This is a genomic window from uncultured Phascolarctobacterium sp. (genome assembly GCF_958349595.1).
Classification (GTDB): domain Bacteria; phylum Bacillota; class Negativicutes; order Acidaminococcales; family Acidaminococcaceae; genus Phascolarctobacterium.
Genome location: NZ_CATWDQ010000002.1, coordinates 113,120 through 228,462 on the forward strand (window position 1 = coordinate 113,120; position 115,343 = coordinate 228,462).

The window sequence follows — 115,343 nt, forward strand, 5'->3', positions numbered from 1 at the left end:
TTGAGACCGTATCCATTGTATAAGAAAAAAGTACTTCTGGCAACAGCAAAAGTTCATGTATACATAATTCTTGCACTGCACTTTGTATACATTTTTAAGGCCACTTACTGATTGTGGTTTTTTAGTGTAAAATTTTCGGCCTGTGCCTAAAATTTACAGTGCAGGTTGCCGGTATAAAAATCACTGTAACGGAGCTATTAGATTTTTAGAAAGTATTTCGATACTTTATTTAATGAAAAAGAAAGTATTATTGCCGGCTTTCACAGAATTTTTACTTGTTTAATTATCGAAGAACGGTTATCATTTAATAGAGAATAATAATGTAAGTACAATATATGTACTTATTTGGAGGTTCGGATATGCCAGAGAAAAAAGCTCCCCCTAAAAAGCCGCTTTATTACTATTATATTTTGGCTTTAGCAATAATTTTGCTGATCAATACTGTTATCGTACCGACGTTTTTCAGTCCGCAGGTCAAAGAGATCTCCTACGGTAACTTTTTACAGATGGTAGATGACGGTAAGGTCGCGAAAGTTGAGATCACGAACAATAAGATTGCCGTGCTGGCCAAAGACAGCGATAACAAAGTGATCTATGTGACCGGCAGGGTGGAAGACCCTGATCTGGTCAATCGTTTAATGAAGAGCAAGGTCGAATTTTCGCAGGTCATTCCCAAGGAAAATTCCCCGCTCGCTAATTTCTTTATGAACTGGGTCCTGCCGATCATGGTCTTTTTTGCCCTGGGCCAGCTGTTTATGCGCTATATGGGCAATAAGCTGGGCGGCGGCAACGCCATGAGCTTTGGCAAAAGCAATGCCAAGGTATATGTTGAGGCCCAGACAGGTAAAAGCTTTGCCGACGTAGCCGGACAGGACGAAGCCAAAGAAGCCCTGATGGAACTGGTAGATTTTCTGCATAATCCTGCCAAATATCAGGCCATCGGCGCCAATATGCCTAAAGGCGCTTTGCTGGTAGGCCCTCCCGGTACAGGCAAGACCCTGCTGGCCAAAGCTGTGGCCGGCGAGGCCAAAGTGCCGTTTTTCAGTATTTCCGGCAGTGAATTTATTGAAATGTTTGTCGGTATGGGTGCGGCCCGTGTACGTGACCTGTTCAAGCAGGCACAGGAAAAGGCTCCCTGTATCGTTTTTATTGATGAGATCGACGCTATCGGCAAGCGCCGTGACAGTGGCCAGTTTGGCGGCAACGACGAACGTGAGCAGACTTTGAACCAGCTGCTTTCGGAAATGGACGGCTTTGACGGCAGCAAGGGCGTTGTGATCTTAGCGGCGACTAACCGCCCTGAATCGTTGGACAAAGCGCTGCTGCGTCCCGGACGTTTTGACCGCCGCATCCCTGTAGAACTGCCTGATCTGCAGGGGCGTGAAGCGATCTTAAGAGTACACGCCAAAGCGATCAAGACCTGTGATGATATCGATTATCTGACTGTGGCAAGAGCTACCGCCGGCGCTTCCGGCGCCGAGCTGGCCAATATCGTCAATGAGGCTGCCCTGCGTGCTGTTAAAATGAACCGTACCTGCGTGAGCCAAAGTGATCTGGAGGAATCGGTGGAGGTCGTTATCGCCGGTTATCAGCGCAAAGGTGCGGTGATCCCTCCGGAAGAAAAGAAGATCGTTGCCTATCACGAGATCGGGCATGCGCTGGTAGCTGCTTTGCAGAAAAAATCGGCGCCCGTCCATAAGATTACGATCATTCCCCGCACCTCCGGGGCGCTGGGATATACGATGCAGGTTTCTGAAACAGATAACGTGCTGATGAGTAAAGAGGAACTGTTTAACAAGATCGTTACTATTACCGGCGGACGTTCGGCGGAAGAGGTTATTTTCAATTCTATCACTTCCGGTGCTTCCAACGATATCGAGCAGGCTACCAAGCTGGCCCGTGCCATGGTGACGCGTCTGGGCATGACCGAAGAATTCGACATGATGGCGACGGAGACCATGAGCAATATTTATCTGGGCGGCGACCCGGCGCTTAATTGTTCCAATGAAACCGCCAGCAAGATCGATGCCAAGGTTTTGGAAATTATCAAAGCAGCGCATCAGCAGGCGCGTGATATTCTGGAAGCAAATAAAGCAAAATTACATGAGCTGGCAGCTTTTCTGCTGGAACGTGAAACTATTACCGGCGAGGAATTTATGCGGCTTTTGAACAGTGAGGCCGATGTTATCGAAACTTCCGCGACGGCTGTAAAAGAAGGTGAAGCTGATGCTGAGGAAGCAAGCAGTATTTGACAGGGATGCTTTTTTAGCCCTGCCTGATCTACCGCCCCGTTTAAAGCTTTGGGGTGAAGACCGTGAATTGGAAGACTTTTTGACGCAAAAAGCGTTTGCGATCAAGCCGCTGCCCGGTTCTGTGCCGCGTGCTGACGGTGAAGTGAAGATCGCCGTCGTCGGTAGTGGTCCTGCCGGTTTGGGCAGTGCTGACGAATTGACCCGTTTGGGGTTCAAAGTGACCGTATTTGAGCGTGACGATCGGCCCGGCGGACTTTTGATGTATGGCGTGCCTAACATCAAGCTGCCGAAAGCAATCGTCCTGCAGAAGATTGAGGCGCTGCAGGCTGCCGGTGTGGAATTCCGGCTGCAGACTGAGATCGGCAGGGACGTGACTTTCGCCGAGCTGCAGAAGGAATTTGCCGCGATCATCGTCTGTGTTGGCAGTACTGCGCCGCGGCGCTTGAAAATGATCAATGACGATGCCAGAGGCGTTTATTATGCCAAAGATTTTCTGACTTATGTAACCAGAGAGATGCTGCAGCCTGATGCTGCCGTGTCTGTCGATGCGGCCGGCAAAGACGTAGTGATCGTCGGCGGCGGTGATACAGGCATCGACTGCGCCGCTGTGGCTTTTGCCCAGGGTGCCCGCAGTATCCGCCAGATCGAACTGCGGGAATGCGAGATGACCGGTAAGACGCAGGATAATTTCTGTGAGCTGGTCAGCGGCGATCATACTTTGGAATACTGTACGCAGCTGCAGGATGTTGTTTTTGACGAACAGGGAGCGGTACAGGGCGTGCGGCTGGCCAAAGTGGAATGGGTAGCTCCTGCTGCCGGCAGCCTGCCTAAAGCGCAGGTACTGGCTGGGTCGGAAACAGAACTGCCGGCGCAGCTTCTGCTGCTGGCTACCGGTTTTACAGGGCCTGAGCCGGCGGTGTTCAGTACCTTTGCTTTCAACAAGACCCCTATTGGCACGATTGCCAAAGGCAGCGGTTATTTTGATACTTCGCGGCCGGGCGTGTTTGCCGCAGGCGATGCGCGCCGCGGGCAGGGCGTTGTAGAATGGGCTTTTGCCGAGGGACGTAATGCGGCTGTTGAATGCGCGCAGTATTTGCATACTTTGAAAAAATAAATGCTGAAAGCCAGTATCCTTTAAGGATACTGGCTTTTTTCGTTTGTTGGTTCTAGTATTTTCAGCATAGCTGTCTCACTTGCTATTTAGCAAGTAAAGTCTGCAATAGTTCCTCGGTCAGGTCCAGCTCGGTATAAACAGTGATGCCGTTTTGCTTCAATAAGGCGCTGGTCACACCGTCGCCGCTCGTCAAGGTGCCATCAAAATTGCCGTTATAAATTTTACCGGCACCGCAGGAAGGGCTGCGCGCTTTGAGGATAGCGGTACTGATATGCTCTTTGCGGGCCAGTGCAAGCACTGCCTCTGCTCCCTGGATAAAGTTTGCCGTGACATCACGGCCGCTGCTGGCATAGACTTTAGCCTTGCCGTTAAGAACATCGCTGCCGTCGCCGCCCCTGATCTCGGCCGGGGGACGGGGCACGGCAAGCTGGCCCAGGCATTCAGGGCAGACCGGCAGGAACAGGCCGCGCCCCTGATATTGTGCCAGCAGCTCGCAGTAATTGCTGCCGCCGCTGTATTTTACATTTGCTCCCAATAAACAGGCGCTGACTAGTAGCATGCTGCACACTCCTTTTCTGCTTCCATCTTAACGTAAGTGTGAATTTTTGGCAACCTGAATTGACAGCGGCCGCTAAAACTGGTAAGGTAATAAAAGGGAATGGGGTACTCCCTAAATGACTGTAGTCATTTGAACCGCTTAGTTTAGATAAGCTGATGACTTCTGCCGTGTAGGCGAAGTGTCGGCTTTTTTTATTTTTTTGCAAAGGTGGAAACAGAATGCATGAATTATTAGCAGTGGCTTTAGGCGGCAGCCTTGGTGCTGTCAGCCGTTATCTGGTCACAAATTATATTTTTATCCGCTGGCATTGCCATTGGCCTTGGGCGACTTTTATTGTTAATGCCGCAGGGTGTCTGGCCATGGGGTTCTTAATGGTTTTGATCACAGAGAAAGGACTGCTGACGCCCTATTGGCGTTTGCTGCTGTGTGTCGGTTTTTTAGGAGGATTGACCACGTTTTCTTCGTTTAGTTATGAATCGCTGACCCTGCTGGCAGAAGGCAACCTGGCGGGTGCAGGGCTGAATGTTGCTGGCAGCGTCGTGGTGGGGATCGTGTTTGCCTGGCTTGGGACTATCGCTGCCCGGGCGCTGTAATAAAAAACAGTCAGCTTGCAAGCTGACTGTTTTTGCTATTTATGCAGAGGTTTTTATTGCTGAGCGCTTTTGGACGTATTCAGGATAAAAATGGAAGCTAAGATCAAAGCCATACCAAGGATCTTAGCAGCTGTCACTTCCTCGCCAAAGACAAAAATGCCGACAGCTGCTGCGACCAGCGGTTCCAAAGTAGCCAGGATAGAGGCCTGGCCCGCATCAACGTCCTGCAGGCCGCGGGTATAAAGCAGATAAGGCGCCACGGTACAGATCAGGGCGATAGCCAGGGCTCCGGCAGCGGCACGCCAGTCGGCCAGCAGTGTGAAAAGCTGCTGCGGGTCAGCCAGCGGCAAAGCCCCCAGGGTCGCAAAATAAAAGGTATAAGCAGTGATCGTCAGCGTGCTGTAACGCCGCAGTGCCAGTTTGCCAAAAATACTGTACAGCGCGTAGCCAAAGCCTGAGGCCAGGCCAAAAGCAAAGGCTTCAGCGGTCAGTGCCAGTTTGCTTGCAAAAATGCCGGTGATCAGGCCGCAGCCGCAGAAAGTTGCCAGAAGTGCCAGCATTTTACGGCCGGTAAATTTTTCGCCAAACAGGATCAGGGAAAGCAGCATCACAAAAACCGGCGCCGTATATAAGAGCAGGACGGCGATAGAGATGGAACTGCCGTCAATAGCGCGAAAATAACAGTAATTGAAAAAGACCAGACTTAAAAGACCGGTGCCGATAAAAAGCCAGCTGTCGCGCCAGCGGATCTTTAACAGGCTGGGATCGATCTTCAAAATAATGGCAGTCATCAGCAGGGCGGCCACTAATACCCGCAGGGTGACCACCTGCAGGGGCGAGAAGCCGCAGGCTGATAAAAATTTGAAAAAAAGAGCGATGAGACCCCAAAGGCAGGCTCCGGAGATGATGGATAAGTAGGCGCTTTGTATCATGCTGGCCCCTCTTTTGCTCAAAATATTTAAAGTTTAGCAGGATTTATGTTTAGAAGAGTCAACAGTACAGAAGATTTTTTTGTTCTTTTTATGGGCAGAGGGTTTTGAAGTAAAACCTTTGCCAAAAACATCGTTGGCATCCTGAATGATCATAAAACAGCCGGGATCGATGTCACGGACGATCTGTTTGATTTTTGCCACCTGTGTCAGCTTGGCAACGACTAAAAGCACTTTGCGCTGCTGATGCGTGTAGGCGCCTTCAGCATAAAGATAGGTGACGCCGCGTCCGATGACTTCTATTATACCATTGCCGATCTCTTCATAATGCTCGCTGATGATAATGATATTTTTTTTGTAATCAAAGCCGTCGGTAAAGGCGTTGCAGGTCTTGAACATGACGAAGAAAGCCAGCAGGGTGTAAAGCACAGCTTCCAGGCCAAAGTAAAAAACGCCGATAAACATTAAAATGATGTTGAACATGAAACCGGTAGTGCCAATACTGATACTGTAATGTTTGTTGATGATCGCGCCGATGATATCGGTGCCGCCGCTGCTGCCGCCGACACGGTACATCATCGCTGCGCCGATACCGTAGATGACGCCGCCGGCGATGCAGGCCAGCATGGGGTCGTGCACATAAGGCGCCTGTTCAGCCAAAAAGTGAAAGGCATCGAGGGAAACGGAAAAAACAAGCATGCCGTAGAGCGCGCCGACGATATAGGAACGGTCCATAAATTTATAGGCCGCGATAAACAGAGGGATATTCAAAAGCAGACTGGTAATACCCATCGGCAGGCCGATCAGATAATATAAAATGACGGAAACACCGCCGATACCGCCGCTGATAAGCTTGTTGGGCATATAAAAAGCGTTGATCGCCACACCCATAAGCACGCAGCCCAGGGTGACCATAAGATAACGGTAACAATGCTGACGCATAAAAAAGCTCCTTCTTGTAAAATTTACGAATATTGTATACATAGTAGCACTTTTCAGAAAAAAAGCAATGTTGCCAACAATAAAAATGTGTAAATTTTTCGAAAATAGCTGAAAAAGACAAATAAAATAGAAAAAATTCACAAAATTGTTCGATTTATCTTGCGGCTGCGACCGAAGCAAGATAAAATATATTGTATACAGGAAAACAATCGAGGCTAACTTATGGAAAAAATATATGAAACAGCTCATGCAAAAATAAATTTAGGACTGGACGTACTGGGCAAGCGCCCCGACGGCTACCATGAGGTGCGCATGGTGATGCAGAGCATCGGACTGAGCGACACCGTGACGATCGAGGAAGGCGAAGGGCTGACGGTCGAAACCGATCATGGCGGGCTGGCCGGCGGGCCGGATAACCTGGCCTGGAAAGCGGCGGCGCTTTTAGCGCGCAGCTGCGGGAAAACACCGAACGTTCACATCAGACTGAACAAAAAAATTTTTCTGGCAGCAGGACTGGCCGGCGGCAGCAGTGACGCCGCTGCCGTTTTGCGGGGTTTGAACCGGCTCTGGCGGTTGAACATGACTGCGGCAGACCTGGAAAAGCTGGCTGCGGAATTGGGCTCGGACATACCCTTTTGCGTTACAGGGGGAACAGCCCTGGCTGAGGGTCGCGGGGAAAGACTGACTGCCCTGCCGGAAGTGCCAAAGCTGCTGCTGGTACTGGCAAAGCCGAAGCTGGAAGTGGCGACAGGCTGGGTCTATGGTAATTTCCGTCAGGATAAAGTCGGGTCAAGGCCCGATATCGACGGTATTATAAAAGCGCTGGAGCAGGGAGCGGCAGCAGAGCTGCTGGCAAGCTGCGGCAATGTTTTGGAAAGCGTGACTATTCCTGCTCATCCTGTCATTGCCGAAATCAAACAGAAAATGCTGGCGGCAGGAGCAAAATATGCTTTGATGTCGGGCAGCGGGCCAACGGTTTTTGCCGTGGCCGAAAGCAAAGAGATAACTGCAAGCATTTTGACGGCACTGACAGAGCTTGATCTGGAAACTGCTGTTACTACTACTGTGCAAAAGGAGAGGATCTGAAGATGAGTGGGCACCTTAGACCGATTAAACTAGACAGTTACAAACCTCTGCGGGAACTGGTATGCGAAAATATCCGCCAGGCGATCATTGACGGTACTTTCAGTCCCGGCGAGCGTTTGATGGAAATCCAGCTGGCCGATGAAATGGGCGTCAGCCGCACTCCCGTACGCGAAGCGATCCGCAAGCTGGAATTGGAAGGCTTTGTCGTGATGATCCCCCGGCGCGGCACTTATGTAGCGGATATTTCGATCAAAGACATCAATGAGGTTTATGAGATCCGTACTTCGCTGGACGTTTTGGCGGCCGGACTTGCCGCTGAACGCATCAACGACGACGAGCTGGAAACACTGCAGCGACTGTTGGTCGAGATCGGCCAGCATATCGAAGAAAACAATATGGAGAAGATCGTCGAAGTGGATATTGCCTTCCACGATGTTTTATATCAGGCCAGCCGTAATGAAAGGCTGCGCAATATCATCAATAACCTGCGCGAGCAGATCACAGTCATTCGCGGCCGCTCTATGATGTATCCGGGGCGTCTTGCCGATACGATGGAAGAACACCGCGCGCTGGTAGACAGCATTGCTGCCCGCGATGTGGAAAGGGCCCAGAATGCGGCGCGCATCCATTTGGAAAACGCCGAGCATACTTTGCTCAAGGATATGGTGGAAAGTCATAACGAAAAGAAAAATAAAGAGTAAGACCGAAAGAGGTTAGGCTGTATGTATAATGCGGTTATTTTGGCCGGTGGAAAAACGCCGTGGCTGCAAAAGGCCGTTGGGACCAATATCAGGGCGTTAGCTCCCCTGGGAGGGCGGCGGCTGGTAGAATATATCATCGACGCCCTGGATCGAAGCGGTATGATCGACCGGATCATCGTAGCGGCAGACAGCAGTGAGTGGGAAGCGGCAGTCCTGCCGCAGCGTGCGGAGCTGGTGGCTGTAAAAACCGCATCCATGCCGGAAACGGCAGCCGCCGCAGTGGCGGTTCTGCCGGCGGACGGCAAAATTTTATTTGTGTGCGATGATATTCCCCTGCTGACTGCTGCGGCAGTGCAGGATTTTCTGCGGCAGACGGAAACTGTGGCAGCGGACGCTTATTATCCCGTGATTCCCGAAGCGGACTGCGCCAGAGCGTTTCCCGGCGCGGAGCGTACCTATGTCACTTTGCCGGACGGCAGATTTACCGGCGGTAATCTGATGCTGATCAAGGCCGCTGTTGTAGCCCGCAGTCTGGATAAGGCCAGGGATATTTTTGCCCGCCGCAAAAAGCCTTGGGAGCTGTGCGGCTGGCTGGGTTTTGGCTTCGTGCTGAAATTCCTGCTGCACCGGCTGACGCTGACAGATGTGGAGCGGCGGGCGTCGGAGCTGCTGGAATTTAAGGGTAAAGCCATAGTTTCGCATTACCCTGAGATCGGCATGGACATTGATAAAGAAGAAGACTGGCAATTGCTGCAAAGCTATTTTAAGAATAGAAAGTAGAAAAGAGGGGCGCTATGGCTCGAGTCAAACGTATGGAACGCGTAGTTGCTTTGACGAAGCAGCTGGTGGACCATCCGTATCAATTATTTTCATTTACATATTTCTGCAAAAAATTTGAGGTCGCCAAGTCGACCTTGAGTGAAGACGTTCTGGCTGTACGTGCCGGGCTGGAAGCTTATGACCTGGGCAGAGTCGAGACTTTGGCCGGTGCGGCCGGCGGCGTGCGCTTTATTCCCTGCCACTCTGAAAAAGCCAACGAGGAATTTTTGACGGAGCTGGCTTTGCAGCTGGCAGAGCCTGAACGGATCTTATCGGGCGGCATGATCTATATGACTGATCTGCTGTTCAAACCGCAGCTTGTCATGCGCCTGGGCGAGATCATTGCGCAGCGGCTGCGGCATTTGGAACCGGAATATATCATGACTGTTGAAACGCGCGGTATCCCGCTGGCAGTTTTTGTAGCACGGGCCTTCAATATTCCCGTAGTCATGGCCCGGCGTGTGGGTCAGATCACCGAAGGCTCGACGGTTAGTATCAATTATGTGAGCGGTTCGTCCAGGCAGATCCAGACGATGGCGCTGCCCAAGCGGGCGCTGCCTGCGTCAGCCCGGGTGCTGATCATCGACGATTTCCTGAAAGCCGGCGGTACGGCCCGCGGCATGATCGAACTGGCGGAAGAAGTGGGGGCAAAAGTTGTAGGCAAGGCCTTTTTCATTGCTACGCAGGCTCCCGAAAAGAAAATGATCGATGATTATACGGCTTTATTCGTGTTAAAGGATATCGATACGGAAAACAGAAAAATCGATATCAGTCCATTATGAGGGGATGTAAAAAAATGGCAAAAGATCAGGTAACTTTACAGGATGTGGAAGCGGCAGCCAAACGCTTGGCTGGCGTAGTGCATAAAACGCCTTTGGAAAGCAGTCATATTTTCAGTGAAATAGCCGGTTACGAGGTACTGCTGAAGCTGGAAAATATGCAGCGTACAGGCTCATTCAAGGTGCGCGGCGCTTCCAACTGTATCCAGACTTTAACTAAAGAGCAGCAGGCCCACGGCGTTATTGCCGCGTCGGCAGGCAACCATGCCCAGGGCGTAGCTTTGGGCGCGCAGGCGGCAGGTATCAAGGCAACTATCGTCATGCCTGAGGGCGCACCGCTGGCTAAGGTCGAGGCGACGAAGGGCTATGGCGCCGAGGTGGTTTTAAAAGGCGGCGTTTATGACGAGGCTTATGCCGAGTCGGTGCGGCTGCAGAAAGAAACCGGCGCGACCTTTGTGCACGCCTTTGACGATCCGGCAGTTATCGCCGGCCAGGGAACTATCGGCTTGGAGATCTTAGAGCAATGCCCTGATATCCGTTCGCTGGTAGTGCCGATCGGCGGCGGCGGCCTGCTGGCAGGCATCGCTACGGCGGTCAAATCTGTAGCGCCGCATGTCAAGGTTTATGGCGTACAGGCCAGCGGCGCGCCGGCCATGTATTTATCCAAGCATGCCGGCAAATGGGTAGAGACCCCGGAAGCACATACTATTGCCGACGGTATCGCCGTAAAATCTCCCGGCAAAACTACTTTCGACCTGATCCAAAAATATGTCGATGATATTTTTGTCGTCAAAGACGACGATATCGCGGCGACGATCCTGTTGATGATGGAACGTGCCAAAATGATCAGCGAGGGCGCGGGCGCTATCGGTCTGGCCGCCATGCTGCACGGCAATATCCCTCATGCCGATAAGACTGCGGCTGTTATCAGCGGCGGCAATATTGACGTCAACATGATCTCGCGCATCATCGAAAACGGCCTGGTGAAATCAGGCCGCCGTATCAAGCTGCTGACCCATTTGACCGACAGGCCCGGCGAGCTGCGGCGTTTCGTTTCCTACATCGAAGAATACAGGGCCAATATCGTGTATATCTATCACGAGCATGCGGGGCGCAACCTGCCCATCGGGCAGACCCAGGTGGAAATGGACCTGGAGACCCGCGACCATGCCCATGCTGAGATCCTGGTGGCGGCTTTGCGTCGTGCCGGGTACCGGGTGGAATTACTGTAAAAATATAATTGTTATCATTTATAAGTCATAGAAGCGGAGGCTTATCCATGTCAGAGTTAGTAGCGGTTATTTTAGCGGCAGGCAAAGGCACAAGAATGAAATCCAAGCTGCCGAAGGTTTTACATAAGGTGGGCGGCCAGCCGATGCTGCAGCACGTACTTGATGCGGCTGACGCAGCCGGCGCGGCCCGCAAGGTCGTGATCGTGGGCCACGAAGCAGAGCTGGTGGAAGCAATGGTCGGTACTCAGGCGCAAATGGCGTTGCAGGCCGAGCAGCTGGGCACCGGACATGCAGTGATGCAGACGGAAGCTGTTTTAAAAGATTTTTGCGGCACAGTGATGATCATCTGCGGCGATACGCCGCTGTTGGAAGCGGCCGAACTGCGGAAATTCTATGAAGGCCACGTAGCCTCGCAGGCTGCGGCAACGGTGCTGACGGCGTTCATGGACGAGCCTGCCGGCTATGGCCGGATCATTCGTGACGCGGCCGGGAATGTTTTGGGTATCGTCGAAGAAAAAGACGCTACGGCAGAGCAGAAAGCCGTCAAAGAAATCAATACCGGTATTTACTGCGTGGAAGCACCGCTGCTTTTTGAGGTGCTGGCCACTTTGACCTGCGATAACGCGCAGGGTGAATATTATCTGACTGACGTTCTGGCGAAGCTGAACGCCATGGGTAAAAAAGTCGGCGGCGTCGCTACCGCCGACAGCGATATGATCATGGGCATCAATTCGCGCCGGCAGCTGGCCGAAGCCGAAGGGATCATGCGCCGCCGCATTTTAGATAAGCTGATGGACAGCGGCGTTACTATTATGGACCCGGCCAGTACCTTTATCGAGAAAGGTGTCGAGATCGGCCCGGATACCATCATCTATCCCTATACCTGGCTGGAAGGCGCAACGAAGATCGGCGAAGATTGCCAGATCGGGCCTAATGTGCGCCTGACCAATGTCAGCGTCGGCAACGCTGCCCAAATGCAGTTCGTTTACGGACACGACTGTCGGGTCCAGGATAACGTCGTGATCGGACCTTACGTGCATCTGCGCCCGGATACCGTCATCGGCGATAAAGTCAAGATCGGTAATTTTGTAGAAGTAAAAAATTCTTATGTCGGTACGGGCAGCAAACTGCCGCATCTCAGCTATATCGGCGACAGCGACATCGGCAGCGGCGTCAATATCGGCTGCGGCTGCATCACCGTTAATTATGACGGCAAGAAAAAACACCGCACTACCATCGAAGACGACGCCTTTATCGGCTGCAACAGCAATATGGTCGCGCCTGTTACCATTGGCGCCGGGGCCTATATCGGCGCCGGGTCAACGATCACCAAAGACGTACCGGCAGACGATCTGGGCATCGGCCGTGCGAAACAGAAGAATATTGAAGGCTGGGCTGCCAAATACCGCAACAGCTGATTTTAGAGAAAAAACGGTTTTTAGTACTTGTGGATTTGTGGCTAATAGTTGTATACTATTAATGATTAATTAAACCTTAAACATTCTTGGAGGGATGGGACAATGTTGTCAGATGAGAATAAACTCAGAATTTTTTCCGGTAATGCCAATCCTGATTTGGCACGAGAGATCGCCGCTTATTTAGGAACTACTGTTGGCGATGCCGTTATTAACCGTTTTAATAATGGCGAAGTACAGGTAATGATCAATGAAAGCGTGCGCGGCAAAGATATTTTCATCGTGCAACCTACCTGTGGCCCGGCAGTCAACGATAACGTCATGGAACTGCTGATCATGGCTGACGCCTTTAAACGCGCTTCGGCCAGTCACATTACAGCAATCATCCCTTACTATGGTTATGCGCGTCAGGACCGTAAAGCACGCGGCCGCGAGCCGATCACTGCCAAATTGATGGCAGACCTTCTGGAAAGCGCCGGCATTACCCGCGTCGTTACCATCGACCTGCATGCCGCCCAGATCCAGGGCTTTTTCAACATCCCTTTCGACCATATGCCCGGCGGCCCGATCCTGGCAGAATATATCAAAGAAAAGAATCTTGACGACATGATCGTCGTTTCTCCTGACCTGGGCGGCGTCAGCCGTGCCAGAAATATGGCGGAGCGTTTGAACTGCGGCCTGGCAATCATCGATAAACGCCGCCCCGAACCCGGCGTAGCGGAAGTAATGAACCTGATCGGTTCAGTAGAAGGCAAAACTGCGATTTTAGTTGACGATATGGTCGATACGGCAGGCTCTTTGACCGAAGGCGCCCGCGCGCTCAAGAAATTCGGCGCGAAAGAGATCTATGCCTGCTGCACCCATCCGGTGCTGACTGATCCGGCCTTGAGCCGCATCGCTCAATCCGACATCACAGAGCTGGTAGTTACCAATACCATCCCTCTGCCTCCTGCCAAAAAGCATCCGAAGATCAAAGTCCTTTCGGTAGCGCCAATCCTGGCGGAAACTGTACTGCGTATTTTCAACGACTGGTCTGTCAGCCAGCTGTTTGAGAAATAAAAAGCTTATTCAAGTATTAAGAGAGGCTTGTCCCAGGGGGCAAGCCTCTTTGACGTAAGTGAGGAGAAGACTGTGCGACTGATCTATATACTGGCGATTTTGACGTTTATCGGCATGGCTGCCCTGTGGGGTGGCTGGTATGGCCTGTGCCGGCGCAAACTGGCGGCAGCGCTGGCGGCAGCCTGCATCCTTGGTGGCGGCGTCCTGCTGCTGCTGGCGGTTTTGCCGGGCAACAGCTTTTATGGGACGACGGTAACGGCTAATCCCGCCGCCGGCAAAAATGTGGCCCTGACCTTTGACGACGGCCCCTATCCTCCTTATACTGACGAACTGCTGGCAGTCTTGCAGCAGCGGCAGGTCAAAGCGACATTTTTTATGGTGGCAGCAAATGCCCGGCAGCACCCTGAGCTGGTGGCGCAAATAGCGGCGCAGGGACACGAGGTTGCCCTGCACGCTTTGCAGCACCGTGATTTTTTAAAGCTGACGCCTGCCCAGCAGCAAAGTGATGTGGCAGCAGGCAAGGAGCTATTGGAAAAACTGAGCGGGCAGCAGATCACCCTGATGCGCCCGCCGCACGGCTTTCGCGACTGGTCGGTGCTGGCAACGCTGCGGCAAAACGGCTTGACGGCCGTCAACTGGTCGGTGATCCCGCGCGACTGGACTAATCCCGGCAGCGGGGTGATCGTGCAGCGGGTCATGGAGCAGGTGCAGCCGGGGGCGATCATCCTGCTGCATGACGGCGACAGTCCTAAATATGCGGCCTCCCGTGAGCAGACCGTGCAGGCAGTGCCTGTTATTATCGACAAACTGCGCGCGGCAGGGTATAATTTTGTTACTGTAAGTGAACTGATGCACAAAGGAGAATGACATGAAACTTATCGTTGGTTTGGGAAATATCGGGAAAGAATACGAGGCTACCCGTCATAATATCGGCTTTATGGTGATCGATGAGCTGGCGCGCCGCTGTGGCGTCAACAGCTGGAAAACTGACCGCAACGCCATGTGCGGCGAATACCGCAATCCGGAAAAAGTGCTGCTGCTGAAACCGACGACCTATATGAATCTCAGCGGTGTCGCAGTCGGCGCTTATGCCAATTTTTTTAACGTCGACCCGGAAGATATTGCCGTGATCCAGGACGATCTTGATCTGCCGGTGGGGCAGGTGCGGGTGCGCCGCAAGGGCAGCGCCGGTGGCCATAACGGCATCAAATCCATTCAGGAACATTTGGGCACGGGCGAATTCCCCCGTTTCAAGATCGGTATCGGGCATCCGTCCCATAACAATAAAGCCGTTATCAAACACGTACTGCAGCGCTTCAGCAGCGAAGAGCAGGAGCTGGTGACAGCAGCCATCGGCAAAATGGCCGACGCGCTGGAGCTGTGGCTGAAAGGCGACATGGAGGCCGTGATGCAGGAATATAACAAAAAGCCGCCCAAAGTTAAGGAAGAAACAGCGGCGCCAACGGAATAATTTAAAAGCAGTCCCAAACAGACATTCAATTTTTGAATGTCTGTTTTTTTATATTTTTCTTTAGATATTTTGAATTTAGGTTTTCTTTTTGATCTGTACCTTGTGGCAAGTCCGGTTGATAGTTATTTATTTATGGGGCACAGTGACTTTCAGCGCTGTTAAGATTAAGAATTTGAATTATTACTTTAGACTTTCTTGAAAGAAAGTCAACAAAGAACTTAGCGCACTGTGGCAAGTCCTGTTTAGCTTTGCTCGCTGTCCGGCTTCCGGGCAACTCGGCATTGTCGAACAGATAAAATCTTTAGCAAGCAAGAAGCAATGCCTCAAACAGTCCCTTCAGCGCTTACAGCTTGCTGCGCACACGACGGACTTGACCACAATGTGCGCTCAAAACCCTGCATCGTACAAATCATTGCTAAATTTCATAATAACGGTATCGACAGTATAATGTCATCAATGATTAGTAACTAAAGAAGTAGATCGTAGGGTGTTATGGCACATTGAGCAGATTTTGTTATGTGCGATGCGAATAAGGCGAAAACTGGTGGGATTAGTGAATATTAACTAAAGAAGTAAAACGTATGATACAGGGGGTTTTACAGCGCATTGGGAAGATTTGGCAGATGAGCGAAACGCAGCTGCAAGCAGGCGCAGGGTATGTCTGAGGCGTCGGCAGGCTATGCGCAGCATAGCATTAAATTCTTTCCCTGTGATGCCGAGTTGCCCGGAGCTCGGGCAGCGAGTGAAGCGCAATCCAAATCTTAACAGCGCTGAAAGTTCTTTGCGCCGCTTGCTTTCAAGAAAGCGGCATAATAAAAAAGAAAAACCTAAATTTAAAAGCAAAAGTGGAAATTCAAGGAAAAAGAAAATTTAAAGAAAAAATTGAAAACCAGTGTCCGGCAAGCCGTGACACCGTACGGCTCCCATTCTCTCCTGGCGGTTGGCAAACCGTAAGGGCAAAAGACAGCCAAACTGCGTCGAAAATATCCGTTAGTATGTCTTGTGGGGGGGTACAAACGTGCTATAATGAGCATGAATATTATTTTAACAAATGTATTTAAAATTCAGCAAATAAAATCAGTTTTAACAAAGTAAGACAAAGACAGAACAATATTTTAGGTAATGCAGGAGTGGAGGTGTAAGGTTGTACGATGAAAAATGCCTGCAAAATATCGGCGGCAATATCCGCTTTGTGCGGATGGCCTGCCAGATCGGTCAGCAGGAAATGGCGAAGCGTATCGGCATCAGCCAGACCCACATGAGCAATCTGGAATGTGGCCGGGTGAAGATCAGCCTGAGGCTGCTGCTGCGTATCGCTAATGTATTGGAGTGCCCGCTGGAAGTATTTTTAGATACCAATGCGGCGCTGGACTGGGGCAAAGAGCAGGCTGAAAAGGTTGTGCCTGAGCAGGAAGTTCCTACAGAAACCTATACCTTAGAGGAAGTGCGGCAGCTTTTGCAACTTGTAAGGCTCTCAAACAAGTAAAACGTTGTAATCGCAGCTGCGGAGGATATAGCTGATGAGCAACACAGTGAAAGGAGCAAAAGAATGCCTGAAATAAAATCAGCAGCGCCCGCCGCTAAACCCTACATGCTTTTTGACGCCGGCGAAGTGCGGCAGGAAAGCGGCATCGAAGGCATCAAGTTCGACTTTAACTACGGGGCTAGGGTCACTGTGCCGCAGGGCGAATACCGGGTCAAATTTATCGACAGGGAAGCCTGCCTGACGGTATACGACGCACCCGCCAGCGGCGTGCTGGTGACCAGCAGCAAAAAGTATTTTATCGACTTCCGCATCGAAGTTTACGAAAAGGACAAGCTGATCTTTGCCCACGACCTGGATCTACAGGGCAAAAAAGTGCTGCTTAAATTCCCAGTCGGGATATTGGGCGACGTACTGGCCTGGTTCCCCTATGCGGAAGTTTTCCGTCAGAAGCATCAATGCGAACTTTACTGCGTCATGGCAGAGGACATGATCGAGATCATCAAACCGGGCTATCCCGAGATCAGCTTTATCAAGGCGGAAGAACGGCTGGAAGGCTTGTATGCCAGCTACTACATGGGCATCTTCTTTCCCTGTGACGACAGGGTGCACCAGCCGGTAGACTGGCGGCTGATCGGCCTGCACCAGAATGCGGCTATGATTTTGGGTGTTGATCCGGGTGAGCAGCGCATCAGGCTGTTGCCCAAAAATAAAAAACGTAAGATCAAAGAACCCTACGTCTGCATCGCAGCCCAGGCTAGCAGCCAAGCCAAATACTGGAACAATGGCAACGGCTGGCTGAACGTGGTCAAGCACCTGCAAGAGCGTGGCTATCGGGTACTGTGCATCGACCGGGAAAATGTCTATGGTATGAACAGCCGTTTTAACATCATCCCTTATGGTGCGGAAGATTTTACAGGCAAGCTGCCCTTGCAGGAGCGGATAGACCTATTGTATCACGCCGACTTTTTCGTGGGCCTGCCCAGCGGACTCAGCTGGCTGGCTTATGGCGTGGGTAAACCAGTAGTCATGATCAGCGGCATGAGCCTGGCACTGACGGAATTTCCCAATCCTTACAGGGTGCAGAACTTCCATGTGTGCAACGGCTGCTGGAACGATACCCGCATCACCTTCGACCATAAGGATTTTGAATGGTGCCCGCGGCTGAAAGGAACTGACAGGCAGTTTGAATGCAGCCGCTACATTACGCCGGAAGCGGTGAACAAAGTCATCGACCGGCTGATGGCAGATCATAAGCTGGAGCCGCTGGCAAAATAGTGGTGATTGTACAGTGGCAAGATAGCAGCAAAGAAAGCTGAAAGTAAAAAAGAAAGAGGGATTTGAGCAGATGGCAGAGGGAAAAGCAAGGAAAGAACAAACACAGAAGTTGCTGGCTACAGTAGTGATGGGCATGAGTCTGGTCAACACCGTTGCCCCCATGGCGGCAGCGGCACAGGCCGAGCCGCTGCCGCAGCTGCCCCGACCAGCAGCCGGCGAAGCCCGGCCCCTGGACTATGCGGTGCTGCCGCAGGTTTTAGACTATCTGGACCGGGCTGTTTTTGCCACGGCAGAAGCGGAAGAGCTTGCCGGCAGTGGAAATTTCAGTTCTATGGGCTCAGGTGACATTCAAAACATAAGTTCCGGGCAAAGCGGCACGGTAGGTGTTATGAACGGCGGTTCACAGGTCATCTACAGCGGCGGTACAGGTTCGGCAGGCGTTATAAATAGCGGCGGTACTCAGAGTATCCGCGGCGGGATAGGTACGGCAAATATTATAAGTAATGGCGCGCAGTATATTTCCAGCGGCGGCAGCGGCACGGTAAACACGCTGGAAAGTGGCACGCAGTATATCCGCCGCGGTTGCAGTGGCACGATAATCACTATGAACAGCGGTGGGCAGACTGTCGGTGACATAGGTATGGTAAGCACTATGAACAGCGGCTCACAGATGATCTACAGTGGCGGCAGCGGTACGGTAAGTGTTATGAACGGCGGTACTCAGAGGATCATCGTCGGCAGCGGTACGGTAAGCGCTATGAACGGTGGTACGCAGGTTATCGAAAGAAGCGGCATCTCGCTGAATACTGTTTTAAACAGCGGCGGTACTATTTACCAAAACAGCGGCGGCGTTGTAACCAGTGTTACCTACAACGGCGGCGTCCACATCATTGACGGTATCGTTGATGGCTACGACAACAGGACTTTGGGTGCCGGCGGTACTAATGTGACGATGGGCGTCATCAGCGGCGGGCAGATGAGCAGCACTGTTTTAAACAGCGGCGGGATGCAGCTGGTGTTGGAAGGCGGCTCGGCTTTAGCTACAAAGGTCAGTGGCGGCACTGTGTATTTGGCCAGCGGCGGTTTGGTAAGCGGCCTTACTATGAGCGGCGGTATTTTGGAGCTGGAAAATGTCAGCGGCGGCAGCTTTGATATCTATGATGAGATGACGGCAAACAGCGCTACTATAAATATGCTGGATGGCGGTGTGACGCAAGGAAGGTCTGCCGCACCTGCTTATGAATCGCTGACCATAGCGAATTTAAAAGGCAGCGGCAATACCTTTATTATGGATACGGACCTGTCAGGCGGTAAGGGCGATAAGGTGACGATCACCAGCGCCGCTGCGGGCAGCCATTATGTACAGATCCGTGATCTGAGTAAGCTGAACAGTATCGAAGTGACCGGGGCGCACAAGCTACTTTTGATCACAGATGAAAGCAACAGTTTGACCTTTGCGGGGCAGGAACTGAATCTGGGCGGCCTGTTCGACCTTGACCCTACCTTGACCAACGGCGGGGAACTGGGGCTTTCGAGTAAGGACTGGTATTTGACGAAAATAGCTAAAACAGCGAATAACGATACTAAAGTATTGCTGTTTGATGCCGATAACAGCTACGCCCTGTGGCGTAACACCAACGACAGCCTGCGCAGCCGTCTGGGCGAATTGCATGGCAATGCGGAGCATGACAATGGCGTCTGGGCCAGGACGCAGGCGGGCAGGTTCAGAGGTTTCGGCTACGAAGGACGTTACAATCTGTACCAGCTGGGCTATGATAAAACACTGGCCGATCAAAGTGTTTATGGCCTGGCTGTGGACTACGGCGACGGTACAGGCAGCTATACTAACGGCAGCAGCAAGGACAAACTGACAGCGTTCAGCCTGTATGGCGTCTGGCAGGGCAAACGCGGCGCTTATACCAATGTCACGGCGCGGGCAGGTATGTTTGATACGGACTTAAAATCTTACGGCGACTTCCCAGATAAAGCCAGCTATAAGGAACACGCCTACAGCATCAGCGTAGAATACGGCCAGCGCTTTGATTATCAGCAGGGACTGTTCTTCGAGCCCCAGGCACAGTTTACGCTGGGGCATTTGAGTGGTATCAGTTACACCACCGACAGGGGTGCTAATGGCTATATCGAAGGGCTGAACAGCGCTATCGGGCGTATCGGCTTCATTATGGGGCAGAAGGTCAAAAACGGCAGCGATATCTATCTGAAAGCCGACCTGCTGCATGAGTTTGCCGGCAAGCGTGATTTGCAGCTGACCTCGGACGCCGGTGGTACTAACGATATTTTGAGCAAGCATAATGACTATGGCGATACCTGGTTTGAGCTGGGCTTGGGCGCTAATATCAAACTGAGTAAAGACAGCAGCTTCTACGGTGAAGTGGAACGGGGCTTCGGCGGCGACATCAACAAAAAGTGGAGCGTCAATGCAGGGCTGCGGTTTACATTCTAAGGGAGCATTAATTGATTTATTAAGGCTGTAAGTAAAACAAAAGTGCCTGATATGAACAAGCTTCATATCAGGCACTTGATTTTACTGATGTATTATTTTTTCTTGTGACGTTCGTAGCGCAGGCGTCCTTCTTCAAAGGCGCGTTTTTCTTCTTCTGTTTCCAGCGTCAGCTCCGGCACTTTGGTGGGACGGCCTTTTTTATCAAGGGCGATCATGGTGAAGAAAGCTGTCAAGGCGCGTTTTTTGCCTTCCGTTTCCAGGTCTTCGACTTCGACTACGACGACGATCTCCATGGAGCTGTGACCGACATAGACGACCTGAGCCGTACAGATGACAAGATCACCGATAAAAATGGGCAGATGGAATTCTACTTCGTCGACTCTGGCGGTGACCACGTTGGTACGGGCATAGCGGCGCGCCGTGGCATAGGCGGTAGAGTCCATCAGTTTGATGATCTCGCCGCCGTGGATATTGCCGGCGACATTGGCCTGGTGGGGCATCATGACTTCACTGATGACGAGCCTGCTTTCAGAGGATGTTTTTTTCAAGGTTAGGACCTGCCTTTCTGGGCGCGCCGGGCCTGAGCCGGAGGCGCGGGATGTATATGTCTGCAGGCGCACTTGAAGTGCGGCTTGGGGTGCAGATATTTGCTGCGCTTATTATAACCTTTCCGCGGCTGGGGTGCAAGCAGGCAAAAGTAAAGTTTCTGAAAATAGTTCTTGCATAGCTGTGGGGTCTGTGGTATACTTTATAAGCGTTAATCTAGAATTATGATGTATAGTCATATAATAGTTAGAGAGTAAAGTGAGGTGCAACCAGCATGAAACAAAACATCCATCCGAAATATGGTGAAGCTAAAGTAACCTGCGCATGCGGCAATTCTTTTATGAGCGGCAGCGTGAATCCGGAATTGCGTGTTGACGTTTGCTCTAAATGTCATCCGTTCTTCACCGGCCAACAGCGTAATTTAGCTGCTCGTGGCCGTATTGAAAAATTCAATAAACGCTACAATGTAGAAGAAAAATAATCACACCACAGCAGAGCGAAAGCTCTGCTGTGTTTATATCCGAAACTTTTAGGGAGATACTACTATGGAAAAGAAACCTAATGTTGGCGGACAAGCTGTTATTGAAGGCGTGATGATGAGGGGCAAGGATAAGATCGCTGTTGCCGTCAGGCAGCCGGACGGGGAAATCGCCATTGATGTGGGCCCGGCTAACAGTATTACCGATAAATATCCTTTTTTGAAAAAACCATTGCTGCGCGGCGTAGTCGCTCTTTGTGAATCGTTATATCACGGCATGAAGGCACTGGCTTATTCGGCACAGGTTTCCGGTGAAGACGACGAACAGCTGGATGGTAAGGAAATGGCTCTGACGATCGCTTTTTCGGTTGTTCTGGCCGTAGTTTTGTTTATTATCATTCCTACCTGGTCGATGCGGTTTTTAAATGCCTGGACCAGTGACCATATGATTTTGAATTTAGCCGAGGGCGTGCTGAGAATGCTGATTTTCCTCGGATATATAACTGCTATTTCTTCAATGAAGGATATTCAGAGAGTATTTCAGTATCACGGGGCCGAGCATAAGACGATCTATACTTATGAGGCGGGGCTGCCGCTGGAAGTGGCCAACGTGCGTCAGTTCAGTACGCTGCATCCGCGCTGCGGCACTAATTTTCTGATGATCGTGATGCTGATAAGTATGTTTGTATTTACTTTTTTGGGCTGGCCGAATCTGTTTGAACGGATCGTGTCGCGGATCATTCTGATGCCGGTGATCGCCGGTGTGAGCTATGAGATCATTCGTTATGCCGGTTCGCATATCGATTCAGCCTGGGTGAGAACGGCTATTTTTCCCGGTCTTTGCCTGCAGAAGCTGACGACCCGCGAGCCTGACGATGACCAGATCGAAGTGGCGATAGCCTCGCTGAAGGCTGTGCTGCCGCCTGAGGAATTGGCAGAAAAGCAAATTACAGGAGAAAATAATGCTGGATAAATTACAGGCACTTGAAGATAAATATCTTGATCTGGAGGCGAAGATCAGCGATCCTGATGTCATTGCTGATCAAAAAGAGTGGCAGAAGTGTACTAAAGCCCATGCCAAGCTGACGGATATCGTAACGGTCTTTCGCGAATACCGCGATCTGATGCGGGCGAAAGCCGATGCGGAGGAGATCATTGACGCCAGTGATGATAAAGAGCTGACGGAAATGGCTTACGAGGAGCTGAAGGAGCTGAAGCCGCAGCTGGCTGTTTATGAGGAGCGGCTGACGATTTTACTGCTGCCTTCCGATCCAAACGACGATAAGGACGTGATCGTGGAGATCCGCGGCGGCGCTGGCGGTGATGAGGCTGCTCTGTTTGCCGGCGTGCTGTTTCGGATGTATACCCGTTATGCCGAGGCCAGAGGCTGGCGTACGGAGATATTGGATGCCAATCCGACGGAGCTGGGCGGCTTTAAAGAGGTCGTTTTTCAGATCCGCGGCGACGGCGTTTATGGCCGCATGAAATTTGAAAGCGGCGTCCATCGGGTGCAGCGGGTGCCGGAAACCGAGTCTCAGGGGCGCGTGCATACTTCTACTGTTACGGTGGCAGTGCTGCCTGAAGCGGAAGAGGTGGACGTGGAGATCAATCCTGCCGATCTGCGGGTGGATACTTACCGTGCCGGCGGCGCCGGCGGGCAGTATGTCAATAAGACCGAGTCGGCGGTACGCATCACGCATTTGCCGACGGGGATCGTGGCGCAGTGTCAGGACGAAAAATCGCAGCTGAAAAACCGCGAGAAGTGTATGCGCGTCCTGCGGGCCAGGATCTTGGAGCAGGCGCAGGAGGAGCAGCGGGCGGTTACGGCTCAGGACCGTAAAAGTCAGGTGGGCACAGGCGACCGCAGTGAGCGTATCCGTACCTATAATTATCCGCAGGGCCGCGTTACCGATCATCGGATCGGGCTGACTTTGCATAAACTTGATATCGTGCTCAACGGCGAGATGGACGAATTACTGGACGCGCTCCTTACGGCCAAACAGAGCGAGCAGCTGCAGCAGGTGAAATAATATGGAAAATAAACCCTTATGGACGATTACAGGGGTTTTGGAATGGACAAAGCAGTATTTCGCAAATAAAGGGATCGAAAATCCGCGTTTAGATGCTGAAATACTGCTTTGTGCTGTTCTGAAATGCGAAAGAATAACTTTATATGTACATTTTGACCAGCCTTTGTCGGAGGAGGAGCTGACTGAATACCGAGGTTATGTGGCGCGGCGTGCTCAGCAGGAGCCGCTGGCGTATATCCTGGGGGAGAAGGCTTTTATGAAGCACAGCTTCAAGGTAAATCCTGCGGTGCTGGTGCCGCGTCCGGAAACGGAGCTGCTGGTGGAGAGTGTGGCGAAGGCTGCCGCCGGAGTTGGCGCGGCCAGTTTGCTTGATCTTGGCACAGGCAGCGGGGCGATCATCGTGTCGTTGCTGGAGCTTTTGCCGGAGGCTGTGGGCACGGCGGTGGATATTTCGGCTGCCGCTTTGGCCGTTGCCGGCGAAAATGCGGAGGCGATCGGCGTCAGCTCCAGGCTGACGCTGGTGGAGTCGGATCTGTTTGCCGGGCTGCCGGCGGGGCAGGCTTTTGATATTATCGTCTCCAATCCGCCTTATATCCCGGCAGCGGATATTGCCGGGCTGGCTGCCGATGTGCAGCGGGAACCGCGGGGTGCTCTGGACGGCGGTAGTGACGGACTGGATTTTTACAGGCGTATTGCCGCCGGGTGCGGCACATGGCTGAAGCCGGACGGGTTGCTGGCTTTTGAGGTCGGTATCGGTCAGGCGCAGCAGGTGGCCGGATTGTGCCGGCAGGCCGGGCTGACCGTGACGGCGCTGCGGAAGGATTATGCTGAGATTGAGCGCATGGTGTTTGCGACGAGAGAAGGTACTTATTATGCAGACCATTTATTGGAATTTACACGCTGATGCTGATAGTGATAATAAAGCGGAGGTTTTACAGGCGGCAGGCAGGCTGCTGCGCCAGGGAGAAGTAGTAGCTTTCCCGACGGAGACTGTTTACGGTCTGGGTGCGGATGGGCTGAATGGCGCGGCGGTGGCGAAAATTTTTGCGGCGAAGGGCCGGCCGGCTGATAATCCTTTGATTTTGCATATCGCCAGAAAAGAGGATATCCTGCCGCTGACGAGCGGGCTTACTGCCAATGCCAGGGCGTTGATGGAGGCTTTCTGGCCGGGGCCGCTGACTTTGATCGTCGATAAGTCGCAGCTGATCCCGGACGAGGTGAGCGCCGGCCTGGCGACGGTAGGCGTACGGATGCCTTCGCATCCGGTAGCCGCCGGGTTGATCGCGGCGACGGGGCGGCCCATAGCTGCTCCGTCGGCCAATATTTCCGGCAAGCCCAGCCCGACGGACGCGCAGGCTGTCTGGGATGATATGCAGGGCAAGATCGCCGGCATTATCGACGGCGGCAGCTGCGGCATTGGTGTTGAATCCACCGTTGTCGATACTACTGCGGCTGTGCCGATGATTTTGCGTCCGGGCGGCATTACCCGGGAAATGCTGGAAGCAGTTTTGGGAGCGGTCGAGGTTGATCCGGCTCTGGGAGGCCAGGGCGATTTTAAGCCGAAGGCTCCGGGCATGAAATACCGTCATTATGCACCGCAGGCAGCGATGTATTTATTTGAGGGCGAGGCCGCAATGCAGATACCGGCGGTAGCAGCGAAGGCCGCTGCGCAGGGGATCAGGACAGGTGTTTTGTGCAGTGAAAAGATCGCCGCTCAGCTTCCGCAGGCTGAAAATATGCTGGTGAGCGCGTGGGGACAGGATACGCAGGCCCTGGCTGAAAAACTGTACAGCTTGCTGCGTGGTTTTGATAAACAGCAGGCAGAGCTGATCGTGGCCGAAGGAGTGGGCGAAGACGGTTTGGGACTGGCGGTGATGAACAGGCTGCGTAAGGCGGCAGGTTATCAGATCGTGACAGTTTCCGATGGCCGGCTTTGTGCAAAAAGCGGTACGCTTTTGCCGGAATTTATGTTAAAATAACACTATGAGTTGTAAAAATAAAAAAATGTAAATAAAAACAGAGGTGACTTCTATGAAAATCGCGGTCGGCAGTGATCACGGCGGTATCCATTTAAAAAATCATATCAGGGAATATCTTAAGGCTAAGGGCATCGAGGTTGTTGACTGCGGTACTTATACGGAAGAATCCGTCGATTATCCTGATTATGCAGCTAAGGTCTGCCAGGCTGTCAATGACGGCGAAGCGGAACGGGGTATTTTGATCTGCGGGACCGGCATCGGCGTTTCTATTGCCGCCAATAAGATCAACGGGATCAGAGCGGCTTTGTGCGGCGATGTTTTTTCTGCGCAGATGAGCCGTGAGCATAACAATGCCAATATACTGTGTATGGGCGAGCGCGTTATCGGCTTAAGCCTGGCGGAAATGATAACTGATACCTGGCTGAAGAGTGAATTTGCCGGTGGGCGCCATCTGCGCCGGATCGATAAGATTACGGCCATGGAGGCGATGCGGTGATGCAGACTGCGGAAATAGCCGCGCAGGTAGCTGCGGCGGCGCAGGAGCTTTTGCAGGCAGGGGCGGTCCAGACCGGGCAGGTTTTAGTAGTGGGCTGCAGCACCAGCGAGGTGCTGGGCGATAAGATCGGTACTGGCGGTTCTGCCGAAGCCGCCGGGGCGATGTTTGCTGCCCTGCGGCGGGTGACCGAGGCGCAGGGTGTTTTTTTGGCGATCCAGTGCTGCGAGCATTTGAACCGGGCTCTGGTCACGACTAGGGCGGCTGCAGAAAAATACGGCTGGCAGGAAGTAACTGTGCGGCCTGTGCCCCATGCGGGCGGTGCTATGGCAGCAGCGGCTTACGAAAATTTTGAGCAGCCTGTCGTTGTTGAAGCGATCTCGGCCCATGCGGGCCTGGATATAGGTCAGACGCTGATCGGTATGCATTTAAAGAAAGTTGCCGTACCGGTGCGTTTGGCAGAAAGCAAGATCGGCGAGGCTATACTCACCGCGGCACGGACACGTCCGCCCTTGATTGGCGGCGAGCGTGCCAAATACCCAGTGTAAATTATTTGACTTGGAGGGAGTAATCATGAATTTAGAGAAATTAGCCGTTGTTGATCCTGAAGTGAATGCCGCTATTGGCGAAGAACTTGGCAGACAAAGAAATAAAATAGAACTGATCGCGTCCGAGAATTTTGTGTCTCCTGCTGTGATGGAGGCCATGGGTACTGTCCTGACTAATAAATATGCCGAGGGGTATCCGGGACACCGTTATTATGGCGGCTGTGAATATGTCGATAAGGTGGAAGTACTGGCGATCGAGCGCGCTAAAAAATTATTCGGCGCCGATCATGTCAATGTGCAGCCTCATTCCGGCGCTAACGCCAACACTGCCGTTTATTTTGCTTTCCTGAAGCCCGGCGATACGATCATGGGCATGAATCTGTCTCAGGGCGGCCATTTATCCCACGGTTCACCGGTAAATATTTCCGGCAGCTATTATAACGTGGTCCCTTATGGTGTGGATCACGAGACGGAAACTATCGATTATGATGCTTTGGCGCAAACTGCCGCTGAAACGAAGCCGAAAATCATCGTTGCCGGCGCCAGCGCTTATTCCCGGATCATAGATTTTGAACGGATGGCGGAGATCGCGCACAGCGTTGGGGCGCTGCTGATGGTGGATATCGCCCACATCGCCGGTCTTGTGGCTGCGGGGCTGCATCCCAGCCCGGTGCCTTATGCCGACATCGTTACTACGACTACGCATAAAACCTTGCGTGGACCGCGCGGCGGCCTGATCATGTGCAAAGAGCAGTATGCCAAGGCGATCGACAAGGCTGTGTTCCCTGGTATCCAGGGCGGCCCCTTGATGCATATCATTGCTGCCAAGGCGGTGGCTTTTGGTGAGGCTTTGCAGCCGGAATTTAAAGTATATCAGCAGAATATCATCGCTAACTGCAGAGTATTTGCTGAAGCTTTACAACAAGAAGGGTTCCGTATCGTTTCCGGCGGAACTGACAACCATCTGATTCTTGTCGACGTGCGCGGCCAGAAGCTGACAGGCAAGGTAGCTGAACATTTATTAGATGAAGTAGGCGTGACCTGCAATAAAAATACGATCCCCTTTGATCCCGAAAGTCCTTTTGTGACCAGCGGTATCCGTCTGGGTACGGCTGCCGTTACCACGCGCGGCTTTGATCAGGAGGATATGCGCGAGGTGGCAGCGATCATTGGCCTGGTTTTGAATAATCCTGAAAATGAGGGCAAACATAAGGAAGCGGCAGCAAGGGTAGCGGCTTTATGCGCTAAATATCCCATGTATCCCGGCTTCTGAATTCAGGAAGGAGATTTTGAAGATGCAAGTTACAGTTGTTGATCACCCGCTGATCAAACAAAAAATCACGAAAATGCGTGCGGAGCATACCTCGTCCCGTGATTTTCGCGAGTGTCTTGATGAAATAGCGATGCTGATGACGTATGAGGTGGCAAGGAACCTGCCGCTGCAGGAGGTCGAGGTCACTACTCCGGTAGCGAAGACTACCGGTTATAAAGTTGCCGGCGATATTTTTGTCGTGCCTATTTTAAGGGCCGGTCTGGGTCTTTTGACTGGCGTGCTGAAAATGATCCCGGATGCCAGGGTGGGCTTTATCGGTTTGTACCGTGATGAAGAAACCTTGAAACCGATCGAATATTACTGCAAGCTGCCTGAGAATAAAGACGGCGTGACGATCGTAGTCGATCCAATGCTGGCGACTGGCGGCAGTGCCGCTGCCGCAATCTCGATGCTGAAGGAGCGCGGTTTGAAAAATATTCGTTTTATGTGTCTGGTAGCGGCACCTGAAGGCGTGAAGGTGATGAACGAGGAGCACCCTGACGTGCCTGTTTACACAGCTGCTTTAGATGAAAAATTGAATGAACACGGTTATATCGTGCCGGGTCTGGGCGATGCCGGCGACCGTATTTTTGGTACAGACTGATGTTTGATAACAGGCCTGAATGGGACAATTATTTTATGGAGATCGCCCAGGTAGTCAGCAAGCGCTCCACTTGCCTACGCCGCAGCGTCGGCGCCGTTATCGTCAAAAACAGGCAAATAGTGGCCACAGGTTATAATGGCACGCCTTCCAAGCTTGAGCATTGCTCGGTGACAGGCTGCCTGCGTGAACAATTGAAAGTACCCTCGGGACAAATGCACGAATTATGCCGTGGTATCCATGCCGAGCAGAACGCAGTAGTACAGGCGGCTTATCATGGCGTATCCGTCAACGGCGGTACGCTGTACTGCACGCATCAGCCCTGCGTTGTCTGCACTAAAATATTGATTAACGCCGGTATCGAGCGGATCGTTTATGCCAATCCTTATCCGGATAAGCTGGCAGAGGAGATGCTGCAGGCTGCCGGGATGCAGGTGACGATCCTGCACGGGGAAGATTAAAATAAATACAGCATTGCGGTGCTTTTCAGGGGCATCGGCAGTTGCTGTATTTATTTTTCTGAAAAATGTTGCTTTCGCAACAAAAAAATCAAAGAAAAAATGTTCAAAATGGTATTTTTTTGATATACTAATACACAAGAATGACCTTTTAAGAAAATACAGTGATTTTTGGGGTATAAATAAGCGGCTTTGAACGCTATGAGGTGAATAATTGCAAGTGTATATTTTAGCTTTTGTGATAGCGCTTTTTACCAGCTGGCTTTTGACGCCGTATGTCAAAAAACTGGCTTTCCGTATAGGCGCGCTGGATAAGCCAGACGGAAGAAAGGTTCATAAGGGCATCATGCCGCGCCTGGGAGGGCTGGCCATTTACCTTGGCTTTGTAGCCGCTGTTTTGTGCAGCATGCATTTATCCAGGGACGTGCTGGCGCTTTTGCTCGGCGGCACGGTGATCCTGATCGTCGGTATCATCGATGATGTCTATCAGCTGCCAGCCAAGGTCAAGCTGCTGGGACAGATCGCTGCCGCGGCGGTTTTAGTGCTGTTTGATATCCGTATCGAATGGCTCAACAATCCCTGGGGCGGGTATTTTTATCTTGAGTATCTGTCGATACCGTTCACGATTTTCTGGGTGATCAGCTTTACTAATGTCGTCAACCTGATGGATGGGCTGGACGGACTGGCGGCTGGTGTGGCCGGGATCGCGTCGATAACGGTGATTCTGGTAGCTATTCAGCAGGGCTTTTATCCTGTGGCTGTGATCACGGCTGCTCTGGCTGGCGGTATTGTTGGCTTTATGCGTTATAATTTCAATCCGGCCACCATTTTTATGGGTGATACCGGCAGTATGTTTATCGGCTATATGCTGGCGGCGATCTCTATTTTCGGCGCGGTTAAAAGCGCGGCTACTATCGCGCTGATCGTGCCTGCCATCGCTTTGGGCTTACCGATCATGGATACGGCTTTTGCGATCGTGCGCCGCTATACGAATGGCCGACCTATTTTTCAGCCGGACAAGGGGCATCTGCATCACCGCCTGCTGGCGATGGGCATGACGCAGCGTCAGGCCGTGCTGCTGATGTATATCATCAGCGCCGTGCTGGGCATCGCCGCGGTACTGCTGACTGAGGTCGGCGGCTATTATGCGGCAGTGATCATCGCGCTCATTATTACCGCCGTGGTCTTTGGTGCTAAGAAGATAGGTATTTTGAACGATCGTTGATTGGCAATGACAGTTATTAATGATTGAAAAACCGTATGAGACCGTGTTATACAGTTGGGAGACGAAGTCGTGAAAAAAATCAAGCTAATGACAGTTTTCGGTACGCGTCCGGAAGCAATCAAAATGTGTCCGTTAGTTTTGGAAATGCAGAAATACCCTGATTTTATTGAACCTATCGTAGCCGTGACGGCACAGCACCGTGAAATGTTGGACCAGGTGCTGCAGCTGTTTGCTATCAAACCGGATTATGATTTGAATATCATGACTGCCGGACAAACTTTATATGACGTTACCGGCCGGGCTTTGGCAGGATTAAAGGACGTATTGGCAGAGGCACAGCCTGATATGGTGCTGGTGCACGGTGATACCACTACGACCTTTGTCGGAGCTTTGGCGTCTTTTTATGCCCAGATCCCTGTAGGCCATGTGGAAGCGGGCCTGCGGACGGGCAATAAATTTTCACCCTACCCGGAAGAGATGAACCGCAAACTGACTGGCGCTATTGCCGATATCCATTTTGCGCCGACGGCGACCAGTAAAAGCAATTTATTGAAAGAAAATATCGATCCGGCGGCGATCGTAGTGACGGGCAATACGGTGATCGATGCCTTGCAGACTACGGTCAAGGCTGATTACCGGTTTACTGACGCGGGGCTGCAGCAGTCCCTTGCCAGCGGGAAGCGGCTGATCTTAGTGACCACGCACCGCCGTGAGAATTTAGGCGAACCGATGCGTCATGTTTATCAGGCGCTGCGTAAGGTTTTGGAAAACCATCCGGATACCGAAGCGATTTTTCCGGTCCATAAAAATCCTAAAGTCAGAGAAATCGTCAATGAAGAACTTGGTCATCTGCAGCAGGTCCATTTGATCGAGCCTTTGGATTATGAGCCTTTTGCCAATCTGATGGCTAAAGTAGATATTGTGCTGACTGACAGCGGCGGTATTCAGGAAGAAGCGCCGGCGCTGGGTAAGCCGGTCCTGGTCCTGCGTGATACTACCGAGCGTCCTGAAGCTGTAGACGCAGGGACAGTCAAGCTCGTAGGCACTGCTTACGATGATGTGCTGCGGGAAACAAGCAGACTGCTGGATGATGCGCAGCATTATCAAAGTATGGCTGAAGCGGCTAATCCGTATGGTGACGGCAGGGCTTGCGCGCGTATAATCAGAAAGATTTTACATGAAAATGGTTACGACATTCAAATTTTATCTGAATTCAGTACTAATTAAGATAGACAAAAATTGTGAAAAATATTAAAATTATTATGATTTATTCTTGATTTTTTCAAAAATGCCTATTTGGTTTTTGTTTTAAGTGGAAGCAGGACAGTTTTATGAGGTAGCAAAACGCTGATGAAAATGATTGACTTCACCCCTTTGGTAACGACGGGGTATAAAAAAGTTCTGGCAAGGCTGGCGGTTGCGTCTTTTGCCATAGCTTTTGCCGTAAAAATGGCCGGTTATCAGGAGCTTGCCTCCGGGCTTGCTTTAGGCGGCGCTGTAGGACTGCTTGATACCCTGATCATGTTTCTGGGCATCCAGAGATCTCTGCCTGAGGGCGAGCCGGAAGCGGCGCTGAAGATCATGAAGCGCTTTCGCTGGATCAGAAGGCTGGCGGCCGGCATCCTGGTTATTGTGATGTTAAAGTTGAAATACCATGTTTTTGGTGTATGCATGGGGTTTCTGCTGATACATATATTTTTAATATTTAATCTAATATTTATCGCGTACCAGCTCAATAAAAAGCAGGGCGTGAAGAAAGGAGTGTGAGAGAATGGGAACAGAAACAGCTGCTATGGCTCAAGAGGCTGAAAACGCAAAAGAGATCATCCATTACTTTGCGCAGGAATGGGCACCTGGTGTCGTAATTCATATGCAGACCATGTATATGACCTGGATCACGATGGCGATCGTCTTTTTACTGTTTTTTATTGCTTCTAGAAATCCGAAGCTGGTTCCAAGTGGCTTGCAGAATGGAATGGAGTTTTTTATTGATTTCCTAAACGGATTGATGGAAGAGACCCTGGGGATGAAGGGGCGTAAGTATATGGCTCCGTTTATGATCACCTTGTTCATGTTTATTTTCATTGGCAATGAACTTGGCATGCTGCCGCAGTTCGGTGTACATTGGACTTCCCCGACCAATGATATCAACACTGTTTTTGCATTGTCTTTGATGGTAGCCATTGGTGGTTATGCAGTTGGTGTGCATCAGCAGGGTATAGGACATTTTAAACATTTTATCAGTCCTAAACCGGGCTTTTTACCGATCCACCTTCTTGACGCTATCACAAAACCGCTGACTATGGCCCTTCGTCTATTTGGTAACATCCTGGCAGGCGAAATTCTGTTGATCGTTTTGTATCAACTGACTCCGTGGGTCATCCCGGAACTTTGGGTAATGTTCAGCTTGTTTATCGGCTTCTTGCAGGCCTTTATCTTTACGATGCTTGCTTTGAGCAGCTTTGCCATCGCATTCCATGATGTGCACTAAGCATCAATCGATTCTAAAATTTTTCTTATTTTGAAAGGATGAATGAAATGACTGAAAATGCAATCATTACCGCTGCATCTTTAATCGGCGCGGGTCTTGTTTGTTTAGGCGCTGCAAACGGCGCTGGTACCGGTAACGGTCACCTCTGCGGCAGAACTATTGAATCTATGGCTCGCCAACCGGAAGAATCCGGTAAATTGATGACTACTATGCTGATCTGCGTAGGTTTGGTTGAATCCATGCCTATCCTCTGCTATGTTATCGCTATCGTTCTCGTATTTGCTAACCCCTTCATTAAATAATTTCGTAAAGGAAAACTAGAAAAGGAGCGTGCTATAATTGGTTAACTTTAACGCTACATTTATCGCGCAGGTCCTGAACTTTTTGATTCTCGTTTTCGTTCTTGCGAAATTTGCTTACAAACCCCTGATGAAAATCATGGATGACCGCAAGAATAAAATTGCTAACGATTTAGCAGCCGCAGAAAACGCTAAAACTGATGCCGAAGGCATCAAAGCTGAATATGCCGCTAAATTGGCCGCTGCACGTCAAGAAGCTCAAGCTATTATCGACAATGCGCGTAAAACCGCGCAGACTGCGCACGATAAGATCCTTGCTGAAACTAAAGAAGAGCAGGATCAAATCATCAAAACTGCTAAAGAAGCTATTGCTCTTGAGAAAAAGCAGGCTCTCAGCGAAATCCGCGCCCATGTTATCAATCTCAGCCTGGTTGCTGCCAGCAAGATTGTTGAACAAAAATTAGGTTCTGAAGAAGACAAAAAATTAGCAGGCGATATTGTTGACGCTGTTTTGAAACAATAATTTGCTTGTTGCTCAATAGGCCGGACGAAATCAGGACCGCCCTTTAGCGAAAGGCGGCAATGACGAGAGCCGGTATACGGAGGTGATTGGTACAATTATGAAGAGTGAAGAAAATATTGCTTTGATTAAGCAAGAATTGTCCGACTTCAAAATTGATCTGGGTTCTATTAAAGAACTTTTAGATGTAAAAGTTACTACGGCTAAAAAATTAACTGTAGATGAGTATCAATCCATTTCTGCAATTCTTACCGAAAAATTAGGCCGCGACATTTTCCTCAATAAAAATGTTGATCCTTCTATTCTCGGTGGTATCATCGTGCAAATCGGCGACAAGGTATATGATGCTTCCGCACTTCGTAAACTGAAGAAAATGGAAGTTGTTATGAACGGCATTGACGTTCATGACTATGCTTTGGAAAAACCGGAAGCAATGACTGATGCTCTCAGCGAAAAGCTGGAGAATTACAATGTGGATGTTAACTTGGAAGAGGTCGGTATAGTTGAAAAGATCGGTGACGGCATCGCTACCGTTATCGGTATGAAAAACGCTATGGCCGGCGAATTGGTTGAATTGCCGAACAATGTTTCCGGCATGGTTCTGAACTTGAACCCTGACTCTGTTGGTATCGTTTTGATGGGCGGCGAAACGCTCATTAAAGAAGGCGATCTGGTTCGCCGTACCGGCAACATCATGGACGTTCCCGTAGGCGAAGCTTTGCTGGGCCGCGTTGTCAGCGCTATCGGCGCTCCTATCGACGGCAAAGGCGAGATCGCTTATGCTGAAAAACGCCCTGTAGAATCTGCTGCTCATGGTATCGCAGATCGTGAATCCGTTGATACTCCGCTGCAGACCGGTATCAAATGTATCGATGCGCTCGTTCCTATCGGACGCGGCCAGCGCGAACTTATCATCGGTGACCGCGGCACCGGCAAAACTGCCGTTGCTATCGATACTATCATTAACCAGAAAGGCCTCGGCGTGATCTGCATTTATGTAGCTATCGGCCAAAAGGCTTCCAACGTAGCCCGTATCGTTCGTACTCTGGAACAACACGGCGCTATGGATTATACGATCATCGTTGCAGCTACCGCTGCTGATTCTGCCCCGCTGCAGTATCTGGCTCCTTATGCCGGTGTAACGATGGCAGAATACTTTATGGATCAGGGCAAAGACGTACTTTGCGTATATGACGACTTGTCCAAGCACGCTGTTGCGTATCGTGCCATGTCCCTGCTGCTCCGCCGTCCTCCAGGACGCGAGGCTTATCCTGGCGATGTATTCTACTTGCATTCCCGTTTGCTGGAACGTGCTGCTAAACTGAACAAAGAACTCGGTAACGGTTCTATCACCGCATTGCCTATCATCGAAACACTGGCTGGTGACGTTGGCGGCTTTATTCCTACTAACGTAATTTCTATTACTGACGGACAGATATTCCTGGAATCCGAGTTATTCTATTCCGGTATCCGTCCGGCGATCAATTCCGGTTTGTCCGTATCCCGTGTAGGCGGCGCGGCGCAAATCAAAGCAATGAAATCTGTTGCAGGTACTCTGCGTCTGGACTTGGCACAATATCGTGAGCTGGCAGCATTCGCTCAGTTTGCTTCCGATCTTGATAAAGCTACCAAAGCTCAGCTGGACCGCGGTCAGCGTTTGACAGAGATCCTCAAACAAGGCCAATATGTGCCGCTGCCGGTAGAAAAACAGGTTATGGCTATCTACCTCGGTACTAAAGGTTATTTAGATGATGTTGCAGTAAAAGACATCACTCGCATGGAAAGTGAATTCCTTGATTTTATGGATGCCAACCATCCTGAAATTGGTGCTTCCATCCGTGACGAAAAGAAAATCACCGACGAAAATGAAGCAGCTTTGAAGAAAGCGATCGTTGAGTTCAAGGATACCTTTATTGTCAGTGAAGGTAGGTGATTGACTGATGGCTACTGCACGCGAGATTCATCGCCACATGAAAGGCATCAAAAATATTGGTCAGATCACTAAAGCTATGAAAATGGTTGCCGCTGCCCGTTTGCGCAAAGCGCAGGAAAAAGCAGGCTCCAGCCGTCCGTATGCTTTGAAGATCAAAGAAGTATTGGCCAATATTGTTTGTGATAAGGGCATGGTGGCCGGATTAGACGCCAAAAAGCATCCTTTGCTGCAAAAACGCGAAGTGAAAAAAGTTGGCTATTTGGTTGTATGTTCTGATAAAGGTCTTGCCGGTGCTTATAGCAGTAATGCGTTAAAAAGAGCAGTTGCCGAGATTTCTGAAATTGAAGGCGACGTAGTTATTATTACCAGCGGCCGCAGAGCGAAAGATTTCTTTACGCGCCGTGGTTATAATGTTATTTCCTCGCATCTTGGCTTCTCTGATAAACCAAGTTACAACGATGCTGTGGCTATCGCTACCGATGCGGCTGAACGTTTCGGTGATATGCAGTTTGATGAATTGCATATTGTTTTCACTTTATTTAAATCCGCTTTGTCGCAGATCCCGACAAGCGATATCATCCTTCCGGTAGAACCACCGGAAAAAGAAGCCGGTGCAACTAAGAAAAGTGTCGAGTACCTTTTCTTACCCGAAGCTGAAGAAATTTTGAAGGTTTTGGCACCGCGTTATCTTGAAACTATTGTTTATGCCGCGCTGGTACAATCTGCTGCCAGTGAATTGGGCGCCAGAATGACTGCGATGTCTTCTGCTACTGATAATGCCGGCAAGCTGGTTAAGAATCTGGAGCTGTCTTATAACAAGGCGCGTCAGGCACTTATTACCCGCGAGCTCAGCGAGATCTGCGGCGGCGCCGAAGCATTGAAACAACAATAAGAATAATTCGTAGGGAGGCTAAAACCTTGAATACTGGTAGAATAGTACAAGTTGTTGGCCCTGTTGTTGACATTGAATTCCCTCCGAAAAGTATGCCTGCAATCCTGAACGCTATTAAAATCGATGGTACTACTGATGACGGTAAGGTGCAAATCCATCTTACCTGTGAAGTTATGCAGCATATCGGCTACAATGTAGTCCGTGCAGTTGCCATGAGTTCTACCGACGGTCTTGTTCGCGGAATGGAAGCTGTTGATACCGGCGCACCGATCAGTGTTCCGGTTGGTCCTGGTACTTTGGGCCGCATATTTAACGTATTGGGTGAAACTGTTGACCATGACGAGAGAAAAGTCGATGCTGCCGATTACTGGCCTATCCATAGACCGGCTCCGACTTTCGACCAACAAGCTACAACAACTAAAATTTTAGAAACCGGCATCAAAGTCGTTGACTTGATCGCTCCGTACGCTCTTGGCGGTAAGATCGGTCTGTTCGGCGGCGCAGGTGTTGGTAAAACAGTTATTATTATGGAGCTTATTCATAATATCGCTACCGCGCATGGTGGTTATTCCGTATTTGCAGGTGTTGGCGAACGTACACGTGAAGGCAACGACTTGTGGTGCGAAATGAAAGAATCCGGCGTTATCGATAAGACCGCTCTTGTTTACGGTCAGATGAACGAACCTCCTGGAGCACGTATGCGCGTTGGCCTGACTGGTTTGACCATGGCGGAATATTTCCGTGATATCGGCGGACAGGACGTACTGCTCTTTATCGATAACATTTTCCGTTTCATTCAGGCTGGTTCCGAAGTATCCGCTTTGCTCGGCCGTATGCCGTCCGCAGTAGGTTATCAGCCTACTCTGGCTAACGACATCGGTGCCTTGCAAGAGCGTATCACTTCCACCAAAACTGGTTCCATTACCTCTGTACAGGCCGTATACGTACCTGCGGATGACTTGACTGACCCTGCTCCTGCGGGAACATTCGCTCACTTGGACGCTACGACCGTACTTTCCCGTCAAATTGCAGAGCTTGGTATTTATCCGGCAGTTGACCCGCTTGACTCCACCAGCCGTATCCTTGATCCGCTGGTTATCGGCGAAGAGCACTATAACGTAGCTCGTGGCGTACAGGCTATTTTGCAGCGTTATAAAGAATTGCAGGACATTATCGCAATTCTTGGTATGGAAGAATTGAGCGAAGAGGATAAGATCACTGTTGCCCGCGCTCGTAAAATCCAAAAATTCCTCAGCCAAGCATTCTTTGTTGCTGAACAGTTCACCGGTACTCCCGGCCAATATGTTCCGCTGAAAGAAACTATCCGCGGCTTCAAAGAAATCCTGGAAGGCAAACATGACGATTTGCCGGAAGGTGCTTTCTACATGGTTGGTACCATTGATGACGCTGTAGCTAAAGCTGAGACTATGAAGGCTGAATAATGGCTAATTGTATGCAATTGGAAATTGTCACTCCGGATAAATTGCTTTTCAGCTCCGATGAAATTGTATACTTGGGCCTCCGCACTAATGACGGCGGTATCGGCATCGAGGCTAACCATATTCCCGTTATTGCCAGCTTGGACATTGCTCCGATGAAATATCGTCTGGCTGACGGCACTGAAGGTTACATCGCTATTTGTGGTGGTTTTATGGAAATGAACGCTAATAAATGTACGATCCTGGCAACTATTGCCGAAATGGCTGCTGATATTGACAAAGCCAGAGCAGAAGCTGCTAAAGAACGTGCTGAAGAACGTTTAAAAAATAAGACAGAAAACCTGGATGTCGACCGTGCTCAGCATGCGCTGAGAAGGGCTGTCGCCCGCCTGGGTGCATACAACAAATCAGGACGTTGATAGCATACGACAATTAAACAAAAAACCCACTGTGTAAAAACAGTGGGTTTTTTACTTGCTAAAAGAAACTTTCTATAGTATCCTGTTGATAAAGGAAGGTGATCAGAAGTGTCAGATCCGATCATGGATATTTCAGGAAATAAAATGCTGCATCTGAAACAAGATCTTGCTTTTCTGCGCCGGCGTTTGGCAGAATGTGCTGATGAAAGCGCCAAACAAAGCATCCGCAGAGAGATTATGGAAAAAGAAACTTACTATAATATTCTGGCTGACCGCCAAAGATTAAGTAAATAAAAAACTACCAATCAGCTGATTGGTAGTTTTTTTACGTTAAACTCACTCTTTGGTGATTTTGCCGTTTTGCATCTTGTAACAGAAATTTTTAGTCTGATCCCAGAAGTTGATACAAACTGAGGACCCGGCTTGCAGTTCAAAGCGCAGCTCACTTTCGCTGAGCAGATTTTTGTTGATGCAAAGACGTGCCAGCTGATCAAGGTCTGCTTCCGGCAATTCTTCCACGTGTACAAGGCGGTCGCGCGGATAGGAATTGTTGCTGGTACTGATGATATCCATATAAACGATTTTGCCTGTAACATAATCGGAAATGGCTTTGAGCAAAGCTGCGATACCATCCTGATTAGAGGGGAAAAAACGCGGCGTTTTGAAATAAACTACCTTGAATTCGTGGTCGAAATCATTGGAAAAAATATTGATAGGCAAACCGCCGTTAGGGTTATGGATAGTGATTACTGCTTCATTGGCAGCAGGGACTTTGAAGTCGATCTTTGCTTCCGAACAAATGTGAGTAAGTTTATCCTGAAGTTCGCGGGCTTCTATTTCTGCATTTATCATAGTTTTTCATCTCCTTTAATCAGTATTATAACACTTTGACGCAGGAAACTTGCGAAGAAACTGTGATAAATGTGAAATTTTTCAAAACAGGTAAAAGTCATTGTACAAGTACCTCAAAAATGATAAAATATTACAGTAAGTTTTACTTCATGTAATTGATTCGTTTTGTATAAATATAGAACTTCTTAGGGGGCTATCTGGGTGGAGAAATTAGTTGTCAAAGGCGGTAACCGTCTGACAGGCTCTGTGAAAACTAGTGGAGCAAAAAATGCTGTCTTGCCGATCATTGCTGCGTCGATCTTGGGGAATACTCCCAGCCGTTTAGAGGAGATCCCTGCTCTTGACGATGTGCGTACGATCTGTGCTGTTTTGAATTGCCTGGGCATCAAGGTAGATGCCAGTGAGCCCCATGTACTGAATATAGATAGTACGGAAATAACTTCCTGCGAAGCGCCATATGAATTGGTGCGCTGCATGAGAGCTTCCTTTCTGGTCATGGGACCGTTGCTGGCACGTAAGGGCAAGGCCCGTATTTCTCAGCCGGGCGGCTGCGCTATCGGCACGCGTCCGATCGATCTGCATTTAAAAGGTTTCGAGGCCCTGGGGGTAAAAATAGAACAGGGACATGGCTATATTGAAGCTACCGCGCCGAATGGTTTAGTGGGAACTACGATCTATTTTGATTTCCCCAGTGTCGGCGCTACTGAAAATGTAATGATGGCGGCGGCTTTGGCCGAAGGGACCACTATTCTGGAAAACCCTGCGGAGGAACCGGAGATCGTAGATCTGGCCAACTATCTGAACCAAATGGGAGCCAGGATCCGTGGCGCGGGTACGAATGTGATCAGGATCGAAGGCGTGAAAGAGCTGCATGGTGCCGACCATACGGTGATCCCTGACAGGATCGAGGCCGGGACCTATATGATCGCTGCAGCCATGACCGGCGGCGACATAATTGTAGAGAATGTTTTGACAGAGCATCAAAAACCGCTGATTGCCAAACTGCGGGAAGCAGGCGTAACAGTAGAAGAAGATATTGACAGTGTGCGTGTGACAGGCGAGGGCAGGCTCAAGGCCATTGATGTCAAGACTTTGCCTTATCCCGGGTTCCCTACGGATATGCAGGCGCAGCTGATGGCGATGATGACGATCGCTGAAGGCCGCAGCAAGGTAACGGAAACGGTCTTTGAAAACAGGTTCATGCACGTGGTAGAGCTGAACCGGATGGGCGCCAATATTACTGCCGAGGGCCGCAGCGCGGTCGTTGACGGGCCGGCGAAACTGACGGGCTGTCAGGTACGGGCGACTGATCTGCGGGCCGGTGCGGCGATGATTTTAGCCGGGTTGGTAGCCGAAGGGACGACAGAGATCTGTGATATTTATCACATTGACCGTGGTTATGAAGAGATCGTAACTAAATTACAGGGCTTGGGCGCTGATATTAAACGTGTTGGCGGGAATGATTAAAAGCGGGTGAAAAAATGGTTTTTAACAGTATTGATATAGGTATTGATTTAGGAACTGCCAATATTCTGGTTTTCGTCAAAGGTAAGGGCATTGTTTTGAATGAGCCTTCTGTTGTGGCGATCGACCGGGACAAGAATAAAATTTTGGCAGTTGGTGAGGAAGCCCGGCAGATGATCGGCCGTACTCCCGGTAATATCATAGCGATCCGTCCTTTGAAAGAGGGCGTTATCGCCAACTATACGATCACCCAGAAAATGCTGGAATATGTCGTTAATAAAGTTGCCGGCAAAAGCTTTTTCAGTAAACCGCGGATTATGGTATGTATTCCTACGGGTGTAACTTCGGTTGAAAAGCGTGCTGTTTTAGAAGCAACGATGCAGGCCGGTGCCTCCAAAACTTATCTGATAGAGGAGCCGTTGGCGGCGGCGCTGGGCGCAGGCTTGGATATTGCGGCAGCGGCAGGCAGCATGGTCGTCGATATTGGCGGCGGCACTACTGATATCGCTGTATTGAGCCTGGGCGGAGTTGTTGTGGACGCCTCTTTGCGTATTGGCGGCGATGCTTTTGACGAAGCCATTATCAGGCACGTCAAACGGATCCATAATGTTCTGATCGGTGAACGCACGGCAGAAGAAATAAAAATCAACGTAGCGACGGTGCATCCTGAAGGACGTCAGGTAGAGCATGAGGTTCGCGGACGCGATCTGGTGACAGGTCTGCCGACTACGATCAAAGTTACTTCTGAGGATGGTCGCAAAGCACTGAGAGAGTCAGTCGCAGCCTTAGTGGCGTCGGTAAGATCGGTGCTGGAAAAATGCCCGCCTGAATTATCGGCGGATATAGTGGACAAGGGTATTTACCTGACTGGCGGCGGCGCGCTGCTGGATGGTATTGCTCAAGTACTGAAGGATGAGACCGGTATTGATACTTATATCGCGGAACAGCCGCTGGATTGCGTTGCGCTGGGTACAGGCAAGGCTTTGATCGATTTGAATAAACTGCGCCCGGGGACTATTGTGGGAAATGGCAGTTTGTAAGTGCTGATACACAGCCCTTGTGGCTGTGTATTATTTTTTAGGAGGAGTACAGGAATGTTGCAGAAGAAATATTTTTTTAAAATGATCTTGACGGCGCTTTTGGTTCTGCTGCCGGTCCAGGCCTGGGCGGCGACAGTAAATAAAATGCGTTACAGCAGCAGCCCTACACGGGTAAGGATCGTACTTGATACTGATGAAAAGGTCAAGTATAAAGACGAGAAACAGGGGACGTCAATAGTGTTGAATATTGATGCCGCTGTAGCCCGGGAGATGAGTGAAAAGGTCAAGGACCCGATCATTAAAAGCGTGGTTTTAAAGAAGGATGGGCGCAAAGCGTCCAAATTAGTAGTGACGCTCAACAAAGAGCAGCAGTATAAGGTCTTTGCTCTGCAGAAGCCGGACCGTATCGTTTTGGATATTTACCGTATTTTAGTGACTAAAAACACGGTGAACCAGGGCAAAGGCCTGCAGTATACTTTCTGGCAGGATGACATGGAAGGTCTGCCGATACAGATGCATATTTTAGAAGTGGCTCCTGACAGCGATTATAAATTACTGCCTTTTTCGGGCGCTGTCGACAGGAATGGCCGCGGGACGCTGCTGAAGGCGGCTAATGCCCTGGGCGCGAAGGCGGCTGTCAATGCTTCCTACTTCGATACCAGCGGCTGGATCATCGGTAATTTAAAAATCGACGGCGAATGGCTGGGTATGGAAGATAAGGCCCGCAGCGCTTTTGTTATCGCCGGCGGTAAACCGCAGATATTGAAGGATCTGGCTTATGACGGCAATGTCATGCTGCCGTCGTTGGGCGTAAAACTGTCTGTCAAAGGCATCAACCGGGAACGTATTGCCGAGGATGTCGTTGTTTATACACACTACTTTGGTCCCTCGACGCGGACTAATAATTTTGGCTGCGAGGTTCGGATCAAAGACGGCAAGGTTGCGGAAATCAGCAAAGCCGGAAATATGCGCCTGGATAAAAAGAGCGTGGTAGTTTCCGCACACGGAGCTAACGCCAAAATACTGGAACAGCTGCGGATCGGCGACAGGGCCAGTGTTCAGCAGACCCTGGGCAATGCTGTCGCAGATCAGGCCGAACTTGTTTTGGGAGCAGGTCCGCTGCTGGTAGAAGCCGGTAAGCGCAATGTCCGCTCCGGCAGCGAGCAGATCGCCGGAGATATTGCCTATGGCAGAGCTCCGCGCACAGCCATAGGTGTCAAAAAAGACGGCACTGTGGTGCTGCTGGTAGCAGATGGCCGCCGTACGGATTCTGTCGGCATGACGTTAGAGGAAGCGGCTCGTTATATGCTCAAACTGGGGGCGGTGTCAGCGCTTAATTTTGACGGCGGCGGCTCCAGTGAGATGGTGCTCAATAATAAAGTATTAAACAATCCTTCCGATGGAAGAGAACGGGCTGTAAGTGTAGGCTTAGGCTTATTCCCCAAGAAGAACTGACTTGTCAAAGCCAGGTTAGAATAGTATAATACAATATAGGGAGATATGCAGAAATCCCGATGCTTCCTCTTGGAAGGAGTGAAAACTATGAAAAAAGTCAATTGGAAAATTATTGCGCTGCTGACAGTGCTCTGTATTTTAGGCGGAGCGTATACTTTAGCATTCGCAGATACTGCTGTAGATCAGAAAACTACTTTGAATGGCGTTGTTTTGGCAGACGGACTGGCGACTGTAGGGATGCAGGTCAGTGAAGGTCAGGTGTTGGTCAAAGTCAAAACTATTGCCGGGCCTGCGCCAGCAGCCAGAGCTAATATTGCCGGTAAAGTAACTGCCGTTTTGGTCAAACCGGGCGATACTATCAGCAACGGACAAACTGTAGTGCGTGTAGCGGCTCACTAAGAATAAAATTGAAACCGGCGTGCTGCTCTGCTCACGCCGGTTTTGCACTATTATGGAGAGTTATGAAAAAACAGATATTTATTTTAAGCTTAATAATATGGTGTGTCAGCAGTGCGCTGGCATGGGCCAATGTGCCGCTGATGCCGGTAGAAGATATTGTGCCGGGTATGCGCGGTGTGGCTAAGACCGTCATCGTGGGTGACACTATCGAAGAATTTGATATAGAGGTTTTAGGCGTGATCGGCAATGATGCGATGGGCCATAATATCCTGATCAAAGCCAGCGGCGACGTTATCGACCGCAGCGGCGGCATTGCGCAGGGCATGAGCGGCAGTCCGGTCTACATCAACGGCAGGCTGGCTGGCGCGGTGGCTTTTGGTAAGGCTTTTACCGACCCGCAGTATTGCTTTTTGACACCGATAGGCAGGATGCTGGATCTTTTAAATGAGCCGGCGCCGCGTCCTTCAGAATTTTTACCCAAAAACACACCGTTGATGGCGGGCGGCTTTACAGAGTCCGGCATCCGGTATTTAAGTGAAAAACTGGAACCTTTTGGCCTAAAAGCAACAGGTGTTGGCGGCAGCGGTGCTTTTACCAGCACGCAGCCTCTGCAGCCCGGCAGCGCCGTGGGCGTTTCTTTGATGCGTGGTGACATTCAGTTAGGTGCTTTGGGCACTGTCACCTGGGTCGGCGACGACGGCGAGATCCTCGCTTTTGGCCATCCTTTTATGCAGCGCGGCGATTCCTGCTATTTTATGAACAAGGCCTGGATACTGGCTTCGCTGCCAAATCTGGAATCAGCTTATAAAGTTGGTAATATCGGTGAACCCATCGGTACGATCACTCAGGACCGCAGTGCCGGTATTGCCGGTAAGATCGGACAGGGGCCGCCGGTAGTCCCGGTATATGTTTCTGTCACGGATGGCGCCAGGGGCGTCAACAACAGTTCCCGTGTAGAGATCATCGATGATGAAGTTTTACTGCCGGCCATGCTGGACGCAGTGGCCTATAACACTGTTGCCAAAACTATGGACCGCGAAGGCGGCGGCACGGCCAGATTTTCTTTCCGGATCGATGGCAGAGGTGCTGTCAGTGGCCCGATCAATGTGCAGCGTGAAAATATGTATTATGCAGCGGCAGGCATCGGCAAGCTGATCAATCAGGAGCTGGTAGAAGCGGGAACCATCCTGACGCAGAATAAATTTGAAAAAGTTGATATTTACGGCGTGAATATCAATATCGTTCTTGATGATAAGGCTGAAGTGGCAGAGATCATCAGCGCTTCGGCAAGAGAAAAAGAAGCGGCTCCCGGTGATACTATCCATATCGACGTGCAGTTGCAGCCGTACAGGGCGGCAAAGATTACGAAGACCGTACTGTTCAAAGTGCCTAAAGATCAGCGGGAGGGCAAATTACCCCTGACTGTCCGCGGCGGCAGTTCGCTGGCTTGGATCCAGAACCTGCTGCGTAAACAGCGGGAAGAGGGTGTGCCGGCACAGCAGAAGGATAATCGCAAAACGTTGAATGACTTTATCAAAAGTATCAACGATGCGGACCAGAATAATGATCTGATCGTGGATATTGCTGCCGGTCAGGAAGCTCCCAATGCGGCAATGCAGTCTCAGGCCGGCGGATTTGCGTCCATGCTGGAGGGCAGCCCGATGAAACAGAAAACCACGATGAATTTTATTGTTGACGGAACTACTGATATTGTGGTCGACGTAGTAAAATAATATTTTGGTAAATGGACATAAAAAAGTCATAAAAATAAAGTATATTTAAAAGCAGGTAAAGTGAAGTTTGAAATGGAAATATAGATAACTATCGTTCCATAACGTAGAAGAAGGGGGCTTTCGTAATGCTGCAGACTGTATGCAACGACATAGGCAAGATCATGCTTGACGGCTGTGCTAATGCCGGTCGGATGATGCTGCTCTTTACGGATACTCTGAAGCGGATCGGTCAGGCCGACTGGAAGGAAACTGTCCGGCAAATGGCAAAGCTGGGCGCTGATTCGCTGCCGATCGTCCTGATGACCATACTTTTTACGGGTATGGTATTTTCAGTGCAGACGGCGAAAGAGTTTGTACGTTTTGGCGCTTCTTCTTCTGTTGGCGGTATCGTCGCCATCGCGATGGGACGCGAGCTGGTGCCGGTGCTGACAGGCGTAGTCGTGGCCGGACGTATTGGCGCGGCTATTGCTGCTGAGATCGGTACGATGAAAGTAACAGAGCAGATAGATGCCTTAAAAGTGATGGCTACCAATCCTACGACTTATCTGGTCGTGCCCAGATTTCTGGCCATCGTTTTTATGATGCCGGTGCTGATCGTTTTTGCCAATACCATTGGCAATATTGGCGGTTGGCTGGTTTCACACTATTATGCGGGGATCAGCACTTTTACTTATGTAAATTCTATCAAAATGTTTGCTGAGCCATTTGATATGGTGGGCGGTATGCTTAAAAGCGCGGTTTTTGGCGGCATCATTGCTATCGTAGCTTGCCATAAAGGGCTGGGCGCCAAGCAGGGCGCTGAAGGCGTTGGCATTGCTACGACTGGTTCAGTGGTTTTATCCATTGTGCTGATCTTTATCACGAACTACTTTTTGTCGATTTTACTGTACGTTTAAAGGAGGTACTGCCTGTGGCAGAACCGATTATCAGTTTGCGAAAATTAAATATCGCTTTTGGCGACAATGTTGTTATAAATGATATCGATCTGGATATCGTGCAGGGGGAGACCCTGGCCGTTTTGGGCCCTTCTGGCAGCGGTAAAAGCACTATTTTACGTGCCATGATCGGGCTGCTGCAGCCCAGTGCCGGAGAAATTTTTGTTAAGGGCGAGCAGGTAAGCACGCTGGACGAAGACGGCTGGAACAAGCTGCGGCAGAAAATGGGCATGGTGTTTCAGTATTCGGCGTTGTTTGATTTTTTAACAGTTGGCGAAAATGTCGCTTTCGGACTGCGTCAGCATACTGATAAAAGCGAAGAAGAGATTCAGGCTATAGTCAGGGAGATGTTGGAACTGGTAGGTTTACCGCAGGCCAAAGAACAGTATCCGGCGGAACTGTCCGGCGGTATGAAAAAAAGAGTTGGCTTGGCCCGGGCGATCGCCAACAGGCCGGAAATCGTTTTATATGATGAACCTACGGCTGGTCTTGACCCGATCATGTCAAATAATATCAGCCGGCTGATCAGAAAAACTCAGCAGCAATTGCAGGTGACTTCGGTTTTGGTAACACATGATATGGAATCGGCTTTTTATGCGGCCGATAGAATAGCCATGCTTTATAAGGGCAAAATTGTCGCTTTGGGGACAGTTGCAGAGATAAAGAGTGGCCATAATCAAATCGTAGACGCGTTTATTCGCGGTAAAGAAATCAGAGAGGAGGCGGAGCAGTAATGAGTTCAAACGAAGTAAAAGTTGGCGCATTAACTTTAGGCGGCGTAGGTCTTTTAGCGGGCATCATTACTTTTCTGGGAGCTTTCAGCTTCTCCGGCAGCGGCTATAAGCTGCAGATTTCTTATCCGCAGGTCGGAGGCCTGATGCCGGGCCATGTCGTAAGGTATGCCGGTGTACAGGTCGGCACTGTCAAAGAAGTCAATGTACAGGGTGACAGTGTTGATGTAGTGGCTGATATCAACAAAGACATCAAGATCCCGAAGGGGGCTATTTTTTCCCTGGGGTCCGATGGTATTTTAGGTGAGCGGTTTGTAGATGTACTGCCGCCTGCCAAAATAACGGGACAGTATATTCATCCCGGCGATAAGCTGGAAGGCAACCAGGGGGCCGGGCTGGATGAATTCATGCAGGCTTCTTCCAAGGTGCTGGCAAAAGTTGAAGGTATCGCCGAGGCGCTGAACAATGTTTTCGGTGATCCCGAGGTGCAGCGGTCAATGCGTGATGGTTTTGTCAATGCCCGTGATATCAGCAATAATATGAACACTTTTAGCAAGGTCATGGCCGATGTGGCAGTAGCCAACCAGCAGGAGATCAACCTGATGGTGCAGCAGATGAGCGCAATGGCCGTAAGGATGAATAATGCGGCCAGCCAGATGGAAAACATCATGGTCGAGACTAATAAGGGCGGCGCCGGCCAGAATATGGCGAGGATCATTGAAAACCTTGCTAATGCCAGCGGCAGGATCGAAAAAGCTACGGAGCTTTTGGAAAAGGTGGCAACTGATCCGCAGACCGAGTCTGATATCAAGGCTACGCTGCATAATGCCAGAGAAGCCAGTGATAAGGCTAACCGGATGCTGGGCGTTCTGGATACGGCGAAGGTACAGGCTGATGTGACCCGCAGCGTGAAGGGCAGCGACTGGCGCAGTAATCTGGGCGTTACCTTTACTCCTAAAAAAGATACTTTTGTGTATGTTGGCGGGTACGATATCGGGGATGCGAATAAACTCGATCTTTCGTTAGGTAAAAATTTTGGCCCTGCTGCTGTAAGCATGGGAGCGATGCAGGGTGAATTCGGCGTCGGCTTCGATTACAAGCTGGGCAATGCTTTTAAGCTGTACAGCCAGGTCTATGACTTTAACGACACGAAGGTTAAGGTAGGCGGCGAGCTGAAGCTGACAGATAATCTTTCATTGTTAGGCGAACAGACTGACGTACGTAATGGCAACAAAAACAACACATATGTTGGATTGCGCAGTTATTTTTAAAAAAATGTTTGACTTTTGGGTTATAAAAAAATATAATTTTCTTATACTGACTAGCCAGTCAGTTGATTGGAGGTACGAAAATAATGTTCAATTATAAAAAGAGCCAAAAGGTGTTGGTGCTTACGGCTGCGTTAAGTTTATTATGCACTCAGTCCGTTTTTGCTGAAACCCTGGAGCTTGATTTAGACGATGCCGTACAAAGAGCTTTGACGACGAATCCGGCTGTTAAGATCGCCATCTCGCAAAAGAAAGGCTCGAAAGCGGAACTTAATGCTGCTCGTTCCGGACGCGGTATCAGTATCAGCGCTGAGCATAGATCTGGTCGCGGTGGTTACGCAGATGCTCAGAAAAATGCTTTTACAGGTGTATACAGTAAGGATTTGGGCAATTCTCACAGCAACAGCATTACCGCTTCGATCCCTATTTATACCGGCGGACAATTATCAGGTACGATAGATCAGGCTAAGGCCAATTATAAAAGCTATGCTTTAGGTGAAACCAAGGCTTATATCGAAATGAAAAAGACGGCTACAGACGGTTATTTCAGTTTGCTGCAGGCCGGCAATATGGAAAATCTGTATCAGGATTCTGTTAACCAGCTGGAAGAGCATCTGAAAAATGTTCAGGCCCAGTATGACGTAGGCGTTGTAGCCAAGGTTGACGTACTGCGCAGTGAGGTTTCTTTAGCCAATGCGCAGCAGCAGCTGATCCAGGCCACTAACAACTATGATGTAGCTGAGGCTTCTCTGAACAAGATCATTGGGACTTCTTTAGATACGACTTTGAAATTGAAGGACAGCCTGCAGTATACTCCTTATGAGAATGATATGCAGTATTGCCTTGATTATGCTTCCATGAACCGTGTGGATCTGGAGCAGAGCCGTCTGGCTGTTGATGCGGCCAAAGGTGCTGTTAAGGTTGCTAAAAGCGGCTTTTTACCCAAGGTCAATGCTTCTGCCGGTGAAGCCTGGGGCGGCAGCGGCAGTAACTGGCCCGGCGATGATAAAGAAAACTGGAGTGTAGGCATCAGTGCCTCCATGAATATTTTTGACTCCGGCGTTACCTTATCTAAAGTACATGCAGCCGAAGAGAAACTGCTGCAGGCCGAAGAAACTTATCGTGATACCGTGGATTCCGTGGAACTGGAAGTCCGCAGCAATTATCTGGGGCTGCGCGAAGCTGAGAAACGCATTTCTACTACGCAGGTAGCGGTTGCTAAAGCTGAAGAAGACTTCCATATCGCGCAGGTTCGTTATATGGCCGGTGTCGGTACCAATCTGGACGTTATTGACGCGCAGGTTGCTTTGACCGAGGCCAGGACGAATTTTGTCAATGCTTTGTATGATTATAATACTTCGAAGATCGCTCTGGAAACTGCTATGGGTGTACCTGTGGCTGTTGCTCCAGCTGCCAATACTACCCCGACCATGTCCACTGCGTCAGCAGAAGAATAATTATAAAAATCCCGCTTTGGCGGGATTTTTTATTTTACAAGAAAAATGCAGGAGGTTTCTATCTTTTGTCGAAGTAAAATAAGTTGTATTATGAATTTTACTGCGGAGGCAGAATATGAATAAACTATTTCGTTGGTTGCTGGGAATTATGGCAATAGTCGGTATAGTGTATTACAGTATCATAAAATTTGTTGTGCCGGGGTATTTGGCTCAGGTTCCGCCGCTGGTGTCGAATCTGGCCGGGGATTATATCACCGGTTCTGTTGATATTGCCCGTGTAGAGTGGAATGGGGCCTTGGAGTTGTCCGTATTTGATGTGCAGGTAAAGGATAAACAGCAGCAGCTGATTGCTATTTTACCAGAGGTCCGGCTGCATATCTCGCCCTGGCATGCCCTTTTCAATACTAATAAAGCCCTGGACAGGGTTACTTTGGAAAAGCCTGTTATTTATTTGACGCTGAATGAAAAAGAACATTGGAACGTACAGGATTTTTTGAAGCCATCTGAATCTGACGAAACGCCGTTTTATGGCCTTTTAGCCATTAAAGAAGGAAAGATCATAACGGAAACCCCTTATGGAAAATGGGATTTTGCTTTAGCTGGAACGATCGACGGCAGCGGCAATCCGAAATTTGCTGTTGATGCAAAAGTGGCTCATGCAGCAGACTCGCTGCAGCTCAAGGGCTTGATCGATATGAAGGCCGTGGGCAGTTTAACGGTAAAAAGCGAGCATTTTGCTTTGGAGGCATTTGCCCCGTTAGCCCAGGAGTTTGGCAAAGTAAAAGATTTCCGCGGCGCTGTTCGTAATGTCAATCTTTTGTGGACGAACAGCGGTAAGGATGTTACGATGGCAGGTGCGGTTGTGTTAGAGCAGCTGACAGGCACTGCGATCTATGAAGACTGGGAAATTCCTGTTGGGATTGATGGGAAGGTTGCGTTTAATGATAAGGCTGTTAAAACAGACAAACTTTTACTGACTGTAGATGGACAAACAGCACAGCTTACTGGCGACGTTGATTTTAAAGACCAGAATAATATTCAGGGCCGCGGATTATTGACGGCGGAGCTGCTGAAAATAAAAAATGAAGAATTTCACAACCTGTCTGTGCCCTTCAGAATTATCGACAACAAAGCGCAGATCAATACGGCGCGGGCTGGATTTGGCGGCGGCAAAGCAGATTTTCTGGCAGAATATGATCTTGGCAGTGGTGCTCTGGTGGCAGCGCTTGATCTGGAACAGGTCAAGACTGCGCCGCTCAGTGACCGGCCGGAGGATATTTTTGCCGTAGACGGCAGTATCGCGCTGAAAGGCATAATTAAAGATGACAAGTTCGAAGTCAATTTGGCGGCAGATACTGTACGTTTAGGTTGGCGTGATTTGTTATTGCATAAAGTTGACTTTGATATCGATCTTGATCATGCGGGCTGTAAAATCAATAATTTTTCGGCGTTTACGGAAACTGGCGCAATGCTGGCCCGGGGTACGGTTACCAGTGAGGGCGCATTTAAGCTGCAGGGCTCTGTAACTGATTTTCAGCTGGCGCCTGTCCTTGAAGCTCTGGGGCAGCAGGGCAGTGGCCTGGTAGCCTCTCAATTTGATCTTTCCGGTACGCTTGATGCCGTGAACTTTACAGGTATTACCCAGTTCAAACAGGTTGATCTGGGTGGTCTTACAATCGAGGAAGCTTATGGCGGCATGAGTATGCAAGACAGCATTGTCTCGTTGCGGAACTACAAGGTCAAGATGGCGCAGGGGGAAAGCGTTTTAAACGGCAGCATCAATCTGCAGAGCGAAGACCCGGCCTTTGATCTGGAAGTCGAGACGACGGGGGTAAGGGCAGAGCCGTTTGTGAAGGTGTTTGCCCCGGAAGTAAAGCTGACCGGTAATATCAATAACAAAATGCTCATAACAGGAACCTTATCGATGCCTGATGTCAGCGGTAAGTTTTTACTGACAGACGGCAGCGCTGAAGGTTATCTCATTGATAAGATCGCAACGGATTACAGTTATCAGAAAAATGATTTAGTGATCAGCGACTGCGATATTGTGGCTTTGTCTACAGAAGCTAAACTGAATGGACGCATGGATGCGCAGCAAAATCTTGATTTTAAAGTAGATATCAAAGATATTAATCTCAGTACTTTGCCTATCAATGACGATACAGTTGATTTGGATGGATATGCTGACGCCCAGGGAACCTTGACTGGTACTTTGTCGAAGCCGTTCTTCCATGGTGATGTCAGCAGCAAAGCTATTTTTATCAACGGCGAAGAACTGACTGATATCCAGTGTAAACTGGATAGTGACGGCGGTATTAAAAATCATTTGCTGGGCTCTTTTAAACAGGCCACCAAGGGAGTGCTTTCAGCAGAGCTTGATTATGACCACGAGCAGAGATTGCTGCAGGGCAATATAGTGGCTGTCTATGGCAATGTCAGATCAATCCTGAAAATGGCAAAAGCCGATTATAATGTGGACGGTCTGGCCCAGGGCGAGATCGCGATCAATCCGCATGGGCCCAAATCAGGGATTTTCGTTGATGTCTGGGTAGATGATATTTCTATCAATGACCTGAAATATGAGGAAATGAAGTTCAAGGGTCATTTGCAGGATAAAGTCTGGTATTTCGATGATGTCAAACTGATGGAAACCAAGGACATTACTGATAAGGGCATCGTTGCCGTTGGCGGTAAGGTCAATCTGGCTGATGGCAAGCTGGAGCTTGAGGCCGGCGCTATAGATGCCAATCCGGCACTGGTAACAGCCTTTATGGCTGATCCTGTTGCAGTTACAGGCGATTTGAATATGTTTGTACAATTGCAGGGTACACTGAAAGATCCGGAAGGCAACGGTTCCGTGGAGGTAAAAAATGGCAGTGTAGCCGGCATCGGTTTCGATGACTTTACGGCGATGCTTTCACTTGCCGATGACAATTTAAAAATCGAGCAGGCAATGCTGAATAAAGATATTTATAAGGCCAGTGCTTATGGCGATGTGCCGCTGGATCTGTTCCGTTCGAAAGAACAGCGGCGGGATCCTAATGCCCAGATGAACGTGCAGCTGAATCTGGATAACGCCCGTTTGGGTATTTTGCAGGTCATTTCACCCATGGTAGAATGGGGCGTTGGTGAAACACAGGGGCAGGTCAAACTGGCAGGCACACTGGAGGAACCTCTGGTATACGGAGCTGTAAAAATCCCGGAGGGCTCGCTGAAATTTAAGCATGTGCAGACGGTGATTGAAAATATCCATACTGACATAGAATTTGCAGGCAATAAGGTGACCCTGAAAGATATTTCGGCCAAGCTTGGCAAAGGCAGCTTCAAGGGCAGCGGCACTTATGCGCTGCGCTCTAATGAACGCGACGCTTATCAGTTGGATCTGGTTGCTGATAACGCGGAAATAGCTTCGGATATTTTTACAGGCCGCATCAATGGCAATCTGACTGTGACGCCGCAGCGGTTTATTGTAAGGCAGGAGGCTGGCAGCACGCCGCTTCCTGGTAAAGGCCCGCACTTTAGTTACCGGCCGCTGCTTAAAGGTACCGTACGGTTTGACGATGTCCTCGTCAATATGCCGACCATACCTGAATTCGGTGAAGGGGAAAGCAATATCGGACTTGATGTACAGATAACCCTGGGACCGAAGATCCACTTATACAATAAATATTTATATGACTTATGGCTTGCCGGAGGATTGCATATTCAGGGCAGTACATTGTATACTAATATAGGCGGTACGATCAGTGCCGATCGGGGCTCGATCAGTTATCTTCGCACACAGTTTAAAGTACGTGCTGCTTCTGCGGCCTGGCCTATCCCCGGCAGTGTTTTGCCGACAGTGAATCTGGAAGCCACGGCTAAATTCCAGCGTTATGATATTGGCATGCATATTTCCGGTCCGCTTGAAGAAATGGACTTACAGCTCAATTCTTCACCACCGCTGACCAAGGACCAGATCGTGCGGATGCTGACGCTGCAGCGCGAGGCTACCGGCAGTGAAGGCGTTGATAGCGACGATTTGCAGAATTTGATGACTGCCGGATTGGAAATGGCTGTGTTCGGTGACGTGGAGCAAATCTTTAAAGAGGCGCTGGGACTGGACGAATTCAGGGTCTATTCTGGAAAACTGCGTTCCGGTATCGAAATGGATACGCGGCGCAGCCGTGAGTTCACACCTGACGAACGTAATCAATATAATGTTTTATTCAGTAAATATTTGACGGATAACTTTATGGTTGGGTATACTACCAGTATGGATAACGAGCATCACAGTGTTTTTGGTCAATATGAGATCAGTAAACATTTGAATATCAATTATTCTTTGAACGAAGACCATGAAAACTGGTATGGTCTGGAATATCGGGTGACCTTTTAAAGGAAAGGAGGGAAGCAGATGCTGCAGCAATATTTAGCAGAGTTACAGAAGATCGATTTACTGGAACTGGAAGAAGAGCTTGCTTTATGGCGTTCATGGGCTGAGGGCGATCAGGGTGCTTATAGAAAAATAATCACAGCGTATCAGCCTTTGGTTTTTAAAATAGCCATGGCGTTCCGGCTGGCTGAAGCGCAGACTCTGGAATTGATCCAGGAAGGCACTGTCGGCCTGCTCGAAGCAGCTGAAAAATTCGATCATGAACGCGGTGTTGCTTTCAGCATTTTTGCTTCTCACCGTATTCGTGGCAGGATGCTCGATTTTCTGCAGGCGGAATATGGCAGCCAGATGCTGTCTTTGGATGGCGTTAACTCTGTCGGCCTGGCCTGGTCTGAATGTCTGGTTTCCGATGAAGCGTCTCCGTTTGAGCTGGCCGAGCGGAATTTTTTAAACGACAAGATAACGCAGGCGATGGAAAGACTGCCGCAAAAAGAACAGCAGGTCCTGACCGGGATTTATCTGGAAGATAAAAGTGCCGGCGATCTGGCGGCGGCTATTGATGTGAGCCTGGGACATATTTACCGGCTGCAGAAGCAGGGTGTACGCAGAGTTCGCGGTATGCTCTCACGGCTGATGAGCGAGTTAAATAAAAGCTAATAAAAGAAAACAGGCATTATTTAAAACAAGAACTGCCTATACAGGCTTTAATCGTCGGATATGGCAGATATTAATAAAATTTGCCGGGTGAAAAAACTTTTTAGAGTAGTGACTATATATGTATCCTGTATTATTTTCAGTCGCGAAAGGGGGTTTTTACGGTGACAAAATCTATTTGTGAACGTATTCGCAATGTTAAAAGCAGTCTGGAAAATGCTGAACAAAGTTTCCGTGAAAACAACGGTATGCGCGGCGAACTTGATTTGATGCTGGCCGAAGCGGAGATCAAGCATTTGCGGGAAAAACGCGGCTGGCTGTCTGTCTGGAACAGGCAGCGTCTGGCATTACTGGCCGCGGTGATAGTAGTATTGGCTGGTTATGGCGGCTGGTTATATGCCGGCATGGCTGAAGATGAGGCGGCGGTGAAAATGCAAGATCCTGCTGCTGTAATAGCTTCAACAGAAATACAGAAAAATTTGCCTCAAGCAGAGGCGGTGCCAGGTAAAACGGTGCCGACTTTTACAGATAAACCAAAACAGGAACAGCAAACGGTAGCGATACCGTCAGAGTACCCAAAAGAAGAGCAAGTGAAAGAACAGCAGCGTAGTGTAGAGTTGCCGGCGGCAGACATGAGGCAGCTTGTGCGTGAAGCACGCAGAACTTTACGGGATGCTAACTAGTTTAGGGAGGATTTTTGGATGAGAAGAAAAAATATGTTGCGGCCCTTATCTTTGAGCCTGGCAGCGCTTTTGCTGACAACTCCTGTATGGGCACAGGAAAACAGTGCGGCCGATGTCGTGGAGAATCAGACTATGACCATCGGCGGACAGGAGCAGATCGTCACCAGAGCTGCTCTTGAAAAGGCACAGAAGGCCCAGAAGGGCAAAGGAAAAGATAAAGGCGGGCTGAGCAAAAAGGGGAAAAAGACGGTTTACCGTATGCATAATAACCCGTCCGAAGATATTTCCGATCCTCGCTATAAAGGTCCGGCTACTGGGCAGCAGGCAGCAACTGGCACTGATGAAACAGCACAGGCAGACACAGACGCTGAACGTCCTTTAAGCAGGCAGGAAGCAGAAAAAGCTGCTGCCAGAGAAGAGGCGGAAAAGTCCGCCCAGGAAGCGGTGGCTAATGCTCCGCAGACCAACACCACAGCTGCCCGTGAAGAAGAACCGCCGATGCGCCCACCCGCAGAAGTGGAAAAAGCTGCGGCACCATATTTTGGCCAGCTGGTGACTAAAATCATGGTCAGCGGCAATAATGTGACGCCTACTGAAGAGATCATCAGTGTTTTAAAAACTAAGCCGGGCATGACTTTGACCTCTGACGGTTTAGGCAAAGACCTGTATGCCATTTACAATATGGGCTGGTTTTATGATTTGCAGCCGGAATTTAAGCAGGTCCCGGAAGGCGTGCAGATAACCTATCATGTCATGGAAAATCCTATTTACCAGCAGCTGGCGGTAGAAGGCAATACCAAGATTTCTACAGAAAAGATTGAAAGCTTGCTGGATCTTCCCAAAAATCAGCTGATCAATATCAAAGAAGTAAACGCGAAAGTACAGCGTCTGGAAGCTGAATACAATAAAGAAGGCTATATTCTGGCACGTGTGGCGGATATCAGGATGCAGCCTGACGGTACTTTGCTGCTTGTTGTCAATGAAGGTATCGTTGAAGACTTTAAAATCAAAGGTAATACCAAGACCAAAGATTATGTTATTATCCGCGAAATGAAGCTCAAAAAAGGCGAGCCTTTCAATGCGAAGGATGCCCGCCGCAGTATGCAGCGCATCTATAATTTAGGTTATTTTGAAGATGTCAATATCAAACTGAATCCCGGACAGCAGCCTAATGCTGTTGAAATTGAGATTTCCGTTGTAGAAATGAATACAGGTACTTTTGGTATCGGCGCCGGTTACAGTGATGCGGACGGTTTTATCGGTATGGTTTCCGTGGGCGATAAAAATTTCCGCGGTACGGGTGACAAGGTCAATATCCGCTGGGAATTCGGCGGTGCAGATAATAAGAACTATGAGTTCTCGTATACAAGACCCTGGATCGACAGCAAAGAAACAAGCGCGACCATTACTTTATACGATGTTACTAACGAATATGCGGATTATGACCGTAATGCCGACGAAATTGCCCGTTACGACAAAAAACGCCGGGGTCAGGAATTGACCTTCAGCCGTAAGACCAATAACGAGTATGTCAGCAATTATCTGACCTTAAAGAACCGTGACGATATTTATAAAGGGGCTGTCGATGGTTACAGCACGCAGTATTATGAGAATTCCTGGAATAGTAATCCTGACTATGATGCTAAATATGACGGTCCTGACGGTGAATACAGACGTAAGAAAAACTTTGGTGTAACACGCAGCGTCGGTGTCGCCAGAGTCTATGATTCCCGCGATAATATTTATGATCCCCATGAAGGTAAACGCAATGCCTATACGATCGAATATGCCGGTTTAGGCGGCGATTTTGACTTTACAAAATACTCTGTCGATTACCGTTATTACTATCGTCAGGGGGCGGAAAACGTTATTGCCGTACAGCTGGGAGCCGGTTATGCTTCCGGCAGCATGCCGCTGAGCCAAAGATTTTCGATGGGCGGCAGCGATACGTTGCGCGGTTACAAAGATGACCAGTTCAAAGGCAACAGTATGCTGAAGGGCACCGTTGAATACAGAATGCCGATCGTGAAAAAGGTACAGGGCGTTTTATTTGTCGACAGCGGCTATGCCTGGGACAAAGACCGTGAAACAGCCTTTGATTTAGGTGAGATGAAATACAGTTATGGTGTCGGCTTGCGCATCAATTCTCCGCTGGGGCCGGTTAAGCTTGATTATGGTTATGGCGATCAGGGCGGACGTTTCCATTTCAGCTTCGGCGGTCAATTCTAAAACAGGCGGTAGTATGCCGTGAAGATTGTAAGAATTTTAGCTGCAGGCTTGTTGGCGTGTTTGCTGCCGCAGGCAGTGAATGCTGCCGTTATTGAAAGCGTCAGCGTTAATGTTTTGGACAGAGGGTCTACCAGTAATATTTTGTTAGAGCGCATGTCGGCAAGTATGCAGACTGTAGCTGAACAGCTGCTGCTGGATAAGGATACGGAGAAAGTGGAACCTGTGCGCAGTGAATATGTGCATTTGCTGGGAGAAGTTGGGGACAGGGTCCTGAACGGCTACCAGATGGAAAACGTCATGCTGCAGTTAGGCCCGCAGACGCAGGTGACAATGGTTGTTTCACCCTGGAGTGAAGTCATTGATAATGTTTTCGTTGACCTGCAGTTTTCGGGTGTGGAAGAAAATACGGCTGCTTTGCTGGAGTCGAAGCTGCCGGAACTGCAAAAGCAGCTGGAAGCTGTCTTGCGGGGGTCTTCTGCAGATGCTTCTGACTGGGCAGGAGGCGTATTGCGCCGGCTGGTAAGAGCAGAGGTTGAGACTGCGCTGCCGGAATTCAGAGCTGCCGTTGATGTGGTTCGTGAAGACCGGCGGACTGTGATCCAGGTGGTCATCTATCCGGTGGGACAGCTGGTGCAGAGCCTTGAATATGAGATGGTTTCTCAATCCATCCCCAATTTGCTGCTGCTGAATATCAAACAGCGTTATGCACAGAGGACGCAGGAGCTTCGAGGTCTGCCGGTAACGTATGTCAGCAGGCATAAAGCCGAACTGGAACAGGAACTTTTAACAGAGCTCAGCGCAGAACCCGAGGTCCAAAGACATAATCTGCGTCCAAGCGTGGTTTTGACGCCCGGTGTCAATGCCGGGGTCAGGATTCGGCTGGAATCTGATGAGTATAAAATCTGGTTTGAAGGCTACGGCGATATAGGACGGAATGAGAACAACATTTCTGGCCGGGCCCATTTTGGCAAATATATCTCTAAGCGAGATGAAATTTTTGGCGAAGTTGGTGTGGTTTTTGACGATGTCAGTTGGGATTTTTCCGCCGGTTATGCACTGCATCACGGTAAAACGACAGCCAGTTATATGCGGCGCAGCCCGCTGGGAGAAAATGTCTATCGTTTGGAACAGGATATAACGCCGAAATGGCGGTTGCGGGCAGAATATTTTTCAGGCAGTAATACTACGGAAATCGGGGTCAGGTACCGCATTCACGAATTCCTGAGCGCGGAATATGTTTATTCTAATGATAAACCATATTTCCGTATCGTCGGAAATTTGTGATAAAGGTTGAAAGAAAAGATTCTGACTGATATAATTATTTAGTATAATTAGAACTGAAAGCAGGGATTTTTATTATGATGCAAAAATTACGTGATCCAAAAAATGTAAAAATGATATCTTTGTTTGTTGCAGCGATCTTTGTTTTAGGATGTTTTGCGCTGACCTTGACTCAAAGCGGCGCTCATGGTGTGGCATCAGCTGCTTCCAGTGAATCGGCTATTGGTGTGGTCAATTATCAAATGCTGCTTTCTCAGGTGCCTGATCTGCAAAATGTACAGGCCAGTATGAAACAGGAGATCGATAATGCCCAAAAGGATTTTGAGGAAAAAGGCAAAACCATGAATGATACCGAAAAACAGCGTTATTACCAGCAATTACAGGAAAGATTAGCTAATAAAAATAATGAGCTAATGGAGCCTGTTTACAAAAAAATTGACGCGACGATCAAGAAGATCGCTGATAAAAAAGGTTTGTCCGTAGTTGTTGACAAAAATACCGTTGTTTACGGTGGTCTCGATATTACTGACGAAGTATCCAAGGCTTTGCAAAGCGGTAAATAATGTCGGACGAGGCCCTTTATTGTAAAGGGCCTTGTTTCTGTTTAACTGCAGGAGGTAAAGTATGCGCTGGTTGACGCCGATAATTTTGATAGTCGTATTACTTACTGCTGCCTGTGGTCATGCTCCGGGCGGCAAGGATAAAATTGCCGTTATTGACTGGGATAAGGCCGTCAGTGCTCATCCCAGGCAGACTGCTTTTAAGCAGGGTGAAGCTGAGCTGCAGAAACTGCTGCGTTATCGTGAAGAACAGGCGGAAGTTGCTAAGACCCAGATAGCCGGGTTGACCAGACTGCAGCAATTGAAACAAAACAGTAAGGCTAACTTTCTGGATGCTGATTTTCAGACACAAATGTATGCTGCTGAGGCCAGTGAAAGAAAAAAGCTTTTGGAGGCTTATGATGCCGTTGTCAAAGAGGCTGACGCTGCTTTGGCAGAGCAGGAGCAGGAACTGGAAGATGCTTATCAGCTGAAAATTTTAAATTTGCGGTTACGGCTGGAAGCCATAAAAATGCGGTCTAAAGAACGTGAAGCTGTTCAAAATGAACTCAATCAGGTACAGTCTGAACGGGAACAGCAAAGGCAGAAGATTTTAGCAGCAAAAAATCAGATCATCAGCGCGAAAATGGAGCCTTTGGTAGCAGCGACACAGGCCAGATTAAAACAACAGGCAGAGCAGCTGCATCAGAAGCTGCAGGGTGATATGGCTGCCGGATTGTCCAAAGATCAGGCTGATTTGGCCCAGGTCCCGGAAGCATTGACTAATGCAATGGCGGCGATTGACAAGCAGATTGATAAACTGCAGGAAAGTAATGAAAGGCTAAAAGAAGACATTCGTAATGATATTGAAAGTAATGTGATTAAACTTGCCCATGAGCGGCAGTATACGGTTGTCTTTCATAGTGTAAAAGTCAATATCAAAGCTGATGACATTACCGATGATGTTATTAAGGCTTTGCAGAATATGAAATAACAGGAGCGATAGATTATGAAAAAACAAGTAGTAGCAGGGTTAATGGTGGCAGTTGCGATGTTGTCTTTTGGCTGCAGCGGACGGAATGCCGAATTTGGCGTAGTTGATATGAAAGCTGTTGAAAGCAAAGCTGAAATAGTAAAAACAGTGAAGGAAGATGTCGCTGCTAAAGGCAAAAGCCTGCAGGAAGAAATGACTAAAGAGATGGAAGGCAAATCTCAGGAAGAGCAGAAAAAGATTGTGGAAGATAAGACTGCTGAAATGCAGCTTGTCCAATCAGAAGCGCAAAACAAATTAAAAGCTAGTTTGGATTCCGCATTAAATGCAGTAGCTAAAGAAAAGGGCCTGGGCGCAGTACTGATCAAAGAAGCCGTGCCTCAGGGCGGTGTGGATGTTACTGACGCAGTAATTGAAAAAATGAAATAAGATGCGGCGGGCGGTTGATCTGCCCGCTTTTTTAAAACAGCGGGAGGCAGAGTTATGGAGAAGACGTTGAGGGAATTGGCAGAATATTTACAGGGGACGCTTGAAAATGAGGATCAAAATCTGGTAATTACAGGAGTAAACGGATTGGTTGAAGCCGGGCCGCAGGATATTTCTTTTGCCGTGCCGCCGCATGTGGAGCATTGTCATCTCAGTAAAGCCGGGGTAATGGTCTTAGCACCGGAAGACCCAACGCTTGACAGACCTGTGATCAGAGTTGAAGATCCGCGTGCCGCTTTTGCAGCCTTACTAAAGCTTTTCCGTGCCAGAGAGGATGTCGAACGGGTGATCAGCCCGCTGGCTTCGGTCGCTGCCAGTGCCAGGATCGGCAAAAATGTTGCGATACAGCCGTTTGCTGTTATTGAGGAAGATGCTGAGATTGGCGATGATTGTGTGATTTATCCGCATGTCTATGTTGGCAGACATGTTAAAACAGGTAAAGGGTGTATTTTCTATCCGCAGGTCACTATAAGAGAAAACTGCGTTATCGGCAGCAATGTCGTTTTGCAGTCAGGTTGTGTTATCGGCGGTGACGGGTTTGGTTATATCACAGATAAAAAGACCGGCAGGCACAGCAGTGTGCTCCAGGCTGGCAATGTAATTTTAGAAGATGAAGTTGAAATAGGAAATAATACCTGTATTGACAGAGCTACTGCAGGCAGTACGATTGTTGGTGCGGGTACCAAAATAGATAATCTGGTACATTTAGGTCACAACGATGTTTTAGGGAAAAATTGTCTGGTTGTAGCCCATGTCGGGATCAGCGGTAGCGTAACTGTTGGTGACAATGTAACCTTTGCAGGCCAGGTCGGCACTGTCGGGCATATCACTATCGGCGATAATTGCGTTTTTGGCGGCAAAACAGGCATTACCAATAATGTACCTGCCAATTCGTTTTATGCAGGTTTTCCGGCCCGTCCCCATAAAGAATGGCTGAAGCAGGAGGCAAATCTCAGAAAAATTGGTGAGCTGCTGAAAAAGGTCAAAGTACTGGAAGAAACTGTAGCCAAATTAGAAAAATAAGAAATAAGGCGGTGCAAAACAGTGCTTGCTTACTATATAGTTAAGTTTTTCAGCTGGGTCATGTGTATTGCGCCTAAGTGGCTGCGCAGCTTAACGGCTGCAATACTGGGAGGCCTTGCCGTTGTTGCTACCCCAAAATGGCGCCTGCAGATGGCTATGGCCAATATACGCGAATGTCTTGGCGTAGACGAGACAAGAGCTAGGCAGATAGCCGAGCAAAGTCTGCGCAGATTTGGTAGAATGGTAGTAGAAGTAATGCGCTTTCCTTTGTTAAATCGGGAGAATATAGATCAGCTTGTGAAAGTAGAAGGTCTGGAATATTTGGCAGAAGCCTATAAGCAGGATAAAGGTGTTATTATTGCAACAGGCCATTTTGGCAACTGGGAGCTTTTAGGTGCGACGATCGCTTTGCACGGTTATCCGATGCTGTCGATAACAAGAAAGCAGAATAATAAATATATGGACCGTTTTATCAATGAATATCGCGAAATGGTGGGGCAAAAAGTTGCCTATAATCGCGGTGGACAGGGCTTATTGGCGATCAGCAGGATTCTGAAGGAGAAAAAGCTGCTGGGTGTGCTGTATGATCAGGATACCAATGATGATGGTGTAGAGCTGGATCTTTTTGGTAAAAAGTCAATAACGCCATTAGGCGCTGCGGCGCTCTCCCGGCTTTACGGTTCGCCTATCCTGCCCGTTTTTATGCATAATAACGAAGATGGTACCTGTACTGCCAAAATACATCCACCGCTCTATACACCTAAGAGTAAAGATAAGCAGCAGGATTTTTATGATGTGACACGGGAGCTGATCGTTATTTTAGAGCATGAGATCATCAGCGACCCGGCGATGTGGTTTTGGGTACATGACCGCTGGAAAGATGGACGCGAGAGATTTGCGGCTAAAAAATAATCGGAAGGGCAGGCGGAAGATTTGAAAGAAATAATGCAGCAAACGCTGGCGGCACCTATTGCCTATTCTGGCATAGGTCTGCACTCAGGCAAAGAAGTTGCAATAAAATTATTGCCCGGCAAAGAGGATACAGGTATTGTTTTTGTACGTACAGATCTGCCTGGGCAGCCTGAAATACAGGCCTTAGCAGAGAATGTAAGTTCTACGGTTAAGGCTACTACCATTAGTGAGAACGGAACTGAGGTCTTTACAGTAGAACATTTAATGGCGGCGCTTTCAATGATGGGCATCGACAACTGCCGGATCGAAATGTCAGCCCCGGAACCTCCGGTAACCGACGGCAGCGCCGCGGTATTTTGCGAGCTGATTTCACAGGCAGGGAGAAGCAAGCAAGCTAAGCCAAGAAAGATTTATGCTGTCGACAGGGCGTTTTCTGTTTATGAAGGTGATAAATATATCACGATCCAGCCGTATGCTGGTTACAGGATTTCTTTTGTATCAGTCAATGCGCATCCTGCTTTGGGTACACAGTATTTTGATATTGAGCTGACGGAAGAGTCCTTCCTGCAGGAGATAGCTGCAGCCAGAACGGTCGGCTTTATGAGTGAGATCAAGCAGATGCAGCAGATGGGCCTGGGACTTGGAGGCAGCATTGACAATGTCGTTATTTTTGATGATGATAAAATTTTGTCGGAAACAAGGTTTGACAATGAACTGATCAGACATAAGATTTTAGATGTGATCGGGGATCTGTATCTGTTAGGTCATCTCCGTGGCCATATAATTGCCGTAAAATCAGGACATGCTTTTAATTCTTGTTTGGCAAAGCAAATTCAAGCCTATAGAATCGAGGAGGAGAAATGATGATTACTTTAGATGCTATCGAAATTCAAAAAATTATTCCGCATCGTTACCCAATGCTCCTGGTAGACCGTATTCTGGATTTGGAACCAATGAAAAGAGCCGTCGGTGTCAAAAATATTACCATGAACGAGCTGCAGTTCTTAGGGCATTTTCCCGGCGAACCGATCATGCCCGGCGTACTTCTGATCGAAGCTATGGCTCAGGTCGGTGGTGTAGCAATGCTGTACCCGGAAGAAAACCGCGGCAAAATTGCTGTTTTTGGTAAAATTGATAATGTACGTTTTCGCCGTCAGGTAGTACCTGGGGATCAGGTTATCACTACGGCAGAAGTGGTAAAGATACGCGGGAATATGGGGGTTATTCACTGCGAAGGCAAAGTCGATGGACAGGTAGCCTGTGAGTGTGATTGCACCTTTGCGATTATGGATCCTAAAAATTCCTGATTAATGGAAAAGGGTCGATTTTTGCAGTAAAATGATGAAATAGGAAGTTTTTTGCACGTAATCAGTTAAAACAACCGAATTCAGCGTGCGAAAAAATAAGGGCTTTGGAAGAATATAGGTAATATAGTATAAGCTGTTTAATTGTCTGATTAAAATTGAGGAGTGAAGGAAATGAGTTCGGTTGTTATTCCTATGCCTAAGATTCACGAAACAGCAATCATCCATCCCAATGCTGTTTTAGGAAAGAATGTTGAAATAGGCCCTTATGCCGTTATCGACGAAGACGTAGTCATCGGCGATAATTGTAAAATAGGAGCTCATGCGGTGATCCATAAATATACTACAGTCGGGAAAAATTGTAAATTTTTCCCCGGGTGTTCTATTGGTGCCGAACCGCAGGATTTAAAATTTGAAGATGAAAAGACTTCCACTGTTATCGGCGATGGCTGTGTTTTCCGTGAATGCACTACCGTCAACAGAGCTACCGGCGAAGGCAACAAAACTATTATCGGGAATAATATCCTGATGATGGCTTATACGCATGTCGCCCATAACTGCATCGTAGGCAATAATGTTATTATGTCTAATGTAGCAACGCTGGCCGGACATGTCATCGTGGAAGACAGGGCTGTTATCGGCGGTTTGTCGGCAGTACACCAATTCTGCAAGATCGGCCGTAATGCTATGATCGGCGGGATGGCACGTGTTGCCCAGGATGTTCCGCCGTTTATGATCGTTGCAGGTGACCCTGCTTTTGTATCGGGATTGAACAGCGTGGGTCTTGCCAGAGCGGGGATGCCTCAGGAGATCCGCAGTCAGCTGAAAAAAGCTTTCCGGATTTTATACAGATCCGGTCTGCCTTTGCAGGAGGCTGTGGCGACAATGGAACAGGAGCTGGACAGCAGTGAGCCTGTTGAGCATTTAATGCGCTTTTTGCGTAATGTAGAACGCGGTATTATTCGTACCCGCAGAGATTAAGGTGGTGACCTGGTGGAGACTTTAGGCTTATTGTCAGGCATCGGCCATTTGCCGGTGGACGTAGCTTTATCGGCCAAAGCCATGGGCTATAGAGTTGTCGCTGTCGGAGTTGTTCCAGATATAGATCCGGAGCTGTCCGAAGCTGTTGATGCTTATTATGATATCCATATAGGAAAAATCGGGAAGATCATCAGTACTTTAAAGAAAAATGATGTAAAAGCTGTGACGATGATAGGCAAAGTCACCAAAGAGCTTTTATATAAAGCCGGAGCCGTTGTTCCTGATCTCAGAGCCATCAAGATCCTGGCCTCTGTGCCTGACAGGAAAGACGATACCATTATGAACGCTATTGTCAAAGAACTGGAAGGCGAAGGGATCAAAGTCCTCGATCAAACGCTTTTGATCCAGCCGCTGCTCCCTGCCGCCGGTGTTTTGACAAAAAGGCAGCCTACAGAAGCGGAATTGGCCGATATGGAGTTTGGTTTTGCCATGGCCAGGGAAATAGGACGTTTGGATATTGGGCAGACAGTAGTAGTAAAAGATCGCGCTTTAATGGCGGTTGAAGCTATTGAAGGCACTGATGCCTGTATTTTGCGTGGCGGAACGCTTGGTAAGGGCGTTATTGTCGCCAAAACTGCCAAGCCGGCGCAGGATAACAGATTCGATATGCCCAGCGTTGGTACGAAAACTCTGGAGTCGATGATCGCTGCAGGGGCGACAGGCTTAGTGATAGAAGCCGGCAGGACACTGCTTGTAGAAAAAGAAAAAACTCTGGCGCTGGCAGATGCGCATGATATTACTATTGTGGCCAGATAAATGAAAAATAATTGCTAATTATGCAGGCTGAGCGATACGTTCAGTCTGTTTTTGTGTTATAATATAAAATGAATTGTTATGTAATAAAATAAGAACGATAAAACTTTTTTTCATATTTTTGATAGCAGGAAGGGAGCACTTATGGTCAGAATACTTATTTCTGCCGGAGAAGCTTCGGGAGATATTCATGCTGCGGCAGTGACAAGAGAATTGAAAAAAATTGCTCCTGAGACTGAAGTTTTCGGGATGGGCGGCGATTGTCTGCGTGAAGCTGGCGGCGAAGTGTTATTTGATATTAAGGAACACGGCGTCATGGGCTTTGCGGAAATAATTTGTAAATTACCGGCCTTGTTTAAATTGAAGAATGCTTTTGCGAAAGTAATGGAAGAACGCAGGCCTGACTGCTTGGTAGTTGTTGATTATCCGGGGTTTAATATGCGTCTGGCCAAACTTGCGAAATTGATGGGCATTCCTGTCGTTTCGTATATCAGTCCTTCGGCCTGGGCCTGGCACAAAAGCCGCGCAAAAAGTGTGGCACAGATCGTCAACAAGGTGGCGGCGATTTTCCCTTTTGAGTATGAAGTTTATAAAGCAGCAGGAGCGGATACGGAGTTTGTAGGGCATCCGCTTGTAGATATAGTGAAACCGCATCTGACCCAGGCGGATGCCTGGGAAAAAGCTGGGAAGCAAGCCGGACGTGATCTGATTTTATTGCTTCCGGGAAGCCGTCTGATGGAAATACAAAAAATGCTGCCGACGATGCTGCAGGCTGCTAAATTGATTTTAGAGAAGCGGCCGGACACCGATTTTACAATGCCCAGGGCTAAAACAATTCCGTTAGAGATGCTGGAAAATATGGTAAAAGCCGCGGGTGTGCCGGTAAAAATAATAGAAGGCGACAATTATGATGTGATGTTCAGTGCCGACCTGGCACTGGCAACCAGCGGTACTGTAACTTTGGAAGCGGCTCTGTGCGGTTTGGGCTCGGCGATCGTTTATAAAACGTCGCCGATCACTGCGTTTATTGCCCGCAGAGTGATCAATATACCGGACATTGGTTTGCCCAATATTGTTGCGGGCAGACATATCCTGCCCGAGTTGCTGCAGGAGGATTTTACGCCGGAGCGTTTACAGCAGGAGGCGTTGAAACTACTGGAGCCGGAACGGAACGCGCAGATGAAAAAAGATCTGGCATATGTCAAAGAGCGCCTGGGAGCTTCCGGGGCTGTACATAGAGTTGCAGAACTGATTCTGCGTATTGCTGAGGAGAAATAATGACACTATATTTGCGGATTTTAGGTTATATAAAACCATATATGCATAGATTGCTTTTTGCCATGTTTTGTACGATCATGGCTGCGGCCGGTAATCTGTATATCCCCTGGATCATTAAAGATATGATCGATCAGGTACTGGCCGATAAGAACGGCGCGCTGCTGAACTGGATCGCAGCAAGTATTATTGCCATTTTTATTGTGCGCGGGTTATTTTGGTATGGGCAAAATTATCTGATGAGCTATGTTGGGCAAAGAGTAATTATTGATATTAGGGCGGCGGTTTTTAAAAAGCTGCAGCGGCTCAGCGTGTCTTTTTATGATAAAAATAAAACCGGTACGATTATGAGTTATGTTACCAACGACGTCAACGCATTGCAATCAGCTATGGTCGAAAATACCATTGAAATGATTACCGAAGGCTTTATTTTGATTGGTTCTGTAGTGGCTATGATCTATCTTGACTGGCGTCTGACGCTTTTTACGGTCTGTACCTTCCCACCGGTACTGTGGTTTATGGAATTTTTTGGTAAAAAAATCCGTAAAACAGGCGGCAGGATCCAGGAATGTACTGCGGATATTACTTCTGTCCTGCAGGAATCGGTAGCTTCTGCCAGAGTTATCAAATCATTTGTCAGGGAAGACTATGAGGTTGATCGCTTTGATGTGGAAAACAAAGCTAATTTCCGGGCCAATATGAAAAACGCACAGCTGATGGCAACTTTAACGCCTGTCGTTGAACTTGTAGCAGCTATTGGCGTGACGATGATCATCTGGTACGGCGGCAATAACGTCATCAATGGTACGATCACAGCAGGGTCGCTGGTGGCGTTCCTTACTTACGCCGTCAATATTTCCAATCCGATCAAACGGCTGACCAGAGTCATTGGTAATATTCAAAAAGCTTTAGCCGCCGCGCAGCGGGTGTTCATGATCATTGATATGCCGGAAGAAATTGTTGAAGTAAACAATGCCAGACTTCTGCCGCAGGTTCAGGGCAAAGTTGAATTCCAAAATGTTACTTTTGCCTATAACGAGAAAGGTGATGTAATCAAGGATCTTTCTTTTACCGTAGCCCCGGGCGAAGTAATTGCTATCGTTGGTCCTTCCGGCGCCGGCAAATCGACTATTGCCAATTTGCTGCCGCGTTTTTATGATGTTAATAAAGGCGATATCAAAATTGATGGCTACAGCGTGCGCGAGGTAACCTTAAATTCTCTGCGGGAACAGGTCGGTATCGTCCCTCAGGAAACGATGCTTTTCAATGGCTCCGTTTATGATAATATTCTTTACGGCCGGCTGGACGCGACTCGGGAAGAGATCGAGACTGCAGCCAAAGCAGCTAATGCCCATGACTTTATCATGCAGCTGTCAGACGGTTATGAAACGAAGCTGGGCGACCGCGGTGTGAATCTTTCCGGCGGGCAGCGGCAGAGGATCGCTATTGCCCGGGCAATATTGAAAAATCCACGCATTTTGATTCTGGATGAAGCTACTTCCGCTCTGGATACAGAGAGTGAAAGGATCGTGCAGGAAGCCCTGGATAGATTGATGGTCGGCAGGACTTCTTTTGTCATAGCTCACAGGCTGTCGACGATTAAAAATGCCGATAAAATCTTAGTGCTGGAAAAAGGCTGTCTGGTTGAAGCAGGAACACACGATGAGCTTATAGCCCTGGATGGTCTGTACGCACATTTGTATAAAATTCAGTATCGCAACAAAGAAGCGAAGTGAGGTTAAAGAATGTATATTATTTATAATGTTTTGGTGGTGTGCGTTTGCTGCTTATTCGTACTGCCTTACTTTATCTATCGTTGCATCTGTGAAGCTGGTTTTACTACAAGAATGCGGCAGAGTCTGGGCGGCATTCGTGATGAAGAGATAGAGTCAGTGGCACAGCGCGACTGTATCTGGATCCACGGCGCTTCAGTAGGTGAAATTGTTGCTACGAGCCCGTTGGTCAAAGAAATTCGCAAGGCTTATCCGGATTCGCCGATTCTCGTTTCCGCAGTTACTGTAGGCGGGTATAATATGGCGAAGCAGATCATCAAGGAGGCGGATGCCATTATTTATTTCCCGCTTGATCTGCCGTTTGTTTCCGAATCGTTTGTTAAACGGATTCAGCCGCGGATTTTTATGCCGGTAGAAACTGAGTTATGGCCTAATTTTTTCAGGGCTATCCGTGAACGCAATATCCCCGTAATGATGGTCAACGGCCGTATTTCCGAGAAATCTGTTAAAACCTACCGTTATTTGTATGGTATATGGGATGATATGCTGGATACAGTGAGCAGATTTTGTATGCAGTCGAGTATCGATGCGGATTATATCAGCCATTTAGGTGCCGATCCCAAGAAAATTTATGTTACCGGTAATGCGAAATTCGATCAGACTTATGCTGAAGTTACGCCGGAGGATCTGGATAATTATAAAAAAGAGCTGGGCATTGAAAATGCCTATCCCGTAATTGTGGCCGGTTCGACACATCCAACTGAAGAAAAAGCATTGTTTGATGTTTTTCAGGAAATCATTAAAAGTTATCCCCAAGCGCGTCTGGTCATTGCGCCTCGTAAAACAGGCCGGGCTGATGAGATCAGCAAGTTGGCCAGGCAGTATCACTGGGAAACTGGTCTCAGATCGAAACTTTTGGAAATGCAGGGCAAGCGTCCTGAATACCCGGTATTGCTGATAGATACTATTGGTGAGCTTGGGCGTATTTATTCTGTCGGCGATGTGGTTTTTGTCGGCGGCTCGCTGATCAAGCACGGCGGCCATAACGTTTTGGAGCCGGCAGCACATGCCAAACCGATTCTGGTTGGGCCGAATATGCAGAACTTTAAGGATTCCTATGCTTTGCTGAGTAAAGTTGGCGCTTGTAAAATGATCAATAACAGCGCGGAACTGACGAAAGAAATTTTTGATATTGTTGGCAATGATGAAAAACGTCTGCAAATGGGCGCGGCTTCTTTGCAGGTCATCAGGGAAAACCGCGGCGCAGCTGTGCGCAGCATTGAATATTTGCAGGACCTGCTGACCTTGACTACTGTAGACAGCAAGGTCGAAGTCTCCTATCCTACCAATATCAGGAACCTGCACGACGAAGGCGGCGGCCGTCTGCGTCATGGTGATGCCGTTATCCAGTATCTGTATCAGCTGGCCCACGGTCCCAATACTCCCTTTTTTGGCTGGATCTTGCTGGGCATCTTAAGAATGTTCTCGTACTTGTACGAATTTGGTGTTTGCTGTAAATTGGACTTTTATAAAGCGGGAATCCTGAAACAGAAAAAATTGGATTGCTGCGTTATTTCTATAGGTAACATCACTGTCGGCGGTACTGGTAAAACACCTACTGCGCAGAAGGTTGCCGTTATTATCAAAAATATGGGCTATCGTGTCGTGATCCTCAACCGCGGCTATCGTTCACATTGGGATCAGGAAATGGGCGTCGTCAGCGACGGCAAGAAAATTTTTATGACTGCCTATGAAGCCGGTGACGAAGCTTATTTGATGGCTAAAACTCTGCCGGGCGTACCGGTAATCATTGGTAAGAACCGGGCGTTGACAGGGCAGTTTGCCGTGGATAAAATGAACGCCGAAGTTATTATCATGGATGACGGCTATCAGCACTGGCATCTGCATCGTGATCTGGATGTGGTTTTGGTAGACACCTTCAATATGTTCGGCAATGGCTGTCTGCTGCCGCGCGGAACTTTGCGCGAGCCGCTGACTCATTTGGACAGGGCGGGGTTGTTTCTGCTGACTAAAACGGATCAAAGCTCTCAGTTCAGCAGGCAGGAACTGCGGGCCACGTTAAACAAATATAACGGACAGGCGCCGATCATTGAAAGTATCCATAATCCGAAGAATTTTGTGGAGATCGCTGACTGGTACAAGGGCATCCATGAGAATGCCAAAGAACTTTCAGAACTGCAGGGTAAAAAAGTTATGGTTTTTTCGGCTATTGGTAATCCGTCCTCATTTGAACAGACGCTGGCCTGCATCGGTATCGAGATAGTTGAAGCCATCCGCTATCCTGACCATCATGATTATGGGATGCTGGAAATGCAGTACATCAGCGAAAGAGCCATCAGCAAGGAAGTTGTGGCTATGGTGACGACGGGTAAGGACGCTGTTAAAATACCAACGGAATTTATTTATTTTAACAGGGAAATGCCGTTGTATATTTTAAATATGGACATAAAAATCACTGAAGGACGCGAAGTGTTTGAACAGACAATTCTGAACGCCATTCAGAAGGAGACGAAGAAGTAATGAAAGTTTTATGTGTGATACCGGCACGCTATGCGTCAACAAGACTGCCGGGTAAACCTTTGGCACTTATCGCAGGCAAGCCCATGATCCAGCATGTTTATATGAAAGCCTGCGAAGCAGAGCTGCCTGACGATGTTATCGTAGCTACTGATAACGAAAAAGTTTTTGAAGCTGTGCAGGGGTTTGGCGGTAAGGCGATTATGACCTCGCCGGATCATCCCAGCGGTACTGACCGTCTGGCAGAAGTTGCGTTGAATTTCCCCGATGTTGACGTTATCGTCAATGTGCAGGGCGATGAACCGATGATTCCGCCGGAAATCATCGACCGCCTGGCTAAAGCCTTTGAGAATGAAGCTGATTTAAAAATGGCAACGATGAAGGTTCTGATGCAGGAGGAAGACTATAATAATCCGGCCGCAGTTAAGGTAGTTACCGATAATAATGGCTATGCTCTTTATTTTTCGCGTAGCTTACTGCCCTATCCGCGCAATAAAACTGAACAGTATAAGGTGTATAAGCACGTCGGTATCTATGCGTACAGACGGGATTTTCTTCTGCAATACGCTGCTTTGGCGCCTACCGAATTAGAAAAGACAGAAAGCCTGGAACAGCTGAGAGTGCTGGAAAATGGCTATAAAATAAAAGTGCTGGAAAGTGATTTTCAGGGTATCGGAGTGGATACTCCTGAGGATCTGGCAGCGGTAAACGAGCTGCTGAGTAAATAGCAGCCGTATCCATAAGGAGGTTGGACATGAATATTGTAAAAGTTGGTAACTATGAAGTGGGACAGGGTCATCCGCTGCTGCTGATGGCAGGCCCCTGTGTTCTGGAAGGTTATGAACACAGCCTGATGATCGGTCAGACTGTGAAGAAAATTGCCGATAAATTAGGTATACCCTATGTTTTCAAAGCCTCTTATGACAAAGCAAACCGTTCTTCTTACGGTTCTTTCCGCGGCCCGGGTCTGGAAGAGGGCCTGAAGATCTTAGCGCAGATCAAAAAAGATCTGGGTGTTCCTGTGGTCAGTGACATCCATGAAACGATCCAGGTGGAAAAAGCCGCCGAGGTTTTAGATATTCTGCAAATACCGGCCTTTCTTTGCCGGCAGACAGACTTAGTTTATGAAGCGGCCAAAACAGGACGCGTAGTGAATATTAAGAAGGGTCAGTTTCTGGCCCCCTGGGATATGAAAAATGTAGTCAAAAAGGCTGAGGAGGCAGGTAACCATAATATTATGCTTACTGAACGCGGAGCCAGCTTTGGCTATAACGCGTTGGTCACTGATATGCGCAGCTTGGCCATTATGCGCGAGCTTGGTTATCCGGTAGTGATGGACGCTACTCACAGTGTGCAGATCCCCGGTGGACAGGGAACTACTTCCGGCGGCCAGAGCCAGTATGTGCCGCACATGGCCAGAGCCGCTGCCGCTGTAGGCATTGACGCTCTGTTCCTTGAGGTACATGACAATCCGGTGGAAGCGTTGTCTGACGGGCCGAACATGGTGCGTCTTGACAAGTTGGAAAAACTTTTAACAGATGTTTTAGCTATTGATAAAATAGTTCGCGGTTAAATCTGGCTGACGAGAGGGAGTTGGAGCATGGAACAAATGTTGGAACAGGCGCGCAATACTTTGAAAATGGAAGCGGAGGCTATTTTAGAGCTTGTGCCTCGTGTGGACGAACATTTTTCAGCAGCGGTGACGATGATTTTAGAGTGCCCGGGCCGGGTCGTTATTACCGGTATGGGTAAATCAGGGATCATTGGGCGGAAAATGGCTGCTACGTTTGCCAGCACTGGTACACCTTCGTTTTATCTGCATCCTGCCGAAGGTATTCATGGCGATTTGGGTATGGTAACGGAAAGTGACGTTGTGATCGCATTATCTAACAGCGGCGAAACAGGCGAAGTACTGCATATATTGCCTTCCTTAAGGCGTATTGGGGCAAAATTGATCGCAATGGTCGGTAATGCTGATTCCGCTTTGGCAAGAAATTCTGATATTACTTTAAATGTCGGTGTTTCGCAGGAAGCCTGCCCCCTGGGGCTGGCGCCTACCTCCAGTACTACCGCTGCTTTGGCGTATGGCGATGCGCTTGCTCTGGCTTTGCTTTCCAGACGTAAATTTACTGCCAGCCAGTTTGCCGTTTTCCATCCGGGTGGTTCTTTGGGACGCAAGCTGCTGCTGACTGTCGAGGATATTATGCACAGCGGTGCTGATAATCCTATAGTTAATGGAGCGACAACGGTGCAGGATGCTTTATTTGTGATTACCGATAAAGGACTGGGTGCTGTTTCCGTAGTCGATGATAATGAAATTATGATCGGCGTTTTGACTGACGGAGATATTCGCCGTGGTCTGAGCAAGGGGATCGATTTCCTGCAGCGCCCCGTAACCGAATTGATGACTAAAGCTCCCAAAACTATTACGAAAGAGAAGTTGGCAGCCCAGGCGCTGCACCTGATGGAAAGCAACAGTCCCAAACCGATCACTGTACTGCCGGTTATCGATGGAGAACGTCATGTTATTGGTTTGCTGCATATGACTGACTTAGTACGTCAGGGTGTGGTATAATGAAGAACGTAGAAAAAGCTGCTCAGGCAATTAAATTGTTGGTTCTGGATGTCGATGGCGTTATGACGGATGGTTCGATTTATCTTGATGCGGAGCAGGAGCTTTTTAAAAGCTTTAATGCCAAAGACGGCATGGGGATCAGCTGTGCTGTAAGATGCGGTCTGCTGGTGGCGATCATTACCGGCCGCTGCAGCCCCATTATCCGCCGGCGTGCCAGCGAACTGGGGATCGTCGAAGTTTGTGAAAATGTCAAAGACAAAAGAGCGGCTTTGGCGCAGCTGCTGCAGAAATATAATTTATCTTTAGATGAAACTGCCTATATCGGGGACGATCTGAACGATCTGCCTGTGCTGACGCAGGTTGGTCTGGCCTGTGCCCCGGCCGATGCGGTGGCAGAGGTAAAACGGGTATGTCATTTCGTTGCTGAAAAAAATGGCGGCTGCGGCGCAGTTCGTCAAATCGCAGAACTGATTTTAAGCGCCCGTGGTGATTGGGAGAAAATTGTAAACAGTTATTTACAAGAAGGACAGGGAGACGCTCAATAATGTGGCTTTACTATTTACTGAAAACGATCAGTACACTGGTTTCATGGCTGCCTTATAAGCTGGTAGTAAATATTGGTATCGGCATAGGGCACCTTTATCATAAAATTGCAAAAAAACAGAGGCTCCGTGCGGAAGCAACCATCAAGGAACGGCTTGGCTATTCTGATGAGGAAGCTAAACGCACGATCAAGTCTTTATTTGTGAAATTGGGTATAACGTTTATGGAAATAATGTATATGCCTGCACTCAATAAAGATAATATCCGTGGTCTGGTCACCTTTGACCGCCCGGATGTTTTGTGGGAAGCACTGAACGAAGGGCATGGCGTTGTGATGCTGGCCTGCCATATGGATAATTGGGAATGGCTGGGAGCAGCCTTATCCCTATATGGCTTTCCCATCAGCGCGGTCGAGAAACCGCAGCCGAACAGAGTTTATAGCGATTTTATGAACGAACTGCGCAAAAGCGTTGGTCAGGAAATATTCTCGCGTGGTACAAGTGAGATCCTTGGCTGCGCCAGAGCTATGAAAAAAGGCCGGATGCTGGGCTTGATCGCAGATCAGGATGGTGGTTACGACGGTATTTTCGTACCGTTTTTTGGAAAAATGGCAGCAACGCCTTCCGGGCCCGCATATTTTGCCAGAAAGTTCAAGGCCCCCATCATACCCATTTTTATTGTCCGTAAGGAAGGCTATTATGGGCATCAGGCGCTTGTCAAAGATCCAATTTACTATGAAGATACCGGCGATAGACAAATGGATGACTATCGCGTTACATTAGAAATGACCAGGATTGTAGAAGAGGTTATCAGAGAATACCCTGATAACTGGCTGTGGTTCCAGCATCGCTGGAACACACCCTATACGCCTGCAGGAAAGGAGCAGGAGCATGTTAAGGAATAAAGGCTTCCAGATGATCGTAGGCGCGATAGTTATCGCCGGCGTTATTATTGCCTGGCTGATGCTCGGCGGCGAGGCTCCTTCCAATGATCCGGTCCAGAAAGAAACTGCCGGAGCCAATGCAAAAGTCAGAAATACCACTCTTGCCAGAGAGGTAGACGGTAAGAAAGTTTGGGAATTTACTGTTGAAGAAGTGGAACAGATCAAAAGCAGCGGCGAGGCCGTCTTAAAAGGCGTCAAAGGGAAAATTTACCGTGAGGACGGCAGCGTTTTAGAGGTTGTTGCCGGCGGCGGCAGGGTAAAAAATGAAGCCAAGGATTTTGAGCTGAACAATAAGGTGGTAGCTGTGTTATCGAGCGGCGGCAAGCTGACGGCTGAAAGCGTACGCTGGCAGCAGACTGAAGATATTATCACGGCTTCGGGCAATGTACGGCTGCTGAAAGACGATACTTTAGCGACTGGCGATAAAGCTATTACCAGCAGTGCATTCGAAAAATTGAAATTAGAGGGCAATGCGGAAGTTCAGAAAGGCGGCGATTATAGTGAATAAATTAAAAATGACCTTCGTTATGATGCTGGGGATATTTTTTATGGCAGGTATGTTTGGTACTGCTCATGCTCAGGCCTCAAATTTCAGTGTCAAGGCTGATACGATCGAATATGATATGCAGTCCGGCAACGGTACTGCCAAGGGCAACGTAGTCCTGCAGCAGGATGGCGGTACTGCGACTGCTGCTGACGCCGAGTTCAACAGCAAAACAAAATCAGGCAGACTGACAGGCGGCGTAGTTGCCGATCGTGATGATTCACATGTTGTTTGCGATACATTTGTAATGCATAACGAAGATTATTCTTCGGCAATAGGTGACGCACGTTTGACTAAAGGTGATAAAACTTTAGCTTCTGAACGCGTTGATTATTATAAGAATCGCGAATATGCCGAGACTATCGGCAGTTGGGCCCGTTTATCCATGACTGATGGCAGTGTCTTAGACGCTGTGAAAATTACTTATGATGGTAAAACAGGGGTGGCTAATGCTACCGGCGGTGTCGAGATTTCCAGCCCGCCGCGTGATCTGACTGCTTCTGCTGATACCGCTGTTTATGAAACCAACAACAGCGGTTATATCGAATTGATCGGCAATGCCAAGGCTACTCAGGATGGCAATACCGTAGAAGGCAACCGTCTGCGTTTGAACAATACTTCTAATAAAGCGGAAGCTGCCGGCAATGTGAAAATAGTTTATATCCCCAAACCGGCTCAGACTCCGGGAACATCAGCTACAGAAGAAAATGCGGCACTGCCGGCTGCCAAAGTATCGGCGGAGGTCGCCTAGTGATTATAGAAACAAAAGATCTTGTAAAAGAATATTCGGGGCGGCGCGTTGTTAATCGTGTCAGTATCAAGGTTGAGCAGGGTAAAGTTGTTGGCCTGCTCGGACCTAACGGCGCCGGTAAAACAACGACCTTCTATATGATCGTTGGTATCGAACGGCCTGACGAAGGTGTCGTGACGCTGGAAGGCCAGGATATTTCAGCTCTGGCCATGTATGAGCGTGCCCGGGCAGGGATTGGCTATCTGCCTCAGGAAGCTTCGATTTTTCGTAAAATGACAGTTGAGGAAAATATCCTGGCTATTTTGGAAACGACGGCCTTGTCAGAAGAAGAACGGCTGGCCAAAATGAATTCCCTGATCGAAGAATTCCATATCGATCACATAAGGAAAAATAAAGGCACGGAACTTTCCGGCGGTGAACGCAGGCGTGTTGAAATAGCCCGCGCTTTGGCTACTGATCCGGCCTTTATCCTGTTGGACGAACCCTTTGCCGGTATCGATCCGATTGCGGTAGCGGATATTCAGGGTATGATCGCCCATTTAGCCAATCGCGGCATCGGTATTCTGATAACAGACCATAATGTGCGGGAAACTTTAAGTATAGTCGATAAAGCATATATCTTAGCCAACGGTGAAATTTTGATTCATGGTGACAGCGAAACTATCGCTAACGATCCAACGGCACGTAAATATTATCTTGGCGAAAACTTTAGCATGTAGGAGGAAGAAGAATGCGTTTACGCTTACTGGATCGTTATGTCTTAAGTGAATTACTGTATCCTTTTATTTTTGGTATCGCTTCGTTTTCCAGCATTTTTATTGCCAGCTCCATGCTGTTTAAGCTGACGCAGTACATGACTAAATACGGAGCCTCAGGAGAGACTATTGCCAGACTGTTTATGTATAGCCTGCCTGAAGTCGTAAACTATACCTTCCCTATGTCGATGCTGCTGGCGTCGCTGATGGCTTTCGGTAAATTGTCAGGCAGCAGCGAGATCGTCGCGATGAAATCAGGCGGGATCAGCTATTACCGCATTGTTGCACCGGTATTGATCGTAGCTTTTGTTGTCAGTATGTTTTCCGTTATCTGGGCGGAAAAAGTTGTGCCGGCAGCGAAAGTGCAATATGGCAGGATTCTGGAATATGAGATCAAAAAAAATACCAAACCGCGAACGCAGGACCATGTCATTATCAAAACCTTAAGCGGCAGTACCCAGAGGATCACCTATGCCCGCAGGTTTGATGAAGCAAAAGGCCTGATGGAAAATATTACGATCGAAGAGTTTGAAAAATCACATCTGGCGAGGATCCAGACAGCCAAACAGGCCTACTGGGAAAACGGTTCCTGGCGTCTGGAAGATGGTACGGTTTATACAATGAATGAAGCGGAAGGTATCAAGAGCAGCGCTAAATTTACAGAACAGATCATTCCGCTGGACGTAACGCCGCGAGAGATCTCCTGGGAACAGAAAGAACCTGAGGAAATGACTCTGAGGGAATTACGCGAGTATATTTCTGTTTTGGAAAGGCAGCACCAGCCTACTTCCCGTCAGTGGTGCGAGATCTATATGCGTGTTTCGATTCCCTTAGCCAGCTTCTTTTTTGCAATGATCGGCGCGCCTTTGGGGACGCAGAAGCAAAGAACAAGTTCCTCGATTGGTCTTGGTATCAGTATTATCGTCATTTTCATTTATTATGCGATAATGACTCTTACTACAGGTCTTGGTAAAGGCGGAGCAATGAATCCGCTGCTGGCGTGTATTATCCCGAACCTGATTTGTCTGGGGGCCGGTGTATATTTGCTGAGAAAGAAAAATGCCTGACAAAGTTTAGCATAAAGGGGGTGTGTTCATGTTCGGTTTACGGTTGATTTTGATTCTGGCGGTAGTTGGCGGTTTGATTGCGTTTATCGGTGATAAGCTGGGAAGCAAGATCGGCAAGAAGAAGCTTTCAGTTTTTGGCTTGCGGCCTTATCATACTTCGGTGCTGATGACTGTTATAACCGGAATATTGATCGCCTCCATTACTTTGGTAACGATGGCGATTGCTTCTGATAGTGCCAGAACGGCAATGTTTGGTATGGAAAAACTGCAGAATGAATTAGCGGCTTTAAACCAGGAAAAAGAACAGGTCGCTGTGGCGCTGGAGAAAGCACAGGCTGATGTTGCTGAGAAAAATAAAGCTATTCGGGATTTGGACCAGCAGATAAAAGCCAGTGCGGCAGAAAAAGCAGTGATCGAGAATCAATTAGTTGCTGCGCGGCAGAATTATGAGCAGGCCAAAGGACAGCTGCAGCAGGCACAGACTGCTGTGGGTGAATTATCACAGGCTAAACAGTCGCTTGAAGGCGAAGTTACTAATCTGGAACAGATGACAGAACGACTGCGGCGCGGTATTTTAGCTATTCGTGAAGGGCAGGTCATTTTCCGCAGCGGCGAAGTGGTGTATGCGGGAGTGCTGCGAGGCGGGTTGAATAATGAGGAAAACAACCGGCAAATGCAGCTGTTTTTAGCTACGGCTAATGAAGTGACGCTGCATCGTATGGGCGTAGAAGCCAAAGAACCGGTACAGGCGATCTGGATGCCCAACGAGGTCATCGAAGAAGCCCTGGCCCGTATCCAGGCTGCGCAGGGGAATGTTTTTGTCAGAGTAAGGACTGTAGCCAACATTATTGCCGGCGAACCGGCTGTCTGTACGCTGGAACTGGCATCAGACAACCGCATTTACAAAAATAATGAGTTGATCTTCAGCAAGGAAATAGATCTTACCCAAAGCGCAAGCAGTATGAACGGTGAGATATTGGGCTTCTTGTCCGATATCAATCGTGTCGCCGTTGCTGCCGGCGTTATACCCGATCCTTTGACAGGTAAAGTCGGTAATATGGATGCGGGAACAATGGTCGAAACAGGGGAAAAAATGGCCAGGTATGGCGGCAAGGTCATACTGAAAGCTTATGCCAAAGGCGATATCAATGCTTCCGGACCGGTTTTGCTGCGGTTAGAGGTGGAAAATGCCGACAAATGAAGCATGGTATTTAGGCGTTGATCCCGGCAGTGCCAAAACTGGCTTTGCCTGGGTTGCTGCTGACGGAAAAATCCAAAAGGTCGAGGTGCTGGCAACAGCAGCTTTAACAGAGCTGCTGCCGCAAATCCTGGCGGTTGCTCCGGCTGCGGTGATTTTGGGCAACGGTACCAACAGTGACAGCGTCAGGCAAATGCTGACAGCGGCAAATCCTGCAGGTAACATCATAATGATAGAAGAAGGTTACAGTACAGAAGAGGCCAGAAAACTGTACTGGCAGGAAAACCCGCCGCATGGCTGGCGCCGGCTGCTGCCGTTAGGACTGCAGGTGCCGCCGGTCAATCTTGACGGTTACGCCGCGGCTGTTCTGGTGCGGCGGTATTTAAACAAAATATGAGTTGAGGAAAAAGCACAGAGGCATGCCTCTGTGCTTTTTAGCAGGGAAAATATTGCGCTGCGGCGAATAAAAACAGGTCAGATAAAATGGAGGTGGCAGAGTGGGAAGGTCAAAAAGCTTTGGTGTGATAGTGCTGACGATACTGCTGCTGGTAACAGCTGCGGTAAATGCGGCAGAAAAACCATTTGTTGAGATAGATATTTACAGCGTCAATGATTTTCACGGGCATCTGCGTGCTGAAGCCGCTGATCCGGGCATGGCCGCTTTAGCAGGCGCTGTCAGCGAGCTGATGAAGCAAAATCCTGAGGGAGCGCTGCTTGTGGGCGCAGGAGATATGTTTTCAGGAACGATCGATGCCAATGAGTATCAGGGGCAGCCGGTGGTCATAGCAATGAATAAAATGGGTTTTGCTGCCAATGCGGCAGGCAATCATATTTTTGACTATCCGCTGGAGATCATCAAAAAACAGGCGGCTGCCGCTGAATTTCCCCTTTTGGGAGCGAATATTCTTACAGCGGCTGGCGATAAAGTCGCAGAGCCTTTTCGACCCTATACCATGCTGCAGAAACATGGCCTGACGATAGGCATCATTGGGCTTACTACCCTGGAAACAAGGGACAAAGCCTCGCAGACTAATCTCCAGAAGGTAAAAATTCTGCCGCCGGAACAGGTAGCGCAGAGTTATATTGATGAGTTGAGAAATAAAGGGGCGCAAATCATTGTTTTACTGACACATATCGGCAGCAGCCAGGGAGAAAAAACTGCTGTAGAGGGTGAAATAATACCGCTGCTGCAAAAAATACAGGGGGTAGATGCCGTTATTACTGGCCATTCCCACTTATGCGTCAGCGGTGAATATAATAAGATCCCGATAGTACAGGCCGGCTGTTATGGCGAGGCTGTGGGCCGCATCCACCTGCTGTATTCGCGGGCGGATAAAAGAGTCGTTGCTGCTGGCTCACGTGTCTATAAGCTGGATCAATTGCCGAAAGTCCAGGATGCGGCAATGGAAAAATTGCTGGCTCCGATCTTCAAAGATATAGATGCCCGGTACAATGCGGTGTTGGCGCTGAATGATCAGCTGCTGACCAATGACCGTGATGGAGAGTCCAGAGTCGGCGATTATTTTATGGACCTTTTAAAAAGCGGCTTTAAGGCCGATGCAGCTTTATATAACGGCGGGGCTGTGCGTGCTGATCTGCCGGCGGGAACGGTAACGATGCGCGATTTAATAAAGATATTCCCCTTCGACAGCACTATTTATGTGGCGGAAGTTCAAGGCAGCGATCTGCGGCAGGTGCTGGAACATGGCATCGGCAACCCTGATATCAGCCGGCTGCGCTTTGCCGGTCTGCAGGTCACTGCCGACACCGGTAAGCCCGAAGGACAAAGAATAAGCAGGGTTCTTTTAACTGACGGCAGTGTGCTGGCAGATGAAAAATATTACAAGGTAGTAAGCAACGACTTCATGTTCAGCGGCGGCGACGGCTTCGCCAGTCTGAAAAATGCGCGAAATTTGCGGGCCTGTGGTAAAGCCAATACTTTCTTTGCTTTTGCCCTGCGCAGCTTCAAAACTATCAACTATCCTGCTGCCGACGACAGGCTGCAAATAAAAAATTGAGGAGTACGAAATGGATAATTTAATGAAACTCAGCTGTGAGGAATTTTTAGAAAAACTGGCTTCGAAAGAACCCGTACCGGGCGGCGGCGGGGCTGCCGCTTTGGGCGGAGCCATAAGCGCGGCGCTGGCTTCAATGGTGGCCAATCTGACCTTGGGAAAAGAGAAATTCTTATCCGTTGAAAGTGAAATGCTGCGATTAGCCGCCGCCAGCGAGTATTTGCGGCAGGAACTGCTGCAGCTGGCGCAGGAAGATGCCAGTGTGTTTGAGGCTTTTATGAACTGTTATAAAATGCCCAAAGCAACAGACGCAGAAAAAGCACTGCGGCAGGCAAAAATTCAGGAAGCTGCCAAAATGGCGGCGGAGATACCTCTGAAAATAGGCGAGAAGTCTCTGGCAGTTTTGCTTCTGGCCGCCGAAGCGGCGGAACTTGGAAATCCCGCCGTGATTACAGATGCCGCCGTAGCCGCTTTGATGGCACGGGCAGCGGTACGCAGTGCGGTTTATAATGTCAAAATAAATCTTAACCTGATCAATGACCGGGATTATTGTTCTGTAGTTTCCGGCCGGATAACGGCACTGGAGCAGGAAGCCCTGGCGGCAGAAAAAAATGTTCTGGAACATACTGATAAAGTTTTAGCATAAGCCAAAAGCAGCGCTGTCAAACAAATACAGAGAATTATCTGAAAATTCACAAACAGTTCACTTTTTAGCCTAACTTAGGACAAAGGCTTTTGGTATCCTATAAGTGTGAGCAAGGCACTAAGAAAAGCGAAGGTGATGTAAATGCATATAAAGGTTTTGGGGCCTATGACGAAACAATGTGAATTGTTATTGCAAAATGCAGCCATCGCGGCCAAAAAACTTAAATGTCATGCCGAGTTTGAACGTGTGAATGATTTGCGGCGCGTGGTCGCTTATGGAGTTATGGCCTTACCTGCTTTAGTTATTGACGAAAAAGTTGTGTCAGGCGGCAGTGTGCTGCCGGTTGAAGAAATAATGGAGATCATCAGACATTTGAATTGAGTGGTGTCAGATTGACAGGCTTGAGTATACAAATGTTATCTTGATTTTTTATCCCGTATCGTTTCGATATGGGACTTTTTTTATTGTTGCGCCAAAAGTCCCGTTGGGACGGCAAAATAAGCTGTTTCAGCAAAGTTTTTTTCTTGTAAGCATCTTGTAAAATCTAGTATAATAAAGGTTAAGGAAAAAATACAAAGGTGAGAACTGGGGGCAATTATGGTATATTTCTTTGGCTTTCTGGGTGGTCTGGCATTGTTTTTATATGGCATGCAATTGATGGGCGATGGCCTGCAGCGTGCTGCCGGTGAAAAATTGCAGAAGATACTGGAAGCACTGACCGGGGTTTTGATCGTCGGCGTAGCATTAGGTGCCGCAGTAACTGCTGTGCTGCAGTCCAGCAGCGCTACAACAGTAATGACTGTCGGGCTGGTAAATGCCGGCTTGATGACGCTGAAGCAGGCTTTTGGCATCGTCATGGGCGCCAATATCGGGACTACGATTACAGCTCAGCTGATCGCTTTTAAGCTTACGGATTATGTTACCTTGATTTTAGCGATCGGTTTTGCCATGCAGATGCTTGCCAAACGCCGCCGTGGAAAATATCTGGGGCAGGTCCTGCTTGGCTTCGGTATCCTGATGCTGGGCATGAGCATGATGGGGCAGGCGGTGCTGCCTCTGCGTGAATATCAGGGCTTTGTCGATTTTATCGGCAAATTCTCGCATAACCCGATTTTAGGTATTGGCGTCGGTATCGTGATGACGGTACTGATCCAGTCCAGTTCTGCCACTATCGGTATTCTGATCGCCATGGCGGGTCAGGGACTGATCCCTTTAGAAGGCGCGATCCCCGTACTGCTGGGTGATAACATCGGCACCTGCATTACAGCGATCATGGCAGCGTGGCGCGCGAATATTACTGCTAAACGTGTTGCTTTGGCACACGTGCTGTTCAATCTGATCGGTAGTCTTATCTTTGTGTCCTTTATGGGCCTGTTTGTCAAACTGGTGCTGGAAATTTCGCCTGCGCACGATATCGCGCGTCAGATCGCCAATGCGCATACCGCCTTCAATATCATTAATACGCTTATTTTTCTGCCTTTCGCTACACCGTTTATCAAACTTGTGGAACGGTTGATGCCCGGCAGCGACGGCGTTATTTCGCGTAAGCCGATCTATCTGGATGTGAATATGCTTAAAACTCCATCTATCGCCATGACGCTGGCCGGCAAGGAAGTTGTGCGCATGGGCAGTATGGCCCGTCATAATGTTGAACTGAGCATAGCGGCTATGGAAGATATGGACAGCAAAAAAATCGCCTATGTTTTGGAGCATGAGCCGGTCATAGACGCGCTGGAAGAAGAAGTTACCAAATACCTGACGCAAATGAGTGAAACGCAGATGAGCAGGGAACTGTCAGCCCGGCATACAGGTCTTTTGCATGCCTGCAACGATATCGAGCGTATCGGCGACCACGGTGAGACCCTGGCGAAAAAAGTGCGGATGATCTATGAAGATAACGTCAAATTTTCGGACGAGGCCAAAGCAGAACTGCGGCAGCTGGGTCAGATGGTGCTTGATGCCAGCGGTAAGGCTCTGGAAGCGTTGGAAAAGGACGATAAGAAACTTGCCGAAGAAGCCTGGGCCCTCTGCCGGCAGGTCAAGCAGTATCAGAAAGAGATCAGGAAAAACCATATCGTACGCTTAAATGAAAAACGCTGCGATCCGGTGGCGGGTTTTGTCATGCTTGAATTACTGATCAATATGAAACGTGTTTCCGATCATTCCAAAAATATCAGTCAGCTTGTTTTGGGAATTTTTTAAAAGTGAAAAAATATGGAAATTTTTTCAAAAAAATGTTGACAAAGATGGCGTTCTGTTTTAAAATACATCTTGTTGCTAATTGATGCGGAAATAGCTCAGTGGTAGAGCACCTCCTTGCCAAGGAGGGGGTCGCGAGTTCGAATCTCGTTTTCCGCTCCATCTGAATATTGACCCGGCAGAACACTGCCGGGTTTTTTGTTGCTTCTTGTCAACTTTAAATCCTTGTGATATGATATTATGAGCGATTTATGTCAGTATCTTTTGATATTGATCTTGAACAAGCTGTTAATTTTGTACACATATAAAACCTAAGGGAGGATTTTTTAATGAACGTATCTGTTGAAAGAGTTGTGAATGACGCAACCCTCAAAATTACTTTACCTGCTGAGGAAGTGAATAAAGGCTTCAAGAAAGCCATAAGCAAGATCGCAAACAGCGTCAACATCCCCGGTTTCCGTAAAGGCAAAGCACCCCGCAATATCATCGAAATGCATTATGGCAAAGACGCCATTAAACAGGAAGCTTTTGAAATCGTTGCCAACGATTGCTATACTAAAGCACTCGATCAGGAAAGCCTGATCCCCGTTTCTGACCCTAAAGTTGAAGAATCCGTTTTTGAAGAAAACAAAGATATGGAACTGACCATCAAAGTAACTTTGAAACCGGAAGTGGAATTAGGCGACTACAAAGGCCTGTCCGTAGAAAAAAAAGAAGTTACTGTTGAAGATGCCGACGTTGATGCTGCTGTAGAAGAACTGCGTAACCGTCAGGCTAAAATGGTAGTTGCCGAAGACGGCACGATCATCGAAAAGGGCGACTTCGCCATTATCGACTTTGCCGGCACTGTAGACGGCGAAGCTTTCAGCGGTGGCGAAGGTAAAGGCTATCCTCTGGAAGTTGGTTCCAACTCCTTTATCCCCGGTTTTGAAGATCAGCTGGTAGGCCTTAAAAAAGGCGACGCTACTGATGTAGAAGTAACTTTCCCAGAAGATTATTTCGTAAAAGAGCTGGCCGGTAAAGAAGCTGTGTTCAAAGTTAACGTTCAGGATGTAAAACGCAAAGAGCTGCCGGAGCTGAATGATGAATATGTTGCAGCTAACAGCGAATATAAAACTGTTGCCGAGCTGAAAGCAGCCTACAAAGAGCGCATGCAGAAAAATGCTGAAAACAATGCTAAAGTAGAATATGAAAAAGCATTGATCGACGCAGCTGTTGCCAATGCCAAATTTGAAGTTCCCGAGATCATGATCGAAGACCGCATCAGCCAGATGGTGGACGAGATGCGTATGAGCCTGGAAAGCCGTAAAATGACTTTGGAAATGTATATGCAATATACCGGTATGGACATGGCCAAGATCCGTGAAAACCAGCGCGCTACCGCTGCTGAAAACGTAAAAACCGATTTGGTTCTGGACGCTATTGCCAAAGCTGAAGGCATCCAGGTATCCATGGAAGACGTTGATGCCGAATTATCTGCTATTGCAGCTCAGCATGGCGCAACTTTGGAAGAAGTTAAAAATATCATCAAATCCAACGGCAACATGGGCCTTCTGCTCGCAAACATTCTGCGCCGCAAAGCAGCTCACGTTGTTATCGACAACGCAAAATAATTGCATTTTGCCGCCGACGCTGCAGGCTTCGGCGGCAGATGTGACTTTATCAAAAATTATAACCTTAAAGAAAAGGGGTGTAAGACATGAACTATGTGCCTATCGTTGTAGAGCAATCCAGCAGGGGTGAGCGCTCTTATGACATCTATTCCCGCTTATTGAAAGACAGAATCGTATTTGTGACCGGCCCTATCGACGACGCGATGGCGAATGTCGTTATCGCCCAGCTGCTCTTCCTGGAATCCGAAGATCCCAATAAAGACATCCATCTTTATATCAACAGCCCGGGCGGCAGTGTCAGCGCAGGACTGGCTATTTATGACACGATGCAGTATATCAAACCGGATGTTTCTACTATCTGCATGGGTATGGCTGCCAGCATGGCTTCCGTACTTTTAGCAGCGGGAACTCCCGGCAAGCGTTATGCGCTTCCCTATTCCCGTGTGATGATCCATCAGCCTCTGGGCGGAGCACAGGGTCAGGCTACGGAAATTGAGATTCATGCGCGCGAGATTCTGCGTATCCGCGAAGAAATGAACGGCATTTTAGCCAAACATACCGGTCAGTCTAAAGAAAAAATCGCTCAGGATACTGAACGCGACTATTATCTGACCAGCGAAGAAGCAAAAGCTTATGGGCTCATTGACGAAGTTGTGACCCGTAAGCCGGCAGCTGAAGAAGCAAAATGATGCAGACTAAGGAGATAACAATATGAACTTTGGCGAGGGGAACGACAGCAATATAACCTGTTCCTTCTGTGGGAAAAGAGAAGGTCAGGTCCGCAAGCTGATTGCCGGTCATAACGTCTATATCTGCGACGAATGTATCGAACTTTGCAATGAGATGCTGACTGAAGACCTGAAGGAAACAAATGCTGATGTTGTAAGTGTGAACGAACTGCCGAAGCCGAAAGAGATCAAAAATATTCTTGACGAATATGTGATCGGTCAGGAAGAAGCAAAGAAAACTTTGGCCGTAGCGGTTTATAACCACTATAAACGGATCAACTATGAACTGAATAATCCTGTGAAGGATAAAGAAGTAGAACTGCAAAAATCAAACATTCTGATGCTGGGGCCTACCGGCAGCGGTAAAACGCTGCTGGCGCAGACGCTGGCCAGGATCCTGCAGGTGCCCTTTGCAATAGCTGACGCTACTGCTTTGACAGAAGCCGGTTATGTAGGTGAGGACGTCGAGAATATCCTGCTGAAATTGATCCAGAATGCTGATTTTGATATTGAGCGCGCTCAAAGAGGGATCATTTATATCGACGAGATCGACAAGATCTCCCGTAAATCGGAAAATCCGTCCATTACCCGTGATGTTTCCGGTGAAGGTGTACAGCAGGCGCTTCTGAAAATTTTGGAAGGCACTGTTGCCAGTGTTCCGCCGCAGGGCGGACGTAAACACCCGCATCAGGAATTTATCCAGATCGATACAACCAATATTTTATTTATCTGCGGCGGCGCTTTTGCCGGCCTGGAAAATATTATCGGCGCCCGTATCGGCAAAAAGAATCTTGGTTTTGGTGCCGACATCAAAACTAAAGAAGAAGCAAAAGCGGATACGATCTTTAAAAAGGTTTTGCCCGAAGATCTGATGAAATTCGGTCTGATCCCTGAATTTGCAGGTCGTCTGCCTGTTGTAGTAACTTTAGATTCTCTGGATAAAGACGCTTTGATCAAGATCCTGCAAGAGCCTAAAAATGCTTTGATCAAACAATATCAGCATTTCCTGGCTATGGATAATGTGGAACTGGAATTCGAAGACGGCGCTTTAGTTGCTATTGCAGAAGAAGCCCTTAAACGTAATGCCGGAGCCCGCGGTCTGCGTTCTATCATTGAAGAGGTAATGCGTAATGTGATGTATGAAGTTCCTTCCCGTGTCGACGTTGTCAAATGCGTAGTTACGGAAGCTGCTATCAGAGAGCACATGGAACCGAAAATGGTAGTTGCCAGTTAAGCAATTAAAAAAAAGGGGAAGGGGCATAGCCTTTTCCCCTTTTTATGTTAAAATAAAGTTAAGTAAAAAAATAATTTGAAAATATCGTTTGCCGCAGCAAAGACTGCCGGCAAAGGAGGGGAATATATGGAAACAAGGCCACGCCTGATGCCATTGCTGCCTTTAAGGGGTATGCTGGTATTTCCGGGCATGATTATAAATCTTGATGTAGGCAGAGAGCGTTCTGTCCATGCGGTAGAAGCTGCCATGACATCCGACAAACAGATCCTTCTGGTATCCCAGAAAGAAGCCGTAACAATGGAGCCGGGGCAGCAGGATCTGTTTAAATATGGCGTTGTGGCAGAAATCAAACAACTGCTCAAATTGCCGAGCGGTGCGCTGCGGATACTGGTCGAAGGCTTAGCGCGCGCTAAAATAGAAACGATCATCGAAGCCCCGGCTGTCGATACCTATTTTCAGGCCAACGCGCTGCCGGTGGACTCTGTCGTCAGCGAAGATAACGAGGTAGAGGCCCTGCGCCGGATGCTGATCGAAACCTTCGAGCAATGGATCATCGCCAGTAAAAAAGTCAACAGCGAAGTGCTGCTGACCTTTAAGGATCAGACCGATCCCGGACGCGTAGCAGACATGATCGCCGGGTACCTGTCCATCAATATCGAAGAAAAAGAGCAGCTTTTGGAAGCGGTCGATGTCAAAGAACGCATGAACAAGCTCTATACCTATCTGTGTAAAGAACTGGAAATCGCCGGACTGGAAAAAAATATTTCCCAGCAGGTGCGCAAACAGATCGAACAGAACCAGAAAGAATATTATCTGCGTGAGCAGATGAAAGCCATCAATAAAGAACTTGGCGAAGGTGACGAACGCCAGGCGGAAATTGACGAATACAAAAAACAAATGGCGGAGCTCGACCTGCCGGAAGAAGTAGTCGAAAAGATCAACAAAGAACTGGACCGTCTGTATAAGATGCCGCCGATGATGGCTGAAAGCGCCGTCATCCGCAACTATATCGATGTGCTTTTAAGCCTGCCCTGGGGCAAATTTACCGAAGATAATTTTGATCTTGAAGTAGCTGCCAAAGTGCTGGATAAAGATCACTATGGTCTGGAAAAAGTCAAAGAACGTATCCTGGAATATCTGGCGGTACGGGCGCTGACCAAACAGAGCAAAGGGCCGATCCTGTGTCTGGTCGGGCCTCCCGGCGTAGGCAAAACCTCTCTGGCACATTCGGTAGCCAAGGCCATCAATCGCAAATTCACCCGTGTTTCCCTGGGCGGCGTGCGTGATGAAGCCGAGATCCGCGGCCACCGCCGCACTTATATCGGCGCAATGCCGGGACGGATCATTCACGGTATGCAGACCTGCGGCTGTATGAATCCGGTTTTCCTGCTGGACGAAGTCGATAAAATGGCGTCTGATTTCCGGGGCGATCCTGCTTCCGCACTGCTGGAAGTATTGGACCCGGAGCAGAACAATACGTTCAGTGACCACTATATCGAATTTCCTTTTGACCTATCGAACGTTTTCTGGATCGTGACCGCTAATACCGTGGAAACTATCCCGCCTGCTCTTTTAGACAGGATGGAAGTGATCCAGCTGACCAGCTATACCGAAGATGAAAAAGTCAAGATCGGCGAACTGCATTTATTGCCGAAGGAACGTCAGGCTCATGGCCTGACAGCGAAGACCCTGAATATTACGGAAACCGCGCTGCGTCACGTTATCCGCGAATATACCCGCGAGGCCGGTGTGCGTAATCTGGAACGCAAGATCGCCGCTATTTGCCGCAAAACAGCGCATCGCATTGTCACCAAACAGGTAAAAAGCGCTAAAGTTACCGAAAAAAATCTGACTAAATACCTGGGCCCTGTTATTTTTCTGGAAAGCGATCTGACAGCCCGGGCCGAGATCGGCATCTGCACAGGCCTGGCCTGGACCAGCGTCGGCGGCGAACTGCTGAAAGTGGAAGTGCTGGCTACCAATGGCAAAGGCGGGCTGGTGCTTACGGGCCAGCTGGGCGACGTGATGAAAGAATCTGCTCAGGCCGGTTATACCTATATCCGTTCCCGTGCTAAAGAATTGCAGCTGGACGAAAAATTTTATGAAACCACCGACATCCATATCCATTTGCCGGAAGGCGCTATCCCCAAAGACGGCCCTTCGGCCGGCATCACTATGGTAACGGCTATGGTCTCGGCGCTGACCAAACGCTGCGTCAAAGCCGGTCTTGCCATGACGGGCGAGATCACACTGTCGGGCAAGGTACTGCCGGTAGGCGGTATCAAAGAAAAAATGCTGGCGGCGCACCGCTACGGCGTCAAAACTATTCTGCTGCCGGAACAGAACATGCAGGATCTGGAAGAACTGCCTGCTAACGTGCGGGCGGCCATAAAATTCATTCCTGTCAATCATATGGACCAGGTGCTGCAGTTAGCTTTGGAGGAATAAGATGAATAAAGGAATCTGGGATATTATCCATGCCCAATATATTACTTCTGCCGTTCGGGCAGATCAATACCCAACCCCGCCTTTGATAGAAGCTGCCTTCATAGGCCGCTCCAACGTTGGTAAATCTTCACTGATCAATTCCCTGTGCCGGCGCAACGGTCTGGCTCGGGTAAGCTCGACCCCGGGCAAGACCCAGACGATAAACTTCTATGGCCTGCAGGCTAAACGTACCGCCGAAGGGCAGGAAGAACGGGCTGATTTTTATTTAGTGGATCTGCCCGGGTACGGTTTTGCCAAAACAGCCAAAACCAACAAAGACAAGTGGTCCGGTTTCATCAGTAAATATCTTTCGGGGTCTGATAATCTGGGCCTCGTCTGCCAGCTGATCGATATCAGGCATAAGCCTTTGGACAGCGACATCGAAAGCTATCACTGGCTGTTGGACTGCGGTCTGCAGGTACAGGTTATCCTGACTAAAGCTGATAAATTGTCGAAAAATGCGGCCATGGCGCAAAAAGCCCTGTTCAAGCGCGAGCTGGGGCTGGACGACAGCCGTATCATGACCTATTCTGTAACGCAAAGCACGATGCGCAGTGAACTCATCAACCGCATCATGACAGCATTGGAAGGCCATTACTGAGTGAGGTAAATATGCTGAATCGTTTGCTGCTGTTTATCATGGCAGCTTGTTTGGGAACACTGTTTTTAAAAATGGAACTGCCGATACCCTACCTTTTAGGCGGTATTTTTGCAGCAGTAGCCTGTAAAGTAGCAGGCTCGTCTGTCACCTGGCCCAAAAACTGGCGCGAAGTGGCTCTGCTTGTTGCCGGCTATGGTATCGGCCGTAACTTTACGGCTGACACCTGGGATAAAATGACCCATCAGACCTTCGGCGTGCTGGAAGCTACGCTGATCGCCGTCGCCGTTGCGGTTGTCATAGCCTGGTGGACTGCCCGGCATACGTCTGCCAACCTGATCAGCTGCGTCATGGGCATCATGCCTGGCGGACTGACGCAGATGATGCTGATGTCAGAAGACGACCCGCGGGCCGACGCCAATGTCGTTGTCGTCATGCAGACCCTGCGTCTGGTAGGCGTCATCGTAGCCGTGCCATTTCTGGTGATCCATGGGCTGGGGGCCCAGGTGATCCAGGGCGGCGTCACTGTAGCGGCCACTGGCGGAATCAATTGGCTGATCATGCTGCCGCTGTCTTTTTTAGGCGCTTTTCTCGCCACAAAGTTCAATGTACCGACCCCGCGTTTGCTGGGACCGATCCTGGCGACCGCGGCCGGCTCGTACTTTTTGGGCAGCCTGCAGCCTGTGCCTGATCTGCTGATGATGGCGGCACAGGTCAGTATCGGCCTGTATATGGGCGTTATGTTGGAGCCCAAAAAACTTTCTGCCACCAGAGAATTGATGCCGTATATTTTTTGCGGCATTGTTTTGATGATCGGTGTCAGTGTCGTTGTGGCCTGGTCCCTGTCGGATCGTTATGGCTTTTCGCTGATCACGGCCTTCCTGGCCATGGCTCCGGGCGGCATTGCGGAAATGTGCCTGGCAGGCATGAGTATGGGCGAAGATGTTTCGATCATTCTCACCTATCAGCTGGTGCGGCTGCTGTTTTTAAATATCTGTGTTCCCTTAGGCATTAACCTGTATTTTAAAAATAAAATAACTGGATAAAAGCGGCCTCATACCCTGCAGTATATTGCAGCAGGGTATGAGGCCTTACTATTTATGGCAGATGATAGATAAAAAAATCTACCAAAAGGCTTGACAAAAGAAATAGTAATAAATATAATTAAGACATCAAATGAATATTGGAAGCTAAAGGTGCTCTACGGAGCTTAATAGAGAAGTCGGTGTAATCCCGACGCGGTCCCGCCGCTGTAACGAGGAGCGAACTTCAGATACCACTGGTAGCAATACTGGGAAGGTGAAGGAAGCTGTGAATCGGAGTCAGAAGAACTGCCTTAGCCACCATCGCTGATTGACCTGCGAGAGACGGGGAGGAGATGCTGCAGAGTTCGTATTTTGGGTAAATACGAAGTGCGAATCTTTTGCTATGAATTTCTGACCGTTTTTCTTAATATTATTTTAAGAAAACGGTTTTCTGTTTTTCTGCGCCCTACGCGCGCATTGAGGTCGAAGTGTGATGGCTAGACCTCGGGATTAAGGTCAGCCATCAGTGGATATATTTATTTGTGACAGGACTGGAACACCCTGTCAGGTTTATTGCCATTCTCAAGTTCTTTTGTATAAGAACCTTCTTTTCCTTTGCCTGCGTAGGGGTGCGCGGCAAAATAACCATCACAAAAACAGTGGTGGTTTATTTTTTTAGGAAAAGAGACACTTAACAGATGCAGTTTAGGTAGGAGATACTCGAACCACTCTGCGATACGTAAGTAAGCAAAATACAGGAGGTGAATGGTTTTACTGCCCCGGCACAGAAAATAATCAATGAAAGGATGCCGTATATGGAACAAGATAAAAACCTTACAGCAGAGCTTCACAAGGAAGAAGCTTCAGAAACAGCTTTTTCTCCAGTGACATTTGATGAATTTACGCCGCCGTCCTATGAGGAATGGAAGCAAGAAGTAGTTACTGCTCTTAAAGGCGGTTCTTTTGAAAAAAGTATGTTTACCAAAACTTATGAGGGCATCACCCTGAATCCCATTTACAGATTAGAGGATCAGGAAAAGATCACCCACAATAAAACCTATCCCGGTATGGAAAGCAACCTGCGTGGTGCCAATGCCGGCGGGTACATCCATAAAGTCTGGACGATAGCCCAGGAATGTGATGGCAAAACTCCTGCCGAAGCCAATGAAATGGTCAAATACGAACTCTTGAAAGGAACCACCGCTGCCAGCGTCGCTTTAGACACCGCGACCCGTAAAGGCTGCGACCCTGACAAAGCAGAAGAAAAAGACGTTGCCGACATCGGCGTTTCCCTGGCTACCGCGGCAGACGTAGAAAAACTGCTCGACGGCGTCGATCTGGAAAAATTTGAGATCGACATTTACGCCGGCGCTTCCAATATCGCTCTTTTGGCAGCTGTTGCTGCTGCCTGCGATAAAAAAAGCCTGCCCCTTACCAAACTGCATGGCGCTATCACCGCCGATCCTATTGGGGAACTTGCTTTGGATGGCGCATTAGTTCGTCCATTGGACGAATATTATGACGAAATGGCACACAGCATTGCCTGGGCTGAAAAAAATGCTCCGCAGCTGAGAACAGTAGTAGTCAATACCGATGTTTATCACAACGGCGGCGCTAACGACATTCAGGAAGTAGCCTACGCCATGAACGAAGCAGTAACCTATATGCGCGCTATGGAACGCCGCGGCATCGACATCAACGCCTTCTGCCGCCACCTGCGTTTCCATTTCAGCATCGGCGCCAATTTCTTTATGGAGATCGCCAAACTGCGCAGCCTGAAAATGGTTTGGGCACAAATCGTTAAAAGCTGCGGCGGTGACGAAGAAGCACAAAAGATCAATCTTTATGTCAGCACTTCCACCTTCTGCCAGACTAAATACGATCCTTATGTAAACCTGCTGCGTGCGGCTACTCAATCCTTCTCCGCCGTTGTCGGCGGTATGGACGGCATGTATGTCAAACCCTTTGACCATTGCATCCGCCCCAGCGACGTGTTCTCACGCCGTATTGCCCGTAATATCCAGATCATGGAGCAGCATGAATTCAACTTTATTCAGCCGATCGATCCTTCCGGCGGCAGCTGGTATATCGAACCCCTGACCGAAGAATTTACGGAAAAAACCTGGGCTAAATTCCAGGAGATCGAAAGCCATGGCGGCTTGCTGGCAGCACTTGAAAGCGGTAAAGTACAGGCTGCGATCAAAGAGATTCTGGAAGACCGTTTCAAAAACCTCGCCACCAGAAAAGACCGTGCGGTTGGCAATAACATGTATCCTAACATGACCGAAGAACTTTTGGAAGTGCCTGAAGTAGATTTCGCTGGAATCCTGAAAGCACGTAAAACTGATTTGGAAGTCAACGTCAAAGTACGTGATAACGCTTATGTTGAAGCTGTACTCAGCGATCTTGGCAAACGTGATGCCAGTGAACTGGGTTCCTTGATCGCTGATGCTGAAAAAGCATTGCTGGCTGGCGCGACGATGGGCGAGATCTCAGCAGCCCTTACCGGCAGCGCTCAGGGCGAAAAAGTGGAAGCTATCGCTCCGCACCGCTGGACTGAACGCTATGAAGAACTGCGCATGCGCACAGAAAGCTTTGTTGCTAAAACCGGCGAAAATGTTAAAATTTTCCTGGCCAACATGGGTCCGATCCCGCAGCATAAAGCACGTGCCGACTTTGTTACCTCTTTTATGCAGGTCGCAGCCTTTGAAGTCATGACCAATAATGGGTTCCCGACTGTAGAAGAAGCTGTCAAAGCTGCTCTTGAGTCCGGTGCCGATGCTACCATAGTCTGCTCTACAGACGCTACTTATCCGGAACTTGCCCCGGCTGTTACCAAAGCCATCAAAGCAGTTAATCCGGCTATGAAGGTCTTTTTGGCGGGCGCTCCCAGTGCAGAACTGAAAGAAATCTGTGATGCCGCAGGTATGGATGATTACATCAGCGTTAAATCCAACTGCTATGAAACCCTGCTCCGTATGCAAAAAGAAAGGGGGATGTTCTGATAATGTCCAGAATTCCTGATTTTAGTCAAATTCCCTTTCAGCAGGCACCAACACAAGGCGACGCCGAGTTTGCCGCCTGGAAGGAAAAATTAAAAGCTGAAACCGGTAAATCCTTTGAAGAAAATTTTTACCGTACTATGGAACAAATCAATGTAGCTCCTTTATATGACGTCAATGCTTATAAAGACTGCAACCATCTGCAGTACATGGCAGGTATCCCGCCGTTCCTGCGCGGACCATACTCCACGATGTACGTAACTAAACCCTGGACCGTACGTCAATATGCCGGTTTCTCCACGGCAGAAGAATCCAATGCTTTCTATCGCCGTAACCTGGCAGCAGGCCAAAAAGGCCTCTCCATCGCCTTCGACCTTGCAACTCACCGCGGCTATGACTCCGACCATCCGCGCGTTGTCGGCGACGTAGGTAAAGCAGGCGTTGCCGTTGACTCCATTCTGGATATGGAGATCCTTTTCTCTGGTATCCCGCTGGATCAAATGTCCGTATCCATGACCATGAACGGCGCCGTACTGCCGGTACTGGCCTTTTATATCCTGGCCGGCGAAGAACAGGGCGTAGATAAATCGGTTATGGCCGGTACGATCCAAAATGATATTCTGAAAGAATTCATGGTCCGCAACACCTACATCTATCCGCCTACCGCCTCCATGCGGATCATCGGCGATATTTTTGAATATACCTCGGCTTATATGCCTAAATTCAACAGCATCTCCATTTCCGGCTACCATATGCAGGAAGCCGGCGCCACCGCCGACATCGAGCTTGGCTATACACTGGCTGATGGGCTGGAATACCTGCGTACAGGTACGGAACATGGTCTTACTATTGACCAGTTTGCGCCGCGTCTGTCCTTCTTCTGGGCAATGGGCAAAAACTATTTCATGGAAATCGCTAAAATGCGTGCCGGCCGGATGCTGTGGGCCAAGATCGTTAATTCCTTCGGCCCGAAAAAAACCAAATCCATGGCTTTGCGTACGCATTCGCAAACCTCTGGCTGGAGCCTTACCGAGCAGGACCCATTCAACAATATCACCCGTACCTGTATTGAAGCAATGGCAGCAGCCCTGGGTCATACCCAGTCCCTGCATACCAACGCACTGGACGAAGCTATCGCCTTGCCGACCGACTTCTCGGCCCGTATCGCGCGTAATACCCAGCTGTACATTCAGGACGAAACCAAAGTCTGCAAAGTTATCGATCCGTGGGGCGGCTCCTATTATGTAGAAGCACTCACCAATCAGCTGATTCAGAAAGCCTGGGCGCATATCCAGGAAATCGAACAGTTGGGCGGTATGTCCAAAGCTATCGACACCGGTCTGCCGAAAATGCGTATCGAAGAAGCTGCGGCCCGGCGTCAGGCGCATATCGACTCCGGCGCTGAAAAGATCGTCGGCGTCAACGATTACCGTCTGGAAAAAGAGGATCCCTTGGATATTCTGGAAGTCGACAATACTGCGGTACGTCTGGCTCAGATCGAACGCCTTAAAAAACTGCGCGCTAACCGTGACAATGATGAAGTGCGCCGTTGTCTCGACGCTATCACCCATTCCATGGAAACCGGCGAAGGCAATCTGCTGGAACTGGCAGTTAACGCAGCCCGTGCCCGTGCTTCCAAAGGCGAGATCTCTGATGCGGTCGAAAAAGTCTGCGGCCGTCATAAAGCTATCATCCGTTCCATCTCCGGCGTTTACAGCAGTGAATTTGCCGATGAGGACGTTATCAAAGAAGTACGTCAGATGACGGACGACTTTGAACAGCGCGAAGGCCGCCGCCCACGTATCTATATTGCGAAAATGGGTCAGGACGGACATGACCGCGGCGCGAAAGTTATTTCCACCGCCTTCGCAGATATGGGCTACGACGTAGATATCGGCCCTCTGTTCCAAACCCCGGAAGAAGCCGCACAAGACGCGGTAGACAACGACGTACATATCGTCGGCATGAGCTCGCTGGCAGCAGGTCATAAAACACTGATGCCGCAGCTTGTTGAAGAACTCAAAAAACGCGGACGTGAGGACATCATGGTCGTAATCGGCGGCGTAATCCCTGCCCAGGACTATGATTATCTCTACGAACACGGTGCAGCAGCTATCTTTGGACCCGGCACCATTATACCTGTCTGCGCTAAAAAAGTACTGGAAGAGCTGAACAAACGCCTGGCGGATTAAGCCATGACAGATACTTATAAACCTTCGTGGGTGCCGGAAGAAGACAACGATAAATTTGCCTGCCGGGTGATGTACGGTGTGACAGGCGGTCATGAAGGAACTCCTGGTGTAACTGTAGACAAAAAAGATAAAGTAGCCCCGACCATCAAACGTCGTAAACTGACGGTAGATGATTATGTGGACGGTGTACTCAAGTGTGACCGCGCGATCCTTTCGCGCGCCATCACCCTTGTTGAAAGCAACGCCGCAGCCCATTTTGAAACGGCTCAGCAGGTCATTCAAAAGCTGCTGCCCTATACAGGTAAATCCACCCGTGTAGGCATCACAGGCGTACCCGGTGCCGGTAAATCAACTTTTATCGAAGCACTGGGCACCAATCTCTGCCGCAGCGGGCATAAAGTAGCGGTACTGGCGGTCGATCCGTCCAGCACCGTCACCAAAGGCAGTATTTTGGGCGATAAAACGCGTATGGAACAGTTATCACGCGAGCCCAACGCCTTTGTCAGGCCGTCGCCTTCAGGCGGTACACTGGGCGGTTTGACCCGCAAAAGCCGTGAAACGCTGCTTTTGTGTGAAGCTGCCGGCTACGATACTATTTTGGTTGAAACTGTCGGCGTAGGTCAGAGTGAAACAACGGTACGCTCGATGGTAGATTTTTTCCTGTTGGTAGTACTTACCGGCGCCGGTGACGAATTGCAGGGGATGAAAAAAGGCGTCATGGAACTCGCCGATGCGATCGTCGTCAATAAAGCCGATGGTGATAACAAGCAAAGAGCCATGGTCACAAGAGCGGAGTATGAGCGTATCCTGCAATTTTTACGCCAGGCTACCGAACACTGGACCACTCATGCCTTCACCTGTTCGGCGTATACAGGCGCAGGGATCATGGAACTGTGGCATGATGTTATCGAGGCTTTCATGAAGCAGGGCTGGGAAAACGGTGTGCTGGCTGAACGCAGAAAACAGCAGACGCTTTCCTGGGTCTATACGATGGTCGAAGAACATCTGCATAATTTGTTCTATCGTTCGCCTGCCATCGTTAACTGCAGAGAAGAAATCGAACACGAAGTCATTGGCGGCAAAATTTCTGCCACCATGGCGGTTCAGGATCTTATCAAAAAATTTGCCGCTGCCGAGCTGAGCGGCGTTAACGTCAACGACAGCTCGCCTTTTGAAATCAAATAATTTTACTTGCCATTGAGGCGCGGCCTTCTATGGGCCGCGTCCATCTTTATAAGGGGGCTGCAGCTATGAATGATAATCCGGCCGTTAAAAGTCTGATCGAACTGATCGAAAAACGCTATGGTTTGGAGATTCTTGACTCTCACTATATTCTTGTGGATGAAAAATTCCAACAATATAATATGATGTTATATGTTAAATTGCCCAAAGAGATGCTGGACGAATTTAAACGCTTATACTCGAATAAAACCAGCGCCATGCACGTTGCGTGGAGCGTTGATGATAAAGAAAACATTAAATTCTACGCTGCCATAGGCAATAATATCCTTTTACTTTTAGATTCACTGCTTACCAAAAAATAAAAGAGGTGAAAAGATATGAGTGAAGATTTTACAGGCGTAGGCGGAAAACTGGAAGAAGAATTCGTCTATGCACCCAATAACAGCCTGAGGACAGAAACATTTGTCAAATTTGAGCAGCGTGCAGTCAGTGAAAAACCTGCCTTACTGCCCGGTCTGCAGGCGTTGAAAGCAGAAATGGGCGAGTTCGATTTTGAAAAATATATCAACAGCCTTGAAAACATCAATGTCAGCGGCAAAGCTATGATCATGCTGACGGGAGATGAAAAAGTACGGACGATTCTGGTCAGCCGCTGGCTGCCCCAGATTAAGGCAGCTTTTGCCGTAGATAATGTACGCATCGTCGGCGGCGGACGCGGCGGAGTTGACGCCTATTAAAAAATACGCTTATTTCTCTTCTTTACAGAGAGATAAGCGTGTTTTTTATTTCTTTATTATTGAAATACGGAAGAGAATTACTTATTAGCACTAAATAACGCAAAAAATATTTTGAAAAAATCCTCCTAGAAGTATTGACAGGATAATTAGTAATGGTTATAATTAATACAACAAATCAATATTTCATATGGGTGTTCTATGAACTTAAATGTCGATCGGTGCAAATCCGATGCGATCCCGTCACCGTTACAGGTCAGTCCCCGCACAAGCCGGGGTAATATCTGAAGCCGGACAACAGCCTGTATAAGCATCACTGCTTGACCTGCGAGAGACAGGAAGGAGATGTTTTTAACCACTGAGGTTCTGTTTATGTGAGAGTGGCAGAATCGCTTTGACTGATAACATTTGACCGTCTTCTTGCCTTGAGGAGACGGTCTTTTTCTTATGATTGTCATTTATTCTTGTTGGTCGAAATATTGATTGTTGTACAGAGTAAAGATGCCGGACACATTTTCACTCTGTCCGGCAGATATATTCTGGTTTATTTGCTGTTTTCAAGGCCTTGTTAAAGAATTGAAAATCCTTTCTCTCCTCCTTCGTTGGCAGGCGTAGGGGTGCGCCTGCCAAAACCATCACTGTTTCAGTGATGGTTTTTTCTTTATGTATTTATACTGTTTCAAGTGCTTTAATTTGATAATTAAATTAAAGCACTTGAAAGAAATAACGACTCGTTATGAAAATTTGCATAGATTATTAAACAAAAATTCATCATTCCTTTTAGAATAGTAATTGTTCAAGTCACTATATCAGAAAAGGAATGATGAGTTAATGGTAAATACGATATGTTTTATATTCAGTCGTGATGTACTTCGCTGCACGGATTGACGTGGACCATGCAGTGCTTGACGTCTGCAAAGTTACTTTCGATCGCTTTATGGATATTTTCGGCGATGGTATGCGCTTCCAGCAAGGTCAGGTTATCGTCGGCGCTTACTTCTACATCGACATAGATGCGGCAGCCGAATTTGCGTGTCTGCAGTACGTCGATGTGGTCAACGCCTTTTTGCGCCTTGATCAGGGCCGTCATGGTGTTGATCGTCGCTTCGTCGCAGGAGCGGTCGACCATTTTATCGATGGCGTCTTTAAAAATTTCGTAGGCGGCGTAAACGATCATCAGGCAGATGACGACGCTGGCGAGGGGGTCTAAAATAGGATACCCCATGCGGGCGCCCAGAATACCGATGAAGCTGCCTACGGAAGAAAGAGCGTCGCTGCGGTGGTGCCAGGCGTCGGCCATCAGGGCGCCGGAGTTGATCTTGAGCGCTGCTTTTTTAGTGTACCAGAACATACCTTCTTTGACGGCTATGGAAATAACAGCGGCGGCCAGCGCCAGACTGCCGGGGATTTTGAGATCATCGGCGGAGGCATGGAGTATTTTTTCCAGCCCGGCATAACCTATGCCCAGGCCGGTGAGGGCCAGGACGATGGCCAGAATGATAGCGGCGACACATTCCAGCCGTTCGTGTCCGTACTGGTGCTCGGCGTCGGAGGCTTTGTTGGAGATTTTGACGCCGGCCATAACGATAAAGGTGCTGAAAACATCGGAGGCTGAGTGGATAGCGTCGGAGATCATGGCGGCAGAATTGGCCAGGATGCCTGCGGCCAGTTTGCCGACGGAAAGGATGAGATTGACGATGATGCTGTTGATGGAGACCTGCATGGCCAGACGTTCGGCCTGGGCAATTTTATCTTGCATGGTGGATAACCTCCCCGGTGTTACTCTTGCAGCGGCCCAGGTATAATAAAAACACCTGCGGAACTACTTACTGTCCCGCAGATGTTTGCTGATCTATCTGCTGCCCTGAGGGCCCGGCCGCTAAAACCAAAGGTTTACCGCCTGTTCAGTTTGTACTGTAGCGATATGCAGTGCAAAGAGATTATTTTGATTGTAATTGGTTAGCTGCGGCTTTGTCAAGTGTAAAATTTATTCGGCCGGCTTGCCGTAAGCCAGCAGCACGTTGCCTGCTGGCACTGCCAGTGAGGCGCATTGATAAAGGATAATACCGTCCTGCTCTGCCTGATAGGTGGCAATAGTGCTGCCGAAAAGGTCGGTTAAAATACCCAGCCGGTCGCCTTTGGTGATTTTAGCGCCGCTGCGGAAGTTGGGCAGCCAGCAGCCCTGGTCGGTATTTTCCAGATAGATGACGTTGGTCAGGTCGCGGGGCGTGTGCCGGCGTGGCTGCGGCGGCTCCGGCAGGAGGGCGAGCTGGCGCATGATGTTGAGAATGTCTTTTTTATAGGCTTCTATATCTTCGCGCAGGCACAGCCCGGCACCGCCACGTTCGATAAGCAGCGAAGGCAGGCCTGAGATGGCGGCATAGTTGTAGGCGCCGCTGGTGGCTGTGGAACGCACCATATATTCCACGTCCAGCACCTGGGCCACAGATCGGGCTGCTGCTGCTGTTTCTTCGTTGGGCAGACCTGGATAATAGACGTAAGGATATAGTTCTTCATGGATGTCCCCGCTGTGAAGATCTATATAAAAATCTGCCTGCGGGAAAAATTTTTGACTTAAAACATGAGCTATTTTTTGTGACAGCGTGCCGCCTGCAGCGCCGGGAAATTCACGGTTGAGGTTTTTGCCGTCTTCAGGGACGATAAAGGCGCTGCGCGCCCAGAAGCTGGGTGTATTGACAGGATGGATGATGATCAGGCAGCCGCTGATGTTTTGTGGTTCCAAATCACGAGCCAGTTCGATGGCTGCGGCAATGCCAGGATATTCACCGCCGTGGATGCCGGCAGTGATCAGCAGTGTCGGTCCGTCGCCTTGTCCATTGATAATGGTGACAGGCATATGGCAGGCGGTGCCGGGAACAGAGAGGAAAGTACGTGATTTTTGCCCGCGGCCAGCTTCCAGGCCGCAGATGTTTACCTTATCTGACATGGTTACAACTCCTTTATTTTAAGATAAATTTAATTTTGTAAATTTTGATACGATTATTTTAATTTTATTCTTGCTAATCAGTATAACATATGATAATATGTTCATACAATAGCTGTTATCAATTAAATTTAAGAGTGTTTTAGAATGACAGACAAAATGCTAAACCATATCAGTGAAGGGGATTGCAGCGGTGCGGACAGAGGTTTTGACAAACAGGGAATATTTGGGGCTCACGATCCCTTTTATGCTTTCGACAATGACGCAGCCTTTGATGGGGGCTGTTAATACTGCTGTGATGGGACAGCTGCCTGATCCCAAGTATATAGCTGCTGTAGCCTTGGGGGCGATCCTTTTCAACAATATTTACTGGTTTTTTGGCTTTCTGCGGGTCAGTACTTCCGGTTATGCGGCTCAGGCTCTTGGTTCCGGGGTCAGGGAAGAAAGCCTGCTGGCTTTTCTGCGGCCGCTGTTTATTGCGGTGCTTGTCAGCTGCGGCTGCATTCTTTTGCAGAAACCGATCCTGTCCGCTTATTTGGCTTTGGTTGCACCTGCTGCCGATGTGGCGGCGCTGTGTACGGCTTATTATGATATTCTGATCTGGGGCGCACCGCTGGTGTTGTTTAATTATGTGTCGCTGGGCTGGCTGATGGGGCAGACGAGGGTGCGGGCTTCGGTGTTTATGCAGGTTTCCAGTAATGTTTTGAATATGGCTTTAAGTATGTGGTTTGTTTTCGGGCTGCATTTCCATATTGAGGGAGTTGCCTGGGCGACGCTTCTGAGCCAGCTATACGGCGCTGTTGTTGGCTGCTGGCTGATGTATGTTTATGGCGATTTTGACTATAGGCATTTTGATTATAAAAAAGTTATCGAGCCAGGGAGTTTGTTAAAGATGCTTTCGGTGAACGCTAATCTGATGATCCGCACAGCCTGCCTGCTGACGGCGAATAATATCATTGCTGCTGCCGGCGCGGCTTTGGGGACTGTGGTGCTGGCAGCCAATGCGGTACTGTTTCAGCTGAAGGACATCATGTCCTATCTGGTCGACGGCATGGCCAACGGCGCGGCGATTTTTTCAGGGCGGGCTCTGGGCCAGAAAAACAGGGATTTATTCTGGCAGACCTTGCGGATGACTTATAAATGGCTGTTCGTACTGGTTGTGGTGCTGATGGCAGGCTTTGGCGCCAGCGGTATGTTCTGGATCAGGTGTTTTACAGATATTTCCGAGGTAGCGGCATTAGCCGGGGCTTACAGATATTATGTGCTGCTTTATCCTCTGATAGCCGGTATTGGCCTGGCGCTTTACGGTATGTTTACCGGCGCTACCTATACAGCTCCGGTACGCAATATGATGATGGCTGCACTGGCTGTATTTTGGCCTGCGGAACGGCTGTTGGTGCCTTTATACGGCAATGATGGCTTATGGCTGTCATATCTTTTATTTGTTGGTACTCAATCTTTAATATTATTTTTATCATTGAAAAAACTTAGAAAAAAGATTTAAAAAGTTATTTAAAAGTGTTTACTAAGTATATACTTTGTGTTAATATTGTTATAAGTTAATAATTTTATCAAAGGTGCCGCAAGGTTAAATCAGGGAAGTCCGGTGTAAATCCGGCACGGTCACGCCACTGTAAGCGCATATTGCGTAAGTCAGATCGCAGCCTTTGGTATTGCCATATCCGCGGGTGACGGATCAGCAGTTAGTTCTTAAAAATTGTATAGATGGAGTAGTATAATTATTCCGCTGTGCAAAAATTTTATGATCTCCTGCATCCGTGGTTCATGGCTGCAGGAGATTTTTTTGTGAGGAGATGGGAAGCATTGAAAAACAAACAGATTTGGAGCAGGCTTGGACAGATCCTGCTGGTGCTTTTAGGGATCAGCTTTTTGACTTTTGCTTTGGTGATGCTGTCGCCCGGTGATCCGGTCCGGCAGATGATCGCCGGTAATGAGGACATTATGGTCAGTCAGGCGGAGATAGAAGCGCTGCGGCATGAGCTTGGTTTGGACAAACCGTTTATTTTCCAGTATCTGGATTGGCTGGGGCGTGCTGTGCAGGGGAACCTGGGCTTTTCCTATATGGTCAAAAAGCCTGTTGTTGAAGAACTGATGCATTGTTTGCCGGCGACGATCTATCTTGCTGTGGCTTCGCTGCTGTTTATGCTGGTAGTATCGCTGCCTCTGGGCATTTATTCGGCGGTTAAGCGTAACAGCTGCTTTGATTATTTTGTCAGAGGTCTTACTTTTTTCGGTGTTTCAGTTCCTAACTTTTGGATGGGCCTGATGCTGCTGTGGATTTTTGGCTTACAGCTGGGCTGGCTGCCGATAGTAGGCGGCAGGGTAAGCCTGGAGACGATCATTTTACCAGCGGTGACGCTGGGAATAGCAATGGCGGCTAAATATACGCGGCAGGTGCGGGCAACTGTTCTTGAGGAATTACATCAGGATTACGTTGTCGGTGCCAGAGCCAGAGGCATGAGTGAGAGCTATATCCTTTGGCAAGAGGTGCTGCCGAACGCGATGCTGCCGCTAATGACGCTGCTGGGGTTATCATTGGGTTCCCTTTTAGGCGGGGCGGCTGTTATCGAAATAGTTTTTCAGTGGCCGGGATTGGGCCGTTTGGCTGTCGAGGCTATCACATATCGTGATTTTCAGCTGGTGCAGGGCGTTGTGCTTTGGATAGCGCTGATGTATATGGTGATCAATCTGTTGGTAGATATTTCCTATAATTATTTTGATCCACGCTTAAGAAAGGCAGGCAAGTAATATGGAAAATCTTATCAATGGTTTAAAAATGAATAGGCAATTTGCTGTTTCCAGCCTGCTGGTGCTGGCGCTGTTTTTGATTGCCGTAGCTGCGCCGCTGTTTTCGCCTTATGATCCTGTGGAAGCGACGATGAAGAACGCTTATCTGTCTGTCCCCTTGTGCCGAGCATATCTTTGGTACTGACAAGCTGGGGCGCGATGTGTTCAGCCGTATTTTGTACGGCGCCCGTTATTCTTTGAGCGGAGTCTTGCTTTTGGTTGCGGTGATATTTTTTGTCGGTACTTCTTTAGGAATTATTTCCGGTTATTACGGCGGCAAGGTCGATGCGGTGATCATGCGTATTTCCGACATGATGATCTCTTTTCCGGGTATGATCCTGGCGATAGCTATTGCAGGGATACTGGGCGGCAGCCTGGTCAACGCGGTCATTGCGCTGACTGTTGTCAGCTGGACTAAATATGCCAGGCTGGCCCGCAGCATGGTGCTGAAGATCAAAAAACGTGACTTTGTGGAGGCGGCGATAGTAAATGGCGGTAAACCGGCGCACATCCTTTGGCAGCATATCGTGCCGAATATCCTGCCGCTGATGGTCATTACGGCTGCGGCTGATATTGGCGCTATGATGATGGAGCTGGCCGGGTTGTCGTTTTTGGGCTTTGGCTCGCAGCCGCCGGCGCCGGAATGGGGCCTGATGCTGAACGAGGGCCGGCAACAGCTGCAGACTGCGCCCTGGCTGATGATTTTCCCGGGTCTGGCTATTTTTGTCACTGTTGTGATTTTTAACCTTTGGGGCGACAGCCTGCGCGACGTGCTTGATCCGCGGCAGGAAGACTGATGATGGTGGTTAGGTAAAATTTTATTATATACAAACGAGTTTGAAAGGGAGATGTATTATGAACAAAAGTATTAAATTTACAGCAGCAGCCGCAATGATCGGACTGCTGGCACTGGCAGCTGCCGGCTGCGGCGGTGGTGATAAAAAAGCTGCCGCGGCGAAGGATACTTTGAAATTCGGCGTTACTAATTTTGCCGATAATCTGGAACCGACAGATAACTTTTTCAGTTGGGTCGTTATGCGTTATGGCCTGGGCGAATGTCTGGCCAAATTTGACGATAAAATGAACTCTACCCCGTGGATTGCGGAAAGCTGGAAAATCGGCGATGATAAGCTGACCTGGACTTTTAAGATCAATGATAAAGCTAAATTTTCCAATGGCAATAAGGTAACTGCCGAAGCGGTAAAAAGTTCGTTGGAACGTGTTTTTGCAAAATCCAATCGTGCAAAGACATTTTTTGAATACAGCGAGATCTCGGCCGACGGCCAGAACCTGATCATCAAAACCACTAAGCCGGTACCTTCGTTGCCGGGGATGCTGGCAGATCCGCTCTTTATAGTCATCGATACCAGTGTCAAAGATCGTGATTATGCTAAGCAGGGGCCTATTTGCACCGGTCCGTATGTGGTGAAGGAATACAGCAAGGCTAAAGCGGTAATGGAAGCTAACCCCAATTATTGGGATGGTGAAGTGCCATTTAAACATGTCGAGATCCCTACTATCGACGATCCTAATACCCGTGCTATGGCGCTGCAGTCCGGTGAGATCGATATGGCGATCAATATTGCCGCGGGTGATCTGTCGCTGTTTAACAAAAAAGACAAGTTCAATATTTCCGAGATCGCTTCCCTGCGTACAGTTTTGGCACAGATCAATATGAATGAAGGGCACCCGCTGCATGACATTCGCGTACGCGAAGCTCTGATCAGTTGTTTGGATCGTGAGACCTATAACAAAGTTTTACTGAAGGATACTTTTATCCCCGGTAAGGCGCCGGTTCCGCCTTCCCTGGATTACGGTTTTGATCAGCTGAAAGATCCTAATACCTATAATGTGGAACGCGCTAAAAAATTGCTGGCTGATGCGGGCTGGAAGGATACAGACGGCGACGGTATCGTAGATAAGGACGGCAAACCGCTGGCTATCGACTTCGTGTATTACAGCGGCCGGGCCGAACTGCCTTTGTATGCGGAAGCAACTCAGGCTGATGCGAAGAAGATCGGTATCAAGGTCAATATGAAAAATGTTGATTATAATGTGCTTGATCCGATGCGCCAGCGCGGTGAGTTCGATTTATGCATTTCCAATATCCTGACTGCTAACAGCGGCGACCCGGAAGTATATTTGAACTGGTACTGGAAAACTAATGTCAATGGCAGTCAGCCCCAAAACTCTACCGGTTACAGCAATCCTGAATATGATGCGCTCAGCGACAGGCTGGCTGTCGAATTCGACCCGGCTAAACGCCGTGAGCTGATGATAGCTATGCAGCAGATCCTGCTGAACGATGCGGCTGCCTTGTATTTCGGTTATCCTAAAACTAATATGGTCAGCAATACTTCCATTCAAAACGCAGATATCAAACCTGCTGATTATTACTGGCTGACTAAGGATATTAAGCCTGCTCAGAAATAATCAGCGGGAAGAAGGGACACTGTAATGCTTTTAAAAGTTACAGATTTGGACATCAGCTACGGCAGTAAAGCCACAGTAGCCGGTGCCAATATCGAATTGGAAAAAGGCGAGATCTTATCTATCGTCGGTGAAAGCGGCAGCGGCAAAACTACCGTTATCCGTGCGATCATGGGCTGCCTGCCCGGTAATGGCCGTGTCAGCGGCGGCGGGATCATGTTTGACGGCAAAGACTTGCTTGCAAATACGCCGCAGCAGTGGCGCGAGATGTGCGGTACGGAAATTTCCATGATTTTTCAGGACAGCGGCAATATGATCAATCCTATCAGAAGGATCGGCGAGCAGTTTATTGCGTACATACTGACCCATGCACCGCAGACTTCCAAACAGGAGGCCTATCAAACGGCGGTAAAAATGCTGGCAGACGTGCGCCTGCCGAATCCTGATGTTGTGATGCGCAGTTATCCGTTTGAATTATCGGGCGGTATGCGTCAGCGCGTCGGCATCGCTATGGCGATGACCTTCAGTCCCAAGCTGCTTTTAGCCGACGAGCCGACCAGTGCGCTGGATGTTACGACCCAGGCGCAGATCATCAGGCAGATCGTTGACGTGCGCAACGAATATAATGCCGCTGTGATCATCGTGACGCATAATCTGGGCGTAGCGTCGTATATGTCGAATAAGATTATAGTCATGCAGAACGGCAGGGTGGTTGAAAGCGGCCCTCGTGAAAAGATCATCGGTGATCCGCAGCATGAATATACTAAGGAACTGCTGGCTGCGGTTCCTGTTGTGGGAGGTAAGCGTTATTATGCCTGAAAACGTAAGATTACACCCGCATGAAAATTGCAATTGTGCCCATGACGGTGTTGCAGCACCGGCGGAAGTAATTATGGAAATTAAAAATCTGACTAAAAAATTCCCGGTTGACGGAGGGCAAGTACTGACAGCCTGTGATAATGTCAGCCTGCGTGCTTATAAAGGTCAGACGCTGGGGATCATTGGCGAAAGCGGCTGCGGCAAAAGTACTCTGGTCAGAACGATCCTGCAGATCCATCCGGCTACCGCAGGTGAGGTAATTTTTAATGATCAGGATATTCTGAAATTGAAAGGCGAGGCTTTGCGGCAGAATCGCCGTAATCTGCAAATGGTCTTTCAGGATCCCTCGGCTGCCTTTAATCCCAAGATGCGCGTCAAGGATATTTTGTGTGAACCTTTGCTCAATTTTGGTCTGCTGAAAAAATCCGAGATTGATGCCAAAGCAGCTGAACTTTTACAAATGGTAGAGCTGCCTGCGGAGTTCAAGGGCAGGTATCCGCACAGTATGAGCGGCGGCCAGCGTCAGCGTTTGGGCATCGCCCGTGCACTTTCGCTGGAACCTCAGATCATTGTCTGCGACGAAGCTACTTCTGCTTTGGATGTTTCTGTACAGGAAAAAATCTGTGAGCTGCTGGTGCGTCTGCAGAAGGAAAAAGGTATTACGTATCTTTTCATCTGTCACGATATCGGTCTGGTCGATCTGATGAGCCATCAGGTCGCCGTCATGTATCTTGGGAACGTGGTCGAACGTCTGGAAGGCTGCCGTTTATCGACGGGCAGTGCACATCCGTACACTAAGGCTTTGATCAAGTCGATTTTTAAAGTCGATTTTAAAGCGGGCGAAAAGATCCAGCCTTTAGAAGGCGATATTCCCAGCCCGCTGGACCTGCCGCAGGGCTGTCCGTTTCAAAGCCGCTGCGATTTGTGTCAGGCTGTGTGCCGCGAGGTGAAACCTGAATTGCGTGAGATGCATGAAGGGCATTTTGTGGCCTGTCATTTTGTAAAGTAAAATTTTTTATATTGCAGTAATCTTGCCGGTTACTGCAATATAAACTGGTTATTGTGTGAACGATTGCTTATGTGTCGATATTTTGAAAGAATCAAATAAATACACTTTTGCTAATAAGAATTTTACCAGCGTATGTGTCAGATAAAAATTTACAGGAGTTGATTTATGATGAAAAAATCTTTAGTACTTGCTATGGCCATGGCTTTGGGCGTAACTGCTTCTGCCTATGCCGCCAATCCTTTTTCCGATGTGCCGGCAGGCCATTGGGCTTATGACTCTGTCAACAAACTGGCGGCAGCCGGTATCGTTGACGGTTATGGCAACGGCACCTTCGGTGGTGATCGCCTGATGACCCGTTATGAAATGGCGCAGATCGTGGCCAAAGCTATGGCTAAAGGCGCGAATGTAGACCGTCTGGCGGCAGAATTTGCCGATGAACTGGACAGCCTGGGTGTGCGTGTGGCCGCTTTGGAGAAAAAAGCTGATAATGTGAAGATTACCGGTAATATCCGCGCTCATTATGCTGATTATAAAAAAGGTGCTAAAGATCGCAATGGTAGCTATGGTGCCAAGCTGCGTACACGTTTATTTATAAACGGCCAAATTAATGATAATTGGTCTTATACCGGGCGTATCCAGAATATCCAAAATTTCAGAAATGACAGCGGTGATGAAAAAACTGATTTTAACTGGGCTTTTGTGCAGGGAAAAGTTGGTGCTGTCGATATAAGAGCCGGCCGTACCTGGATCTATCTTGGTGATGGTAATATCTATGATGAAACTTTCGACGGTATCGTTGCTTCTTTTGGTAAGGATGTGAAGCTGGAGGCTGTTTATGGTAAGCCTACTAATAGTCTGGGCTGGGATTACGATAAAGTTTATGGTGCATCCTTGAGTGGGAAAACCGGAGCTTTGGGATTGGGAGCAGGTTATTATAAGTTTGATGCTGCAAACAGTGCCACCGCTGCAGGCGTGGCTAAAGACGACAATGAGATCTGGCAGGCTAATGCCAGCTATGGCTTTGGTAAAGCTTCGGTTGGAGCAATGTATCTGCACAGTGATCTTGATGGTGAACGGGGCGGCGATGGCTGGGTAGGCTCTTTAAACTATGGCGGTGCCAAAGGGGCTAAAGTTGGCAGTTTTGGCTTGAATGCTCAATATTACAGTTTGCCCGCAGGGACGGTAGTAGCTCATACAATGAACGGCGAATATCAATATAGCTGGGGCAAGAACGGCGATGATAATAAGGGCATCAAAGGATATAAAATAGGTGCTTATTATACCGTAGCCAAGAATATGGTTGCTGGCGTTGAATATTATGATTTAAAGGATAAAATCGACGATAATAAATACAAAACACTTTGGTCGCAAATGATCATTACTTTCTAAAAACGCAATTTTAGTCTTACAGGCTGTTTCCATTGATTATGGGAGCAGCTTGTATTTTTTAAAAAAATTTTAAAAAAACTATATATGAATATTTGCTCATATGTTATAATAAGACAACGGTAAAAATAAGGAGGCTGAAAAATGACTAAATCACAGCATGATTCAGAGAATTTACAGAAGCATAGCGATACAGATAGCTGCGGCTGCGGCCACGATCACGGACATGAGCATTATCATGCACACGACGGACATGAACACGGACATGGTGAAGATAGCTGCGGCTGCGGTCACAGCCATGGACATGAGGAAGCTAAAGACGAATGTGGCTGCGGCCACGAACATCATCACGAACACGACAGACATGAACACGGACATGATGAAGATAGTTGTGGCTGCGGGCACGAGCATCATCATGAACACGGCGGACATGAACATCATGTTCCGGGGCATCCTGATGATTGTCAGTGTGAGCGGTGCCATCCGCATGAGGAATACTGCGATGTCTGCGGCGAAAGTCTGGAAAATTGTACCTGCCGGATGCCGGATGCTGATTGCGTCAAACGGGTCTATACTTTAAAAAATCTGGGCTGCGCCAACTGTGCGGCCAAAATGGAATATAAGATCAAAGAGCTGCCGGGTGTGGAATATGCCGCGGTCAGTTTTGTGACGAAACAGCTGCGTTTGTCGGCCAAAGATCATGAGGCGCTGCTGCCGGCTATCCGTGAGATCTGTACTGCCATAGAATCGGATGTAGAAGTAGTGCCGCGCAGCGGGACGATGCCCTTTAATTTTGAAAGTAAGGTCTATTTGCTGGAAGATCTTGGCTGCGCCAATTGTGCCGCTAAAATGGAAAAAGCAATCAACGAACTGCCGGGCGTTTCGGCGGCGACGATAACCTATGCTACGAAGCAGCTGCGTTTGACGGCTAAGGATCACGCCCAACTGCTGCCGCAGGTGCAGGCGATCTGCAGTAAGATCGAAGCGGGCGTTAAGGTTGTAGAACGTGTGGGTAAGCCTGTTTTAGCCGAGTCGATCAACCAGCGTAAAAAAAGCGGCGGTATCCTTTCGATGTCGGATGAACAGCGTTCGCTGGCAGAAATAGTGCTGGGCGGTATTTTGTTTATTATCAGTGAGATCACCGGTATCGTGCCGGAAGCTTATCATGTTTACTGCCTTGTTGCTGCCTATATCCTTTTGGGCGGCAGGATCGTTTTAACGGCTGTCAGAAATATTGCCAAAGGCCAGGTCTTTGATGAAAACTTTCTGATGACAGTGGCTACTTTAGGCGCTTTTGCTATCCGGCAATATGAGGAAGCTGTCGGGGTAATGCTGTTTTACCGTGTTGGTGAATATTTTGAGCACCGGGCTGTGGAAAAGAGCCGCGGCCAGATCATGGAAGCTGTCGATATGCGCCCGGAAGTCGTGAATCTGCTGATTGGTGAGGAGGTGCGCGTTATCCCGGCGGAGGAAGCTAATGTCGGCGATATTCTGCTGGTGCGTGCAGGCGACCGTATTCCTTTGGATGGCGTCGTTATCGAAGGTGAGAGCCTGCTTGACACTTCGCCTGTGACCGGCGAGCCGGTACCGGTGAAGCGCGGCTTTGGCGACGAGGTAGTTTCCGGCTGCGTCAATACTTCGGGTATGCTGAAGATCAGGGTCGAGAAGGTTTTAGCGGAATCCATGGTCACAAAAATTCTGGATTCTGTAGAAAATGCCGCGGCCAGCAAACCACAGCTGGATAGGTTCATAACGCGTTTTGCCCGTATCTATACTCCGTTTGTTGTTGCTGTGGCAGTTTTGACCGCTGTGCTACCGGGTTTACTGACCGGAAACTGGGAATACTGGATCTATACAGCTTTGACCTTCCTGGTTATCAGCTGTCCCTGTGCTCTGGTACTGAGCGTGCCGCTGGCCTTTTTCTCCGGTATCGGCGCCGGATCTAAGTATGGTATTCTTTTTAAGGGCGGCGTTACGATGGAAGCCCTGAAAAATGTTAAAGCCGTGGTCATGGATAAAACAGGGACTGTGACTAAAGGTAATTTCGTTGTGCAAAAGCTGGTCCCTGTCCGGGGCGTTGATGCAGATGAGCTGCTGCGGCTTTGCGCTTCTGCCGAGCTTATTTCCAGTCATCCGATAGCAACCAGTATCGTCAATGCTGCCAAAGCACGTGAGCTGAAGCTTGAGCGACCACATACTTTTGAAGAAATTGCCGGAGAAGGTTTAGTTGCTGCTGCTGCTGACGGGAAAATTTTGTGCGGCAATAAAAAACTGCTGCAGCGGTTCGATATCGATTTTTCGGCCCGTGAAGAAGGCAATTATGGCACAGAGGTACTGGTTGCCAGGGGCGGCAGGTATTTGGGGCAGATTATCATTGACGATACGCTTAAAGAAGATGCTGTAGCTGCCGTTGCCGCACTCAAAAAGATGCAGCTGACGACGGCGATGCTGACGGGCGACGCTGAAGCAAGCGCTCAGGCTGTGGCTAAGGCGGCAGGTATCGATGAAGTAAGAGCAAAGCTGCTGCCGCAGGATAAACTGAACGAGCTGGTCCGGCTGCGCAAACAGTATGGCGGCGTGATGTTTGTTGGCGACGGTATCAATGACGCTCCCGTTCTGGCAGGCGCTGATGTTGGCGCGGCTATGGGCAGCGGCGCTGATGCGGCTATCGAGGCTGCGGATGTAGTGTTTATGAATTCGGAGATGCGGTCTATTCCTCAGGCTATTGCCATAGCGAAGGAAACTACCAGGATCGCCTGGCAGAATGTATTTTTTGCTTTGGTGATCAAGATTATCATTATGGCGGCAGGCCTTGCCGGGTTTGCTTCCATGTGGGCGGCGGTTTTTGCCGATACAGGCGTTTCCGTGCTCTGCGTTTTAAACTCCATTCGTATTCTATATAAAAAAGTATAAAGTCAGTAAGCCTTTGATGATCATTGTTTTATTGGATTCCTGTTTTCTATTGTGAGGGATTAAAATAATGGGAGATGAAGATTTTGAAAAAGAATATTGCAGTATTATTTTTTATGATAGTAGTAAGTTTGTCTGTGCTTGCTTGTGGTGGGCAAACTGCAAAAACGGGAGAAAAGGTATTGCGGGTGGGGACCGACCCGAATTTTCCGCCGTTTGAATATTATGTGGAACGCGTTCAGTCGCATACAGGCTTCGATATAGATATGGTCAATGATCTTGGTCGAAGAATGGGCTATGAGCGGGTGGAATTTATTAATATGCCTTTTGATAAATTGCTGGAAGGTTTGTCACAGAAGCGATATGATGTTGTTGCAGCAGGTCTTTCGATAACAGAAAAAAGGCAGCAAAAATATGCTTTTTCGGAACCTTATGTACAGAGCCGATTTGCTTTGATGGCTTGCAGAGGTGCTGGAAGGAGCAGTATGGACAGAAAATCTATCGGGGTGGAAGCTCAAAGTTCAGCGGAACAGGTTGCTGCTGGTTATGCCGGAGTCCAAGTCAAAGGCTTCGAAAATAATGGAGCTGCCTTGCAGGCCCTGCTTGATAAGAGATGTGATTATCTTCTGGCTGATGAATTTACCTGCTCTTTTTATATCGCCAACGGGTATGGTGAGAAGGTGGAAATATTAGAAAAAGTGGGACCGGAAGATAAAATTGGTCTGGCTTTACGCAAAGATGATGCTGAATTATTACAGAAAATCAATATAGCGTTAAAGGAACATAAAAAAAGCGGCGTTTACAACAATTTATTACGTTTTTATTTTGGGATCCATCAATAATCGTTACTGTAAAATTAGCAGACAGCAATCTGTCTGCTAATTTTTTCTATGGCAAGCATGAAAAATAACCGCTGTTATTAAAATATTGTGAATCTATAATAATACATAAATTAGGGTTGACAAAATGAGTTAGCGGTAGTAAACTTTTAAGAGGTTAGCGAGAGCTAACTTTTTAAAAACGGGGTAGTTAGCGATGACTAATGCAAGGGGGTAAAAGTATGATGACATTAAAAGAAGTTCCTATCGGTTCTACTGTAACGATCAAAAAAGTTTGCGCTGCAGGATCTTTGAAACGCAGGATCGTTGATATGGGTTTGACAAAGGGAACGCCTGTGACTGTTAGAAGAGTTGCGCCATTGGGCGATCCTTTGGAAGTGACTGTGCGCAGCTATGAGCTTTCACTGCGGAAAGCAGATGCTCAGAATATTTTAGTAGAATGATTTTTGATTTAAAGTGAGTGAGAGCTGATTTGAGGAGGAACGATTTTGAGCAGGACATTAGCATTAGTTGGTAATCCCAACAGTGGGAAAACTACATTGTTTAATAATCTTACAGGCAGTAAACAGTATGTTGGTAACTGGCCTGGTGTAACGGTTGAACGTAAGGGCGGCAAACTCAAAAAGCACGAAGGCTTTGAAGTTATGGATCTGCCCGGTATTTATTCTTTATCTCCGTATTCTCCGGAGGAAGTAATAACCCGTAATTATCTTTTAGAGGAAAATCCTGATGTTATTATTAATATAGTTGACGGGTCTAATTTGGAGCGGAATCTGTATTTAACGATGCAGCTTTTGGAAATGGGCTGCAAGGTCGTAGTTGCGCTCAATATGATGGATCTTGTCAGAGCGAATGGCGATGTTTTGGATACGGAGCTGCTTGCCAAAGAGTTGGGCTGCCCTGTAGTGCCGATCACCGCTACCAGCGGCGAAGGTGTGCAGCAGCTCGTTAGCAGGGCCGTTCGGATCGCGCAGGCGCAATGTGATCTCAAAGATCCTAACGCTTTCCCTGAAGAAGTAGAACGTGTCCTGCAGGAGATCGGTGAAATGGTAGCGCCGCTGCCGCAGGTTGAACGCCGCTGGCAGCTGGTCAAGGTTTTTGAACGCGACGGACAGCTGCTGGAAAAGTTAAAGTTGTCTCAGGGCGTGCTTGATAAACTGGAAGTATTGATCACCCG

The 115,343-nt window shown here is 48.7% G+C and carries 106 protein-coding genes, 1 tRNA gene, 1 pseudogene and 5 riboswitches (1 of these 113 cut by a window edge); of the genes and pseudogenes, 101 read left to right on the forward strand and 7 right to left on the reverse strand.

Going from position 1 to position 115,343, the window contains the following annotated elements:
- The first annotated feature begins 359 nt into the window (after positions 1-359).
- Both ftsH and Q4G98_RS02150 read left to right on the forward strand, forming a co-directional pair.
- Positions 360-2,252, forward strand: a complete 1,893-nt coding sequence (gene ftsH, locus Q4G98_RS02145; protein WP_298564439.1) for an ATP-dependent zinc metalloprotease FtsH — start codon at positions 360-362, stop codon at positions 2,250-2,252.
- Positions 2,227-3,366, forward strand: coding sequence for an FAD-dependent oxidoreductase (locus Q4G98_RS02150; protein ID WP_298564442.1), 1,140 nt, complete (start codon positions 2,227-2,229; stop codon positions 3,364-3,366). Before ftsH ends, Q4G98_RS02150 begins: the two co-directional genes overlap by 26 nt.
- Before the next feature lie 82 nt (positions 3,367-3,448).
- Here the strand turns inward: Q4G98_RS02150 and Q4G98_RS02155 are convergent, their stop codons facing one another.
- A complete protein-coding gene (locus Q4G98_RS02155; protein WP_298564443.1) occupies positions 3,449-3,925 on the reverse strand; it encodes a DUF523 domain-containing protein in 477 nt (158 codons plus the stop codon).
- An 86-nt stretch (positions 3,926-4,011) separates the two neighbouring features.
- Positions 4,012-4,097, forward strand: a riboswitch (Fluoride riboswitch).
- Positions 4,098-4,143: 46 nt separating this feature from the next.
- Between Q4G98_RS02155 and crcB the strand changes: the two genes are divergently transcribed.
- Positions 4,144-4,518 carry a fluoride efflux transporter CrcB gene (gene crcB, locus Q4G98_RS02160; protein WP_293546395.1) on the forward strand — a complete coding sequence of 125 codons (375 nt, stop codon included), beginning with the start codon at positions 4,144-4,146 and terminating at the stop codon, positions 4,516-4,518.
- A gap of 53 nt (positions 4,519-4,571) precedes the next feature.
- Here crcB and Q4G98_RS02165 read toward each other — a convergent pair whose 3' ends face one another.
- Positions 4,572-5,450 (reverse strand): DMT family transporter, encoded by an 879-nt coding sequence (locus Q4G98_RS02165; RefSeq protein WP_293717849.1) that lies wholly within the window; start codon positions 5,448-5,450, stop codon positions 4,572-4,574.
- Between the two features lie 33 nt (positions 5,451-5,483).
- Positions 5,484-6,389 carry a YitT family protein gene (locus Q4G98_RS02170; protein WP_293546389.1) on the reverse strand — a complete coding sequence of 302 codons (906 nt, stop codon included), beginning with the start codon at positions 6,387-6,389 and terminating at the stop codon, positions 5,484-5,486.
- 222 nt (positions 6,390-6,611) lie between these two features.
- Here Q4G98_RS02170 and ispE point away from each other — a divergent pair, with 222 nt between their 5' ends.
- The 13 genes from ispE (at position 6,612) to Q4G98_RS02235 (ending at position 20,176) form a co-directional block, all read left to right on the forward strand.
- Positions 6,612-7,475, forward strand: coding sequence for a 4-(cytidine 5'-diphospho)-2-C-methyl-D-erythritol kinase (gene ispE, locus Q4G98_RS02175; RefSeq protein WP_298564445.1), 864 nt, complete (start codon positions 6,612-6,614; stop codon positions 7,473-7,475).
- Between the two features lie 2 nt (positions 7,476-7,477).
- Complete coding sequence (locus tag Q4G98_RS02180; RefSeq protein WP_177559236.1) at positions 7,478-8,176, forward strand: GntR family transcriptional regulator; 699 nt, start codon at positions 7,478-7,480, stop codon at positions 8,174-8,176.
- A gap of 21 nt (positions 8,177-8,197) precedes the next feature.
- Positions 8,198-8,956, forward strand: a complete 759-nt coding sequence (locus Q4G98_RS02185) for an NTP transferase domain-containing protein (RefSeq protein ID WP_298564446.1) — start codon at positions 8,198-8,200, stop codon at positions 8,954-8,956.
- 14 nt (positions 8,957-8,970) lie between these two features.
- Entirely contained in the window at positions 8,971-9,777 is an 807-nt protein-coding gene (purR, locus tag Q4G98_RS02190) for a pur operon repressor (protein WP_177559240.1), read from the forward strand.
- Between the two features lie 14 nt (positions 9,778-9,791).
- Positions 9,792-11,006 carry a threonine ammonia-lyase gene (ilvA, locus tag Q4G98_RS02195; protein ID WP_177559243.1) on the forward strand — a complete coding sequence of 405 codons (1,215 nt, stop codon included), beginning with the start codon at positions 9,792-9,794 and terminating at the stop codon, positions 11,004-11,006.
- A gap of 47 nt (positions 11,007-11,053) precedes the next feature.
- Complete coding sequence (glmU, locus tag Q4G98_RS02200) at positions 11,054-12,424, forward strand: bifunctional UDP-N-acetylglucosamine diphosphorylase/glucosamine-1-phosphate N-acetyltransferase GlmU (RefSeq protein WP_298564448.1); 1,371 nt, start codon at positions 11,054-11,056, stop codon at positions 12,422-12,424.
- A gap of 102 nt (positions 12,425-12,526) precedes the next feature.
- Complete coding sequence (locus Q4G98_RS02205; RefSeq protein ID WP_177559251.1) at positions 12,527-13,480, forward strand: ribose-phosphate pyrophosphokinase; 954 nt, start codon at positions 12,527-12,529, stop codon at positions 13,478-13,480.
- 72 nt (positions 13,481-13,552) lie between these two features.
- On the forward strand, positions 13,553-14,347 hold the full coding sequence (locus Q4G98_RS02210) for a polysaccharide deacetylase family protein (protein WP_301961816.1): 795 nt from the start codon (positions 13,553-13,555) through the stop codon (positions 14,345-14,347).
- 1 nt (position 14,348) lies between these two features.
- A complete protein-coding gene (gene pth, locus Q4G98_RS02215) occupies positions 14,349-14,951 on the forward strand; it encodes an aminoacyl-tRNA hydrolase (RefSeq protein ID WP_298564452.1) in 603 nt (200 codons plus the stop codon).
- Between the two features lie 679 nt (positions 14,952-15,630).
- A complete protein-coding gene (locus Q4G98_RS02220) occupies positions 15,631-15,825 on the forward strand; it encodes a hypothetical protein (RefSeq protein ID WP_301961817.1) in 195 nt (64 codons plus the stop codon).
- A 270-nt stretch (positions 15,826-16,095) separates the two neighbouring features.
- On the forward strand, positions 16,096-16,437 hold the full coding sequence (locus Q4G98_RS02225) for a helix-turn-helix domain-containing protein (RefSeq protein ID WP_298565257.1): 342 nt from the start codon (positions 16,096-16,098) through the stop codon (positions 16,435-16,437).
- Between the two features lie 63 nt (positions 16,438-16,500).
- The gene (locus Q4G98_RS02230; protein ID WP_298565260.1) at positions 16,501-17,712 is read left to right on the forward strand and encodes an autotransporter strand-loop-strand O-heptosyltransferase; all 1,212 of its coding nucleotides are present in this window, start codon (positions 16,501-16,503) and stop codon (positions 17,710-17,712) included.
- Positions 17,713-17,782: 70 nt separating this feature from the next.
- Entirely contained in the window at positions 17,783-20,176 is a 2,394-nt protein-coding gene (locus tag Q4G98_RS02235) for an autotransporter outer membrane beta-barrel domain-containing protein (protein WP_298565263.1), read from the forward strand.
- A 92-nt stretch (positions 20,177-20,268) separates the two neighbouring features.
- Here the strand turns inward: Q4G98_RS02235 and Q4G98_RS02240 are convergent, their stop codons facing one another.
- Positions 20,269-20,679: a hotdog domain-containing protein gene (locus Q4G98_RS02240; RefSeq protein ID WP_307745660.1), complete on the reverse strand. Its 411-nt coding sequence runs from the start codon at positions 20,677-20,679 to the stop codon at positions 20,269-20,271.
- A gap of 317 nt (positions 20,680-20,996) precedes the next feature.
- Between Q4G98_RS02240 and rpmE the strand changes: the two genes are divergently transcribed.
- From rpmE to Q4G98_RS02345, 21 genes are all read left to right on the forward strand, one after another.
- Positions 20,997-21,203, forward strand: a complete 207-nt coding sequence (gene rpmE / locus Q4G98_RS02245; RefSeq protein ID WP_021718160.1) for a 50S ribosomal protein L31 — start codon at positions 20,997-20,999, stop codon at positions 21,201-21,203.
- A gap of 64 nt (positions 21,204-21,267) precedes the next feature.
- Entirely contained in the window at positions 21,268-22,173 is a 906-nt protein-coding gene (locus tag Q4G98_RS02250) for a DUF1385 domain-containing protein (RefSeq protein ID WP_298565274.1), read from the forward strand.
- The gene (gene prfA, locus Q4G98_RS02255; protein ID WP_298565276.1) at positions 22,163-23,230 is read left to right on the forward strand and encodes a peptide chain release factor 1; all 1,068 of its coding nucleotides are present in this window, start codon (positions 22,163-22,165) and stop codon (positions 23,228-23,230) included. Before Q4G98_RS02250 ends, prfA begins: the two co-directional genes overlap by 11 nt.
- A gap of 1 nt (position 23,231) precedes the next feature.
- Positions 23,232-24,134: a peptide chain release factor N(5)-glutamine methyltransferase gene (gene prmC / locus Q4G98_RS02260; RefSeq protein ID WP_298565279.1), complete on the forward strand. Its 903-nt coding sequence runs from the start codon at positions 23,232-23,234 to the stop codon at positions 24,132-24,134.
- The gene (locus Q4G98_RS02265; protein ID WP_298565282.1) at positions 24,103-25,209 is read left to right on the forward strand and encodes an L-threonylcarbamoyladenylate synthase; all 1,107 of its coding nucleotides are present in this window, start codon (positions 24,103-24,105) and stop codon (positions 25,207-25,209) included. Before prmC ends, Q4G98_RS02265 begins: the two co-directional genes overlap by 32 nt.
- Positions 25,210-25,261: 52 nt before the next feature.
- Positions 25,262-25,705 (forward strand): ribose 5-phosphate isomerase B, encoded by a 444-nt coding sequence (gene rpiB, locus Q4G98_RS02270; protein ID WP_298565285.1) that lies wholly within the window; start codon positions 25,262-25,264, stop codon positions 25,703-25,705.
- On the forward strand, positions 25,705-26,250 hold the full coding sequence (locus tag Q4G98_RS02275; protein WP_293546444.1) for a TIGR01440 family protein: 546 nt from the start codon (positions 25,705-25,707) through the stop codon (positions 26,248-26,250). Before rpiB ends, Q4G98_RS02275 begins: the two co-directional genes overlap by 1 nt.
- 25 nt (positions 26,251-26,275) lie before the next feature.
- Positions 26,276-27,523, forward strand: a complete 1,248-nt coding sequence (gene glyA, locus Q4G98_RS02280) for a serine hydroxymethyltransferase (RefSeq protein ID WP_293661773.1) — start codon at positions 26,276-26,278, stop codon at positions 27,521-27,523.
- A gap of 22 nt (positions 27,524-27,545) precedes the next feature.
- Positions 27,546-28,166 (forward strand): uracil phosphoribosyltransferase, encoded by a 621-nt coding sequence (upp, locus tag Q4G98_RS02285; protein ID WP_177561426.1) that lies wholly within the window; start codon positions 27,546-27,548, stop codon positions 28,164-28,166.
- Positions 28,166-28,624: a cytidine/deoxycytidylate deaminase family protein gene (locus Q4G98_RS02290; protein ID WP_177561427.1), complete on the forward strand. Its 459-nt coding sequence runs from the start codon at positions 28,166-28,168 to the stop codon at positions 28,622-28,624. Before upp ends, Q4G98_RS02290 begins: the two co-directional genes overlap by 1 nt.
- Before the next feature lie 211 nt (positions 28,625-28,835).
- Positions 28,836-29,846 carry an undecaprenyl/decaprenyl-phosphate alpha-N-acetylglucosaminyl 1-phosphate transferase gene (locus tag Q4G98_RS02295; RefSeq protein ID WP_177561428.1) on the forward strand — a complete coding sequence of 337 codons (1,011 nt, stop codon included), beginning with the start codon at positions 28,836-28,838 and terminating at the stop codon, positions 29,844-29,846.
- Positions 29,847-29,915: 69 nt separating this feature from the next.
- Positions 29,916-31,073 (forward strand): non-hydrolyzing UDP-N-acetylglucosamine 2-epimerase, encoded by a 1,158-nt coding sequence (locus Q4G98_RS02300; protein WP_366917014.1) that lies wholly within the window; start codon positions 29,916-29,918, stop codon positions 31,071-31,073.
- Positions 31,074-31,196: 123 nt separating this feature from the next.
- Positions 31,197-31,613 (forward strand): hypothetical protein, encoded by a 417-nt coding sequence (locus tag Q4G98_RS02305; protein WP_177561430.1) that lies wholly within the window; start codon positions 31,197-31,199, stop codon positions 31,611-31,613.
- A gap of 4 nt (positions 31,614-31,617) precedes the next feature.
- Positions 31,618-32,337: a F0F1 ATP synthase subunit A gene (gene atpB, locus Q4G98_RS02310; RefSeq protein ID WP_177561431.1), complete on the forward strand. Its 720-nt coding sequence runs from the start codon at positions 31,618-31,620 to the stop codon at positions 32,335-32,337.
- 38 nt (positions 32,338-32,375) lie between these two features.
- Complete coding sequence (atpE, locus tag Q4G98_RS02315) at positions 32,376-32,639, forward strand: F0F1 ATP synthase subunit C (protein WP_113077761.1); 264 nt, start codon at positions 32,376-32,378, stop codon at positions 32,637-32,639.
- A gap of 37 nt (positions 32,640-32,676) precedes the next feature.
- Positions 32,677-33,159 carry a F0F1 ATP synthase subunit B gene (gene atpF / locus Q4G98_RS02320; protein WP_298565294.1) on the forward strand — a complete coding sequence of 161 codons (483 nt, stop codon included), beginning with the start codon at positions 32,677-32,679 and terminating at the stop codon, positions 33,157-33,159.
- Positions 33,160-33,256: 97 nt separating this feature from the next.
- A complete protein-coding gene (gene atpA / locus Q4G98_RS02325) occupies positions 33,257-35,089 on the forward strand; it encodes a F0F1 ATP synthase subunit alpha (RefSeq protein WP_177561433.1) in 1,833 nt (610 codons plus the stop codon).
- 7 nt (positions 35,090-35,096) lie between these two features.
- Entirely contained in the window at positions 35,097-35,981 is an 885-nt protein-coding gene (atpG, locus tag Q4G98_RS02330; RefSeq protein WP_177561434.1) for an ATP synthase F1 subunit gamma, read from the forward strand.
- Positions 35,982-36,007: 26 nt separating this feature from the next.
- Positions 36,008-37,423 carry a F0F1 ATP synthase subunit beta gene (gene atpD / locus Q4G98_RS02335; RefSeq protein WP_293661780.1) on the forward strand — a complete coding sequence of 472 codons (1,416 nt, stop codon included), beginning with the start codon at positions 36,008-36,010 and terminating at the stop codon, positions 37,421-37,423.
- Positions 37,423-37,839 (forward strand): F0F1 ATP synthase subunit epsilon, encoded by a 417-nt coding sequence (locus Q4G98_RS02340; RefSeq protein WP_177561436.1) that lies wholly within the window; start codon positions 37,423-37,425, stop codon positions 37,837-37,839. Before atpD ends, Q4G98_RS02340 begins: the two co-directional genes overlap by 1 nt.
- Positions 37,840-37,947: 108 nt before the next feature.
- Positions 37,948-38,133 carry a hypothetical protein gene (locus Q4G98_RS02345; RefSeq protein WP_177561437.1) on the forward strand — a complete coding sequence of 62 codons (186 nt, stop codon included), beginning with the start codon at positions 37,948-37,950 and terminating at the stop codon, positions 38,131-38,133.
- A gap of 42 nt (positions 38,134-38,175) precedes the next feature.
- On the opposite strand, the gene Q4G98_RS02350 is transcribed toward Q4G98_RS02345, so the two are convergent.
- Complete coding sequence (locus Q4G98_RS02350) at positions 38,176-38,691, reverse strand: hypothetical protein (protein WP_298565298.1); 516 nt, start codon at positions 38,689-38,691, stop codon at positions 38,176-38,178.
- A 201-nt stretch (positions 38,692-38,892) separates the two neighbouring features.
- On the opposite strand from Q4G98_RS02350, the gene murA reads away from it, so the two are divergent.
- From murA to Q4G98_RS02615, 53 genes are all read left to right on the forward strand, one after another.
- Entirely contained in the window at positions 38,893-40,158 is a 1,266-nt protein-coding gene (gene murA / locus Q4G98_RS02355; RefSeq protein WP_177561439.1) for a UDP-N-acetylglucosamine 1-carboxyvinyltransferase, read from the forward strand.
- Positions 40,159-40,172: 14 nt separating this feature from the next.
- Positions 40,173-41,195 (forward strand): rod shape-determining protein, encoded by a 1,023-nt coding sequence (locus tag Q4G98_RS02360; protein WP_177561440.1) that lies wholly within the window; start codon positions 40,173-40,175, stop codon positions 41,193-41,195.
- A gap of 54 nt (positions 41,196-41,249) precedes the next feature.
- Positions 41,250-42,650, forward strand: a complete 1,401-nt coding sequence (locus Q4G98_RS02365; protein WP_298565301.1) for a phosphodiester glycosidase family protein — start codon at positions 41,250-41,252, stop codon at positions 42,648-42,650.
- An 87-nt stretch (positions 42,651-42,737) separates the two neighbouring features.
- Positions 42,738-43,049 carry a hypothetical protein gene (locus Q4G98_RS02370; protein ID WP_177561442.1) on the forward strand — a complete coding sequence of 104 codons (312 nt, stop codon included), beginning with the start codon at positions 42,738-42,740 and terminating at the stop codon, positions 43,047-43,049.
- 62 nt (positions 43,050-43,111) lie between these two features.
- Positions 43,112-44,782 (forward strand): SpoIVB peptidase S55 domain-containing protein, encoded by a 1,671-nt coding sequence (locus tag Q4G98_RS02375; protein ID WP_298565304.1) that lies wholly within the window; start codon positions 43,112-43,114, stop codon positions 44,780-44,782.
- Positions 44,783-44,907: 125 nt separating this feature from the next.
- On the forward strand, positions 44,908-45,678 hold the full coding sequence (locus Q4G98_RS02380; protein ID WP_177561444.1) for an ABC transporter permease: 771 nt from the start codon (positions 44,908-44,910) through the stop codon (positions 45,676-45,678).
- Positions 45,679-45,704: 26 nt separating this feature from the next.
- The gene (locus Q4G98_RS02385) at positions 45,705-46,451 is read left to right on the forward strand and encodes an ATP-binding cassette domain-containing protein (RefSeq protein ID WP_177561487.1); all 747 of its coding nucleotides are present in this window, start codon (positions 45,705-45,707) and stop codon (positions 46,449-46,451) included.
- Positions 46,451-47,719 (forward strand): MlaD family protein, encoded by a 1,269-nt coding sequence (locus Q4G98_RS02390; protein ID WP_177561445.1) that lies wholly within the window; start codon positions 46,451-46,453, stop codon positions 47,717-47,719. Before Q4G98_RS02385 ends, Q4G98_RS02390 begins: the two co-directional genes overlap by 1 nt.
- A gap of 83 nt (positions 47,720-47,802) precedes the next feature.
- Positions 47,803-49,173, forward strand: coding sequence for a TolC family protein (locus Q4G98_RS02395; RefSeq protein ID WP_298565311.1), 1,371 nt, complete (start codon positions 47,803-47,805; stop codon positions 49,171-49,173).
- Positions 49,174-49,288: 115 nt separating this feature from the next.
- The gene (locus Q4G98_RS02400; RefSeq protein ID WP_298565314.1) at positions 49,289-53,551 is read left to right on the forward strand and encodes a translocation/assembly module TamB domain-containing protein; all 4,263 of its coding nucleotides are present in this window, start codon (positions 49,289-49,291) and stop codon (positions 53,549-53,551) included.
- An 18-nt stretch (positions 53,552-53,569) separates the two neighbouring features.
- Entirely contained in the window at positions 53,570-54,205 is a 636-nt protein-coding gene (locus tag Q4G98_RS02405) for a sigma-70 family RNA polymerase sigma factor (RefSeq protein WP_298565317.1), read from the forward strand.
- Between the two features lie 161 nt (positions 54,206-54,366).
- Complete coding sequence (locus tag Q4G98_RS02410) at positions 54,367-54,885, forward strand: hypothetical protein (protein WP_177561449.1); 519 nt, start codon at positions 54,367-54,369, stop codon at positions 54,883-54,885.
- Positions 54,886-54,903: 18 nt separating this feature from the next.
- Positions 54,904-57,114: an outer membrane protein assembly factor gene (locus Q4G98_RS02415; RefSeq protein WP_301961818.1), complete on the forward strand. Its 2,211-nt coding sequence runs from the start codon at positions 54,904-54,906 to the stop codon at positions 57,112-57,114.
- 18 nt (positions 57,115-57,132) lie between these two features.
- Positions 57,133-58,398: a hypothetical protein gene (locus Q4G98_RS02420; RefSeq protein ID WP_298565322.1), complete on the forward strand. Its 1,266-nt coding sequence runs from the start codon at positions 57,133-57,135 to the stop codon at positions 58,396-58,398.
- A gap of 77 nt (positions 58,399-58,475) precedes the next feature.
- Entirely contained in the window at positions 58,476-58,958 is a 483-nt protein-coding gene (locus tag Q4G98_RS02425; protein ID WP_366917015.1) for an OmpH family outer membrane protein, read from the forward strand.
- A gap of 61 nt (positions 58,959-59,019) precedes the next feature.
- Complete coding sequence (locus tag Q4G98_RS02430) at positions 59,020-59,928, forward strand: hypothetical protein (protein ID WP_293661812.1); 909 nt, start codon at positions 59,020-59,022, stop codon at positions 59,926-59,928.
- 15 nt (positions 59,929-59,943) lie between these two features.
- Positions 59,944-60,354 carry an OmpH family outer membrane protein gene (locus Q4G98_RS02435; RefSeq protein ID WP_177561453.1) on the forward strand — a complete coding sequence of 137 codons (411 nt, stop codon included), beginning with the start codon at positions 59,944-59,946 and terminating at the stop codon, positions 60,352-60,354.
- A gap of 54 nt (positions 60,355-60,408) precedes the next feature.
- Positions 60,409-61,434, forward strand: coding sequence for a UDP-3-O-(3-hydroxymyristoyl)glucosamine N-acyltransferase (lpxD, locus tag Q4G98_RS02440; RefSeq protein ID WP_177561454.1), 1,026 nt, complete (start codon positions 60,409-60,411; stop codon positions 61,432-61,434).
- Between the two features lie 21 nt (positions 61,435-61,455).
- Positions 61,456-62,346 (forward strand): lysophospholipid acyltransferase family protein, encoded by an 891-nt coding sequence (locus Q4G98_RS02445; RefSeq protein WP_298565330.1) that lies wholly within the window; start codon positions 61,456-61,458, stop codon positions 62,344-62,346.
- A gap of 33 nt (positions 62,347-62,379) precedes the next feature.
- Positions 62,380-63,210: a UDP-3-O-acyl-N-acetylglucosamine deacetylase gene (lpxC, locus tag Q4G98_RS02450; RefSeq protein WP_366917016.1), complete on the forward strand. Its 831-nt coding sequence runs from the start codon at positions 62,380-62,382 to the stop codon at positions 63,208-63,210.
- Positions 63,210-63,653, forward strand: a complete 444-nt coding sequence (gene fabZ, locus Q4G98_RS02455; RefSeq protein ID WP_177561490.1) for a 3-hydroxyacyl-ACP dehydratase FabZ — start codon at positions 63,210-63,212, stop codon at positions 63,651-63,653. Before lpxC ends, fabZ begins: the two co-directional genes overlap by 1 nt.
- A gap of 171 nt (positions 63,654-63,824) precedes the next feature.
- Positions 63,825-64,631, forward strand: a complete 807-nt coding sequence (lpxA, locus tag Q4G98_RS02460) for an acyl-ACP--UDP-N-acetylglucosamine O-acyltransferase (protein ID WP_177561456.1) — start codon at positions 63,825-63,827, stop codon at positions 64,629-64,631.
- A gap of 12 nt (positions 64,632-64,643) precedes the next feature.
- On the forward strand, positions 64,644-65,447 hold the full coding sequence (locus tag Q4G98_RS02465; protein ID WP_293661823.1) for an LpxI family protein: 804 nt from the start codon (positions 64,644-64,646) through the stop codon (positions 65,445-65,447).
- 141 nt (positions 65,448-65,588) lie between these two features.
- Complete coding sequence (gene lpxB, locus Q4G98_RS02470; protein ID WP_298565336.1) at positions 65,589-66,722, forward strand: lipid-A-disaccharide synthase; 1,134 nt, start codon at positions 65,589-65,591, stop codon at positions 66,720-66,722.
- Complete coding sequence (msbA, locus tag Q4G98_RS02475; RefSeq protein ID WP_298565337.1) at positions 66,722-68,455, forward strand: lipid A export permease/ATP-binding protein MsbA; 1,734 nt, start codon at positions 66,722-66,724, stop codon at positions 68,453-68,455. The genes lpxB and msbA overlap by 1 nt, the downstream gene beginning before the upstream one ends.
- 9 nt (positions 68,456-68,464) lie before the next feature.
- A complete protein-coding gene (gene lpxK / locus Q4G98_RS02480) occupies positions 68,465-70,993 on the forward strand; it encodes a tetraacyldisaccharide 4'-kinase (protein WP_301961819.1) in 2,529 nt (842 codons plus the stop codon).
- Positions 70,993-71,718, forward strand: coding sequence for a 3-deoxy-manno-octulosonate cytidylyltransferase (gene kdsB / locus Q4G98_RS02485; protein ID WP_177561461.1), 726 nt, complete (start codon positions 70,993-70,995; stop codon positions 71,716-71,718). Before lpxK ends, kdsB begins: the two co-directional genes overlap by 1 nt.
- Before the next feature lie 26 nt (positions 71,719-71,744).
- Positions 71,745-72,563 carry a 3-deoxy-8-phosphooctulonate synthase gene (kdsA, locus tag Q4G98_RS02490; protein ID WP_298565341.1) on the forward strand — a complete coding sequence of 273 codons (819 nt, stop codon included), beginning with the start codon at positions 71,745-71,747 and terminating at the stop codon, positions 72,561-72,563.
- 36 nt (positions 72,564-72,599) lie between these two features.
- The gene (locus Q4G98_RS02495) at positions 72,600-73,565 is read left to right on the forward strand and encodes a KpsF/GutQ family sugar-phosphate isomerase (protein ID WP_366780856.1); all 966 of its coding nucleotides are present in this window, start codon (positions 72,600-72,602) and stop codon (positions 73,563-73,565) included.
- Entirely contained in the window at positions 73,565-74,110 is a 546-nt protein-coding gene (locus Q4G98_RS02500) for an HAD family hydrolase (RefSeq protein WP_293546238.1), read from the forward strand. Before Q4G98_RS02495 ends, Q4G98_RS02500 begins: the two co-directional genes overlap by 1 nt.
- Positions 74,110-75,012, forward strand: coding sequence for a lysophospholipid acyltransferase family protein (locus Q4G98_RS02505; RefSeq protein WP_298565344.1), 903 nt, complete (start codon positions 74,110-74,112; stop codon positions 75,010-75,012). Before Q4G98_RS02500 ends, Q4G98_RS02505 begins: the two co-directional genes overlap by 1 nt.
- Entirely contained in the window at positions 74,999-75,559 is a 561-nt protein-coding gene (lptC, locus tag Q4G98_RS02510; protein WP_177561465.1) for an LPS export ABC transporter periplasmic protein LptC, read from the forward strand. Before Q4G98_RS02505 ends, lptC begins: the two co-directional genes overlap by 14 nt.
- Positions 75,552-76,346 (forward strand): LptA/OstA family protein, encoded by a 795-nt coding sequence (locus tag Q4G98_RS02515; protein WP_293546232.1) that lies wholly within the window; start codon positions 75,552-75,554, stop codon positions 76,344-76,346. Before lptC ends, Q4G98_RS02515 begins: the two co-directional genes overlap by 8 nt.
- A complete protein-coding gene (gene lptB / locus Q4G98_RS02520) occupies positions 76,346-77,065 on the forward strand; it encodes an LPS export ABC transporter ATP-binding protein (protein WP_177561467.1) in 720 nt (239 codons plus the stop codon). The genes Q4G98_RS02515 and lptB overlap by 1 nt, the downstream gene beginning before the upstream one ends.
- 11 nt (positions 77,066-77,076) lie before the next feature.
- On the forward strand, positions 77,077-78,168 hold the full coding sequence (locus tag Q4G98_RS02525; RefSeq protein ID WP_177561468.1) for an LptF/LptG family permease: 1,092 nt from the start codon (positions 77,077-77,079) through the stop codon (positions 78,166-78,168).
- A 28-nt stretch (positions 78,169-78,196) separates the two neighbouring features.
- The gene (locus Q4G98_RS02530; protein ID WP_298565347.1) at positions 78,197-79,369 is read left to right on the forward strand and encodes a DUF3084 domain-containing protein; all 1,173 of its coding nucleotides are present in this window, start codon (positions 78,197-78,199) and stop codon (positions 79,367-79,369) included.
- Positions 79,356-79,763, forward strand: coding sequence for a pre-16S rRNA-processing nuclease YqgF (locus Q4G98_RS02535; protein ID WP_301961820.1), 408 nt, complete (start codon positions 79,356-79,358; stop codon positions 79,761-79,763). The genes Q4G98_RS02530 and Q4G98_RS02535 overlap by 14 nt, the downstream gene beginning before the upstream one ends.
- 100 nt (positions 79,764-79,863) lie before the next feature.
- A complete protein-coding gene (locus Q4G98_RS02540; RefSeq protein ID WP_298562601.1) occupies positions 79,864-81,384 on the forward strand; it encodes a bifunctional UDP-sugar hydrolase/5'-nucleotidase in 1,521 nt (506 codons plus the stop codon).
- A 10-nt stretch (positions 81,385-81,394) separates the two neighbouring features.
- Complete coding sequence (locus Q4G98_RS02545; RefSeq protein ID WP_298562602.1) at positions 81,395-82,027, forward strand: cyclodeaminase/cyclohydrolase family protein; 633 nt, start codon at positions 81,395-81,397, stop codon at positions 82,025-82,027.
- 141 nt (positions 82,028-82,168) lie between these two features.
- The gene (locus Q4G98_RS02550; protein ID WP_177561473.1) at positions 82,169-82,408 is read left to right on the forward strand and encodes a thioredoxin family protein; all 240 of its coding nucleotides are present in this window, start codon (positions 82,169-82,171) and stop codon (positions 82,406-82,408) included.
- 216 nt (positions 82,409-82,624) lie between these two features.
- Positions 82,625-84,229, forward strand: coding sequence for a Na/Pi cotransporter family protein (locus Q4G98_RS02555; protein WP_298562604.1), 1,605 nt, complete (start codon positions 82,625-82,627; stop codon positions 84,227-84,229).
- Between the two features lie 84 nt (positions 84,230-84,313).
- Positions 84,314-84,388: transfer RNA gene (locus Q4G98_RS02560), tRNA-Gly, on the forward strand.
- Between the two features lie 167 nt (positions 84,389-84,555).
- Positions 84,556-85,839, forward strand: a complete 1,284-nt coding sequence (tig, locus tag Q4G98_RS02565) for a trigger factor (protein WP_177561475.1) — start codon at positions 84,556-84,558, stop codon at positions 85,837-85,839.
- Positions 85,840-85,925: 86 nt separating this feature from the next.
- Complete coding sequence (clpP, locus tag Q4G98_RS02570; protein ID WP_177561476.1) at positions 85,926-86,528, forward strand: ATP-dependent Clp endopeptidase proteolytic subunit ClpP; 603 nt, start codon at positions 85,926-85,928, stop codon at positions 86,526-86,528.
- Between the two features lie 22 nt (positions 86,529-86,550).
- Positions 86,551-87,801 carry an ATP-dependent Clp protease ATP-binding subunit ClpX gene (gene clpX / locus Q4G98_RS02575; RefSeq protein ID WP_177561477.1) on the forward strand — a complete coding sequence of 417 codons (1,251 nt, stop codon included), beginning with the start codon at positions 86,551-86,553 and terminating at the stop codon, positions 87,799-87,801.
- A 126-nt stretch (positions 87,802-87,927) separates the two neighbouring features.
- The gene (gene lon, locus Q4G98_RS02580) at positions 87,928-90,249 is read left to right on the forward strand and encodes an endopeptidase La (protein WP_293546205.1); all 2,322 of its coding nucleotides are present in this window, start codon (positions 87,928-87,930) and stop codon (positions 90,247-90,249) included.
- A gap of 1 nt (position 90,250) precedes the next feature.
- Complete coding sequence (yihA, locus tag Q4G98_RS02585) at positions 90,251-90,889, forward strand: ribosome biogenesis GTP-binding protein YihA/YsxC (protein ID WP_177561479.1); 639 nt, start codon at positions 90,251-90,253, stop codon at positions 90,887-90,889.
- A gap of 11 nt (positions 90,890-90,900) precedes the next feature.
- Positions 90,901-91,932 carry an AbrB family transcriptional regulator gene (locus Q4G98_RS02590; protein ID WP_298562609.1) on the forward strand — a complete coding sequence of 344 codons (1,032 nt, stop codon included), beginning with the start codon at positions 90,901-90,903 and terminating at the stop codon, positions 91,930-91,932.
- 131 nt (positions 91,933-92,063) lie between these two features.
- A riboswitch (cobalamin riboswitch) is annotated at positions 92,064-92,240 on the forward strand.
- A gap of 486 nt (positions 92,241-92,726) precedes the next feature.
- A complete protein-coding gene (locus Q4G98_RS02595; RefSeq protein ID WP_301961821.1) occupies positions 92,727-94,916 on the forward strand; it encodes a methylmalonyl-CoA mutase family protein in 2,190 nt (729 codons plus the stop codon).
- 2 nt (positions 94,917-94,918) lie between these two features.
- Entirely contained in the window at positions 94,919-97,105 is a 2,187-nt protein-coding gene (scpA, locus tag Q4G98_RS02600; RefSeq protein WP_298562613.1) for a methylmalonyl-CoA mutase, read from the forward strand.
- Positions 97,106-97,108: 3 nt separating this feature from the next.
- Positions 97,109-98,290, forward strand: coding sequence for a methylmalonyl Co-A mutase-associated GTPase MeaB (gene meaB / locus Q4G98_RS02605; RefSeq protein WP_293661858.1), 1,182 nt, complete (start codon positions 97,109-97,111; stop codon positions 98,288-98,290).
- A 65-nt stretch (positions 98,291-98,355) separates the two neighbouring features.
- Entirely contained in the window at positions 98,356-98,649 is a 294-nt protein-coding gene (locus Q4G98_RS02610; protein ID WP_293661860.1) for a hypothetical protein, read from the forward strand.
- A 15-nt stretch (positions 98,650-98,664) separates the two neighbouring features.
- Entirely contained in the window at positions 98,665-99,024 is a 360-nt protein-coding gene (locus Q4G98_RS02615; RefSeq protein WP_298562615.1) for a hypothetical protein, read from the forward strand.
- Positions 99,025-99,196: 172 nt separating this feature from the next.
- Positions 99,197-99,342, forward strand: a riboswitch (cobalamin riboswitch).
- A 535-nt stretch (positions 99,343-99,877) separates the two neighbouring features.
- Here Q4G98_RS02615 and Q4G98_RS02620 read toward each other — a convergent pair.
- Together Q4G98_RS02620 and Q4G98_RS02625 are read right to left on the reverse strand one after the other, a co-directional pair.
- Positions 99,878-100,780, reverse strand: coding sequence for a cation diffusion facilitator family transporter (locus Q4G98_RS02620; protein WP_301961822.1), 903 nt, complete (start codon positions 100,778-100,780; stop codon positions 99,878-99,880).
- A gap of 68 nt (positions 100,781-100,848) precedes the next feature.
- Positions 100,849-100,939, reverse strand: a riboswitch (NiCo riboswitch).
- 69 nt (positions 100,940-101,008) lie between these two features.
- Positions 101,009-101,968 carry a M14 family metallopeptidase gene (locus Q4G98_RS02625; protein WP_301961823.1) on the reverse strand — a complete coding sequence of 320 codons (960 nt, stop codon included), beginning with the start codon at positions 101,966-101,968 and terminating at the stop codon, positions 101,009-101,011.
- A gap of 190 nt (positions 101,969-102,158) precedes the next feature.
- Between Q4G98_RS02625 and Q4G98_RS02630 the strand changes: the two genes are divergently transcribed.
- The 11 genes and pseudogenes from Q4G98_RS02630 to feoB all read left to right on the forward strand — a co-directional run.
- The gene (locus Q4G98_RS02630) at positions 102,159-103,469 is read left to right on the forward strand and encodes an MATE family efflux transporter (RefSeq protein ID WP_298562618.1); all 1,311 of its coding nucleotides are present in this window, start codon (positions 102,159-102,161) and stop codon (positions 103,467-103,469) included.
- A gap of 54 nt (positions 103,470-103,523) precedes the next feature.
- A riboswitch (cobalamin riboswitch) is annotated at positions 103,524-103,649 on the forward strand.
- Positions 103,650-103,789: 140 nt separating this feature from the next.
- On the forward strand, positions 103,790-104,734 hold the full coding sequence (gene nikB / locus Q4G98_RS02635; protein WP_366916942.1) for a nickel ABC transporter permease: 945 nt from the start codon (positions 103,790-103,792) through the stop codon (positions 104,732-104,734).
- A 1-nt stretch (position 104,735) separates the two neighbouring features.
- A pseudogene (gene nikC / locus Q4G98_RS02645) lies at positions 104,736-105,570 on the forward strand (nickel transporter permease).
- A gap of 94 nt (positions 105,571-105,664) precedes the next feature.
- Positions 105,665-107,206, forward strand: a complete 1,542-nt coding sequence (locus tag Q4G98_RS02650; RefSeq protein WP_366916943.1) for an ABC transporter substrate-binding protein — start codon at positions 105,665-105,667, stop codon at positions 107,204-107,206.
- A 24-nt stretch (positions 107,207-107,230) separates the two neighbouring features.
- Positions 107,231-108,022, forward strand: a complete 792-nt coding sequence (locus tag Q4G98_RS02655; protein ID WP_301961826.1) for an ABC transporter ATP-binding protein — start codon at positions 107,231-107,233, stop codon at positions 108,020-108,022.
- A gap of 73 nt (positions 108,023-108,095) precedes the next feature.
- On the forward strand, positions 108,096-109,031 hold the full coding sequence (locus Q4G98_RS02660; protein ID WP_298563760.1) for an ABC transporter ATP-binding protein: 936 nt from the start codon (positions 108,096-108,098) through the stop codon (positions 109,029-109,031).
- 165 nt (positions 109,032-109,196) lie between these two features.
- On the forward strand, positions 109,197-110,420 hold the full coding sequence (locus tag Q4G98_RS02665) for an S-layer homology domain-containing protein (protein ID WP_366916967.1): 1,224 nt from the start codon (positions 109,197-109,199) through the stop codon (positions 110,418-110,420).
- A gap of 537 nt (positions 110,421-110,957) precedes the next feature.
- Positions 110,958-113,330: a heavy metal translocating P-type ATPase gene (locus tag Q4G98_RS02670; RefSeq protein ID WP_366916968.1), complete on the forward strand. Its 2,373-nt coding sequence runs from the start codon at positions 110,958-110,960 to the stop codon at positions 113,328-113,330.
- A gap of 83 nt (positions 113,331-113,413) precedes the next feature.
- Entirely contained in the window at positions 113,414-114,169 is a 756-nt protein-coding gene (locus tag Q4G98_RS02675) for an ABC transporter substrate-binding protein (RefSeq protein ID WP_298563718.1), read from the forward strand.
- A gap of 218 nt (positions 114,170-114,387) precedes the next feature.
- Positions 114,388-114,609 (forward strand): FeoA family protein, encoded by a 222-nt coding sequence (locus Q4G98_RS02680; protein ID WP_293661902.1) that lies wholly within the window; start codon positions 114,388-114,390, stop codon positions 114,607-114,609.
- A 45-nt stretch (positions 114,610-114,654) separates the two neighbouring features.
- Positions 114,655-115,343, forward strand: partial view of a ferrous iron transport protein B gene (feoB, locus tag Q4G98_RS02685; RefSeq protein ID WP_298563723.1) — the start only. Its footprint extends 1,321 nt past the window's final position; only the first 689 of its 2,010 coding nucleotides appear in the window; its start codon is at positions 114,655-114,657; its stop codon lies off the right edge, out of view.

What these genes read in the sequence shown, in the direction of transcription:
- ftsH (WP_298564439.1), top strand. Translation starts at nt 360, where the DNA reads ATGCCAGAGAAAAAAGCTCCCCCTAAAAAGCCGCTTTATTACTATTAT.
- Q4G98_RS02150 (WP_298564442.1), top strand. Translation starts at nt 2,227, where the DNA reads ATGCTGAGGAAGCAAGCAGTATTTGACAGGGATGCTTTTTTAGCCCTG.
- Q4G98_RS02155 (WP_298564443.1), bottom strand. Translation starts at nt 3,925, where the DNA reads ATGCTACTAGTCAGCGCCTGTTTATTGGGAGCAAATGTAAAATACAGC.
- crcB (WP_293546395.1), top strand. Translation starts at nt 4,144, where the DNA reads ATGCATGAATTATTAGCAGTGGCTTTAGGCGGCAGCCTTGGTGCTGTC.
- Q4G98_RS02165 (WP_293717849.1), bottom strand. Translation starts at nt 5,450, where the DNA reads ATGATACAAAGCGCCTACTTATCCATCATCTCCGGAGCCTGCCTTTGG.
- Q4G98_RS02170 (WP_293546389.1), bottom strand. Translation starts at nt 6,389, where the DNA reads ATGCGTCAGCATTGTTACCGTTATCTTATGGTCACCCTGGGCTGCGTG.
- ispE (WP_298564445.1), top strand. Translation starts at nt 6,612, where the DNA reads ATGGAAAAAATATATGAAACAGCTCATGCAAAAATAAATTTAGGACTG.
- Q4G98_RS02180 (WP_177559236.1), top strand. Translation starts at nt 7,478, where the DNA reads ATGAGTGGGCACCTTAGACCGATTAAACTAGACAGTTACAAACCTCTG.
- Q4G98_RS02185 (WP_298564446.1), top strand. Translation starts at nt 8,198, where the DNA reads ATGTATAATGCGGTTATTTTGGCCGGTGGAAAAACGCCGTGGCTGCAA.
- purR (WP_177559240.1), top strand. Translation starts at nt 8,971, where the DNA reads ATGGCTCGAGTCAAACGTATGGAACGCGTAGTTGCTTTGACGAAGCAG.
- ilvA (WP_177559243.1), top strand. Translation starts at nt 9,792, where the DNA reads ATGGCAAAAGATCAGGTAACTTTACAGGATGTGGAAGCGGCAGCCAAA.
- glmU (WP_298564448.1), top strand. Translation starts at nt 11,054, where the DNA reads ATGTCAGAGTTAGTAGCGGTTATTTTAGCGGCAGGCAAAGGCACAAGA.
- Q4G98_RS02205 (WP_177559251.1), top strand. Translation starts at nt 12,527, where the DNA reads ATGTTGTCAGATGAGAATAAACTCAGAATTTTTTCCGGTAATGCCAAT.
- pth (WP_298564452.1), top strand. Translation starts at nt 14,349, where the DNA reads ATGAAACTTATCGTTGGTTTGGGAAATATCGGGAAAGAATACGAGGCT.
- Q4G98_RS02220 (WP_301961817.1), top strand. Translation starts at nt 15,631, where the DNA reads ATGCGCAGCATAGCATTAAATTCTTTCCCTGTGATGCCGAGTTGCCCG.
- Q4G98_RS02230 (WP_298565260.1), top strand. Translation starts at nt 16,501, where the DNA reads ATGCCTGAAATAAAATCAGCAGCGCCCGCCGCTAAACCCTACATGCTT.
- Q4G98_RS02235 (WP_298565263.1), top strand. Translation starts at nt 17,783, where the DNA reads ATGGCAGAGGGAAAAGCAAGGAAAGAACAAACACAGAAGTTGCTGGCT.
- Q4G98_RS02240 (WP_307745660.1), bottom strand. Translation starts at nt 20,679, where the DNA reads ATGATGCCCCACCAGGCCAATGTCGCCGGCAATATCCACGGCGGCGAG.
- rpmE (WP_021718160.1), top strand. Translation starts at nt 20,997, where the DNA reads ATGAAACAAAACATCCATCCGAAATATGGTGAAGCTAAAGTAACCTGC.
- Q4G98_RS02250 (WP_298565274.1), top strand. Translation starts at nt 21,268, where the DNA reads ATGGAAAAGAAACCTAATGTTGGCGGACAAGCTGTTATTGAAGGCGTG.
- prfA (WP_298565276.1), top strand. Translation starts at nt 22,163, where the DNA reads ATGCTGGATAAATTACAGGCACTTGAAGATAAATATCTTGATCTGGAG.
- prmC (WP_298565279.1), top strand. Translation starts at nt 23,232, where the DNA reads ATGGAAAATAAACCCTTATGGACGATTACAGGGGTTTTGGAATGGACA.
- Q4G98_RS02265 (WP_298565282.1), top strand. Translation starts at nt 24,103, where the DNA reads ATGCAGACCATTTATTGGAATTTACACGCTGATGCTGATAGTGATAAT.
- rpiB (WP_298565285.1), top strand. Translation starts at nt 25,262, where the DNA reads ATGAAAATCGCGGTCGGCAGTGATCACGGCGGTATCCATTTAAAAAAT.
- Q4G98_RS02275 (WP_293546444.1), top strand. Translation starts at nt 25,705, where the DNA reads ATGCAGACTGCGGAAATAGCCGCGCAGGTAGCTGCGGCGGCGCAGGAG.
- glyA (WP_293661773.1), top strand. Translation starts at nt 26,276, where the DNA reads ATGAATTTAGAGAAATTAGCCGTTGTTGATCCTGAAGTGAATGCCGCT.
- upp (WP_177561426.1), top strand. Translation starts at nt 27,546, where the DNA reads ATGCAAGTTACAGTTGTTGATCACCCGCTGATCAAACAAAAAATCACG.
- Q4G98_RS02290 (WP_177561427.1), top strand. Translation starts at nt 28,166, where the DNA reads ATGTTTGATAACAGGCCTGAATGGGACAATTATTTTATGGAGATCGCC.
- Q4G98_RS02305 (WP_177561430.1), top strand. Translation starts at nt 31,197, where the DNA reads ATGAAAATGATTGACTTCACCCCTTTGGTAACGACGGGGTATAAAAAA.
- atpB (WP_177561431.1), top strand. Translation starts at nt 31,618, where the DNA reads ATGGGAACAGAAACAGCTGCTATGGCTCAAGAGGCTGAAAACGCAAAA.
- atpE (WP_113077761.1), top strand. Translation starts at nt 32,376, where the DNA reads ATGAATGAAATGACTGAAAATGCAATCATTACCGCTGCATCTTTAATC.
- atpA (WP_177561433.1), top strand. Translation starts at nt 33,257, where the DNA reads ATGAAGAGTGAAGAAAATATTGCTTTGATTAAGCAAGAATTGTCCGAC.
- atpG (WP_177561434.1), top strand. Translation starts at nt 35,097, where the DNA reads ATGGCTACTGCACGCGAGATTCATCGCCACATGAAAGGCATCAAAAAT.
- Q4G98_RS02340 (WP_177561436.1), top strand. Translation starts at nt 37,423, where the DNA reads ATGGCTAATTGTATGCAATTGGAAATTGTCACTCCGGATAAATTGCTT.
- Q4G98_RS02350 (WP_298565298.1), bottom strand. Translation starts at nt 38,691, where the DNA reads ATGATAAATGCAGAAATAGAAGCCCGCGAACTTCAGGATAAACTTACT.
- Q4G98_RS02360 (WP_177561440.1), top strand. Translation starts at nt 40,173, where the DNA reads ATGGTTTTTAACAGTATTGATATAGGTATTGATTTAGGAACTGCCAAT.
- Q4G98_RS02365 (WP_298565301.1), top strand. Translation starts at nt 41,250, where the DNA reads ATGTTGCAGAAGAAATATTTTTTTAAAATGATCTTGACGGCGCTTTTG.
- Q4G98_RS02370 (WP_177561442.1), top strand. Translation starts at nt 42,738, where the DNA reads ATGAAAAAAGTCAATTGGAAAATTATTGCGCTGCTGACAGTGCTCTGT.
- Q4G98_RS02375 (WP_298565304.1), top strand. Translation starts at nt 43,112, where the DNA reads ATGAAAAAACAGATATTTATTTTAAGCTTAATAATATGGTGTGTCAGC.
- Q4G98_RS02380 (WP_177561444.1), top strand. Translation starts at nt 44,908, where the DNA reads ATGCTGCAGACTGTATGCAACGACATAGGCAAGATCATGCTTGACGGC.
- Q4G98_RS02390 (WP_177561445.1), top strand. Translation starts at nt 46,451, where the DNA reads ATGAGTTCAAACGAAGTAAAAGTTGGCGCATTAACTTTAGGCGGCGTA.
- Q4G98_RS02395 (WP_298565311.1), top strand. Translation starts at nt 47,803, where the DNA reads ATGTTCAATTATAAAAAGAGCCAAAAGGTGTTGGTGCTTACGGCTGCG.
- Q4G98_RS02400 (WP_298565314.1), top strand. Translation starts at nt 49,289, where the DNA reads ATGAATAAACTATTTCGTTGGTTGCTGGGAATTATGGCAATAGTCGGT.
- Q4G98_RS02405 (WP_298565317.1), top strand. Translation starts at nt 53,570, where the DNA reads ATGCTGCAGCAATATTTAGCAGAGTTACAGAAGATCGATTTACTGGAA.
- Q4G98_RS02415 (WP_301961818.1), top strand. Translation starts at nt 54,904, where the DNA reads ATGAGAAGAAAAAATATGTTGCGGCCCTTATCTTTGAGCCTGGCAGCG.
- Q4G98_RS02425 (WP_366917015.1), top strand. Translation starts at nt 58,476, where the DNA reads ATGCAAAAATTACGTGATCCAAAAAATGTAAAAATGATATCTTTGTTT.
- Q4G98_RS02430 (WP_293661812.1), top strand. Translation starts at nt 59,020, where the DNA reads ATGCGCTGGTTGACGCCGATAATTTTGATAGTCGTATTACTTACTGCT.
- Q4G98_RS02435 (WP_177561453.1), top strand. Translation starts at nt 59,944, where the DNA reads ATGAAAAAACAAGTAGTAGCAGGGTTAATGGTGGCAGTTGCGATGTTG.
- lpxD (WP_177561454.1), top strand. Translation starts at nt 60,409, where the DNA reads ATGGAGAAGACGTTGAGGGAATTGGCAGAATATTTACAGGGGACGCTT.
- lpxC (WP_366917016.1), top strand. Translation starts at nt 62,380, where the DNA reads ATGCAGCAAACGCTGGCGGCACCTATTGCCTATTCTGGCATAGGTCTG.
- fabZ (WP_177561490.1), top strand. Translation starts at nt 63,210, where the DNA reads ATGATTACTTTAGATGCTATCGAAATTCAAAAAATTATTCCGCATCGT.
- lpxA (WP_177561456.1), top strand. Translation starts at nt 63,825, where the DNA reads ATGAGTTCGGTTGTTATTCCTATGCCTAAGATTCACGAAACAGCAATC.
- lpxB (WP_298565336.1), top strand. Translation starts at nt 65,589, where the DNA reads ATGGTCAGAATACTTATTTCTGCCGGAGAAGCTTCGGGAGATATTCAT.
- msbA (WP_298565337.1), top strand. Translation starts at nt 66,722, where the DNA reads ATGACACTATATTTGCGGATTTTAGGTTATATAAAACCATATATGCAT.
- lpxK (WP_301961819.1), top strand. Translation starts at nt 68,465, where the DNA reads ATGTATATTATTTATAATGTTTTGGTGGTGTGCGTTTGCTGCTTATTC.
- kdsB (WP_177561461.1), top strand. Translation starts at nt 70,993, where the DNA reads ATGAAAGTTTTATGTGTGATACCGGCACGCTATGCGTCAACAAGACTG.
- kdsA (WP_298565341.1), top strand. Translation starts at nt 71,745, where the DNA reads ATGAATATTGTAAAAGTTGGTAACTATGAAGTGGGACAGGGTCATCCG.
- Q4G98_RS02495 (WP_366780856.1), top strand. Translation starts at nt 72,600, where the DNA reads ATGTTGGAACAGGCGCGCAATACTTTGAAAATGGAAGCGGAGGCTATT.
- Q4G98_RS02500 (WP_293546238.1), top strand. Translation starts at nt 73,565, where the DNA reads ATGAAGAACGTAGAAAAAGCTGCTCAGGCAATTAAATTGTTGGTTCTG.
- Q4G98_RS02505 (WP_298565344.1), top strand. Translation starts at nt 74,110, where the DNA reads ATGTGGCTTTACTATTTACTGAAAACGATCAGTACACTGGTTTCATGG.
- lptC (WP_177561465.1), top strand. Translation starts at nt 74,999, where the DNA reads ATGTTAAGGAATAAAGGCTTCCAGATGATCGTAGGCGCGATAGTTATC.
- Q4G98_RS02525 (WP_177561468.1), top strand. Translation starts at nt 77,077, where the DNA reads ATGCGTTTACGCTTACTGGATCGTTATGTCTTAAGTGAATTACTGTAT.
- Q4G98_RS02530 (WP_298565347.1), top strand. Translation starts at nt 78,197, where the DNA reads ATGTTCGGTTTACGGTTGATTTTGATTCTGGCGGTAGTTGGCGGTTTG.
- Q4G98_RS02535 (WP_301961820.1), top strand. Translation starts at nt 79,356, where the DNA reads ATGCCGACAAATGAAGCATGGTATTTAGGCGTTGATCCCGGCAGTGCC.
- Q4G98_RS02545 (WP_298562602.1), top strand. Translation starts at nt 81,395, where the DNA reads ATGGATAATTTAATGAAACTCAGCTGTGAGGAATTTTTAGAAAAACTG.
- Q4G98_RS02550 (WP_177561473.1), top strand. Translation starts at nt 82,169, where the DNA reads ATGCATATAAAGGTTTTGGGGCCTATGACGAAACAATGTGAATTGTTA.
- Q4G98_RS02555 (WP_298562604.1), top strand. Translation starts at nt 82,625, where the DNA reads ATGGTATATTTCTTTGGCTTTCTGGGTGGTCTGGCATTGTTTTTATAT.
- tig (WP_177561475.1), top strand. Translation starts at nt 84,556, where the DNA reads ATGAACGTATCTGTTGAAAGAGTTGTGAATGACGCAACCCTCAAAATT.
- clpP (WP_177561476.1), top strand. Translation starts at nt 85,926, where the DNA reads ATGAACTATGTGCCTATCGTTGTAGAGCAATCCAGCAGGGGTGAGCGC.
- clpX (WP_177561477.1), top strand. Translation starts at nt 86,551, where the DNA reads ATGAACTTTGGCGAGGGGAACGACAGCAATATAACCTGTTCCTTCTGT.
- lon (WP_293546205.1), top strand. Translation starts at nt 87,928, where the DNA reads ATGGAAACAAGGCCACGCCTGATGCCATTGCTGCCTTTAAGGGGTATG.
- yihA (WP_177561479.1), top strand. Translation starts at nt 90,251, where the DNA reads ATGAATAAAGGAATCTGGGATATTATCCATGCCCAATATATTACTTCT.
- Q4G98_RS02590 (WP_298562609.1), top strand. Translation starts at nt 90,901, where the DNA reads ATGCTGAATCGTTTGCTGCTGTTTATCATGGCAGCTTGTTTGGGAACA.
- Q4G98_RS02595 (WP_301961821.1), top strand. Translation starts at nt 92,727, where the DNA reads ATGGAACAAGATAAAAACCTTACAGCAGAGCTTCACAAGGAAGAAGCT.
- scpA (WP_298562613.1), top strand. Translation starts at nt 94,919, where the DNA reads ATGTCCAGAATTCCTGATTTTAGTCAAATTCCCTTTCAGCAGGCACCA.
- meaB (WP_293661858.1), top strand. Translation starts at nt 97,109, where the DNA reads ATGACAGATACTTATAAACCTTCGTGGGTGCCGGAAGAAGACAACGAT.
- Q4G98_RS02610 (WP_293661860.1), top strand. Translation starts at nt 98,356, where the DNA reads ATGAATGATAATCCGGCCGTTAAAAGTCTGATCGAACTGATCGAAAAA.
- Q4G98_RS02615 (WP_298562615.1), top strand. Translation starts at nt 98,665, where the DNA reads ATGAGTGAAGATTTTACAGGCGTAGGCGGAAAACTGGAAGAAGAATTC.
- Q4G98_RS02620 (WP_301961822.1), bottom strand. Translation starts at nt 100,780, where the DNA reads ATGCAAGATAAAATTGCCCAGGCCGAACGTCTGGCCATGCAGGTCTCC.
- Q4G98_RS02625 (WP_301961823.1), bottom strand. Translation starts at nt 101,968, where the DNA reads ATGTCAGATAAGGTAAACATCTGCGGCCTGGAAGCTGGCCGCGGGCAA.
- Q4G98_RS02650 (WP_366916943.1), top strand. Translation starts at nt 105,665, where the DNA reads ATGATCGGACTGCTGGCACTGGCAGCTGCCGGCTGCGGCGGTGGTGAT.
- Q4G98_RS02655 (WP_301961826.1), top strand. Translation starts at nt 107,231, where the DNA reads ATGCTTTTAAAAGTTACAGATTTGGACATCAGCTACGGCAGTAAAGCC.
- Q4G98_RS02660 (WP_298563760.1), top strand. Translation starts at nt 108,096, where the DNA reads ATGGAAATTAAAAATCTGACTAAAAAATTCCCGGTTGACGGAGGGCAA.
- Q4G98_RS02665 (WP_366916967.1), top strand. Translation starts at nt 109,197, where the DNA reads ATGATGAAAAAATCTTTAGTACTTGCTATGGCCATGGCTTTGGGCGTA.
- Q4G98_RS02670 (WP_366916968.1), top strand. Translation starts at nt 110,958, where the DNA reads ATGCCGGATGCTGATTGCGTCAAACGGGTCTATACTTTAAAAAATCTG.
- Q4G98_RS02680 (WP_293661902.1), top strand. Translation starts at nt 114,388, where the DNA reads ATGATGACATTAAAAGAAGTTCCTATCGGTTCTACTGTAACGATCAAA.